This window comes from Pantoea sp. JV6 (assembly GCF_025910055.1).
Taxonomy (GTDB): domain Bacteria; phylum Pseudomonadota; class Gammaproteobacteria; order Enterobacterales; family Enterobacteriaceae; genus Pantoea; species Pantoea agglomerans.
The window spans coordinates 458,861-554,489 of record NZ_JAPCIM010000003.1 but is presented as its reverse complement, the minus strand read 5'-3'; the positions used below and the strand labels follow the sequence as shown (position 1 = coordinate 554,489).

The following is a 95,629-nucleotide window of genomic DNA, read 5'->3' as shown; positions in this document are numbered from 1 at the left end:
ACCGCGTGAGCGGCGCGAGGACGGCCCGGCAGCAGCAGAGGTGCGCTGGCCCGCACTGCGGCTCGCTCGCCCGGAAAAAAAGGCTGTCACGTTTAACCGTGACAGCCTTTACAAATCTAATCTTAACTGATCAGCATTGCGCCAGCGGCGGGTTTTTTATTTTGTGAAGCAGAGTCTGGATCAGGAAACATACGCCTGCTTACGCCAGATGAAACTGCTCTACCGTCTGTGACAGCTGCTGCGCCTGATCCTCCAGCGAACTGGCGGCAGCCGACATCTGCTGCACCAGCGCGGCATTCTGCTGGGTGACGCCATCCATTTCATTGACGGCAATCGTTACCTGGCTGATGCCACGCGCCTGTTCGCTTGATGCTGTAACAATCTCACCGATAATCTCCTGCACCGAATTCACCGCCTGCATCATCTCCTGCATGGTTTTACCGGCATCGTTTACCAGCCGGACGCCGCTCTCGACCCGCACGCTCGACTCTTCAATCAGTGCGCCGATCTCTTTCACCGCGTTCGCGCTGCGCTGGGCCAGATTACGCACTTCAGAAGCCACCACGGCAAAACCGCGTCCCTGCTCACCGGCGCGTGCAGCCTCCACCGCCGCGTTCAGCGCCAGAATATTGGTCTGGAAGGCGATACTGTTAATCATGGTGGTAATGTCGCCGATCTTTTTCGAACTGTCATCGATCTGCGCCATGGTCTGCACCACCTCACCCACCAGCGAGGCACCACGACTGGCGATGTGGGTAGCGTTTTCAGTCAGGCTGGTCGCCTGCTGCGCGTTATCGGCATTCAGGCGAATCGTGGCGCTGATCTGCTCCATGCTGGCTGCGGTCTGCTCCAGCGCGGCGGCCTGTTGTTCGGTGCGTGACGCCAGATTGAGGTTTCCGCTGGCAATTTCACCCGCCCCCTGGCGTACTGATTCACTGGAATCTTTAATCTGCCCGACAATCTGCCGGAGCTGGCTTTGCATGGTATCCAGGGCGAAAAAGAGGCTGCTGCGATCGCCGTTTTTCACCACAATCGCGTTATCCAGCTTGCCATCGGCGACGGCCAGCGCAATATGCGCCGCTTCAGCCGGCTCGCCACCAATCGGACGCAGCACTTTACGGCTGAACAGCATGCCCAGCACCGTCCCGACCAGCAGAACGCTCACGACCATCAGGATCACCGCCCACATCAGCTGCCGGTTTGAGGCGGCCATCACCTGACTGACCGGCGCCACCACGCCCAGATACCAGGGTTTGTCGCTGTTACCTATCATCACCGGCTGCCAGGTGACTAAAGCGTCTTCACCCAGCACGGCATCAAATCGCTGGACGACTTTTGACGTAAAACCCTCTTTTTCGCCTTTCCAGGGCTTCCCGGCTTCATCTTTCACCGGCGAAGAGACCACATTCCCGCCGTGAGAAAGCAGCAGCGCATAGCCGCTTCCCTGCCAGGGTTTGATCTGATTCACTTTCTGTTGCAGTGATGCCAGTGAAATGTCAGAGGTAACAATCGCCTTTAGTGTGCCCTGATCGATAATCGCGGCGGCGACGGAGGTGAGCAATGTTGGCACGCCGTTATAGGCATAGCTATAGGGTTCTGTGAGCGTATCTTTTTGTGTTTTTTGCGGGATCAGATAGTAATCGCCCTGACCCGGTGTCAGATAGGAGAGCAGCGGATGCATCGCGTAAGTACCTGACGCGTCACGATCGACAAAAAAGGCATAACGGCCCTGCGGTGCCTGACCCGGCTGTGAAGCGAACTCGGTATCACGGCCATCAAACGCATTCTGTTCAAATATCACTGACATCGACAGATAGTCAGGGTTAGCACGCAGCGCATACTCCATCACCTTATCGGCCGCTTTGCGATCGGTAATACCAGCGTGGGGCAAGGCAATCAGACTTTGTCCAAGGTGACTCGCGACATCACGTGCATGGCTCAATTCCTGCTGTACCTGTAAGGCACGGCTCTGCGCAATCTGCTGCAGATATTGTTCGGCCAGCGCCTTCTGCTCTTTACCGGATTGCCAGCTGAGAACCCCAATCGTCACGGTAAATCCCAGCACTATCGTTAAACCACCCATGATCAGCATCTGGGCACGGGTACTCATTCTTTTCTTATGTGTTAACTGACTGACCATAGTGCTTCCCCTGAAATTTACCTGGCTCAATACCTCCTTGTAGTTATGGTGCTCCTGAGATCATCTATCGGCGGCGTTTTTTTGAACTTTAATGGCCATTTCCCCGCCGTGATGGGGGTCTCACAGCGCGTGATTACGGGAAGTTGATCGCAAAGGGATTATGGCGCTGCGCATGAACGGCCTTTTTTTGATCTGCAACAATACTGGTGCCCGCCATTACTGTCAGTTTATGTCAACAGTTGCTGTAGCCCCCTTATCGCAGTGGAGATAGAACAATGATCGGTAAATCAGGATTAGCTGTCGGGATGGTTGTCTGGCTGGCGTATGTCGCCTGGATCGTTCACTACTATTCAGACACCTTTATGCAGTTCTCCCGCTAAGCAAACAGGACCTTCGGGTCCTTTTTTTTGCCCATAATTCCGCGTGATTAGCCTGTGAGCCAAATATTCGCTATTATCGACTCATTCCGTGAGCCGAATAACCTCTTTTATTCGGCTCATCCACCCTTAGCGTGAGCCGATTATGAGCGTTACCTGGATCTGGCAACAGCCGGACTGGCCCCATTTTCAGTGGCAGGACGCAGTGCTGTTACCGCGCCTGCGCCATCTGCAGCAGCAGCGCGGATTGCTGTTGGGCCGTGCCAGCCTGCATTCAGACAGTGAAACCCAGACGCTGGATACCCTGCTCAGCAATATCCTCTCCTCTTCCGCGATTGAAGAGGAGCGGGTCAACGTGCAATCGGTCCGCTCATCGCTGGCGCGTCGGTTAGGCGTGACGGAAGAGCAGCCCTATCCGGTCTCCGATCGTTCAGAAGGCCTGGCTGCCATGATGCTCGATGCCATCAACAACCGCAGCCAGCCGCTGACGCCTGAGCGTCTCTGTCAGTGGCATCGCTGGCTTTTCCCGGCCGATGAGTGGACGGTGCAGCGCCTGAGCGTCGGCACGCTGCGCGGCAGTGAGCCGATGCAGGTCATCTCAGGTCGCATCGATCGTCCCACGGTGCATTTTGAAGCGCCGCCGCGACAGGGACTGGAGCCGCAGCTGGCGCAGTTTATTGAGTGGTTCAACAGCAGTCAGCATGATGTGATGCTGGACCCGTTGCTGCGCGCCGCCATCTGCCACCTCTGGTTTGTCACCCTGCACCCTTTTGATGATGGTAATGGTCGTATCACGCGTGCGTTAACCGATCTGGCGCTGGCGCAGGCCGACAGTCAGAGCATCCGGCTGTATGCCATGTCACCCGCCATTCTGACGCAGCGTGCCGGTTATTACCGCATCCTTGAGCAGACGCAGAAAGGCGGCCTGGATATCACCCACTGGCTGGTGTGGTTTCTTGATATCCTGGATGAGAGTCTGCAACAGGCGATGAACGTCATCGATCGCACTCAGATTAAAGCGCGTTTCTGGCTGCGGCATCAGGGGATGGGATTGAGTCCGGAACAGGTGAAAGTGCTGAACCGGCTGCTGGATGGCGGCGAGCAGGGTTTCGAACTGGGGATCAGCGCCAGCCAGTATCAGAAGGTCGCCAAAGTGAGTAAAGCCACCGCGACCCGTCATCTGGCCGATCTGGTTGAAAAAGGCTGCCTTTACCGGCTCGAAGGCGGAGGCAGGAGTACCCGCTATCAGGTTAACACCCGCGAGACGCCCTGAGCCAGGCTGTTTTAACTGCTAACCGGGAGTACATCGCGATCGTTGTGATGTACTCCTGAGTGCGGGAATTACTCTTTAAGTGAAGCCCCGTTGGTCGCAATGACCTCTTTATACCAGTAAAAGCTTTTCTTCCGGCTGCGGGCCAGCGAACCTTCCCCGGTATCATCGCGGTCAACATAAATAAAACCGTAACGCTTAGACAATTCGGCTTTTGATGCGCTGACAAGATCGATTGGCCCCCAGCTGGTATAACCCATGACCTCCACGCCATCGTCAATGGCCTCACGCACCTGAACCAGATGATCGTTGAGGTAGCTGATGCGATAATCATCCTGCACGACGCCCGTTGCATCCGGTATGTCTTTGGCGCCCAGTCCGTTCTCAACAATAAAAAGCGGCTTCTGATAACGATCCCACAGCAGATTCAGTAAGGTCCGCAAGCCCACCGGGTCAATCTGCCAGCCCCATTCAGAACTCTGCAGGTGAGGATTTGGCACCATACTCAGAATGTTACCCCGCATCTGCTGATTCAGTGCTTCATCGGCGGTCACGCAACCGGACATGTAATAGCTGAACGAGATAAAATCGACGGTCGACTGGAGTATCTGACGATCGGTATCCGTGATATCCAGCTGAATATTATTCTCACGAAAGAACCGCAACATATAGCCCGGATAAACACCACGGCACTGAACATCGCCAAAAAATTGCCATTTCCGGTTCTCCTGCAGCGCTTCCAGCACATCATCAGGCTTACAACTGAGTGGATAGACCAGCCCTCCCAGCAGCATATTGCCAATGCTGGCATTCGGGTTAATCTCGCGACAGGCTTTCACCGCCAGCGCACTGGCGACCAGTTGATGATGAATTGCCTGATACACCTCAGCTTTGCTGCTGGTTCCCGGCAGACCCACACCGGTCATTGGCGCGTGAAGCGACATGTTAATTTCGTTAAAGGTCAGCCAGAGTCTGACTTTCTGCCGGTAGCGGGCAAACACCGTACGGGCATAATGCTCAAAGAAGCCAATCACCTGACGGTTACCCCAGCCACCATACTGCTTCACCAGGTGCCAGGGCATCTCATAGTGTGACAACGTAACAAGTGGGGTGATATGATGTGCGGCCAGCTCATCGAATAACCGGTCATAAAAGGCCAGACCAGCCTCGTTGGGCTGTTGCTCGTCACCGTTCGGGAAGATGCGCGTCCATGCGATTGAAACCCGCAGACAGCTGAACCCCATCTCTGCAAACAGCCTGATATCGTCCGGATAGCGGTGGTAAAAGTCGATCGCGATGTCTTTGAGGCTTTGGCTGCCCTCAACGCGCTCCGATACCGGGCCAAAGATTCCCTGTGGCTGAACGTCTGAGGTTGAGAGGCCTTTGCCCTCTTCTCGCCATGCGCCTTCAACCTGATTAGCGGCAACAGCACCGCCCCATAAAAATGAATCCGGGAAAGTTTTCATCCTGTTCTCCTTTTATTGACGAGTGACGCTGAGTAAAGGCGTACCTGCAGTGACCGCGGTCCCTGCAACAGTCATCACCTCAGGATACTCATCGCTGTTAGTGATAATGATCGGTGTTGCCAGGTCATATCCGGCATCGAGAATGGCCTGACGATCGAACTCCAGCAGCAGATCGCCGGCCCTGAACGCGTCGCCCACTTTTACATGTGCCGTGAAAGGTTTGCCGTCGAGCCTGACGGTATCGATACCCACATGGATCAACAGCTTAATCCCGCTGTGACTCAGCAGCCCTATGGCGTGTCGGGTCTGAAACAGGGAGGCCACCTCACCCGCAAAAGGCGCAATCACTTTGTTGTCGGAAGGGATGATGGCCACACCCTGTCCCAGCAGGCCACTGGCGAAGGTTGGATCGGGAATCTGACCAAGCCCCAAAACGGTGCCTGTCATCGGTGACAGAATGTCATCTTCGCCAGGGGTAATCGGGAACGCTGCGTCTGGCGCCGTGTTTCGGGGCATACCGGCTACCAGCGTCATGCCGCAACCCAGTATCAGCCCGAGTAGCGTCCCGGCAATACCGCCCCATAACGTGGAATCCACACCGCTAGGTGGGATCATCTGTGCGATGGTAAAGATGTTGGCAAAACCAAATGAATAAACGTGGGTGCTGCTGAGGCCGACAATGGCACCGCCAATAGCGCCCGCCACGCAGCCAAAGATAAAGGGACGGCGCAGCGGCAGATTAACGCCATAGACAGCCGGTTCAGTGATACCAAAGATCCCTGCGGTCACGGATGAACCCGCCAGCATCTTCTGTCGTGCATCCCGACTGCGCAGAAACACCCCCAGCGCCGCGCCAACCTGGCCCATGACAGCAGGCAACAGCATAGGCAGCATTGAGTCATGCCCCAGTACGGCAAGATTGTTGATCATCAGTGGCACCAGTCCCCAGTGCAAACCAAAAATCACACAGACCTGCCACAACGCGCCCAGGGCAGCACCAGCCAGCCAGGGTGCCAGCGCATAAATCCACTGGTAGCCGTTCGCCAGTATCTGACTTAAGCCCGTGGCCAGTGGGCCAATCACCAGGAAGGTCAGCGGCACGGTGACGCTCAGACAGATCAGTGGCGCAAAGAAGTTTTTCATGGAGGCGGGAAGTCGCCGGCTGCTCTGCTTTTCCAGCCAGCAACTTACCCACGCGGCGAGAATAATCGGGATAACGGACGCACTGTAATTAAACCAGGTTACAGGGATGCCAAGAAACGCGTCCGTCATTTCACCTGACTGCTGGCTGGCATTAAAAGCTGCAATCATCGTCGGGTGGGTCAGCGCCCCACCAATCACCATGGTAATAAAGGGATTGCCGCCAAATTTCTTCCCGGCGGTGTAGCCCAGCACCAGAGGAAAGAAGAAAAACAGGGCATCACTGGCTGCAAACCAGATTTTATACGTTCCACTTTCAACAGAAAGCCAGCCACAGACCACGGCCAGCGCCAGTAAACCTTTTAGGATCCCTGAGGCGGCGAGAATGCCGATAAACGGGGTAAAAATGCCTGACACAATGTCGATCAGATGGTTGAAAACATTACCCCCGGTCTTTTCCCCTTCTGTTGCTGCAGAAAGCTCATCAGCCAGCCCCGCTTCACTACGCACAGCCTGCCAGACATCATGAACGTGGTTGCCAATCACCACCTGAAACTGCCCGCCGCTTTCAACGACCATAATAACGCCCGGATTTTTCTTCAGTCCTTCAGCATCGGCTTTATGGTTGTCTTTCAGTTTGAAGCGTAACCGGGTGGCACAATGAACCAGACTTACGATGTTCTCCCGGCCACCAATATGGCTGAGGATATCTTGTGCCAGCGTGTGATATTCCATCTCGATTTCCTTACAACCGATGCCTGCGGACATCAGTTAACTGAGCCAAAAATGAAAAAAACCTGAGAACGTCCTCCTTTCAGAGTTCGCGCTCAGGTTTTGCCTGCGTTAAGCAGTAACAATCCGGTTTATAGAGCTTATTGCCCCTCTTTTCTCACCCGTTCGATGTTAATGGCGAGAAACATAATCTCTTCCGCGGTCAGCTCACGCTGATAGCTTTGTTGCAGATGCTGCGCGATTTTCACCGCACATTTCCAGGCTTTGGGATAGTTATCTTTTACGGCTGTATGCAGCGATACATCGTCATCGTTCACCACGGTACGCGTCAGCATCCGCTGAGCAAAAAACTTCAGATGAGTGACAAAACGCTGGTAACTCAGCGACGATTCGATGTACTCCAGCTGCAGTTGATACTTCACCAGTTGCAGAATCTCCTGCATAACCCGGGTGACATGCATCACTTCCGGCATTTCATTATTGAGCTGCGCCGTCACCAGATGTAGCGCGATAAAGCCGGCTTCATCCTCCGCGAGTTCGACATTCAGACGACGTGAAATGATAGCCCTGGCCTCCTGACCCAGTTCGAACTCTTTGGGGTAGAGGCGTTTGATATCCCACAGCAACACATTTTTAATTGCCAGACCTTTTTTCTGCCTTTCAATGGCAAAGTAGCAGTGGTCGGTCAACGTGATATACAGGCTCTCCTGCAATGTCCCCAGACGTTGTGTTGCCAGATCAATAATGCGGTCGCAGGTGGTCATCACTTCAGGAGGGATCTGGTGTAACAACTCCTCCAGACGACGTACCAGCAGATCACTTTGCAGCGCAAATACCTTCTCAATGTGCGCAGCGTTGAGACTGTCACCGATGCGCTTCTGGAAAGCCAGTCCACGCCCCATCACGACCTGTTCGCGTCCCTGCTCATCCTGAACCATCACCACGTTGTTATTAAGAATTTTGGCGATTTTCATCGGAACCCCAGAAACAAAAAAACCTGACATCCGACAGAGGCCAGAAGTCAGGTTTTGCCTGCCTAAGCAGTAACAATCCAGTTCGGGAACTCTATCAGTTTTAGTCGTGACCTCAATCTGTCAGGGCAAAAAGCGTGACAGCGATCGAAATCCTCTTATTAACTTAAAAAGTGACTACCGTGTTGAGTTCAGTCACCCAGGCATCCTGCGTGTGGCGATACCCGCCGGACGAGACCAGTATTAAAGCCGGGGGTGCGGTTCCGGGCAGCAAAAGGGGTATGACGCTCAGTGGAATGAAAACTCACGTTATGGGAGGAAGATGGTCATGCGAGGAAGGTCGTCTGAAAAAGCGACTAATGGACTGCAGTGTTCATTAACTGCCATTTAGCGACTAAAAACACACCGCTTTGAACGCTTTTGTCACTGATCACAATGTTTTGATTTATCGGACGAAAAGCCCTTAATGTGTGAAATCGTTCTGTTGAGCGTCAGAGCCCGTTATGCAGGGTAAAAGAGTGGAAGGAAGACTATCTGTAAAAAAGTTAGCAGGAGAACAGCTCAAACCGCTATTCAGAAACAGCAACGCCGGAAGGTTCGCTTCCGGCGCTGTTGAGATTACGCAGCTTTAACGGCGCGTACTTTCTTTGCAGCAGGCTCTTCCTGCGACTCATCCGCGCTATCGTCTGAGACAGCTTCTGGCTGAGAGACGGGTGCTGCTGCCGCTTCCGGCAGTTTGCTGGTGCGCAGAATATGCTGAACCGCATCTTTTTGCTCTGCAATCAGCAGGCCCAGCGTTTCCGCCTGAGATTCATCCAGTGCAGGTTGATGCTGTAACAGCCAGTCGGTGAAGGCTTCGGCCATATCGAGCATTTTGTCGTAGGCATCGGCCTCTTTCTTATTGGCAAACGTCATCTTCTCTTCACCCTTTCTGACTACTACAAATTTTGTTTCAACAGCCATCTTCTCGCCCTCAGGTACTGTGTATGCATACAGTATATCATGCCGATCCTGCTTTGCCAGCAGAGAATAGAGTTTATCGGTTGTGCACGGGCTAACCTTAACCTGGCACAGGCTTTTTTCATTTTTCCTGACGCATTCTCCGCCGCGAGGGCCGGCGGCTACACCAGCAGCTCTTCAAGAAACATCGCCAATGCCTTACGGGGATCGTCCTCTTCCGAGACGATCACCTCAATCCCCCACTGCCCCAGCACCTCTTTGGCCACCGGGTTGTTCCGGTTAGTGAACAGGTACGATTTTGGCCGGGCGGTTGCCAGCCCGGTGCGGCCCCACATCTTGGTCAGACGGTAAAACAGCAGGCGAATATTGAAATCACTTATGCTGTAGCCGACAAACAGTACTGAGTTGCCCATCACATCGTGAGTCAGTTTGATGTCGAGCGGCGAATCAAAATAGAGGCGTTCAAAATAGCTGCTCTCATCGAGCACGATTGAGGTGTCATCATCAAAATCACCGTGCAGCTTGATGATGTGACGCTTATCTTCAGTGAGAGAAACCAGGTCCGCGGCGTTTGCCACTTTATAATAGGGTACGCCGTGCGCTTCATGCGCCGCTTCCAGCCAGCGATCGTAATTGGTGGTGTAGATACGCGAAAAGTTACCCTGGGTAATCATGGTATGAATTTCAGAAGAGCGGACATCAATATCGGGGCGATGCCATTCGCGATCCATCCAGCTGCGCAGCGGGCCAAGCGAACCTTTTTTCTGTTTGTAATACTCCGCCAGCGACAGGTGCGTGCCATAGGTATTAAAGATTTTTGGATCGTAACCCAGCTCATTAGCAAGATGCGCAATCAGTTCATGCCACTCGGGCAGGCCAAAATTGCGCGAAATACCGGCACCGGCAAACAGAATCAGTTTGCCGGAATCATAGGCGCGTTTGAGTTCAGGTTTCATGCCATGCCCCGCGAGGTTTTTAAAAAGGTGGCGAAGCGATCCAGCGCGATGCGCCGCATCGAGATCTCATTCTTGAGTTCGCCCATTTCAGCAAACGTCTGCTCATAGCCTTCGGGAATAAAGACGCAGTCCCACTGAAAGCCACGCGTTCCGGCAGGTTTCGCGGCGATAGTGCCGCGCAGTTCACCCGAAAACTGGTACATTTTGCGGCCATCGCAGTAGCCCAGCACCGTTTTGGCCGTCACGGCCTGGCTGTCGAGCCCCTGCACCAGCGCGGTAAAGCGCTCAGCGTCCAGGCGGTTCCAGAAGATGCGGGTCAGACCGGCGGGCAGGCCATTGAGGCCATCCAGATAGAGGCCGGTATGCTCTACAAATAGCGGTCGCCCAATCAGCGAAAAGGCTTTGGTCAGTTTGTCGCGTACCAGGTCGAGTTCGTTTTCAGTCTGAATTTCTTCGATGCGACGGGCGATGGGCAGAACTTCGACCCCGACAGGTTCGAGTATTTTGCGCACCTCCGCCAGCTTTTGCTCATTGGCAGAAAGGAATCTGATTTTCATGGGGCTTCCAGGTCAATTACTCCGCCACGCAGTGAGGATTTTACGGAAACAGGCGGGCAGGATAAATCACTAACGCTGGAGAGTGTAGTTCAATTCTGTGCTCATCAGGTTGAAGTGCGCAGAACCGGCCGCAGCAGGCGAGCCGATTCTGCAGACTCAGTAAACAATGCCGGGTGGATTCACCGTGGACTGAGTGATGGCCTCATCCTGTTCGCCCCAGCGTGCCAGCACCTGCTGATACTGCCCGCCTGCGATGGTGCCATCCAGCGCAGCCTGCAGCGCGGGTGCCAGGCCATTGCCCTTTTTGGTGGTCACGGCTACCCAGGCGCGAAACGGTCCGCTGCCAACCAGCTTTGTCTGTCCGCGTGACGCCACTTTCCAGGCCGCCATCGAGTGAGGGCCAAACATCGCATCTGCCCGTCCCGACAGTAGCGTCAGCGTCGCGGAGGCATCATCAGTCAGGTAAATCGGAGTTACCGCAGGCAGACCTTTAGCCCGGTTCTGCTCATCCCAGCTCAGTAAAATACGCTCCTGATTGGTGCCCGAGGCGACGATAATCCGCTTACCGGCAATATCCGCCGGACTATTAATCTTGCTGATATGACTGTCGCTTTTCACCGCAAAAGCGTGGTTGTCGGCGCGATACGTCGCAAAATCGAACTTCTTCTTGCGCTCTTCGGTCACGGCAATATTGAACATCGCAACATCATAGCGTCCGGCGCTGATGCCCAGCGGCCAGTCCTCCCAGGAAGCCGGAACCAGCCTGAGTTTCAGCCCCAGGCTATCAGCAAGGAGTCGGGCGATATCGGGATCGCTGCCGATCCGCGTGACGTTATCAGACGCCAGCAGCGACAGCGGCGGCGAGTTGGTCGCCGAGGTAGCGACCGTCAGGGTGCCCGGTTCAATAAAGCGGTAATTGTCTGGAATTTGAGCAATAGCCTGCGGATTGGCCGGGGCATGAATCGGCGTCTCGTTTTGCAGGACATCGAGCTTCTCAGCCGCAGAACAGGCCAGCGCCGGAAGCAGCGTCAGAACCGTTAACGTTAATGCCCTCATAACACGCGCGCCAGAAAACGGCGGGTGCGCTCATGACGCGGATTATTGAGCACCTGGGTGGTGCTGCCCTGTTCCACAATCCGACCATCCACCATAAAGACCACGTTATCCGCCACTTCCCGGGCAAAGCCGATCTCATGCGTCACAATCACCAGCGTAGTGCCGGAACGCGCCAGCTTTTTAATTACATCCAGCACTTCGCCCACCAGTTCAGGATCCAGCGCCGAGGTCGGCTCATCGAACAACATGACCCGTGGATTGAGCATCAGCGCACGCGCAATCGCGATGCGCTGTTGCTGCCCGCCCGACAGGTGACGCGGCCACGCATCGGCTTTATGCCGCAGGCCCACAATATCCAGCAGTTCGCCCGCACGCTGTATCGCTTCCGGTTTCGTTAACTGACGATGGGCAATCGGCGCTTCAATCAGGTTATCCAGCACGCTGAGGTGTGGGAACAGATTGAAGTTCTGGAACACGTAGCCGACGTTGATGCGCTGGCGCAGAATCGCCTTCTCTTTCAGTTCATACAGCTTATTGCCGCGCTGCTGATAGCCGATGTAGTCGCCATCAATCTGAATAAATCCTTCGTCGACCCGTTCCAGATGATTGATGGTGCGCAGCAGCGTGGATTTACCGGAGCCGGACGGCCCGAGGATCACCGTGACGGACCCCGGTGCCAGTGACAGCGATACATCATCCAGCGCTTTATGTTTACCAAATCGTTTACTGACGCCGGTGATGCTGATGGCACCGGTAGTGTGTGAGGTGCGGTAATCAATGGCTTCGGACATGGCTGATCTCCTCGGTCGGATGAAGTGGCGTGACGCGGTTGCGCCATTGTCGCCAGCGCGACGGTTGCGGTTCACGGGTGACGCTGCGGGCCATCCAGCGTTCGGCGTTGTACTGAATCACGGACAACACGGTGGTGATAATCAGATACCAGGCAGCACCGACCATCAGCAGTGGGATCACTTCCTGATTGCGGTTGTAGATCATCTGGATGGTGTAGAACAGCTCCGGCATCGCCAGCACATAAACCACGGATGTGCCTTTCGCCAGACTGATGATCTCGTTGAACGCGGTGGGGATAATGGCGCGCAGCGCCTGCGGCAGAATGATGCGGAAAGTGCGGCGTGTGGCGGAGAGACCCAGCGCGGACGCGGCCTCTACCTGACCGTGATCGACGCCGAGGATCCCGCCGCGAATAATTTCCGCGCTGTAGGCCGCCTGCACCAGCGTCAGACCGATAACGGCTGCCTGAAACTGCCCCAGCACGTTAATCGTCTGATACGCCCCCCAGGAGAGGCCGGTAAACGGAATGCCGACAGACAGGGTGTCGTAGAGATAGGAGAAGTTATAAAGAATGATCAGCACCACAATCAGTGGCAGTGACCTGAACAGCCAGATATAACCCCATGCCAGCGTGCTCAGCAGCCAGGATGAGGAGAGACGTGCCAGCGCCAGCAGACCACCCAGAAACAGACTGAATATCGTACCCAGCAGCGTCAGCAGCAGCGTCTGACCCAGACCGTGCAGGATCACCGGGTCAAAGAACCAGCGGGCAAACACGCTCCATTCCCAGCGCGGATTAAAGGCCACTGACTGCACCACGCCTGCCAGAATAAACAGCGCAACGATAGCCCCTGCCGTGCGTGCCGGGTAGCGTGCCGGCACCACCTGCAGATGTTGATGTTTGCTCATGGTCACCTCTTAACTTGCCGCGGCGACGTTATAGACGCCGATCACTTTGATAAAACGCAGTCGTCCGTCGTGCGGCGGCTGGCCATAACGCTCCAGATCCCCGCTGAGATCGAACTGTGGCTGATAACCGTGACCGGTATAGAGCCGCACCGCCTCCGGCTGACGGAAGCCGGTGGTGAGAAACAGCCGCTGATAGCCCGCCTGTAAAGCGCGACGCTCCAGCTCCTGTAACACCACCAGCGCCAGCCCCTGACGACGCAGATCGCTGCGGGTCCAGATGCGCTTCAGCTCGGCGGTCTGCGGGTCATAGGGTTTATAAGCGCCCATCGCGATGATCTCGCCGTCACGCTCCAGCACGATAAACAGCCCCTGCGGCGGCAGATACCATTCGGTCAGCTCCTGTTCCAGCTCGTTACGACGGGAAAAGTAGTCGCCATAGCGTGCGGAATATTCGCCAAACAGGCCGCCCAGGATCGGTTGCAACTCCGGCGCGTCGGGTGAAACTTCGCGAAAAGTGGATTCACTCATGGTCAGCTCCTTAGTCGCCCAGCCCGGCGGGATTGATTTCAGAACGATCGATCTTCTCAACACCTTCACCCCAGCGGTTCAGCACCTTCTGATAGTCACCGTTGCCGATCACACCGTTCAGCGCGGTGCTGATCGGTTCCGCCAGACCGCTGCCTTTCTTCACGGTAACGGCAATGTGCGCCGCTTTGGGCCAGCCGCCATCGACGCTGCCGACCAGACGGGTTTTACCGGTCAGTGCCGCTTTCCAGGCACCAATCACATTGGGACCAAAGTAGGCATCAGCCCGGCCAGCCTGCAGCGCCAGCGTCTGTGCGGCATCATCTTTGGTATATACCGGCGTAAAGGCTTTCAGTCCCTTTGCCTGATTCTCTTTATCCCACGCCAGCAGAATCGCCTCCTGATTTGTGCCGGATCCCACAATGATCCTCAGCCCGGCAATATCTTCTGCTTTGGTCAGTGACTTTATCGGGCTGCTGGTTTTGACATAAAAGCCCAGTGAATCTTTGCGGTAGGTGGCGAAGTCGAACTTCTCTTTACGATCTTTGGTCACGGTAATGTTGGAGATCGCCGCGTCATACTTGCCCGAGGCCACGCCCAGCGGCCAGTCTTCCCAGGACGCTGGCACCACGTTGAGTTTTAATCCCAGGCTGTCAGCCACCAGCCGGGCAATATCCACTTCGCTGCCAAGCAGGGTTTTGTTGTCATCGGAAAACACCGTTAACGGCGGGGAGTTCAGCGCTGCGACTGCCACGGTAAAGGAACCCGGCACCACAAAACGATGACCCGCAGGCAGTTGCGCGATCGCCTCCGGATTCTTCACGGTATTGATCGGCGCTTTGTTAGCTTCAAGGCTGACGCGCTGGCCGTTATAGGAGACGCTGGTATCTTCAGCCAGCGCATGGCTACTGGCCGCCAGAATAAGCAGGGCGATAAGACGCGATGTTTTGTTCATGGCTTGTGCTCTTATTGTGAGGTGAACTGATTAACGGGTTGTTTCAGGGCGAAGCTGTCACGAAGCGTGCTGCCCGGATAGTCGCGGCGCGTCAGGCCGCGAGCCTGCAAAATCGGCACCACGCGGTCGACAAAACGTTCAAAGGTATCGGGCGTGCCGCCATTAATGATGAAGCCGTCAGTAGCCTGGGTTTCAAACCAGAGCTGCAGGCCATCCGCCACCTCTTCCGGCGTGCCGTGAAACAGCGGGCGTGGCGTTGCCGCTTCCAGTGCGGCCTGGCGCAGGGTATGCCCATGCTGCTGTGCTTTGCGTTTGATCTCGTCGGTGGTGCTGCGGAAGCTGTTCTGACCGATGTCACCGATATCCGGGAACGGCTGATCCAGCGGGTACTGAGAGAAGTCGTGATGGTCGAAGAAACGCCCGAGGTAGTTAAGCGCATCGGTAATCGACACCAGCGCCGCCGTGGTCTGATACTGGCGTTCCACGTCCTCGGCATCATCGCCAACAATCACGCTGACACCCTGGAAGATGTGCAAATCGTCTGGCTGACGGCCATTCGCCACCAGTTGCTGTTTCACATCCTGGTAAAATGCCTGCGCCTCTTCACGCGTCGGCTGATGGGTGAAGATGGCGTCAGCATGACGCGCCGCCAGTTTTTTACCGTCGTCGGACGCGCCCGCCTGGAAGATAATCGGACGACCCTGCGGCGTGCGGGCGATGTTCAGCGGCCCCTGTACCTGGAAGAAATCACCGTGATGATCGAGCGTGTGCAGCTTCGCCGGATCGAAAAATTGTCCGCTCGCCTTATCACGCACAAAAGCATCCTGCTCCCACGAATCCCACAATCCTTTCACCACCTGCAGATACTCATCGGCAATGCGGTAACGCAATGCGTGCTCCGGGTGCTGCTGGCGTGAGAAGTTTTTGGCCGAGCCTTCCAGCGGTGACGTCACCACGTTCCAGCCTGCACGCCCGCCACTGAGATGATCAAGGCTGGCAAACTGACGCGCCACGGTGAAGGGCTCGCTGTAAGAGGTCGATACCGTGCCAACCAGCCCCAGATGTTCAGTGACGCCCGCCAGCGCCGAGAGCAGCGTCAGCGGCTCAAAGCGATTCAGAAAGTGCGGGATCGACTTTTCATTAATAAACAACCCGTCGGCGACAAACAGAAAATCGAGTTTGCCCTGCTCCGCCTTGCGGGCGATTTTTTTGGCGTAATCCAGATTAATACTGGCATCGGCCTGCGCCGCCGGATGGCGCCAGGCGGACATGTTTCCCGATGCGCCATGCAGAATGGTACCCAGCCGAAGTTGTCTTGTGGTCATGATGCTCTCTCTTTTTTAGTCGTAGCGATGCCCGACGACGGTGGTCAGAACCGTCGTGCTTTAGCGGGTTGCAGATGAATTCAGTTCAGAATGGCTTCCCGACATCGCGCGTTAAGATGTTGCAGCGCCTGGCGGGCCAGTCGGGCGAAGTAGTCGGCGGCGGGCGCAATCAGCGCCTCATCCGGGGTAAAGCTGGCATGGTGCAGACCAAAGTCACTGGCGCTGCCGATGCTGACAAACGCCCCCGGCACCTGTTGCAGATAGAAGGCAAAATCCTCACCCAGCAGATGGAGATCGGCGGTCTGCACCCGATAGCCCGCCTGCTGCGCCACTTCGCTGCTGAAGGTCGCCCAGTGCGCATCGTTGATCAGCACTGGCGGGCCAGGATGCCAGCTCAGGGTTGCCTGCGCGCCATTGGCGTCGGCGAAGTGCTCAACCAGCGTGCGCACCCGCTGTTCCAGTTCGGCGCGCACCTGTAAATCGTGTGTTCGGGCCGTGCCGCCAAACTCAACGCCGCCGGGTAATACATTCCAGCTTTTGCCGCCGTCGATGCGGGTAATGCTCAGTACCAGACTGTCCAGGGCACTGAAGCTGCGGCTGGTGAGTCCCTGTAACGCCTGGATAATCTGGCTGGCCGTCACAATGCTGTCGACACCCTGCTCCGGATACGCGGCATGTGCGCCTTTGCCGGTGACGCGAATAATAAATTTGTCAGCGTTGGCGTAGAACGCCCCGCTGCGGGTGGCAAAGGTACCGACGGGCAGCGAAGGCTCGTTGTGCATCCCGAAGATAGCCTGCACCTCATCCAGTACGCCTGCCTCAATGAACTGACGCGCGCCGCGCGCTATCTCTTCAGCGGGCTGGAACAGGATGCGCACCCGGCCAGCTAACCGATCGGCCTGTGCGTTGAGCTTTAAGGCCGCACCCAGCATCACCGCGCTGTGCAGGTCATGACCGCAGGCGTGCATCACGCCAGGATGGCGGGAGTGAAAACGCACCCCGCTCGCCTCATGGATCGGCAGCGCATCGATGTCGGCGCGCAGCGCGATCACCGTCTCTCCGCTGCCAATTTCTGCCACCAGGCCGGTTTCCAGTGGATAGTCCAGCAGCCGGATGCCCGCCGCCTGCAACCAGCCCCGCAGTCGCGCGGTGGTGGCAAATTCCTGACCCGACAGCTCCGGCCAGGTGTGCAGTTCGCGTCGCCATTCAATCAGTTGTGACTCAGGGTTCATGATGACTCTCCACTGACGGGGATTCAGGCTGCGACCAGATGATGCGTGGCCAGCAGTTCAAGTGACTGCAGACGTGCAACCGGCTCAGTAATCGGCGTGTCGATAACAAACTCATCAATGTCAAAATTATGATGCAGCGCGTCCAGCTGGGCATGAACCTGCGCCGCCGTGCCTTTCAGAAGTGACGGCGTGCGCGGCTCAATCTGATAATCGCGGTATCCACCCTGACGCACATAGCGCTCCGCCTGTTCAAGACTGGCGACGTTGACGCTCGGGCCATCTTTCACCGCTACATGATAGTGACGAAGATTGGCTACCAGCAGGTCAGCCCCGGCGGGTGAGTCGGCCACCACCACCTGCACGGCCACCAGGGCGCGCTGACCCTGGCTCAGGCGGGAGTAAGTACTCAGCGCATGCTCCAGCAACTGGCGGTCACCATTGAGGTGAGCGGCAAAGACAAACTGCCAGCCCAGACTGGCGGCCAGCCGGGCGCTCTCTTCACTGGCACCCAGCAGAAAACGGTTCGCCGGACGTGGCGGCAGTGGCGTGGCGGCTAAACCCTCGTCATCAGGATCAGCCTGACCGGGCTTCAGCCAGCTATCCAGCAGTTGAAGCTGTTCGGCAAAGCTCCCTTTTTTAGCAGCATCAACACCCTGTTGCAGCGCATGGGTGGAGAGTGGAAGTCCGCCCGGCGCTTTGCCCACGCCGAGGTCAATGCGGCCCGGTGCCAGCGAAGCGAGCAGATTAAAGTTCTCTGCCACTTTATAAGGGCTGTAGTGCTGCAACATCACGCCGCCCGATCCGACGCGAATATGTCGTGTCTGGGCAATGATCCAGGCAATCAATACCTCAGGTGAAGGACTGGCCAGCTGCGCGGTGTTGTGATGTTCCGCCAGCCAGAAGCGGTGATAACCCCACTCCTCTGCCCGCTGCGCCATCTGCAGCGTGCGCTGCAGCGCCGCGGTGGGTGATTCACCCTGCAGCACGGGCGCTTTATCTAACAGACTTAATCGATATGCCATTCACCTGGTCCTTGTTCATTCCGGTTGCAGACCAGTGTGCTGCGCAGTCGATCATTGGTAAAACATCATATTGTTTTATGCATTATTGATTTCGTCATAATGGAGAACAGTGAGAAGTGAAAGAGGGAAAACGGGCACTGAAACAGGTAATCAGGTAGATATTTTGCGTATAACGCTATTCGTTGCCTGATATTAAGGTGAGTAAAATCGGCGAACTGGCAAAGGTTTGCAGAAAATCGTCTTACGTATGGAGAGATGACAGCTGTTGTTAGCCGCGACTGCAGAAATTCAGACAGCCTGAATTCATGGCATTGAAATACATTCTTCACAGGATGTTGAAGCACGGGTCGCCAGATAGATAAATAAGCATATGAAGAATGCAATTGAGTCAGAGATAACTCATTGCAACTGCCAGATGATTTACAGGACCTTATACATTATCCGGAATTAAGATCCTCTACTGTAATGAGAGGTGTAAACCGGGCATGAATCTGTCTGATAGGGTCATATCTGGGCACAGCAAAGCATTGAGCCCAGAAACAAGATTATTTTTCTAAGGCCGTTGCGAATTTTGTTTCAACGGGAAAAATCGGGTGTTGATAAGCGCCACATTGACTTCACATGGAACGCCGTCGTCGAGATAAACAGTTTCATTAAGCTGAATGACAGCATCCCCTTCCGCTAAATTAAGCAGTGTAAGCGACTGTGTATCCGTAAGATTGACGGCCGTTAAATGCTGGTCCCTTAGCTGCACTTTCTTACCGGTAACTTCTTCAATGTAGGCATATTTTGACAGTTCCAGCTTGCTGAACTCCATGCTGCTAAACATATTAACCGGCAGGTGAATATGTTCCAGAGCTACCGGGATGTCATCGAAACACATCAGGCGTAAAATTTTATAGATCTGATCGCTGTTTTTAATACGCAGCGCCTGAGCGATATCAGCAGAAGGAACCTTGATTATGCTGACCGATATGATTTTCCTTACACCTTTATGACCATTTCTTTGCGCCTGATAATCAAAAGGTGAAAGCACATGATATCGGTTCGCCTGGCTACTCATTTCCGTGGAACCGACAAAAATACCCGACCCTTTAACCCGGTAAATTCTCTGCTGCTCCACCAGAATGCGTGTGGCTTCACGCACCGTTGCGCGAGTAATGCCGATACTTTTGGCAATTGATATTTCGGTATCCAGTTTCTCTCCGGGTCGAAGGCCATCATCCTTAATTTTATTGAGGATGTAATCAACAACCTCTTTTTGTTTTTCAGTAATGCCATCAACCATTGGCTTTCTTCCCGTTTGAGTGAAGGACAGACTCCCTCTAATCCGTGTCAGTACAGTTCTGCCTGACATTGCCGGATGAGTACCACTTCCGCTAGCTGAATATGTGATCAACTTATCAAATTGGCACTGATGTTAAGCCTGATAAGCAATATTTTAACTTTACATGTTGTGTCCGTACACGTCGAAGGACATCATCAGGATGACTAGACACCTTTAACATGTACAGATGTGATGACCGTTGTGAAATATAACCCCATCTGAACAATGAGAAAATATTTTTTTAATAACTCCATGAAAATCATGACTTTTAAGGATGTTACCTCCTTTTACTACATTCGATTTTTGTATCGCTCTGCTGACAAAAAGTTTATCTAAAAAAGTGATAACGGGGTTTTTGAGGGAAACTGACTGTACATACTCAGGAATTTATGAAAAATCGGAATGCATAACAGGCCCTGTTCCGGTTGAGAAAATTTTATATGAGATGGGTTATGCGCAACCGGGAGCAGGCAAACGCCACACGGTTTATGCGTTTAGTTAAATTTTATTGCGCATTTAAACAGGAGGAGTAAGACGATGTCACACCTGGCTAAGTGGTTAAATAACGAGAAAATCCAGTACGTCGAAAGCGTGACTGACTGGCAGGAAGCGTTAGTTATTGCGGGACGTCCTCTGCTCAGTGAGGGCGCAATATCGCAGGATTATATTGATGCGATTATTCAGCAAAAAGAGGAGATCGGCCCCTTTTTTGTCATCGCGCCGCAGATTGCCATGCCCCACGCACGCCCGGAACAGGGCGCACACAAACTGGGGTTGTCGATTGTGCTGCTGGGTACAGCAGTGAAATTTGACTCCGAAGAAAACGACCCGGTGAAGGCTATTTTCATGTTTGCCGCACCGGACAGTAATAGCCATATCGAAATGATCTCCCATCTGGCGGAAGTGCTGTCCGATGAAGAGATCATGGCGCAGATATTCAATGCGAGCAGCAAAGAAGCGCTCATGACGATTTTATCAGGCGTTTAGTCTGCCCGTTGAAACGCGACTTTTAATCATTAGTTAATGAGGTTTGATATGAAAATTATGGCGGTGTGTGGTTCAGGTTTAGGCAGCAGCTTCATGATGGAAATGAACATCAAGAAAGTGCTTAAAACGATCGGTGTTGAAGCTGAAGTGGAACATTCGGATCTCGGCTCTGTCACCCCCGATGTGGCGGATGTTTTTGTTATGGCCAAAGACATTGCTTATAGCGCAAACCTTCCTGAACAGAAGGTCATCATCATTAATAACATCATTGACCTGAAAGAAGTGGAGCAGAAAATACGTGAGTATTTTGAGAAAAAGTGACGCTAATAATTAGATAAACACCTTACCCTCGAGGTTAATATGTTTACTCAAAATCTTTTGCAGTTCGTCGTCGACGTGCTGAAAGTGCCCTCTATATTAGTCGGACTGGTGGCATTTTTCGGACTGATTGCGCAGAAGAAGCCGTTTCCTGATGTTATCAAGGGCACGGTAAAAACTATTCTGGGCTTCCTGGTGCTGGCAGGCGGTGCGACCGTTCTGGTCGGTTCACTGACGCCACTGGGCGACATTTTCAAACATGCGTTTGATGTTCAGGGCATCATTCCTAATAACGAAGCGATGGTCTCTATCGCTCTGGCAAAATATGGTGCGCCTACCACGATGATCATGGCCTTCGGCATGGTCGCCAACATCGTTGTCGCTCGCTTCACCCGACTGAAATATATCTACCTCTCAGGGCATGTGACGTTCTATATGGCCTGTATGATCGCGATTATTTTATCGGTTGCCGGTTTTGAAGGTATTCAGCTTATTTACACCGGGTCACTGCTGTTGGGCATTCTGATGGCCACCTTCCCGGCGATCGCCCAGCCCTATATGCGTAAGATCATTGGTGGCGACCATGTCGCGCTGGCGCATACCGGGACAATTGGCTATGTCTTATCAGGCTGGATCGGCTCTTTGGTAGGCAAAGGATCTAAATCCACCGAAGAGATGAACATGCCAAAAAACCTCAGTTTTTTGCGTGACAGTACCATCTCGATCTCTCTGACGATGATGATTATCTACTTAATCCTGTCGGTGTCTGCCGGTAAAGAATATGTAGAGGCTAATTTCAGCAATGGTCAGAACTACCTTGTTTACTCCTTTATCCAGGCCATTACCTTCGCGGCGGGTGTCTTTATCATTCTGCAGGGTGTGCGCTTAATCCTGGCTGAAATTGTCCCTGCCTTTACCGGCTTTTCAGAAAAACTGGTTCCGGAAGCCAGACCGGCGCTGGATTGCCCGATTGTTTTCCCCTACGCCCCGAATGCGGTGCTGGTTGGCTTTATCTCCAGCTTTGTCGGTGGCCTGGTGGGGCTGTTTGTTCTCGGTCAGCTGCATTGGGTATTGATTCTGCCGGGTGTGGTTCCTCACTTCTTCTGTGGCGCTACGGCTGGCGTGTTTGGTAATGCGACCGGCGGCAAGCGTGGGGCGATTTGCGGTGCCTTTGCTCATGGCCTGTTAATTACCTTCCTGCCTGTCGCCCTGCTGCCGGTACTCGGACAGATAGGGCTGACCAACACCACCTTCTCGGATACCGACTTCGGCGTCACCGGCATCCTGCTGGGTAATATGGCTCACTTTATGGATAAGGGAACCATTACCATGATTATCACCGGCATTTTTGGCTTGTTAGTGATTTATAACTTTACGGCTACAAAGAAGACACCTGTAGAAACGAATGCAGGGTAATAGTAACGCTTAATGGCAACCAGAAAGGGCAATGAGCGCTTTCTGGTTGTTTGCGGAATACCTTCATCATTCAGTTTCCAGAAAAAAAACCGCACTCATATAAGTTCAGGCTAAGTTATTCAGCGAATGCTTCAAACGGCAGGTTAAAACGCGCTGCCAGTCGGGCTTTATGTTTATCCGTCAAAGGACGATCACCACGCAGGATACGACTGACATAAGAGCGCTGCCCTATTTCATCCGCAAAAGAGGATTGAGTCAGGCCGTGCTGATCCATGATGACTCGCAAAAGTGCCACTCCGCGCGGAATAGCATCAGTACGCGCGTTAAACGCAGCGAACTCAGGGGCGCTGTTTTCGTATCGGGCGACCTTATCAGACAGTATCTCTACTAACGGGCTGTCCGGCTGGTGCTCAACCAGATATTCAACCAGTTCCAGCGCCTGCTCGTAGTCCCTTTTATCGGTACTGCCTCCCAGAAAGGGAACAATTCTGACCAGGTCATTGGTCGCCTGGATTGCTTCGGTAATCATTCTTTACTCTCCCGGTACTTCTTCACCAGCTTGTCATATTCCGCATGCGTCACGATGTGTTTGATAAAAATTTTGCCGCGATCAAAGTCAGCATAAAACATGATTCTCAGGCTGTTTCCGCCCACATCGATTACCCACCACTTTTCCCGGTACTTCATGCGGTCAAGGCTCTGAAAGCGAATTTTCAGCGCATCTGGCGTGGCAAAGTTTTCGTCCCTTAGGACCAGATAAGCCGCATCCAGTGCGGAGGCATGATTTGGATAAATTATTGCCGCTTCCCTGAACGGCCCTCTTGAGATGATATGCATTTTTCTCTCAAACTTTCCATGTTGGAAACATTCTAACCCACAAAGCTAATGTTTCCAACATGGAACACACGCAGATGAGTTCTGAATGAATTGCTGGCGCTAAACCTCATAAAAAAAGGACTATTCCGATCCAGAAAAGTGATCAACATCACATTTTCAACATTAGACATACTAATAAATAAAATTTAACAACAAAACATTTGAATGATAATGATTAACATTTACACTCTCATCCGCATATAACAAAGCGTTTAACGCTGCCAAATCCACAAATAATATGCGGTATTTACTCTTTTTAAGGTGAAAACACTAATCCATTTAATGGTCAGGGTTTTTATCTGGTTAGTTAGCTTTATGTTTACTGGAGTTGTTGAGCGGACATCCAACGCTGCTGACCTTACGTCGGCAGGGTCACTGGTATTAACGCACAGGAACTGAACATGCTTTTACGCTCATCCACTCAGGCGGCACAGGATCTCGCGCCAGCATCCAATGCCAGCGGTGCCGAAACGGCTATTTTTAACGATCAGCAACTGGCGGCCTGGTCGCAGCAGACTCAGGAGGTGCTGGCGCTGATGACCCGTACCGTTATCGGCGTTGAGAAGCCTTTCAGCGGTATCCTGCCCCATGAACTGGCGGCGGAATTCAGTGAGGTCGATCTCGATCGTCCGCTGGGTAACAACGATGACGCACTGACAGAGCTGAGTCAGCTCTATCTGCGTGACGCCGTCTGGTTTCACCACCCTAAATATCTGGCGCACCTGAACTGCCCGGTCGTGCTGCCCTCTCTGATGGCTGAGCAGATTATGGCGGCGGTGAATAGCTCGGTCGACACCTGGGATCAGAGCGCAGGCGGTACGCTGATTGAGCAGAAGGTGATCGACTGGACGCTTGGCCGCATCGGCCTGCCTGCCGGATCTGATGGGATTTTCACCAGCGGCGGCACCCAATCCAACCTGATGGCAATGCTGCTGGCGCGTGATAGCTGGTGCGCGGCACATCATCCGGGGCATCTGATTAAGCATCGCGGCCTGCCTGAGACCGCGTCGAAATGGCGAGTGTTTACCTCCAAACTCAGCCACTTCAGCATCCAGAAATCGATGGCGATTTTAGGGCTGGGCTATGACGCAGTTATCGCCGTTGATCACGACGCCCACTACCGTATGGACGCAGCGTGCCTGGCTGAGGAGATCGAAAAATGTCGCAGTGAAGGGCTGATCCCGATTGCTGTGGTTGCCACCAGCGGCACCACGGACTTTGGCAGCATCGATCCACTGCCGGAGATTGCCCGTCTCTGTGACAATTATGGTTTGTGGATGCACGTTGACGCCGCTTACGGCTGTGGGCTGCTGGTCTCAGAGAATCATCGCTCACGCCTGAATGGCATTGAACGGGCTGATTCCGTCACCGTCGATTATCACAAATCTTTCTTCCAGACCGTCAGCTGCGGTGCGTTCTTTGTGCGGGACAGCCACAACCTGAAGCATGTCACGCACCATGCAGATTACCTGAATCCGCTCAGCGCCCAGCAGGAAGGCACGCCGAATCTGGTCAACAAAAGCATTCAGACCACCCGCCGATTTGATGCGCTAAAAATGTGGCTGACCCTTCGCGTGATGGGTCCGGCGGCGCTGGGTGACGCTTTCGATACGCTGATAGAGCTGACACAGGCGGCTCATGAGCGGTTAACTGCGCATCCTGCTATCGAAGTGCTGCACGCGCCTGAGCTGACCACCCAGATTTTCCGCTACGTGCCCGGCAAAAACGCCAGCGACGCACAGATCGACGAAATCAACGCCGCTATCCGTAAAGCGCTCTTCCGCTCCGGCAACGCAGTGATTGCCGGAACCAAAGTCGATGGGCGTCAGTACCTGAAATTCACCCTGTTAAATCCCACCACGACCATCGCCGACATCGAAGATGTGCTGAGCCTGATCGCGCACTATGGCCGCGAGCAGGTACGTGCGTCTGCGCTGAACGCGGCGAAACAGTGAGAGCTCTGAAATGAATAATTCCGTTTACGATTTTATTGGTATCGGTATCGGCCCTTTCAACCTGAGTCTGGCCTGTCTGAGTGAGCCGGTTGAGGGACTGAACGGTCTTTTCCTGGATGAGAACCCGGGCTTTGACTGGCACACCGGCATGATGCTGGAAAATGCCCATCTGCAGACGCCGTTTATGGCCGATCTGGTGACACTCGCCGATCCGACCAGCCCTTACAGCCTGCTTAACTACATGAAGGAAAAGGGGAAATTATACTCTTTTTATATCCGTGAAGACTTCTTCCTGATGCGCAAAGAGTATAATCAGTACTGCCAGTGGGCCAGTTCACGGCTCTCTAATCTGCGCTGGAACAGCCACGTTGAGTATGTCAGCTACGATGAGGCGGCTGGCGTCTATCAACTCCAGGTCACCGACACCCGGAATGGTCAGAAACAGAACTATCTGGCACGACATCTGATCCTCGGCACCGGGCCTAAAGCCTGGATGCCGGAGTGCAGCCAGCCGCACCGCCAGCGCCTGACGCACTCAAGCCACTATCTGGTCAACAAAGCGGAACTGCAGCAGAAGCGTTCCATCACCGTGCTGGGCAGCGGCCAGAGCGCGGCAGAAATCTACTACGACCTGCTGACCGATATCGACCGCTTTGGCTATCAGCTCAACTGGATCACCCGCGCGCCGCGCTTCTATCCGCTGGAGTACACCAAGCTCACGCTGGAGATGACCTCGCCGGAGTGGGTAGACTATTTCCACGCGCTGCCCGCCAGCACCCGGGACGAACTGAATGCGCGCCACAAGAATCTCTACAAAGGCATCAACAGCAGCCTGATTAACGACATTTATGACCTGATGTATGTCAAACAGCTCGATGGCGATCTGAACGTTAACCTGTTTACTCACTCGGCGCTGACCGCTATGCGCTGGCTGCCACAGGGAGAGTTCGAGCTGACGCTGCATCAGGAGGAGCAGGATTGCACCTTCACCCGTCGCACCGAAGGACTGGTGATGGCGACCGGCTATCACTACCAGCCACCGATGTTTTTAGAGGGCATCAACGCCCGCCTGCGCTGGGATGACAAAGGCCGCTACGACGTGCAGCGCAACTACAGCATCGATTATCACAATCAGATCTTCGTGCAGAACGCCGAACTGCACACCCACGGTTTTGTTACGCCGGATCTCGGCATGGCCTGCTACCGCAACTCGGTGCTGCTGCGCGAACTGACAGGACGCGAGGTCTACCCGATCGAGCGTCAGATTGCCTTCCAGACCTTCCCGGCTAAATCGGAGCACTGAGATGAGTTCACAAACACTGTTCAGCGCCGCCCGCCCCGCAGGCCAGTTCACCCTGAGGCCCATGCTCGCCAGCGATGCGCCGCTGATTCATAGCTGGGTCACCCGCGATTACGCCCGCTTCTGGGGTATGCAGCAGCAGAGCCTGAATCAGGTCGCTGAGTTCTATGAGACGCTGACTGCAGCCGATCCCCATGCTGCGCTGATTGGTTGCTGCAACGACCAGCCGGTCTGCCTGATTGAGTGCTATCGCGCCAGCGACGATGAGGTCGGCAAATTTTATCCTGCCGCACCCGATGATTACGGCATGCATATTCTGATTGCCCCCGCCAGCCAGCCGATCAGAGCCTTCAGCTGGCAGGTCTTCACGCTGGTGATGGACTACATGTTCAGCCGCCCCGAGGTGCGCCGCGTGGTGGTAGAGCCAGATGTGCGCAATGAGAAGATTCACGTGCTGAATAAGCGTGCCGGGTTCCGCTATCAGCACACCATCGACATGGGTCATAAAACCGCCTGGCTGGCCTTTTGCCAGCGGGAAGATTATCAACACGCGTTACTGCAGGAGTCGCAGACTATGAACACCCCCTCTTCGCTGATGAACGGTACACATCTGACGGGCGACCACTGGGCGCAGGCAAACCGCATGCTAATCCGTAAAGCGATTGCCGAGTTCGCGCATGAGAAAATCATTACGCCACAGGAGTCGGGCAACGGCAGCTATCAGCTTGCGGTGCCAGGCGGTGAAGCGAGCTACCATTTCCGGGCGTCGCGGCTGGCGCTGGATCACTGGGAAATCGACGCCGGCTCACTGCGCAAGCAGGAGAACGGTCGTGATCTGCCGCTGGATGCGCTGAAATTTATCGTGGAGTTTAACGGGGAGATCGGTATTACACAGGCACTGCTGGCGACCTACATGGAAGAGATCAGCAGCACGCTGTGCAGCAGCGTTTATAAGCTGCAGAAGAATAATCCTGACAGCCAGGCGCTGGTCTCAGCCGATTTCCAGACGGTGGAAGCGGCGATGACCGAAGGCCATCCCTGCTTTGTTGCCAACAACGGGCGTATTGGCTTCGATGCCCATGATTATCTGGCGTATGCGCCCGAGGCCGCCGCGCCCGTTCACCTCATCTGGGTCGCGGTTCATCGCCGCAACGCCCATTTCTCCAGCCTCAGCGAGCTGAGCTATGAGCAGTTGATGCGTGATGAACTGGGCGACACCACCCTGGAGCAGTTTACTGCGCAGCTGGTGAATAAAGGGCTGGCGGTTGAGGAGTATATCCTGATGCCGGTGCATCCGTGGCAGTGGCAGAACAAACTGCTGACCGTATTTGCGGCGGACATCGCCAGTCACGATATTGTTTATCTCGGCACCGGAGACGATGCTTACCAGGCGCAGCAGTCGATCCGCACCTTCTTTAACCGCAGCCAGCCCACGAAGCGCTACGTGAAAACCGCCCTGTCGGTGCTGAACATGGGCTTTATGCGCGGACTGTCCCCCTACTATATGGCGACAACGCCTGCGATAAACGGCTGGCTGGAACAACTGGTTGCTGGCGATGCGTGGCTGAATCGCTGTGATTTCCGCATCCTGCGCGAAGTCGCGGCGGTCGGCTATCACAACCGCTACTATGAGCAGGCGATCAAAGGCGACTCCGCCTATAAAAAGATGTTCGCTGCGCTGTGGCGGGATAATCCTGCGGCCAGCCTGCAGCCCGGCCAGCGTCTGATGACCATGGCCTCTTTCCTGCACGTCGATCACCATCAGCAGGCACTGCTGCCAGCGCTGATAGCGGATTCTGGTTTGCCCGCGAAGCAGTGGATAGAACGCTACCTGACCTGCTATCTCAGCCCGCTGCTGCACTGCTTCTATCAGCATGACCTGGTGTTTATGCCGCACGGTGAAAACCTCATCATGCTGCTGGAGAACAACGTGCCGGTCAGTGCATACATGAAGGATATCGGCGAAGAGATCGCCGTGATGAATCCGGATGCGGTGCTGCCGGAAGGCGTGCAGCGTCTGGCGGTGGATGTGCCGGAGAACCTGAAGCTGCTCTCGATCTTCACCGATGTGTTTGACTGCATCTTCCGCTTTATCAGCGCGATTCTGCATCAGTCAGGAACGCTGCCGGAGGAAGAGTTCTGGCAGGCGGTGGCGCAGTGCGTGAAGGATTACCAGCAGGCGCACCCGGAGCATGCCACTAAGTTCGCGCGCTATGACATGTTCGCGCCGGAGTTTACCCGCTCCTGTCTGAACCGCCTGCAGCTGGCGAATAACCAGCAGATGATAAACCTCGCCGATCCCGCTGAGAACCTCAAGTTCGCCGGAACGCTGAATAACCCGATCGCCCGCTGGCGATAAGCGTTACACCGTCACGCTGAAATTATGCGGTCACCCTGGTGGCCGCTTTTTTAATGGCTTTATCGCAGGTATCCGTAATGGTTTCTTTTGAACCGGTCGCGCAACTGACCCGACGACATCTGATCTTCCCGCTGTCGCTGGTGTTGTTTGAGTTCGCTACCTATATCGCTCACGACATGATCCAGCCCGGCATGCTGCTGGTGACTCAGGAATTTAAGGTTGGGCCGGAGTGGGTCTCTACTTCGCTCACCGCCTATCTGGCCGGTGGCATTATGCTGCAATGGCTGCTTGGCCCCCTCTCTGACCGTATCGGGCGGCGTCCGGTGCTACTTAGCGGCGTGGCCTTTTTTATGCTCTCGTGTGTGGCGACGCACTGGGTGCAAAGCATTGAGCAGTTCGTCCTGCTGCGTTTTCTGCAGGGCGTCAGCCTCTGTTTTATTGGCGCGGTAGGCTACGCGGCGGTGCAGGAGGCGTTTACGGAATCGCTCAGCATCAAAATGATGGCGCTGATGGCCAACGTCGCCCTGCTGGCCCCGCTGGCCGGTCCGCTGGCGGGCGCGGCTTTTCTTACCGTGGGTGAATGGCGCACCCTGTTCTGGCTGATTGGCGCTATTGCGGCGCTGGCGCTGGCAGGTCTGTGGTATGCGATGCCCGAAACCGCAGGTGACCGGCAGAAACCGCTGTCGCTGCGATCGATTATCAGCGGTTACGCGGCATTGCTGAAGGATCGTCAGGTGATGCGCGGCTCGCTGGCCATCGGGCTGGTCACCGTGCCCTGCATCGCATGGGTCGCATTGTCGCCGGTGATATTAATCCACGATGCGGGACTCAGCCGCATCGGCTATGCGTTGTTACAGCTGCCGGTCTTCGCCGCCATGATTGCGGGCAACCTGACGCTGGGACGCTTATCCAGCCGTCTGCCCATTGAACAGCCGTTACGGCTCGGTGCCTGGCCGGTGGTCTGCGGGCTGGCAATCGCAGTAACCGCTACCGTGCTAAATCCGCAAAGCTATCTGTGGCTGACTGCCGGAATTAGCCTCTACGGCTTCGGTGCCGGGCTGGTCAGTGCCGGACTTTATCGCATGACGCTTTTTTCCAGCAGCGCCGGAAAAGGCAGCGTGGCAGCGATGCTCGGCATGGTGAGTATTCTGATCATCGCGCTGGGCATTGAAGCAGCCAAAACCGCCTATTTTAGTTACGGCACCGGCGGCTTCAGTGTGGTGAACCTGATCTGCGGTCTGCTGTGGCTGGTTCTGGTCAGCGCTTTTCTGCGTGCAGACCAGCGGAAATTGTGCACGGAATAATCGAATATATTTAGCAGTGCGATATAGTACTTGCCCGCACTGCTAACCATAAAGAATCCGATTACGGCATCATTAAAGCGTGATCGCCGCACCATACCCTTACAATATCCATGGTTATAATCTTTCTGATTTGAGGATTCTTAAGAGTGCTTCCTGGTTTTTATAACAGGAATGCCACTTTTGTGACATCGGTGTCAGAAGCATTGTCTCGCTAAGCTGTTGAGCGGTAAGTATGACCAGAAAAATGACAAAACAACTATCGGCCTTCTGAACCGCCCATTTCAGATCTGGAATTTTTAACATCAATAAGGAGAAGTAATGCGACAGAGAGTCATTGTGTGCCCGGTCATTCAAAATGAGGGTAAATATTTGCTATGTAAAATGGCATCTGACAGGGGTGTTTTTCCTGGACAGTGGGCTTTGCCAGGCGGCGGAATGGAGCCAGGTGAAACAATCGAAGAAGCATTAAAGCGGGAAATCAGGGAAGAATTAGGCGAGGCGCTCAAGATAACAAATATCACACCCTGGACGTTTCGGGATGATGTCAGAATCAAAACCTATTCTGATGGAATGACTGAAGAAATTTATATGATCTATCTTATCTTTGATTGTCTGAGCGCAAACCGAACAATAACCTTCAATGAAGAGTTTCAGGAGATTATCTGGGTAGAACCTGAGGCTTTAAAAAACATTGATCTGAATGAAGCCACCCGGATTACGTTTAGCCAAAAAGGACTTATCTGAATATGCATTGCAGGATCTCCTTAAAAGTCTATCGATAACTTAAGTACGATTTTAGCTAAACGGGGCAGTTCTTATGCAACGGAAAACTTCAGCGTTTTCTGGCATGTCCAGTGTTTCAACACTGCCTCATCTTACACTCTATTCATGGGCTCCCTGCTCTGGCAATGGATGCCGATTTACACTTTGAACGTTTATCTTAGGTCATCCCATTCAGACTAATATCAACCACCCAATCCCGCATTTATTTTTTTCAGATAAGCTTTGACCAAATCGTTACTTTATCTGTGTGTTGCGTCATTCGATGATGATTCCGCCTGCTGAGGCAATTGATAACAAAGGAATTCACCATGAAGACGTTATTTCCCCTTAAACCACGCGCACAAACGCTGGTTTTTACTTTACTTGCCGGGACTCTGACCTTTAACGCGGTGGCTGCACCGGTCAAAGGCGGTACGCTGATTTATCTTGAACAGCAGGCACATACCAACCTCTATCCGCCTGCCGGCGGCTTTTACCCTAATGGCGGCATTCTCAATCAGATCACCGATAAATTAACCTGGCAGAATCCCGAAACGCTGCAGGTTGAACCCTGGATTGCGGAAAGCTGGACTACCAACGCAGACAAAACTGAATACACCTTTAAATTACGGCCTGGCGTGACTTTTTCCGATGGCACACCATTAGATGCGAACGCGGTGGCGAAAAACTTTGATACCTACGGGCTGGGAAATAAAGCGCTGCGCCTGCCGGTATCGGAAGTGATTAATAACTATGAACGCAGCGAAGTGATCGACCCGCTGACGGTGAAATTCTATTTTAAAAAGCCCTCACCCGGATTTTTGCAGGGCACCGCCACCATTGGCTCTGGCCTGGTCTCGCTGAGTACCCTGTCGCGCAGTTTCGATCAGCTTGGTGATGCGCGTCATATCATTGGCTCCGGCCCGTTTGTGGTCAGTGATGAGAAACTCGGTCGGGAGGTGGATCTGGTAGCGCGTAAAGATTATCAGTGGGGACCGAAAAACATTCAGCAGCAAGGTCCGGCCAATCTGGATGCGATAAAAGTGATCGTGACGCCGGAAGACAGCGTGCGCATCGGTGCACTGCTGGCGGGCCAGGCAGGCCTGATCCGTCAGGTGCAGGCCTACGACGAGAAGCAGGCTAAAGATCAGAACTTCCCGGTTTATGCCGCGCCGACCCGTGGCGTAAACGACAGCCTCAGCTTCCGTCCGGATAATTCGCTGGTCAGCGATATCCGGGTGCGTCAGGCGCTGCTGCACGCCACCAATGCCAAACAGGTGGTTGAGACGCTCTTCTCGCCGAACTATCCGCAGGCAACCTCGGTCGTGGCCACCACCGCCGCCGGCTACGTCAATCTGGCGGACAAACTCACTTTTGATCTGGCAAAAGCGAAGGCATTGCTGGACCAGTCGGGCTGGCAACCGGGTGCCGATGGCATCCGTGAAAAAGCAGGCCAGCGGCTGGCGTTAACCGTTTATGAATCACTGCCGCAACCGCAAAACAAAGAGGTGCTGCAACTGGTGGCGCAGCAGTGGCGCCAGGCGGGCGTCGCCCTCAGCGTTAAAGCGGGCGATGCTGGCAGCAAAACGCTGGATAACCTCGACCCCCTTAAGACCCCGCTGAACGTCACCGAAGTCGGCCGCGCCGATCCCGACGTGATCAAAAGCAGCTTCTACCCGGCTAACCGCGACAACCTGCTGCAGAAAGGCGGCTCCAGCGACAAAGTGAAAAACTTCCGCGATGACAAGCTGAACCAGCTGCTGGTAGCCATCTCCGCTGAAGTTGACCCGGCAAAACGTTTACAGCTGACCGGTGACGTTCAGCGTTATCTGCTGGACCAGGCCTATGTGATTCCGATCTTCGAAGAGCCGCAGGTCTATGCCGGTGCGCCCTGGCTGAAAGGGGTCAGTTTTGAAGCGGTGGGCCGTCCGGCACTCTATGGCGCCTGGCTGGAAAAACAGTAACCGGAGGTGAGGATGCGTCATTATCTGCTGCAACGCGCTGGCCTGGGGGTATTGGTCCTGTGGGCCGCGTTTACCCTGTCGTTTGTGCTGCTGCAGGTGCTGCCAGGCGATGCGGTCCTGATCAAATTTCAGAATCCGGATCTCGGCCTGAGTCCGCAGCAGATTGCTGAGATGCGTCAGGCCTATGGCGCGGACAGCCCGCTGTGGCAGCAATATCTGCACACGCTGGTGGCGATGCTGCACGGCGACTTCGGCTATTCGGTGCAGGCGGGCGTGCCGGTCAGTGAACTGCTGACCAGCAATCTGCCTGGCACGCTGCGACTGGCCCTGTGCGGCTTTTTGCTGGCGACACTGCTGGCATTCGTGCTGGCGACACTGTCGCGGCTGCCTGCCCTGCGCGGCCTGCGTAATCTGCTGCAGTCACTGCCCGCGCTGTTTATCTCAGTGCCGACCTTCTGGCTCGGCATAGCCCTGATTCAGCTCTTCTCATTCCAGCTGCGCTGGATCCCGGTAATCAATCCCTCACCGTGGCAGGGACTGATTCTGCCCATTATTACGGTCGCCGTTCCGATCTCAGCGCCGCTGGCTCAGATTCTGTTGCGCAGCATCGATGAGGTCTCAACCCGGCCTTTTGTGGCGGTGGCGCGCGCCAAAGGGGCCAGCGAGCACTCTGTGCTGTGGCGGCACATCCTGCGCAACGCCATGCTGCCGGTGCTCACCGTGGCGGGCCTGCTGCTGGGAGAACTGATTGCCGGTGCGCTGATCACCGAAACGGTGTTTGGCCTGGGTGGTCTGGGACAGCTGACGCAGCAGGCGGTGAACAATCAGGATGTGGCGGTGTTGCAGGCGGTGGTGATGATCTCCGCGCTGGGTTTTGTGGTGATCAACCTGCTGGTGGATCTGCTGATGCCGCTCTTTGACCCGCGCTTACAGCTGTTACGAGGTGCAACATGAGTCTGGTTGATTACGCTGCTGCGCGGCAACCCGTGGCGGCAAAGATGCGCACTTTACAGTTCTCGCCGGGCCTGTGGCTCGCCGTTTCAGTCATGCTGCTGGCCGTACTGGCGGCCCTGTTCCCGGCCCTCTTTACCCAGGCCAGCCCGATTGAAGGCGTTGCGGGTGCACAGCGACTCGCACCGCAGGCCGGACACTGGCTCGGCACCGATCAGCTTGGCCGCGATCTCTTTGCCCGCATCGTTTACGGCGCGTCACATTCACTCTCCGCCGCCGTCATGGCGGTGGCGATCGGACTGCTGGCTGGTACCGCGCTGGGTCTGGTGGCAGGAGCTATCGGTGGCAAAACTGAATCAATTGTGATGCGCGCAGTGGATGTCCTGCTGGCGATTCCGGCGTTGCTGCTCTCTCTGAGCGTACTGATTTTACTCGGCTTCGGCACCCTGAATGCCGCATTAGCAGTGGGCATTGCCTCCATCGCCAGCTTCGCCCGACTGGCACGCGCCGAAGTGGTACGCATCCGTCACAGCGAGTATGTCGAAGCGGCTTACGGCAGTGGCGGCCGCTTTTTCAGCGTGCTGTGGCGTCACATTCTGCCCAATGCGCTGACGCCGGTGATCGCCTATGCCGCCCTGCAATTTGGTCAGGCGATTCTGGCGCTGTCGACTCTGAGCTTCCTCGGCTACGGCACCCCACCGCCGGTGCCGGAATGGGGTCTGTTAATCGCTGAAGGGCGTAATTATCTGGCTACCGCCTGGTGGCTGACCACTTTTCCTGGTGTGGTGGTGGTCGCTGTGGTGCTCGCAGCCAACCGCATCAGCCAGCAACTTTCAGGAGGACGCCGATGAGCGCTCAGCCGTTACTCGCGGTCAACAATCTGACGCTAAGCTATCGCAGCGGCAACCGTTGGCAGCCGGTGGTACATAATGTCAGCTTCGAGCTGCAGCCCGGTGAGATGGTGGCGCTGGTCGGGGAGTCCGGCTCCGGTAAAACCACCACCGCACAGGCGATAATGGGTCTGATGGCGGAAAATGGCCGTCGCGAAGGGGGAGAGATCCTGCTCAACGGCGTGGATATCAGTCAGTGGTCGCAAAAGCGTTTCGATACGCTGCGCGGGGCGCGCATCAGTCTGGTACCGCAGGATCCCGGTAATTCCCTGAACCCGGTGAAAACGGTCGGCGAACAGGTGGAAGAGATCCTGCGACTGCATCTGAAATTACCGTCAGCGCAGCGCCAGCAGCGAGTGATTGACCTGCTGAATCGCGTCGGACTTAGCCATCCGGAACAGCGGGTTAAGCAGTATCCGCATCAGCTGTCGGGCGGCATGAAGCAGCGGGTATTGATCGCCATTGCCCTCGCCCTGCAGCCGGAGATCATTATTGCGGATGAGCCGACCAGCGCGCTGGATGTCACGGTGCAAAAGCGCATTCTCGATCTGCTGGACAACCTGCGGCAGGAATCCCGCACCGCCGTGCTGTTTGTCACCCACGACCTGGCGCTGGCGGCGCAACGCGCAGATCGTATTATCGTGTTTCGTCACGGCGAGATTCAGGAATCGGGCCGCACTGAACAGGTTATCAGCGCGCCTGCTCATCCTTATACCCGTCAGTTACTGAATGATGCGGCACCGCAGCGACCCGCCAGAGTTAAATCTGCAACCGCCCGTTTTTCTGCCCCCGCCATCCGGGCAACCGGCGTGATGAAAAGCTTTTCGCTGGGCAAACAGCAGCGTTTGCAGGCGCTGAACCAGGTCAGCTTTCAGGTGGCGCGCGGCACTACGCATGCACTGGTAGGCGAATCCGGCTCAGGCAAAACCACGCTGGCGCGCATCGTTATGGGTTTTGAAACCGCAGACAGCGGCGAGGTGACGCTGGATGGCATCGTGGTCAACGGATTACGCGGCGAGGCGCTGCGTCAGCTGCGGCGGAAGATCCAGTTTGTCTATCAGAACCCATTTGCCTCGCTCGATCCGCGTCAGACGCTATATGCAATTATCGAAGAGCCACTGCGTAATTTTGAGCGACTGAGCCGCAGTCAGCGCCGTGAGCGCGTAGAAGGGATGACCACGCGGGTGGCGCTGCCGCTCTCTCTTCTGTCACGTCATCCTCACGAACTTTCCGGCGGACAGCGGCAGCGTGTGGCGCTTGCGCGGGCACTGATCTGCAAGCCGGAGATTCTGGTACTGGATGAGGCGACCTCGGCGCTGGATGTCACGGTGCAGGCGCAAATCCTCGACCTGTTGCAGCAGCTCCAGGCCGAACTGGGTCTGACCTATCTGTTTATCACGCACGACCTGGCGACGGTGCGGCAGATTGCCGACAGCGTCACGGTGTTAAAAGCGGGCGAAGTCGCAGAGCAAGGTGACGTTGTCACTATCTTCAGTGCGCCACAGCATCCTTATACCCGGGAATTAATGGCTGCCATTCCTCCGCTTATTCCCTTAACCCACAAGGAGTCAGCATGAGCCGACATCTCGGATTTTTTACCCGGCTGCTGGATAAGGTGCCGGCGAAACAGCGCTATCAGCTTGCCACCGAGCAGATCCAGCATGCCGAACGCTGCGGATTTGATAATGCGTGGATTGCTCAGCACCATTTTCATCAGGATGAGGGGGGTCTGCCGTCGCCGCTGCTCTTCCTGGCGCATGTCGCCGCGCAGACCCGCACCATCCGGCTCGGCACCGCCATCATCACCCTGCCGATGGAAAATGCGCTGCGGGTGGCTGAAGATGCCGCAGTACTGGATCTGCTGGCAGATGGGCGGCTGGAGATCGGGCTGGGCTCCGGTGGCACGCCGGATTCGTTTTTGCCGTTTGGTCTGACCTTTGCCGAGCGCGGTGCCGCTTTTGCCGACCATCTGCATACGCTGCTCAGCGCCTGGCGCGGGGATTCACTGGGGCATCCTGATAATCATCTCTATCCCGCCGCGCCGCAACTTGCCGGACGGGTGTGGATCGCCACCTTCTCGGTTGAGGGCGCAATCCGTGCCGCTCAGGGCGGCCATGGCCTGATGCTGTCCCGCACCCAGCCGCGCCCGGCGGGCCAGTCTGAGCTGCCGCTGGATGCATTGCAGAATCCGCTGATCGATGCCTATCTTGCGGCACTTCCTGCGGGAACCACTCCGCGCATCCTCGCCTCCCGTACCGCATTCGTGGCCGATTCTGACCGCTATGCCCGTCAGATAGCTGAACCGGGAATTCGTCAGCAGGCTGCGCAGTATCGTGGTGAATTACGCGGTGAACGCTTTGATGACCTGCTGGCGCAGTTTGATGCCCATGTTGGCGGCATCGATCAGGTGCAGCACTCGCTGGCGCAGGACAGCGCACTGGCGCGCGTCACCGACATCTCATTTCAGGTGCATTCGGTTGAGCCTTCGCATGCCGACACGCTGCGCTCGATTGAACTGATTGCCCAACATCTTGCGCCCACGCTTCGTGCCGCTGGCGAACCTCACAGGAGAATTTCATGAATCAACCTGACGATTTGATCGCCACACTGGCAGATATCGATCCCGATTCCGAACTGGCCCATGCGCGCCAGACACGTCACGCCGCCACACAACATGCTCAGGGTAGCTACACCCTGTTGTTTAGCCAGGGTGATGAAGATTTTCCGCTGGCGGAGCGCCGTCTGCTGGCCGCTCAGGTTGCCGGCTGGCATGCACAACCCGGCCTGCAGGCGCACTACCAGCCACAGGAGAGTCTGGCCGGGAGTGTTCGGATCAACGCGGCACAGGCTTTTGCCCATCGCCTGACCTTTGAGCCGGTTACTGCTGCTCCCGCGCATCTGGAGGCTTTGAAACAGGCGGGCTGGAGCCTGCGCGGCATTGTCACACTGGCACAGCTGGTGGCATTTGTCAGTTTTCAGAGCCGGTTGCTGGCGGGTCTGCGCAGCTTACAGGGCGATGAGGCGTCGGGTGAGGTTGCCCCGGTAGTCGCCGGTCACTGGCACGAGGCCTTACATACCGCCAGCGGCAAAACTGCCCTGACCGCGTTTACGCAACAGGAACTCGGCTGGGAGCCCTGGCTGCCGGCAAAACCGCTGTCGGAATTCAGCGAGGAAGAGCAGGCGACACTGGCAAAATTCGGTCACACCGACTCCGACTATTTTCGCCTGCTGGCGCGCAATCTGCCGTTGCTGGAGCAGCGCACCCTGACCGATAAAGGCATTTTTTATACCGCAGGAGGGCTGCCACGCGCCGAGCGCGAACTGGCTGCCACCGTGGTGAGTAAGGTCAACGGCTGCATTTACTGCGCCTCAGTCCATGCGCGTAAAGCCAGCCAGCTCTCAAAGCAGGATGAAGCGGTACAGAAGCTGCTGAATGTTGCACCCGGCGCGGTGTTATCTCACGGACACGCCGCGCGCTGGCAGGCGATCATCGCATTCTCAGCAGCGCTGTCGCTGACCCCTGCCCAGCCGACACAGTCGCAGCTCTCTGCACTGCGTGAACAGGGTCTGGATACGCTCGCCCTGCTCGATCTGATTCAATCAACCGCCTTTTTTGCCTGGGCTAATCGCCTGATGCTGACGCTGGGCGAACCTTTTCTGCCGGAACAACAGGGATAATCATGACTTTGCCTTTAACCGACCAACTGGTGCAGTGGCGTCGCGAACTGCATCAGCATCCTGAACTTTCGAATCATGAATTTGCCACCACGGAACGTATTACCCGCTGGCTGGAGCAGGCCGGGATCCGGCTGTTGCCGCTGGGGCTGAAAACCGGCGTCGTGGCTGAAATCGGTCATGGCGAACCCCTGATCGCCCTGCGCGCGGATATCGATGCGTTACCGATTGAAGAAACCACCGAACGCCCGTGGCGATCACAGCAGCCGGGCGTGATGCACGCCTGTGGTCACGACGTTCACAGCGCCGTGATGCTCGGCGTGGCGTTGCAGCTGAAACAGCAGGAAGACACACTGCAAGGCCGGGTACGGATTCTGTTTCAGCCCGCTGAAGAGACCTTTAATGGCGCACGTCAGCTGATTGATGCCGGTGCGCTGGAAGGCGTTCACGCGATATTTGGCCTGCACAACGCGCCCGACCTGCCGCTGGGCACACTGCGTAGCCGGGCGGGTGCGTTTTATGCCAACGTAGACCGCTTTGTTATCCGCATTGAGGGCAAAGGCGCCCATGCCGCACGACCGCAGGAGGGCATCGATTCGATTGTGATTGCCAGCCATATCGTAACGGCTCTGCAGACCCTGCCGAGCCGGGTGTTCAGCTCGCTGGAAACGGTGGTGCTGAGCGTGACGCGCTTTACCGCCGGTAATACCTGGAACGTGCTGCCACAAAGCGTTGAGCTGGAGGGCACCGTGCGCACCCACAACGGCGAAATTCGGGCCCAGATCCCGCACCGCATGCGATCCCTGATTCAGGGTATTGCCGCCGGGTTTGGTGCGACCGCCGAACTGGAGTGGACTGAAGGACCGCCGGCCCTGATTAACACGCCAGGCTGGGTGGATGTTGCTCTGGACGTTGCCCAACAGAGTGGCTATCTCGCGGAGCACGCTGAGTCGCCGCAGATGGGCGGAGAAGATTTTGCCTTCTATCTGCAGCAGGTGCCGGGGGCATTTGTCAGCATCGGCAGTGCCAGCGAATTTGGTCTGCATCACGCCGCCTTCGATCCTGATGAAGCGTTGATTGGCCCGGCGGTGGACTACTTCACGCAGCTGGTGCCGCGCGCGTTGCAGATTGTGGCGGCGCAATGACGAAAAAAAGGAGTGCTGCTATGTCAGTTCAGGTTCCACAACCGATTCTTGATCATGCTGTGATTAACGTGGCCGACCAGCTCGACAGCGCCAGCGCGCGCTTCCGAAGGCTCGGCTTTCAGCTCACTGAACGGGGTCATCACTCGCTGGGATCGAGTAATCACTTGGCTATTTTTGGTGAGAACTACCTGGAACTGCTGGGCTATGAGACGGGCAAAGGGAGCCAGCGCGCCGATCTCTGGCAATCGCCGCTGGGATTGAGCGGTCTGGTGTGGAAAAGCAGCGATGCAGAGAGTGAGTTTCAGCATCTGCAACGGCAGGATCTGGATGGCGATCCGCCAGCGGCTTTTCATCGTCCGGTTACCCTGCCCGACGGTTCGGTGAGTGAAGCGCACTTTAGGACCGTACGGATTCGCCCTTCGCTGGTACCCAATGGCCGCAGCTTTTTTTGCCAGCATCTGACGCCCGAAGCAGTATGGCAGCCGGCATGGCAGCGTCACCCCAATGGCGTGCGTAATATCAGTGAGTTTGTGATTGTCGCGCAGGATCCGGCGCTTTCAGCGCTGGTCTATAGCCGCCTGTTTGGGGCCGCTAAAGTGCTCGCCTGTCCCGAAGGCGCCTTTGTCCTGCGCGCGGGTGCTGCCACGGTTCGTTTTGCTTCGGCAGACTATGCGCAGCAGCGATTTGGCCCGCTGCCGGAAGACTATGATGGCAGCGCCCGCATGGTCGCGCTGGGTTTTGAGACGGAAGATCTCGACCTGGTGAAACGCGCGCTGGTGAAGGGTGAAATTGCCTTTCAGGAGCAGCCCGAGGCGATTGTGGTGGAGTCGGCAGAAGGTTTTAACCTGGCACTGCGTTTTACCTGAGTGCAGATTCAGGAGGTGATGAAAAACGCCTCAAGTGAGGCGTTTCTTCAGAGCACGGACCGATAAAATATAAAGACTTATCGAATCTTAATAGTCCATCGCAGCACGCTTAAATCAGAAAAACAGAGATGGCGACAGGCCAAACCGGGCGCATAATGCCCGGATATGCGACACAGTCAACTGACGTTCGCCGCTGAGGATTCGGCTAACCAGCGATTTTTTACCGATCTCATTTTCGAAGTCGCTCAGGCTAAGATTGTGTTGCTCAATAAGCACGCGCAGAATGCCGGGGCCTGTGCTGATTTCATTTTGACGTGCATTAAACTCGGCCAGCTCCGGATCTTTATCTTCATAGTGAGCAATGCGCGCGCAAAGCAGGTCAACCAGCGGATTATCCGGCTCATGTTCAATCAGATATTCGACCAGTTCCAGTGCTTCTTCATAATCCTCGCGCTGGCTGCTGCCAGCCAGCAGCGGTACCGCTTCAGCGAGCTCATTTGACAGCCTGATAGCTTCAGTATTCATTCGGTAACCTCCCGATATTTTTTAACAAGCTTGTCGTACTCAGCGTGCGTGCAGATATGCTTAATAAAGATTTTACTTCGCTCAAAATCCGCGAAGAACATCACGCGCAACTGGTTGCCACTCACGTCGATGACCCACCATTTAGCACGATATTTCATACGATCAAGGCTTGCATAAAGCGCTTTAAGATCGTCAGGACCACTGAAATCGCCTTGCCTGAGATGGCGATAAAGCAGATTAAGTGCGGCCGCTGCATTAGGATATTTTCTGGCCGCCTCATCAAACGGCACACGTGAAATAACATGCATTCCATTGGCTCCTGACTGTTTCCATTATGGAAACCATCCTGTCACAATCCAGCCATGTTGACAAGATGGAAACGTGTTAAATTTGCGTACTCAGTAGAGAAAATACGGCAAAAACTAATGTAAAACGGTGATTAAGGCATAATCGGCACGTGGTTTGGATGACCGGTTATCTCTGGTAATAACCAAAAGGTAAGAGCAATATTGTGATCTGATGTCTGCTAACAACACTGCCTATGCAATGAAGACTTATTCACCACAAGTTTCGCCAACTGAGGTGATATAAATAATTGCACTCTGATTTGAAATAAAAAAACGCCTCAACTGAGGCGTTTTTCACAGGCTTTACAACGACACAAATCAGAAGGTGTAGCTGGCGGTCACTGAGAAATTACGCGGTTCGCCGTAGACTACAGAGCTGGCCACGTTAGTGTCATACTCTTTGTCGAACAGGTTATTGAGGTTGCCCTGCAGCGACAGATTTTTGTTCACCTGATAACGGGCGAAGAGATCAACCAGCGCATAGCTGCCCTGACGGGCACGCCAGGTGCCATTGCCTTCCGGGCCACCGACATCATTCCAGATATGTGTCTGCCAGTTCACACCGCCACCCAGCGTCAGCTGCTGCAACGTCGGCAGGCGATAGCTGCTGAACAGGTTAAAGCTGGTCTGCGGCAGTTGCGGGTTAAAGGTGCTGCCATCGCGGTTTTCCGCAATGTAGCGCGTGCCGCCCAGGGTCATCTGCCAGTTGTCGGTTAATGCGCCGTTGACTTCAAACTCCACGCCACGACTCACCACGCCTTTACGGCCAATGTACGCGACATCACCTGACCCCTGAACCGTCTGAGTGGTTGCTTCACCGACATTATTCAGCTCGGTGCGGAATACCGAAATCGAGGTGGTGAAGCGACTGTCCATCCAGTCAGATTTCAGGCCTGCCTCGTAGTTTTTGCCGATAACGGGCGACAGGAAAGCGCCGCTGGCATCGCGATAGTCCTGTGGCTGGAACACCGAGGTATAGCTGGCGTAAGCCGACCAGTTTTCAGCGAAGTCATAAATCAATCCGCCGTAAGGGGTGGTGTTATTTTCTTCCATTTCACCACCAGGCGTTTCACGGTTCCAGTTGGTGTAACGAGCACCGATAATCAGGTGCAGCGGATCGGCGAGCGACAGACGGGTCGCCATATAAGTCGATTTCTGGCGAACCAGTTGGGTATCGCTGGCTGGCAGACGCGGCGTCCAGGCTGATTCCGGATACTGACCGTTAAACTCGTTGTAGTTGCCCAGCGACTCCGATGAGATATTCTCAAAGGTACTGAAGTACTTGTTATCCTGGCGGGTGTAATTGACGCCGACCATCAGCTCATGCTGACGACCCAGCAGTTCATAAGGACCGCTGGCGAAGGCATCAACGGCATCCACTTTGCGTTTACCGGTGTTGTAACCAGTCCCGCCTACCACCGGATAGTTGGCATAGGAAGAGACGCCCGCCCCGGTGTTACGATCGAAATAGCCATCAAGATAGATCTGCTTACTGTCGAGGCGCATCTCGTTGTGCGCGCCGTTCAGTGTGATGTTCCAGCCGTTGTCGAAGTCCTGTTTCAGGTTCACAAAGACTTTACGGTTCTCTTTATCGTTGTAGGCCCAGTCAGGTGCGGTGTTGTAGCCGCGTCGGGTATGTATCTGCGTGCCGTCTGTGTACCAGCGCGGTGCGCCACCCCACATGGTGGAATCCGTATTGACCTGGCTGAATTCATAGCCGACCGAAAGCGTGGCAGAGTCGGTCAGGTCAGCGTCAACCACGCCATAGATGAACTGTTTTTTGGCGCCATAGCGCTCTATGAAGCTGTTGTTATCCTGCCATCCCGCGATCAGCCGGCCACGAACATTGCCGGAGTCACTGAGCGGAGCCGAGATATCGGCCACATAACGCTGCTTATTCCAGCTGCCGTAACTGGCGGAGACGGTGCCGCCGAACTCTTTGCTGTCGGCGTGTTTGCGCACCATATTGATGGCGGCTGATGGATTACCCGGTCCGGTTAACAGACCGGTCGCTCCGCGCACCACTTCAACGCGCTCATACATTGCCATATCGGTCTGCGCATCACCCAGGTTCCAGCGAGCGGCAAAGGCAGTAGGGATACCATCGACCATGTAGTTGTCGATCATAAAGCCGCGAGCATAGTAGTTGGTGCGATCCATATCACCACTGATACCGCGAATACCGGTGGTATTTGCGAGCACATCATTCAGCGACTGGAGTTGCTGATCGGCCATACGCTGTTTACTGACAATGCTGACTGACTGCGGGACATCACGCACGGTGCCCAGCATTTTAGTGCCCGCACGGGTAACCGGTACGCTGTAATCGGTGGCGGGCGAAGCGGCTACGGCATCATCGGCTGACGCGCTGACCGTCATAGTCTGGTTATCGCTGGCAGCGGGTGCGCCGGTCTCTGCGGCATGAGCAGCGTTATGCGCCAGCGACGAGGCGACGATGACAGCCAGCAAGGAGAAGCGGAATGGACGTTGCAGAGCAGAAGTGTCCGTTGCCCTGGGGTGTTGAAGATCGAAAGCGTTCATTAATTCCTCAATTATCTTTATGTTTTTATGCTGCCACTGTCACGACCATGCTTCCTGCGGACATCGCTGCCCTGCTTATGGTTTGAGGAACCAGAAACCTTTCCCTGAGCGCCTGCGCGCGGGTGTGATGAACTTCTAAAACAAATGAGAAATATACGCATTGCGATTATCATTGCAAGATTTTGTTAGCAAACAATACGAATTTTTTCAGGGAATTGTCTGCGTGTGAAAGACGGCTGGAAGATGATAAAGACAGGGAGGCGTTTATAGGGTCAGCACGCCTGCTGACTTGTCAGAGCAACAGGGCTGCTGCATCATTATTTGTTAAAGATAAAATCCTGTAATGGCCGTTCATTGAACTGTAGTTGTCACTCCTGATGCCACAATATCTGCCTTAAATCTTTTATCACCTTATTTAACACCAGATATTGCAGGAATTCGTACGTGCGCAAAATTTCAACTCTTAAAGCGCTGATAACGACCACCGTTTTCAGTGTTTTTTCAGTCCACTCCGCCACACTTGTAGAGAGCGTGAGTGCGGGCTGGGATAATTTCAGTGATAAAGTCGCCACAACCTGGCAGCAGCCTGAAGGTTACGACTTTTATCTGCCCGCGATTACCTGGCACAACCGTGCCACTTACGATCGTGAACACATCAATAAATATAATGAAAGACCCTGGGGCGCGGGCGGAGGTATCTCCCGCTACGATGAAAAAGGGAACTGGAACGGCATCTACTTAATGGCGTTTAAGGACTCCTTTAATAAATGGGAACCCTTTGGTGGCTATGGCTGGGTGGCAACCTGGCGTCCGCTGGCCGACCAGAATTTTCACTGGGGTGCGGGTTACACGGCGGGCTTTACCGCACGGCACAACTGGGATTATATTCCGGTGCCTGCGCTACTGCCGCTGGCCTCTGTCGGCTATGGCGATCTCGATTTCCAGATGACCTATATTCCCGGCACCCATAACAACGGCAACGTCTATTTTGCCTGGCTGCGCTACCACTTCTGATAGTTGCCGATATAAGCGTTAGCGTGACATCGCCATGAGCGAGAGATCGTCCAGCGTGAGGGTTTCGCCATCATAGCGATGACGCAGCAGATGGTAGCTTTCGCATTCAATAATCTGCTCTACCGCGTCCGAAAAGATATTCATGGCGCTGCGCATCTGGCTCAGATAGTCATGGGTGTCATAGACCCGATCGATGCCTTCCAGCGCATGGTTCATGATTTTTCGGGCGACGTCATTGGGCGTGTCGAGCGCTGAGAGTTTTGAACGCGCAGTCCTGCGCAGATCGCGCGGGGTAAACGCCTCCAGTCCCAGCCCACGGGGAGCGCGGATCATCCGGCGAAGTGCCTGATTCAACGCGCCTTTTGACAGCGGCTGTTGCGGATCGCGTGGCGCGGGCACCAGCCAGGGTGAGGCTGGTTCGGCGGCGCGCAGCAATGCTTCGATGCATTGACGCATCAGCGGTGAAATGGGCAGCACATGCTCCCGCTGCGATTTATTGCGTGTACCCTGCATCCACAATCCTAATTGCAGATCGAACTCCGCTTTCTGCGCCTGCACAATTTCATCCGGCCGCCGGGCGCTGACCAGGCATAAACGCAGCGCCCAGCGCGCCTGTTCCGAAAGCGCCCAGTTATCCAGCCCGTGCCAGAACACCCAGATTTCTGCATCGGTGAGTTGCCGACTGCGCGGCGGCGTAGCGCGACCCGCGACATCACGCTTTTTCATTGAAGCGATGGGTGAATGATCGAGATAGCCCTGCATCTCGGCCCAGGCGAGAAATTGTTTGGTCAGCGCGAACACCCGCCGCGCCTCCTCTTTTTTACCGTCGGCGATCAGAATGTTATAGAGCCGGTTAAGGCGTAAGCGGTTCAGCGTTTTGAGTGGCTGCGAACCGATGTTCGGCAGGACATGTTTCAGCAATGAGGAGATGGCGATCTCAGGACGCCGCCGGCTGATCAGCAGCGAGAGTTTTACCCAGACCTTCATCACCTGCTCCACCGTGCCTTCATCGCCAAAATTATCCAGCTCGCTGAGTGAAGCCTTTTTAACCTGCTCCAGCCAGATCAGTACATGGCGGCCTACATGGGCTGAACGCGCAGGGATCTGTGTCAGATCTGGGGTCACATTTATACCTGTTAGACATGAAGAGCGGGCCATTCTATCCATTGTTTATCTATGACTCCAGACCTAATAAGTCTGGAGTCATAAAGACGCGTTCTGATGAAATCTGAGGAAGTTTTCGGGTGATGGACCAACAAGTAAAACTAACGTCACTTCTCCCTTCTGGTCACGGTTATGGCGAATAAATAGCCCATTGTTATGGAATGTAAAGGTGGCTTAGCGCGATATACAATGATAACTATTATCATTATCATACGCATTTGCTTACATGCCTTAATACTTCAGGGAGATTTTCTAAGTGAATGTAACCATGCGTGTCCATAAGCGCCCTGTTGCGCTACTGCTGGCCGGTTTATTGAGTACCTCTGCTAACGGCGCTAATCAGGAAGAGACAGAAAAGCTGGCTGATGATGAGACGATGCTGGTCACTGCTGAACAGGAGCTGAAACAGCAGCCTGGCGTTTCGGTGATCACCTCGCAGGACATTGAGAAAAACCCGCCGGTCAACGACCTTTCCGACATTATCCGTAAAATGCCAGGCGTTAACCTTACCGGCAACAGCGCCAACGGCGTACGCGGTAACAATCGTCAGATCGATATTCGCGGCATGGGGCCGGAAAATACGCTGATTCTGATCGATGGTGTGCCGACCACCTCGCGCAATTCGGTGCGTTATAGCTGGCGCGGCGAGCGCGATTCCCGCGGTGACTCAAACTGGGTACCACCAGAAATGGTTGAACGGATTGAAGTGATTCGTGGACCGGCGGCAGCGCGTTACGGTTCCGGCGCGGCCGGTGGCGTGGTTAATATCATTACCAAACGCCCGACCAATGACTGGAGCGGATCGCTGTCGCTTTATACCAACCAGCCGGAAGATGATAAAGAAGGCGCAACCCGCCGCGCTAACTTTAACCTGAGTGGTCCGCTGGCGGGCGATGCTCTGACCATGCGGCTCTATGGCAACATCAACAAAACCGACAGCGATGCTTTCGACATTAACCAGTCGCACAATGGCTCCGGCGCCGCCGGTCGCGAAGGCGTTCGCAATAAAGACATCAACAGCGTGCTGTCGTGGAAGATTACGCCATTACAGGTGCTGGATTTCAGCTACGGATACAGCCGTCAGGGCAACATTTACACCGGGGATACCCAGTACAGCAACGGTGCCGGTAATGCCTTGATCGAATCTCTCGATGGTTCAGAAACCAACCGTCTGTATCGTCAGACCTGGGGCCTTGCGCATAATGGCATCTGGGACTGGGGACAATCTAAGCTCACCTTTAACTATGAAAAAACCAATAACACCCGCCTGAATGAAGGCACGGCGGGTGCGGGTGAAGGCCGGATCAACAGCAACACGTTCTCAACCAGTCGCTTTGAAAGTTACCGGGCAGGAGGCGAAGTCAGCTTCCCGCTGGAACTGCTGCGTGAACAGACCGTTACGCTGGGAGCCGAGTGGAACCGTGATGAGCTGAACGATCCAAATTCAATGAACGGCACCAGTGCGCCTGGCGTATCCATCGACGGTGTCAGTGGTGATGCGGGCAGCCGCAACAGTAAAAACAGCGCAACGCTGAGCTCACTCTATTTTGAAGATAATATTGCTGCGACCGATAGCACTGAAGTGATCCCCGGTCTGCGTTTTGATTATCACGACACCTTTGGTGCGAACTGGAGTCCGTCGCTCAATATTTCTCAGGCTCTGGGAGAAAGTTTTACCCTGAAAGCGGGTATCGCCCGTGCGTTTAAAGCCCCTAACCTTTATCAGTCCAGCGAAGGCTATTTACTGGCGACGCGGGGAAATGGCTGTCCGATCAACGTTACCCGTGGCAGTTGCTATCTGCTGGGCAATGAAAATCTCGATCCTGAAGTCAGCGTTAATAAAGAGCTGGGTATCGAGTTCAGCCAGGATGGCTATATTGCGGGTATCACCTGGTTCCGCAATGACTATAAAAACAAAATTGTCTCCGGGACGGAGGTGTTGGGTTACGCCTCTAATGGCAACAACATCCTGCAATGGAGTAACGGCGGCAAAGCGGTAGTGGAAGGTCTGGAAGGCAATTTCACTATCCCGCTGGTCAGTGACGAGCTGGAGTGGCGGACTAACGCAACTTATATGATCGAGTCGAAGGATAAAAAGACCGGCAATCCGCTGTCGATTATTCCTGAATACACGATCAATACAATGCTGGACTGGCAGGTGACGCAGGATTTCTCCACTAATCTGAACTGGACAATGTATGGTCGTCAGAAACCACGCCAGTATGCGGAATCCCGCACAGAAAGCAATTCAATGTCGAATCGCGAAGTCGGCGCTTATTCAGTATTTGGGGTCAATTTTAATTATGACATCACCAAAAATCTGCGTGCCAATGCGGGTATTAATAACCTGCTGGATAAGCAGCTATATCGCGAAGCTGATGGCGCATCAACCTATAACGAGCCGGGACGCGCTTATTATGCCGGGCTGACAATGTCCTTCTGATCTGCAGCAGCGCTTCCCGGTGGAGGCGCTGTTTTTTCGTCGTCGTCGAAAAACCTCCTGTTTACACTCCCCCCGATTTATCTTCTCAATGCTAATCTCTGGCTGCCCCTTAACGAGCCGGAAAGTATCTGGCTCACGGGTATGGCATTAAATACTTACATTCCCTCTGGAAAGCGTAACGACAGGTAACTAATGTCGTGATTCCTGTATCCCGGCCAGCGAAACACCCCAGAGTGCGGCTATGCTCTGTCGGGTTCAACCTGCAACTATAACTAACTATCAGGATATTAAGTGATGAAAAAATTATCAGTTATCGTTATTGCTACCGGACTGTTTTTGTCGGTGAATTTACAGGCTAATGCCCAGGGCTGTCTTAAGGGAGCCGCAGTAGGCGGCGTCGCAGGTCATGTTGCTCATCATGGTGTGGCCGGTGCCGCAGCGGGCTGCGCAGTTGGTCATCATATGGCGAAGAAAAAACAGAAAGAGGCTGAGCAAAATCAGCAGTCTCAAAAATAAGCTGAGGTTGTAGCATCGATGTAAATCAGCCGATTACCGGGCAATGATGATGTCCGGTGATCGCTGAGTGATAACTATTCTGACTCTGTTGCATCGCTAAAGTATGGCGCATTAAGGGCGGCCGGTTATGGTAATTATGTTTATTTGAACTCGATGTCTTTAAAGGTGCAGTGATTTAGGTGAGTGACCAGAAATTTGAATAAGGTACGCCTATTTTTAATTCAGACAGTGGAAAACGTCTTTTGAAAAAACGTCCTTTATCGACCCAGCCGCACAATGCCATGCCATCTTCATATTCAATTACCACCATTATTCTTCTTCTTTTTCTTCGCCGAACAATGGTGCCCACTTCAATCATGCGGATGCCTTAACCGCACTATTGCCGGTTACGTCATGGGTATCTGAAAGTATCGTTCTGACAATGAAGTCATTACTTTTTCTCAGATCTCCAATCTCTGGCTGGAGTTTTCCATATATCCGCATACCTTCCAGCATCATGAAAATGCTTTGAGCCATGACTCGCGCATCTTCATCCTGGCGAAATACCCGCTGATCCTGGCCTCTTTTTAAGATATTCTCTAACTCGTTAATTAAACGGTTAAATTTAAAGGAAACTTTGCCTTTAACCTCTTCGTCTCCGGGTAAAAGTTCACTGGCTGCCGCAATAGTAAAGCACCCTTTCTCTCCGGCAGGAGCAGATGATAACTGAGCCACAAATTCGAGCGTTTCTCGCAATGCAGCTTCTGGCGACATTTCTGCATTTCGTTTCACTGTCCTTGAAATGCCTTCATCCATATATCGCTGCAAAGCAGCCAGATAAATAGCACGCTTATCGGGATAAAGTTTATAGATGCTGGCACTTGCAAGACCTGATGCTTTCATAAGATCAGCCATAGATGTTGCCTGATATCCCTTCTGCCAGAAGCATTCAAGTGCGGTGTTGAGGAACGTCTCTGGATCGAATTCTCTGGGTCTGCCTGCTGATGCTTTCATAAGGTTCTCCTGTTTTGAAGGTTGATTGTAGATCGATCAATCTACAATTAAAAGGCTTTATCTAAACCTTGTGTTAAAAGTCATGCTTTTTGCCTGGTAAAATTTAATGCTGAGTCAGTGGACAGGCACAGGTGAGTCATTGGCCGCCTTCTGGCGGCGGCAGGCAAATACTTATAATGGGATTACAGTCTGGACCTGATGCTGAAAAACGTAGGGATCTGATAGCAACTCATATTCTTCATCGTCCGGATAGGTAACGGCAATCTGATACTGTTCGCCTGCAAAGGCTTTGATGGCTTCTAAATCTTCCCAGTACGTCGCAAGGAAGAAATGCTCCCATTCGCCCTGCGTTTCTCTGCGTACATAGGCTCCCAGATTCCCTGGTGTCGCTTCTGAATGTTCAACACCAGTCTCCTGCAAGTGAGTTGCAAAACCTTCGGCGTGCCTGACCGGTACGCATCCGTGCCATGTTCTGACAATCATGTTGCTATCCTCATGTTGTTGAAGTGTTTTTACCATAACATGACAATGCAGGAACAGCGATTCATTCTCTGGGGTGGATAATGGGATGTTATTTAACTACGCACCGGCCAGTTAAGGATTCTCATGCAACAAAAAATGCCGGAGCTCAGTGGTAACTTCTTCTGGTGCTTCTTCAGCCATATGGTGACCGCTGGCTATCGCTTTACCCCGAACATGCGGTGCCCAGGATTTCCAGATACCCAATACATCACCGTAAATATCTTCCAGATCATCATATTTTGACCATAAACAGAGTGTCGGGCATTCAATCAATCGCCCATTCTGACGATCATAAAGCTCATGCTCTTTGTCTATAGTAAGACCGGCACGATAATCCTCGATCATCCCATGTACAGTCTCCGGATCGTGTATAGCTCGCCTGAATTCAATGTATTCATCATTCCCCATTGTTTCGGGCTGGCCTCCATACCATTTGTCCGGATCGGCTAAAATTGCCAGCTCGGGTTTTTCAGGCTGAGCGAAGAAGAACCAGTGATACCACTGTCGGGCAAACTTCTCATTACACCGGTTGAGCGCTTCAAGTATGGGTATACAATCCAGTACAGCAAGTCGTGTAATTCGCTCAGGGTAATCAAGTGCAGCCCTATATGCTGTATAACTACCTCTGTCATGTCCCACCAGCGCGAATTGATCGAAACCTAACTGGCTCATCAACTCAATACAATCTTTCGCTTTAGCTCGCTTAGAAGAACCAGCATGATTGGGCTCATCTGCAGGTTTAGATGAGCGGCCAAATCCCCTTAAATCGGGACAAACCACGGTAAAAGATTCGGCAAGTTGCGGAGCCACCTTTGACCAGGTTACGTGGGTGCGGGGGTGTCCATGCAACAGCAAAACCGGAGGACCATTACCTCCATAGCGAACATTTAGCACTGCTTCAGAAAGTCTGATTTGTGTATGAGTAAATCCCTCAAACATTTTTTGATACCCGCGCCATGAATTTATAAAAATTATAGGCTGATGTCAGCTGATGTATCTTTATTGCAACGGCTTAATACTGTGAAGACTGAATCAATTCAACCAACTCCGGGATACTCGTTTGTGTTAAAACAATGTTTCAAGGCAACCAGGCCTGAAACATGACGGAGCAGAAATGAGAACGCAAAAGCGATGTATGGGTTATGTGGCCATCGTGGTTGATGACTATGATCGGGCAATTGAGTATTACACCGAAAAGCTGGGTTTTACCCTTGTTGAGGATACACCGCAGCCAGGTAAACGCTGGGTTGTAGTTACACCTGACCCTGAAAGCGACTGCAATCTTCTTCTGGCTCGCGCTTCAAATGACAGACAGGAAGGTTTTATCGGCAATCAGTGCGGCGGAAGAGTATTCCTTTTTCTGCAGACGGATGACTTCTGGCGAGACTACAAAGCCATGAAATCGAAAGGCGTCACATTCTCCCAGGAGCCTCGTGAAGAGGAGTACGGAACCGTGGTGGTATTTGAAGATCTTTATGGCAACCGCTGGGACCTTTATCAGAACAGGCAGAATTAAAAACCAAAGCCAGTTGTGTATCAGGCATTCAGATGAACAATCAAAGCACGAACCCTGCGGGGATACTTCAGATCAGCGGGGAGTGTTTTTGAAGCATCCCCTGAGCACTCTGCTATCAATTAAGCGCTCGCGAGCAACAGAGCGCCGTGTGATAGCAGACTTACTTTCCTCACAAGCAATAACGCTCAGATCCGCAAATCAGTTTCACTAATCCAGCGATCTATCCGATATTTTTAGCTGCGCCCTGGCATTATAAAAACGACGATAGGATAAATAGACAGCAATGATCGTTGACAGACTGGCAGTTCCTATCAGCATAAACGTGACCATAATCTGATACTTAATCGCCTTGAGCGGATCTATTCCGGCGAAAATCAGTCCGGACATCATCCCTGGCAGGCTGACCAGTCCGACAGTTTTGGCAGCGTCCACCGTCGGCATCATGGCTGTACGAATGCTGTCGGCAATAATGCGGCCCGATGCCAGCTTCACCGATGCGCCAAGGCTCAGCATCTCCATAATTTTCTGCTGGTTGTCGCTGAAGCGCTGGTTCAGGTTGCTGTAACAGAGCCCTACTGCGACCATAGCATTACCGGCGATCATGCCCGTGATGGGGATGACCTGCATCGGAACAAACGCTATCGCCCCGCTCAGCACCAGAATCGTCAGCGTGATAACGGTGCCACTAAAAATAGCGACAAACGATATCGTAAAGGGGTTATCAATATTTCGACCGCGTTTACGGGCGTTGATCGCGGCATTAACGCAGATAAACAGCACCATCAATACCGTCAGCCAGCTGTTATTAACATCGAATATCGACTTTAATACAAAGCCGACAATGACCAGCTGAATTATCGCCCGGGATACACTCCAGAGAATATCTTTGCTCATGCCGAGCTTTTCTTTCTGGCTGATAAGCAGCGCTATGGCCACCAGCGTCAGTGACAGCAAAATCGAGGTGTCACTGATATTATGCTGATTCACGCTTATTCTCCTTTTCTGGCGGCTCAAGGCGAAGCACCTGCTCAGCCTGCTGAATATCGTTAACATCATGGCTGATCCGCACCACGGCTACCTTTTCTTCAGCTGCCATCCGGTGAATCAGTGAAAGTACTGACAGTCTGTTCTCTTCATCAAGGGCGCTGGTGACTTCATCCAGCAACAGCACCTCAGGCATAAATTGCAGATTGCGCAGTAGTCCGACACGCTGCTTTTCTCCGCCTGAAAGTTGTTCAACAGGTTTATTCAGCATATCCGGAGAGAGATTTACGCTTTCCAGCGCAGCAACAAGTTTGTCCCGCTGAGGTTTCTGACGGCGAATCTGCCATGGCAGCGCCAGGTTGTCATATACCGTCTGACCAAACAGTTGCGGCGTCTGAAAGCAGTACGAGACCTGCTGGCGATAAACCTCTGCTCTCAGCGTGGTGATATCACTGTTCCTGAAGAAAAGTTGCCCCGAGTTGGGGGTAATCAGCGAAGCAAGGATTTTGAGGAAAGTACTTTTTCCGCTTCCGGATGGGCCGGTCAGCAAGACGCAATCACCCTGATATAACTGCAGGGAGACCGGTTTCAGTAGCTGACGATCCCCGACTGAAAAAGCGACATCCTGCACATCCAGCAGGGGTGAAACTCTGTCCATATTTACGCCTCAGGACCTGACAAAATGAGTGTTGGCATTATCAAAAAAAGCAGGAGTTACCCTTCACAGGCAGATTACCGGTACTGCATGTTGCAACGCACTCAAACTGCTGGCGTGGGCGCGGCAAGGCAAATGTATATCAGGCTAGGAAATATAAGGCATTTAATTGCAGCTATGTATCTTCTGAGTAAAAAATCAGTGTGTAAAGGTGTCCGCCAGCCAAAATTCAATATGATCCTGCGCGAGGAAGTGACAGGCAGCGGGTTTGGATCAGAGTGGCAGACACGCTGCCACCCGACAATTATTTGTTTTTCCAGCTGGTTGAAACCGGGTTGGTTACGGTGTTTTTTTCCTGAGTATAGGTGCCGTTCTGCTGCGCAATGGCTTCACCGGTATCCACAATGGCATTCTGAATAAAGACGTTCTGCCTGTCACCTCTGATAAAAGTTAACTGATGAAAAGCCGTTTTATTGCCCCAGTCAGCAGAAGGCAGAGAGATAAAACGCACGGTGAAAGTTTCATCATCAAACTTGCCCTGCATAACGTAAACGCCGTAGTGGTTTTCGCCCTGAGAAATGATTTTATAGGTACCGTTGTCGTAATAATAAATCTCCGCATCCGGAAACGGCTTTTTGTCATACATTTTTCGGTAGTGCAGCACCTGTTTGATGGTGGGCTGGCCGAAGCTGACGGTGAGGTTTTTACCATCTGCCGACGTCGTCAGACCTTCAGCGTGAACACTGCTCATCAGCATTAACAGACTTGTAGCGGCCATTGCGGTTGCTTTCACTCTCTTTCTCCTCAGCGGATTATGGGGACAACAAACGTATAAGATCCCAGAACTTACACGGTGTGGAGGGTCTGTTGAAGAGGCAGACAACACATTATTACACAATGTTATAATCACGCCCTGTAACCTGCGGTGGTGAGCCGTAGTTGGCCGGGTTGCCCGCTATCGAAAGCCATCCTGTGCGGAATAAGACGGTTATCAAACTGAAAGTAAAAAATAACCGCCAGGCTGGCGTTTAAAGTTCGCTAGTGACGCTTAGCATCGCAACGCAACGCAGTGGAAAGATGTTAAACCGTTTAAATGATTATCGGTCTGCTACCGTCCGCTATAACAAAACGGCGCAGACCGATCTTTCGCTGGCAAATCCGGGCTGAATCCTGCTCTTTTACAGAAAATCAGGCACTAAGCGCAGACAGCCCAGGGCAAGGGGAACGTTTATTTCAGCGGTTCCGGCAGCGTTACGATCCACAACTCGCTGTCCGACTCCGGTTTCTTCAGCGGCTTCACGCCGATCGTCGTTGCAACCGGCTCACCCTCTACAGTAAGTTCCCCCTTTTCGTTCAGCCGATAATCCTTGCGCTTCTTACCTTCCACCGGATTTTGCATGACCGTTTTCACGCCGAAGTCATTGTCATTGGCGACCGCCAGCGTTTTACTGTCGATCAGCGCCAGTCCTTCGGCCTTCTCCTGCTGCCAGCCGAGTTGACGTAAATCGACCACCAGCGTTTTAGCTGCGAGCTTAATTCCTCGCTGCGCCAGCGCTTTCTCGTCGTCAGACTCCGGATAATCACCAGGCTTATCGAATGCGGCAAGATCGGTAGCCGCACTCAGATCCACCTTATAGATAAGGTTGCGCATCGCGTCATTTTTATCGCTGCCTTGTTCAATCAAGAGAATATGCTGATTATCGAGCGCCACGATATCGCCAATTTTGGCGTCGCTGTTTTTACTATAAGCCTCGCTGTCGATAGGGTATCCATACATCACGGTTTTCCCGGTCGCCGGATCGAAGCTCACCAGCCGGGTAAAGCGCGCCTGCTTTTTACTTTTACCGTTGATATCCAGCGTACTCTGCACCGCGGCGATGATGCGCCCGTCCGGCATACGGGTAAGCCCTTCAAAACCACGATTAGGCTGACGCCACTTAAGAATATTCGGCAGTCCGCCCGCAATGGATTTTTCCCCTTCATTAGCCTGCGGCCCGTGAATCGCCAGAATCTTTCCGCGTTGATCAACGTTAATCAGAAATGGGCCATATTCGTCGCACAACCAGTACCCGCCCTTCCCGTCCGGCGTAATGCCTTCCGTATCCAGACCACGGTTATCGCCCTTCAGCACTTTCAGTGTGTCGCTTAACGCGACTTCATTGGTTGAGCCGATGACACCATCCTGTAGCGGCAATCCGTTAATATTGCCCTTGTCGTCATGCAGCGGTCGGGCATCCGTGGCTTCTGCTTTGCCGTTCTGCACCCGAATATTCATCAGCAGCGGAGCGAAGTCTGGCGTGACGAAAATTTTTGACTCATGTTTGCCCACATCGGGTGAGTCGGCATTCGGCCCACGATCGGTGACGGTCGCGAAGGTGAGCGCATCCCCCTGCTTACCGGTAAAAAGCAAACCGGAGCCGATTCCCACCGGCAAACCATCCGGAAACGCACTGGCGAACGCGCCGTTATAGCTAACGCGCGTACCTTCCGGAAAACTGACGATATAGTGCTCAGCCTGAGGTTGCGCCGCAAGACCAGAAAACGAGAGCGCACAACTGATAACTAAAGAAATCGTTTTTATTTTCATAATATTAAATCCATGAGGAAAAGCTGACAGCGTAAAGAACATAAATGACAGGAAAATGATATTTGCGGTAAAAACGGACAGCTAACAGGTTGATTTTGCCACCGTTAAGGCGCCGGCTGGGGAGGTGTTGAACGTAGAGTGAACGTTGATTTGTGCGCAACGCTGTCTGCTCAGTGCCAGGAGCTGACATTGGCAGAAAAATGATTGTTATTCATCACCCTATTGCTATCATCATGCACTTCCGGATGTGAACCACAGATGAGAAAGCTTGCGGGCTACTTACTATCCAGATATTTGCTCTGAGGTGCTGAGTAACTCCCAGAGCAAGTTCGCATAATGAAATGTGAACCCACTCCGGGAGAATTTTCATAGGGTGAAACTGCGAACTGAACTGATGTTCTGGTTACAGTAAATCAAAGACATGCTGTGGTATCTCTTCACCAGAACATCCCTGTATTTACCTGTGGTAAGTGTTAATCAATGTGTGATGTTTATTGTTCAGGCGATTTTTCTATGCCGCTAGCAGAATTACTTATTCGCATCTGAAGACGAGAAATGTGTCCGGTGATATCTGCCGTTCTTTCCGCTAATCCCCGGATAGCACTGGCGATAACAGAAAATCCACGGCCATGTACACCTGCCCTCGCGGCTTCGATACTGGCGTTCAGTGAAATGAGTTTGATCTGCGCAGCAATAATCCCGTTTTCAGAGACGAGTTCGGCAATTTCTTTTGCGGTTTCGGCGGTCTGAATGTTTCGCCTGACTTCGCTTTCCTCATGTCGCCCACGGTCTTTACGGCCCTGAATATCAATAAGCGCGCCGACGGCACGCAAAGGGGTACCATCAGGTGCACGTTTAGTCTGCCCGCGGGCCTGAAACCACCGGTATTCACCACTTCGCAGTTTAAGACGATATTCAATATCAAAACCGGTTTTACCACTGAAGTCCATCAGGTGGCTGACGAAAGCATCGAGCGCATTCTGTTTGTCATCCGGGTGAAGGCGTGATGCCCAGCTGTCCATCACATCAGGGAACTCTTCAATGGTTTCAAAACCCAGCAGCTTCCTGAACTGCGGTGACCACCAGAATACGTTATCGGGATTCAGGGGATTTCCGCCAATAATATCCAGATCCCAGAGGCCGTCATTAAGCATTTCGCGCGACAGGTCAAAACGGGTGGAGACAATATCAAACTGGCGGGACTGGGACGTTTCTTCTTCTGTATTCTCTATAACGGCAACCAGGCGCGGCGGCGTAAATTCACGACTGTATGATGCACGAATGCAAAACCACTGAAAGGTATTTGCGCCAGTTTTTATCAGGCAGCGTAACAGCTTTTCATCACCGCTATGTTTGAGTGTATGACTTATCAAACCTTTGAACGCTTCCCGGAAATCCGCATGGATCATCTGGATCAGCGAAGAGAGCCCGACCTCCTTCTGCAGAGGCAATCCCATAAGCTGGCGTGCTTCAGGTGAAACAAATGCAGGCGCGTCACTTTTAAGATCGGTCGTCTCAACATACCAATAGCCTTTCTGGCTGAGGTTCATAATACATTTCAGCAGCGTGGTATCACTGTGATCCACATCCAGCGTTTCATCGATAAATTTCTCAGCGATATCCATCGTTGTCGGCTCTTTGGCGGACTGTTTCCGGAATAAATTCAGCATTATTTCTCCTGGTGAGCATATACAGGCATAAAAATATGCCTGAAAGGGTTATCGGCAGAACCTTCTGGATATTCAGTTAAAGGTCGCTGGTTTGAATTAATACTGTAACAAGATGCTATAGATAGCTCGCCAGCTATAGCTACCGGAACAGAGATGATGGATGAGCATTACCACCAGCGTGCTAAATGTATTTTTTTGAAATCATGTGGCACAAAATTATCTTTGGTCTATGATATCTGAAAAATTTCAGGCCTTATAATCCCGACGCTCCGACTCCCAACGAAATTTACGTTGAAATGTTACTCTTAGTTTTGATACGCGGTTGTGGATTGATACTAGCTGGCTATCGCGGATATTAAATGAGTGGTTTAGCTGTGGCATGTCACTTCTGCTGACAGGCGAAAACCCGCACATTACTTATTGATATCCATAGGTATACTTCAGCAATTCATAAGAGAAACTGGCTGCTGATCATATTGGATGTATTAACAGGGTTTAATATTTAACTTAAGCGATATTTTTATGAGATTGGTTTCACTTTGTTTCTGGCTTACCATACCAGATACCATCAGCCTCATGCAGACCCGTGAGTTAAATAAGTATGGCATTTTATGTTCATGAACTTTCCCCGCTCACTGACATTATAGCTATGTGTATCGCACTTAATAACCATAGACAATTTAAGGCCTCCGCAAAATGACGTTTGCAAAAGATTAATTTTTCCGCCACAAACAAAACAGGGTTTTAAAAAAGGTTTTCTATTCCATTCCCGCTCAGGTCATCAATGCCTTACAGAAATACGTTTCAGGATATTTAAATGAATGAAAAATTGAAAGATGCTGATGCTCGTGCAGCTTGTCAGCAGCTAATTAAATCGGGCGAGTTTAAACCTTTTTTTCAGCCGATAGTCTCACTTGAGGATCAGCGCGTAGTAGGTTTTGAATTGCTGGCACGGCGTATTTTGCCCGAAGGGCTTATCGTATCTCCGGCTGAGTTCATTCCGGCTATGGAACATCATGGGTTACTCAATGAGCTGATGACAAGTCTGGCCGCTCAGGGATTCATGACAGCGAGCACCTGGCCAGAACACCAGTTTCTGTCTTTAAACGTTTCTCCTTCACAACTGAACGGTAAGCACCTTCCCGAAATTTTAAGAAAACTGGCTGAACGTTATCAGTTCAGCCTTTCGCGGCTCAGGATAGAAATCACCGAGACAGCATTGATCGATGATATAGAGACGGCTCATGCAGAACTCGAAGCATTGTCTGAAATGGGTTGTATGATTGCTATGGATGACTTTGGCACCGGCTGTTCAAGCCTTGCCTGGCTTATCCAGCTTCCCGCCAGCACGATTAAGATGGATGGCAGTTTTATTCGTTCAATGCTTCAGAAAAAGGATAGCCGGAAAATTATCTCCAGCGTAGTCGGTTTGGGCCGCAGCCTGGATATGGACGTCATTGCTGAGGGTGTTGAAACAGAGGAACAGGCTGAGATGTTGCGGGGTATCGGCTGCGCTTATGCACAAGGCTACTTATTCAGCAGGCCGATCCCGGCTGAAGAAACACATAATTTTCTCACCGCTGGCTCTGGCCGTAAATTTCATAGTCGTGTGGCACGAATGTCTCTTGAGCAGCGCGCGCATCAGATTTCATCGATGTATGCTGCGCCTGACACCTCTATCTGTTTTCTCAGCCCTGAACTGATGATTGTTGACGCAAGTGATACCTTTGCAGCGCGGGTTGGCTGGCCAATGCAGGACATTACCCATCGCCATATTTTTGAAGTGATACCGTCTCAAGCTGAGAAGCTGCTTTGGTTGCAGGATTTCAGGACAAAAGGTCTTCCTTACCCTCCGTTTGAGGTAAAGCTGCCCGGCGGTAGCACCGATTTGGTTATGATTACGCGGGTGGAGGATGAGGCAAAAGATTTACTGGGGTTTTGTGTGTTTGGCTTTAACATTGACCGTCAGAACAACCTTGTTCAGCCTTAGTGCCAGTTCACAACATCATCTGATATTTCCCGGCCGCCAGCTTAATTTTACCGAGGCAGGCTTCGGTTTCAGGTTATTAGTTGAAGATGGGGAAAATGTCCGCTTAGTGCCAGAAGCAGTAGTTGCGAACAACATTCTGTGTGAATCAATGGTAAGCAGGTCACATGTTCTTTGACCTATTTAAACGTTTTACCCTACAGAATGGAGGCATTTCCTGGCCTGTTTTCGATTAATGCTGCCCTTTTACTTCAGGCCCAGTTTGACTGCCAGCCGATGAAGATTACCCGGATCTAATTCCAGCTTTCTAGCCGCCTTAGCCCACACCCGATCGCAGCTTTCATAGACCTGTTTGATGTAATCGTACTGAAATTTTCGCGTTGCCTCGCTGAGGTTCATCACTGGCGCTGCTAGCAACGTTTTGATCGGTTCTGCATGAATAGCCCCGCTATTCTCCAGTTGGAAATGTTGCGGAAGCAGAATAACTTCGCCGTTGCGTGATTCGGCCTGCGCGATAATCACGGCGCGGTATATGGCATGTTCCAGCTCGCGCACATTTCCTGGCCAGCTCGCGGCTTGCAGCATAGTGCGGCAGCCAGAACTTAGCGCAACGCTTAACAGACCAAATTTAACCCGACACTTTTCACAGAAATAGCCCGCCAGCAGCACGATATCGTCCCGACGCTCATTCAGCGACGGGACGAACAGCGGAAAGACGCTAAGGCGATGATAAAGATCAGCCCTGAATTTGCCATCGGTCACCGCCTTACGCATATCGAGGTTAGTTGCGGCGATAATGCGCACATCAACGGTAAGCGGCTTATCTTCGCCCACCCGCTGCAGATCGCCGTACTGCAGCACACGTAAAAGCTTGGCCTGCAGCGAAAGCGGCAGCTCTCCGATTTCGTCAAGAAATAGCGTACCTTTGTCCGCCAACTCGAATTTGCCCGGCCGATCGTGAATGGCACCCGTGAACGCTCCTTTGACATGTCCAAACAGCTCGCTCTCCGCCACGCTTTCGGGCAGGGCTGCACAGTTCAAATATACCAGTGGCCGCGCTGCGCGCTGAGATTGTTGGTGAATAGCCTGAGCAATCAGCTCTTTACCGGTGCCGGTTTCGCCCATGATCAGCACGCTGAGATCAGAAGGAGCAACCACTCCAATCTGCTGTTTGAGGTGCGCTAACGCCGCCGAATCACCGATGATTTCCACCTCTTCGTTCTCTTCGGGTCGGTGTGGTGACGGTGTAAAGGATGAGGCGGGTTTTTCTAAACGCTCCATCAGCAAGGCATTGTTCAGTGCGCCCGCCATCAGGCTCGCCAGCACTCGTAACTCTTCATCGCTGTATTCATCAAACTGAGTGGCATTAATGCCATCCAGCGTCAGGGCACCGATCAGCGTTTGTCCGATAAAAAGTGGCATGCCGACACAGGCATGAACGTGTAAATCACCTTGATCGGGAATCAATCCATCATAGGGATCGGGTAAATCGCTGTCGGCGGGAAAGCGCACCACATCGCCAGCGCGCGCGATGGCCTCAAGCCGTGGATGAACATCAAGATTGAATCGCCGCCCCATCACATCCGGTGCCAGACCCGCGGTGGCCAGCGGACGAAACTGCTGATTCTCGTAGCGTAACAGCGCGGTCGCATCACAGTTTAGCGCGCCGTGGATGCTGTTAATCATCCGCATAAACCGATCGCGTCCGTGCACACCATTTTGAATATCGACAGCCAGCGCCGCCAGCGTTTCAACAGAAAGCGTCATATTGTCCCCTGCACATGAATTGTCTCAATGACAACTAAACGCATTGTATTTAGCACAATCCCGTTTTGCCTGTTTGATGCAAATCAACGTGTTAAGTAATGGCATGGAATATGCCTTATCAGATTAGATAATGTAGCTTAGGAGTATGACCATGTCAGAGCAACAAAGCAGCCAGGCGCTTAACACACAACAAATTGCAATAGCCGCTGACGCCCTGCGTTGGGCGACATTTGGCAGCGGCGGCCGCGGGCTGGCGTTCACTTACCGACAAACGTCGCCAGAACGCCTGCATTTTGAAACCGAATATGCCGGACGTAAAGCCTGGGTTGATTTAGATATCCCTTACACCCCACTGTCACTTATCGTTGCCGGTGCGCTGCTGTTGCAACAGCTGAACACTTATGTCGGATAACACTATGAAACATTTAGATGAAGTCCTCAAAACAGTTGATGAAGCCATTCGCAACAATGTCATCCACGATATGAATGTGCTGCTGTGCGAACTCAGCGACGACCATCAGCTCACTCGCGAAGAGCGCTTTACCCAACAGCAGCGTCTGCGCGTTGCGGTATTTAAACACAGCACTGAGAAAGATGAGCTCGCCGAACAACGCCGCGTCTGGCTTACCCAGGGCGGCATCATCTGCTATCAGGAGGCCCAACATGGCTCATATCATCCCTAAACATTTTGTACATACCCGCTCAACACCTTTCTGGGATAAAAAGAGTGTGCCGCAAGCGCTTTTGACACATCACAACACGAAAAAAGGCGTATATGGCAGGCTTTCAGTTATGTGCGGTGCGGTGAAATATTTTGGTTTCTCTGGTGAACACGAGACAGAACACGAAATGAAACCACCATTATCGCCGGACAGTTTGGCATCAGCCCGCCGCAATACTGGCACCGCATTGAGTTGTTAAGAGATGACACTTATTTCAATCTTGAATTTTTTGCAGACCCAGACGTTGCATTAGATGGCGACGGATTTGAACGCGAGGTTCATATTCCGGAATCATCAAAATAAGCCATATCACTGACCCGCTGCGGCGGGTTTTTTATGTCACATATATTGTCATTTTAACAATTCGATGTCATTAGCACAAAATATGCCAGTGTAATTTTAACAATGAAATTAATGTAAATACAAAAATATCAGCAACTTAAAAACTGGCACATTTGATGCAAAACTGGTGTGAAACCAACTTACGCTAACAGGGCATCAAATGAACATTCTTGTAAAAAACAATATTTTTTGGGTTGGAAAACGTGACTGGGAAGTTGAGCACTTTCACGGCAAAGAGTACAAGATGCAGCGGGGCACCAGCTATAACAGCTACCTTATTCGCGAAGCAAAGAACGTCCTGATCGATACTGTTGATCTGAAATTTCGCACTGATTTTGTTAAAAATCTGGCAGAAGAAATTGATCTGAAAAAAATCGATGCCATCGTAATTAACCATGCCGAAGAAGACCATTCTGGCGCACTCGCCGAACTGCTGGCGCTGATCCCAGGCACGCCGATTTACTGCACTGCTAATGGTGTCGATTCCATTAATGGTCATCACCACCATCCTGAATGGAATTTTAACGTGGTTAAAACCGGTGATTCGCTTGATCTCGGCAACGGCAAAAAACTGATTTTTGTTGAAACCCCAATGTTGCACTGGCCGGACAGCATGATGACTTACATGACCGGGGACGCCGTGCTCTTCAGTAATGACGCCTTCGGCCAGCATTATTGCGATGAACATCTGTTTAACGATGAAGTTGACCAACACGAACTGTTTGACCAATGTCAGCGCTATTTTTCCAACATTCTGACGCCTTTTGCACGTCTGGTTACCCTAAAAATCAATGAGATACTCGGCTTTAATTTGCCGGTGAGTATGATTGCGACCTCGCATGGCGTGGTGTGGCGCGATAATCCAACGCAGATTATAGAGCTGTACCTGCAATGGGCTGCGGATTACCAGGAAGATCGCATCACTCTGTTCTACGACACCATGTCTAACAATACCCGCATGATGGCGGATGCTATCGCCGAGGGCATCCGCGAAACCGATCCTCGCGTTGCCGTGAAGGTTTACAACGTCTCCACCCACGACAAAAACGAAATCATTACCTCCTGCTTCCGTTCCAAGGGCATTCTGGTCGGTTCCTCCACCATGAACAATGTGATGATGCCGAAGGTGGCGGGCATGCTGGAAGAGATTACCGGCCTGAAATTCCGCAATAAACGCGCCTCCGCGTTCGGTTCTTATGGCTGGACCGGCGGAGCGGTGGATCGCGTAGCCACCCGCCTGCAGGATGCCGGTTTTGATATGACGATTGCGCTCAAAACTAAGTGGCGTCCCGACCTCTCCGCGCTGGAAGAGTGCCGCGAGCATGGCCGCAAAATCGCCCGTGAATGGGCGCTCATGCCGCTGCCAGTAGCCGTCGTCGCAGCGAATAATGCCGCTGCGGTTATGGCAGCCGCCGTGCCCATAAACCAGGATGGCGTCGGCGTAGTAGAAGCGGGTGAGAACATCGGACAGAAAATGATTTGTACGGTTTGTCAGTGGGTTTACGACCCGGCCGAGGGCGAACCAAATCAGGATGTCGCACCAGGAAACGCATGGGAAGCCGTACCAGACGATTTCTTATGTCCTGGATGCGCGCTGGGTAAATCCGTGTTCGAACCTTACGAGGGCTGAGTCTATGTCAGCAGACATTGTGGTGATTGGCTCAGGTTTCGCCGCCCGCCAGCTGGTCAAAAACATCCGGCATCTGGACAAAAATGTGCCGATTCGCATCATTGCTGCCGACAGCTGTGATGAATATAACAAGCCCGAACTCAGTCATGTTTTCAGTATGGGTTATCGCGCTGAGGCACTCACTCGACAAGCAGCAGCAGACTGGGCGGAAAGCCAGAACATCATGCTGCATCCTTTTACCGTAGTTTCGTGCATTGATACGGCTGCACACATTATCACCACCAGCGCGGGCGATTACATCTATGGCAAGCTGGTACTTGCCACCGGTGCCGAGGCTATCGTACCGGAGATAGAAGGCAGTGATCTGATCTTCACGCTGAACAGTCAGCAGGAATACCGACGCTATGACAAAGCGCTTATTGATGCGCATCAAATACTGATAGTCGGCGGTGGCCTAATCGGCACAGAACTCGCAATGGATTTTAACCGTGCTGGTAAAGCAGTAACGGTAATGGATCGAAGTAACAGCCTTCTTTCAACGCTGTTACCACCGGAAATCAGTGCTCGGCTGCAAAACCGTTTAATGAACAACGGGGTAGAATTTATGTTCGGGCAGGAACTCATTCAAGTCTCCCGGCATAATGATTTACTGGAGGCAAGTTTCAGTAACGGACAGAGAAAGACCTTTGACGCCGTGGTGTGTGCCATTGGCTTACGCCCTAATCTTACGCTGGCGAAGAGTGGTGGGATTAAGACACGTCGTGGGATTGTAGTTGATGACACTCTTGCCACGTCGGTTGCCGATGTCTATGCACTGGGTGATTGTGCAGAAATACAGGGGAAACCGATGCCCTATCTGCAACCAGCAGCCCTTGCGGCAATGACGCTGGCTAAAAATCTTACCGGCCACAACGCCAAACTGATGCTACCAGCCATGTTGATCAAGATTAAAACGCCGGATATGCCGCTTCAGCTGGCGGGCGATCCAGCGAATGCTGCTTATCATTGGGAAATGGCGCTATCCCCGGCAGGCATAATTGCTCAAGGCCGTGACGAAGACGGTGCACTACGGGCATTTGTTGTCAGTGAAGATCATATGAAGCTTGCATTCAGTATGTTGAAGGACATTAAGCTACCGGGCACATCTTAATCAAAGCATTTTATTAACAGATGATGAGACGTATTTATTTTCGCTTAATAAATCGCCGATTTTGCTTACACCAAACAGGCCGGTTTTCTCCGGCCTTTGCTTTCAACTCAATATCAAAGGATGTGACATGATGAATATGCCTGAAGCCCCGACAGTAACTAATATTACCCTTCATAACCCCTCGTCCTGCACTTGTGGCAGAATTATTTGGTTATCAATGCACTGTGATTTCTTCGCAATGAATATTGGAACAAGCGGCAATGATGGGCGAATCAGTGCAAATATCGGGACGTTTTCGCAGAGTAAAATTTTCCCGCCCGAAATGCTCAAGGACGCCGTTGCAACAATATTTTGGGAGATGTGGAATGTCTGGGAACCCGAAGAAGGCATAAAGGTTGTGGCTGAAGGATAGAAAAAAATAGAAATGATACTGATGCGTCCACATGCGCTCTTTACAGAACCATCGCTATGATTTTAAGAGCAACATTATTATCCATAAAGAAAAAAGACAGCGCCACAACATGAATGTTAATTCCCTGGCCGTATTTTCTATAAGCTCCGGTTAATGCCAGAAGCGGAAGTTAACAAGGAGGGGTATTTCGCAGACTCCCATAGAGAAATTAAAAATATGATAACGCGTAAACCCAAGCGGGATGTCAATCTTCAATCAGCATCCCCTTCTGGAGAACCCACAGACAATACTTTCCAGTGGTTAACAACCATGATTGCCTTATTTTTTCAGGTTATTCGTGTACGCAGCGGCAGCAGCGTCATGTGTCTGGCCTGCCGGGGGATTCCACTGAAAGCCTGTCTTTGCCTCGATACCCGGCCGCAGACGCTGCTAGTCGGTGTAATCTTCCCGCGGATGAAAAAACAATGGCGCTTACTGATCAATATAACGCAGCCATGTAGCCCACTTTTCCAGACAGGCCTCTCTGATTTCCTGCGACGTATTATCTGCCATCCACGCCATAAAATTGTCTTTACAGCCCCGTTAAACGACTGCGATTCCGGGTGGGCAAAAACGATTAGAACTTTCAGGGATTTCTCCCTGTTGAACGACGACGACGCGCAGCAGACCGGTCCAGCTTAGTGATAAACCACGGCCAGCCGCTGACAATAATGATTCCACTCAGGATAAGCAGCGTGCCCCAGATGAAGCCCGGCTGAGGCTGCTCGTCGAGAAACAGCATTCCCGCCAGGACACCGAAAACCGGCGTCATGAACGACAATACGCCGAGCTGTGAGGCCAGATAGGTTTTCATCAGGCTGAACCAGGTCAGATAGCTGGCAAACCCGACAATAAAAATCTGGAAAAGCAGGCTCAGGCTTCCGGTGACTCCAGGCCTGAAATGAAGCTGTCCGCTGAACAGTGCGTACAGAAAGAGTAAAATGCAGGCACCTGTGAGCTGATAAAACAGTGTATGCGTTGCCGGTGCCTGGCTCAGCGCAGTACAGCGCACCACGACAGTGGTGGCTCCCCATGCCAGCCCAGCAAGCAGGCCCATCACATCTCCGGTCAGCATTCTCACTGTGTCGCCGGTGCTGCTGCTCCCGGAAAGGAACGCCACCGCAATGCCGATGAACGCAACAACGATGCCTCCCCATTGTGCAGGCATGAGCCGCTCATCAGGATGAAAAAGCTGCAGACCGACAGCGGCAAAGGCAGGCGCAGTGTAGAGAAAAACCGCCATATGGGAGGCAGAGGTATAGCGGAGCCCCTCAGCAACAAACAGGAACTCCAGTGCAAACAGCAGCCCGACCACACATCCAGCCATCAGATAAGGGCGGGACTGACGCAGCGACTCTTTTTTGCAGGTCATTACGACCAGCACAAGCAGAGCGGCAATGCCAGAGCGGAGAGCTACCTGTAACACGGGCGAAATTTCTTCTGCCACGCCTTTGATAGCGACCTGCTGTACTCCCCATATGATGCAGAGCACCGTCATTATTGCGCTTGCGCGCAGATCCGCATTTTTTCGCCTGAACGTCATCTCTGCCTCCTGAAAAAATTCAGTATGGCAGTGACGTGGATAGAGCATATAGTGTGAAAAGGACATCCTGTAGTGTAAAACAGCAGGTAAATGCAGGAATCAATCGGGTTCAGTCATGCTAAACAAAAAGCTTATTTCTCCCCCCTTCACACGTGAACTACCCGGCCCGGCATGGTTCAGGGTAGCTGACATGCCCGCCGGGGCTACCTATCCCGTGCACTCGCACCCCTGGGGTGAGTTTGTCTTTTCCTTCAGCGGAGTTATGGAAGTCAGGCTGGAAGGCGATCACCTCACTGCCCCGGCTAACTATGGTATCTGGCTGCCGCCGGGCGTCGTACATGAAGGGCTGAACCGCTACTCTGCTACCCACTGTTCACTTTACCTGATGCCTGAACTCTGCCTGGGCATGCCTGAAGTGCCCTGCACACTGCAGGTAAATCCTCTTACGATTGCCCTGCTTGAACATCTCCGGCTGCATCCTCTTCTGTCGCCGCTTTCTGAGGAAAACCATCGGCTCCTCGACGTGCTCCGTGACCAGTTGAAAAGCGCACAGCGCTATAAAAATTTTCTGCCCTACACTGATGATCCACTGCTCAAGGGGATTCTGGAAAAACTCGAAAAAAATCTGGCGGATGATACGCCGCTGGCAGAACTGGCTTCTTCATCAGGGACGACAATAAGAACGCTTAACCGGAAATGTCAGGAGGCACTGGGTATGCCGCTGAACGAGTGGCGTCAGCGGATGCGTGTGGTAAAAGCCATGCACCTGCTGGAAAAAGGTGGAAAAGTGGAAAGTGTAGCCTTCGAAGTCGGCTATAACAGCGCGTCGTCGTTTATTGCCATGTTTCAAAGGCAAACGGGGATCACACCCGGACAGGCGATATGTTCACGATCCTCCTTTTGAATGCAGCGTTGTTGCCTGTGAGAAAATAGCGGATCCTGATTCGGGTGATGTAATGATATGGGGGCTTCTATTTGCGCTCACAGCAGATGCAACATCCTTGTTGTTTGTCTGCTTAGTGCCAGACGCGGATATTTATTACAACGCGGTGTATTCATCAACTAATTGCAGCCAATTCACTTTCAATCTTTATGCATCAGCCTGGTCAGCATCTCGCAGAAGGCTTCGCTTGCTGGATTAACGCGGTGTTTATTCAGGCGTAGCAGGCAATCAACCGACGGCAGAGGCATCAATTTCTCAAGTTCAGGCACATTACAAATGGCTTTATCAACACTGCATTGATTGAGTATTCCCACCCCCAGCCCGGTGGTTATCGCCGCAAGCATACCTGCTACTGAAGGACACTCCAGCATCACAGCAAATGGAATATTTGCCTGCCGAAGTTTCTCCTCAGCCAGGTTACGATAATAGCAATCCGGTCCCCAGGTAATAAGCTTCAGGCTCTTATCCGAGTCATGTCGCCAGGCAGGCGTTGCATACCAGTATAATTTTTCACTCCACAATACCTTATCTTCCGTCGATGCCGTGCCCGTGAAATCCTGATGTAAAATGATCTCCAGACTTCCTTCAGAAAAATGCTGACGCAGGAGATGACTTTGCTCCACCACCAGTTGTATATCCACCTCTGGATGGTGGTGAGTGAAGGTTGAAATCACCCCGCATATTTCAGTCATTGAGATGTGTTCAGTGACCCCAATTCGCAGCTTGCCACGCAGCGCCGAAGGCGAAAAATAGGCTACGGCATGATCGTGTTCAGTGAGTATTTTTTCCGCATGTTGCAGCAGAACGCTGCCCTTTTCTGTCGGAACGGCTTTTCCGGCGATGCGCGTTAGTAGCTGGCATTGAAGTTGATCCTCAAGCCGTCTGAGCTTCCAGCTTACAGCGGACTGGCTCAGGTTGAGGAGTAATGCGGCCTTACTCATATTGCCCGTTTGCAGTACGGTCCGGAACACTCTGAGTGAGTCAACGGAGAGTCGTTTATTCATTTTTGTATGACAAAAGTAGGATTACAGCGGGAAAGAATGTCACTGGTGTCATATTCAGTCAACGGATAGCCTGACTGAAACAAACACAACGGAGAAAGCCGATGCCCGCTAATAACCCATTACTGAATGACGACGTTCTGATAAATGGTTGTCGCATTGCGACCGGAGTCCATGGTTCAGGAACACCTCTGGTGCTGGTTCATGGCACGCCCGCACACTCCATAATCTGGCAGTCACTGGTGCCGGTATTTGTCGATGCGGGTTTTCACGTTCATCTGTATGACCTGGCTGGGTTTGGCGCATCAGAGCGTCCTTTGACGGCTGATACCTCGGTTACCGCTCAAGTCAGTTTTCTGCTGAAACTGCTTGAACACTGGCAGCTCGAAAAAACAGATCTTTTTGGTCACGATATCGGCGGGGCCATTTCACTCAGACTGGCGTTCGACAACCCATCCCTTCTGAAGACGCTTACGATTGCCGATATTCCCAGCTACGATTCCTGGCCTTCGCCCACATGGAGAGATATGCGGGATAACTATGCGGATTATGCGCTGATTCCCGCCACTGAGCATTACCGCGCGATGAGTCGCCAGTTAAAGATGGCTGTTTTTAATAAGCATCTTATGACAGAGCAGCGGCTGGAAAATTATCTTGCACCGCTTTGTGGTGTGGTAGGGCAGCCTTCATTTTATCAGCATCAGGTTGCGCACTATAATGAATGTTACACCAGTGACTTTGCAGAAAAATTGCCGCAACTCCGGCTGCCAGTACAGATTTTATGGGGCGCCGAAGATGAATGGCAACCCGTTGAGTATGCAAGGCGTTTGCAGCGCGACATCGTCTCTTCCACGCTGCATATCTTTGAACAGGCCGGACACTTTTTAATGGAAGATGTCCCCTTGCCAGTCGCCGCACAGGTAATTGATTTTGTTAATCAACATAATATGAGGTAGAGCCATGATCCTGATCGGAATGCTGGATTCACCCTATGTCAGACGGGTTGCTATTTACATGAAAGTATTGGGTATTCAATTCGAGCATCGCCCGCTTTCGGTATTCGGCGATTTTGATGCCTTAACGAAAATTAACCCGGCCGTTAAAGTTCCAACGCTTATCACAGATGATAATCAGGTGCTGATCGATTCCACACTAATTATTCATTACCTTGAGAAATATTGCGGTCATTCGCCTGCACCTAAATCAGCGTCCGGAGCGGAAGAACGCCGGGATCTGCATCTTACTGGCTTCGCCCTGGCAGCCTGCGAAAAAGCGGTGCAGATTGTGTACGAACAGCGTCTCAGGCCGGAAGAAAAACAGCATCAGCCCTGGGTGGATCGCGTAACTCAACAATTACATGGCGCCTGGCAGACGCTGGAGAACGGGCTGCGGGAAAGTCATCCTGACATGCTGTCCGTGGCCGGTATCAGCATCGCAGTGGCCTGGAGTTTTACAGAATTGATGCTGCCGGATACTGTCAGCCGTGCGCTGTACCCGGAATTGGCCGGGTTTACATTGCTAGCCGAACAGCGACCGGAATTTCTGGCAACGCCTTTGATTTAATGAGGATGGGTTTTGTATATAAGAGCCCAATGATGCCTTACCTAATGTATAAAGAACTTATAGCTTTAGAATTAGTCGATAGCAAAAGGTGACTCAATGAGCACCAATTGAATATCTTCATACAATATAAATAACTCTTAATAAACTAATAAAGGCAAATAAACGTAACATCCGCTTTTTGCATATAACGGGCAATGCTCTGCTCTATGCCAGAAACGGACGTTTATGATTTTGAATTAAGCATAAAAGTGCATACGATTTCAGAAAGCATTAACTTCCCGATACGGATTACAGAGACAGGCCTGACTCAGTAATAAAAACGATAAAGCAGCGTATTCTCGATGAGAGATATCGGCTGGCCGGCCAGAGTGCCGAGAAATACCCCTGCCTGGTACAGTAACCGGGCAATACCTCTTTCAGTTGCCCCGAATCCAAAGATTCACGTACGACAAAATCGGGCACATAGCTGATACCCATACTGACTGGTCTGCTACACGGATAACAACAATATATGAGTCAGCACCTGATGTCATACTGATGGCTTACGGTTAAACGTGACGGCCGGATTGAGAAATGAGCGATTGAAGAGCGCGAAAAATCTTAAACTTAATCTGATGTTCATCCTGTTAAGTGGCTGAAACACACAGCTAACGCGTTGCGCATATAGATAAATACATTCCCCACTGGAACGATTAACCTGCCACCTGCTGGCCTTTCCTTAAGTCAAATCCGCACCCCACCGCCATGATCGGGTTACACGTCAGTTATTGATAGTACCAGCGAAAACTGGAGTGAAAATAACGCGCGTTATCGTAACCTTAGAACTCTACATTTTTCATTCAAAAACAGTAACTTCTCCTCTGATTACAGTTCGCCTATGCTGGCTGCTCATTAAATTTCACTTCAGAAGGATCTGTTATGTTTGTTGTGCCCGCATCCTACAGTGCAGAGGCTGTTGAGTGCCTTTATGAAGTCATCGGCATACTCAACCTGAACGGCGTACGCTGCCACGTTATCTTTGACAGTCAGGCATCCCGCGCCGCAGTGATCCAGGCGGATGCGACAGAGGAACATGGCGAAATGCGCCATCCTGTGCTGGCCGTGCTGGAAATGGAACGCGTAACGAGTATCAACACTATACTGCGCATCAAATCGTTCTGGACCGATTCCGAGGGCGCTCAATCAGGTGTGGAACCAGGCACTCTGGCAAAAGCGTTATATAAGGCGCTGACAACAAAGAAACATATCACGCTGGTGGGATTGTAGGCATTCTGAAGCCCGTAAAGTACGGGCTGTAACTGTCAGGTGTTGAGAGAGATACACGCCGGGGATGAGCATGATAATTCCACAGGTGCACAAGAGTACTTAATGCTGATCCGCGCATCCTGCCCGATCGGGCGTCCGATGCCCGTGTGAAGATTCCGCTTTATTATTGACGTGTTGATACTGCTCTGTGTGAAGAAACAGAGAATGCCTTGCTGAAGTCCCGGATGCGTTCCTCACGTCCCACGGCAAGGGCAAACAGCACGCCACCCACAATTGAGAACAGCCCCAGAACACCCCATGCCAGCGTCATATCAGTGCCGCCACCCAGATGCTTGAGGTATCCGGCAACAAGGGGGCCGCCAGACTGTCCAATGAAGTTGCTGCATGCGCCGACAAAAGCCACCGCAGGAACCGCTTTCTTTGTCGGGAGAATTTCAGTCAGCCTGACGTAAACCAGCGGCACCAGCATCTTCATTGTCAGGCCGACAAACATGAACAAACCTATCTGAGCCCAGTAATATGACAGCGGCACAAAAGCGGCAGCCAGTAATGCCACACCACAGAGGACGGTGGGAATAGCGGCATGCAGTCGTCGCTCCTGGTTGTACTTATCTGAACGCCGGGTGATATACCAGATGCCCAGCATCGTCATCAGGAAAGGCATCCCGCTGATGAGACCAACCATAAATTCACTGAGCGTGCCATACCCTTTGAGAGCTGTCGGCAGCCAGAGCGTAAAACCGTAAGCGAGCATGCTATGCAGGGAGTAGCCGATCAGCATCAGCCAGAGGGCCGGTATTTTGAGAATGGTCCACCAGGGATCGGATTTCTCATTCCTGTAGTTTGACTGCTCAGCGGCCAGGTCTTTCTGGATATAATCCCGATCTTCGGCACTCAGCCAGCTAGCGGCCTGAATACTTTTAGGAACCAGATAAAACCAGATGATGCAGAACAGCCAGGCCGGTGCACCTTCAATTACCATCATCAGGCGCCAGTTATGATGTGCAAGGATCCAGCCAGATATCGGACCGGCCAGAAACGCGCCCGCACCCAGCTAAGATTCCAGATTCCGAATGCCCGGCCCCGCTCAGGCTTCATAAACCACTGGGCCAGGAACATGGCCGTGGCGGCCTGAATTGGACCTTCAGCGATGCCCAGTAAGAAACGGATCGCTACCAGTTCACCGAAGTTACGCGTCAGGCCGGTAAGCATTGCGCAGGCCCCAAACAGAAACAGGCTGATGCCTGGTATTTTCCGTGATCCAAAACGGAGAGCCAGCCATCCTGCGGTAAACTGCGTGGCGACGTAACCCCAGGCAAATGCGCCGCCAAGCCAGCCGGCTTTAACAGGACTCAGGCCCATTTCAGCTGTTATATGGGGCAGCGCCATGCCTATATTCACCCGATCAAAAAATGAAATGGTATACATGATGAATACAGCAGGTAATATGATTGTCCAGCGTTTATTTCCGATAAGCGCATTACCCTTGAGAGTTTTCTCACTCATGATAACTTCCTCATTTAACACTGTGGCAGGGGGAGGAAATGCTGATTTCAGATTCTTTTAAATATCAGTCAAAATTTTTTATTCATTACCCGAAGGATGTTACGGAGAAATGAGCAGCCTGAGAGCAAAAGGCGCGGATAAACAGGCAAGACGTCAGAATTCATGACTGGCTCTAAATGCCTGATATTTATAAAAACTCCCAGGGCATATTTAATCCAGCAAGACTATCTGAATGTCGACAATTGAACGGATGGCTGATATACCCCCAGGCAGAGTTTATGCTTAAATCAAAGTCAGCTCTTCAACCAGAAATTATTAATAACGCTACCGTTTGTCAGTTCAATAACGCCCTCTCCTCTCAGATTCAGATAAACTTATTCTCGCTGAGGCGTCAGGTTAATTAAGAGATTGATATTTTCCCGCAACCCCTCAACTTAACGAGGGGCGCAGTGACATTAAACATGCCGTAATGTAAGCGGAAACTTATTCAGCCAGCGCCCGCATTTCTTTAATGAGGTCTGATTTGCCTTCGAATCCGATACCCGGCAGTTCCGGCATAATAATATGGCCATCTTCAACTTTCACCGAGTCCGGGAAACCGCCGTAAGGCTGGAAAAGATCGGGATAGCTTTCGTTACCACCCAGACCGAGGCCGGCGGCGATATTCAGGGACATCTGATGGCCGCCATGAGGTATGCAGCGTGACGGTGACCAGCCAAACTGCTCCAGCACATCCAGTGTGCGCAGATACTCAACCAGCCCATAGGAGAGCGCGCAGTCAAATTGCAGATAGTCGCGATCCGGACGCATACCGCCATACCGCAGCAGGTTTCGCGCGTCCTGATGTGAAAAGAGGTTTTCGCCCGTTGCCATTGCGCCTGGATAGAACTCCGACAGGGCTGCCTGCAGAGAATAATCGAGCGGATCGCCAACCTCTTCGTACCAAAAGAGCGGATATTCACGCAGCATTTTTGCGTAGGCAATACCGGTTTCCAGATCAAAGCGACCATTAGCATCAACGGCGAGGCGCGCTTCGCTGCCGATTTCTTCCAGTACGGCCTCAATACGGCGGCGGTCTTCGTCCAGAGAGGCACCACCGATTTTCATTTTCACAACGTTATAGCCGCGGTTCAGGTAGCCGCGCATTTCCTGTCGCAGTGCGCCAGGGTCTTTACCCGGATAGTAGTAACCCCCAGCCGCATAAACGAAGACGCGCGGATTAGCCTCAACGCCCTTCATTTCGGCCAGCAGGCGGAACAGCGGCTTGTTTGTAATTTTTGCCGTTGCATCCCAGATGGCCATGTCCAGGGTTCCCACTGCAACTGAACGCTCGCCATGACCACCAGGCTTTTCGTTGCTCATCATCACAGCCCAGACTTTATGCGGATCCAGGTTGTTACCTTTGGCATTCAGCAGGCTTTCGGGATCGGCTTCCAGGATGCGGTCACGGAAGCGTTCCCGGATGAGGCCACCCTGGCCATAACGGCCGTTAGAGTTAAAGCCGTATCCCACTACACGGCGCCCGTCGACTTCAACATCTGTCACAACGGCGACCAGGCTTGTCGTCATCTTGCTGAAATCGATGTACGCGTTACGAATAGGGGAAGCAATGGGTTTGGTAATTTCTACAACATCAAGGATGCGCATGATCTCTCCGGTAGTTCTCAGTCAAAGACTGTTTTACTAAAATACCTACGCAATCAGTTATGTCATGCCATCTGTTTATCGGCATTCATCGGCACAATGAAGTAGCGTAGTGTTAAAGGACCTGATTGTTCTGTCTGCTATTATCCTAAGCAGTACGTGGGTTCCGTTCTAATGCCAAAGAGGCAGCCTGTAATGCAAAATCGGCATCACCTGGAGTTAACCTGGCTTGAAGACTGTATTGCGCTGGCGCAATCACTCAATTTTTCCCGTGCGGCAGCTTCACGATATGTGACACAGCCTGCATTCAGCCGCAGAATCGTCTCGCTAGAAGAGTGGCTTGGCACGCCAATTTTTGAAAGAAATCGTCGGGGCGTCAGCCTGACCCGCGCCGGAGAGGTTTTCGTCAGGCAGGTGCCGGAACTTATTCGTGCGCTTTATACCCTGAGGAGTGAATCTATCGAGGCCGCAGGAGAGGCCCGGCCGGATGTTATTTTTTCCGCCACGCATGCCCTGTCATTTTCTTTTTTTCCGGCACTGATGCGTAACAACGAAAAAATTGCCCGCTTCGGATCTTTTCGACTGTTATCAGACTCATTAAGTGCCTGCGAACGCATGATTGAGAAAGGTGACGCGCAATTTCTGCTTTCTTATTACCATCCTCATATGCACATTCATCTCGATCAGTCGAAATATCTCAGCGTCCGGCTTGGACAGGAAGTTTTACAGCCGTATTCACGATGCGATCCGACAACGCGTGAGCCTCTATTCCATGCGTCAGGCGGTAAGAAGTTTCCTTTCCTCTCCTATTCTGCTGAATCCGGCCTGGGCCGCATCCTGTCTAATACCTCACAGGTTAACCGGGCCAGACGCGGAATGGATATTGCTTTCACGGCCGATCTTGCTGCCACCTTACTCGCCATGGTCAAAGCCGGAGACGGCATCGCATGGCTGCCGGAAACACTGGCAGCTCAGGATGTTGATGCTGGCTCGATTGCCGTTGCAGCTAATAAGGAGAGCGCACTCTGGATACCCATAGAGATCCGGCTGTTCAGACCCGCAGCGAGGATGTCCCGGGCGGTAGAAGCGTTGTGGGAAATTTTCTTAGATGGCCAAATCTGAGCGGAAAACCATTTTGCGCTAATCGCGACGACATCTGAAATGAATAAAGCGAGAACACATCAGAACCACAAGCTGACGCTCTAAGTGGCCTGACAAGCAGAGTAGCACAAACTACCCATATCAATATAAACACCGCTTGCCTTCATGCGACCGACCGGAGATTAACTAGCTTGCGCTGCGGTTTCCCGGTTTTCACGCATGACATCGACTGGGTAAGACGTCCCAGGCACTATAAGCAGGTAATCGGGATAACCGATGATGGGAATGAAATCGGGTATTAAATCAAGTGGGTTAAACAGTATAGGCTGCGACAGTCAACGCCAGCACTTCAGCGAGCATCGGCGTGCGGAGATCGCGGGCGGCAAGCCATAACGCGTGCAGTCCCGTTTGATGTCTCACACCCATTGTCTGGTGTCAGCAATAAGTTTGATACTCACTAACAGGCATTAACTTATTGAGACGTGCTTACTTTACGCTTCCGCACAGTTGCTCTCTGACAGGCACAAGCTTCGTGCTGAAACTAAGCGCCGTTCTCTGTCACTCAACAACGTTCAGTGCATTAGCATCCCAGGCTTTCATCGCGGTTGATACCGCCGAATCGAGTTCATTGCCGGTTGCGCCATCACGGGCTTCAGTCGACAGGCCGATCTCAAAACTGTGAAGGGTCGTGGCCAGCGCGCGCACGTCGGTATCGAAAGCCAGGAGTCCCGCCTCTTTCGCTCTTGTGACACATCGCAAAAATCCCGCCCTGGTCCGATCGCGCTGCGCTGCCAGAATCTCACGAATGTGCTCGTTCGCTGGCGAACAAGTATTAACGGATAGCGCAATCAGGCAACCACTGGGATGCCCCTGTTCTGTCTGCATTTTTGCAGAACGACGCAACGCCAGTTCAATAGCGTCACGGGGTTCAAGCGTGTCATCCCATAGGCAATCGTTAACCTGACCAAAAGTCGTCATATAACAATCGACAACCTCCTCAAACAGCGCTTCTTTTGAACCAAACGCGGCGTAAAAACTTGGGGCGGTGATGCCGTTGCCGAGGTTTGACTTGAGCATGGCAAGCGAAGTGGACTCGTAACCATGCTGCCAGAAAAGGGTCATCGCCTGACGAATTGCCTCTTCCCGGTCAAATGTCCGTGGGCGTCCCATCTGAGCCATATCCGCTCCTTTTTCGCTTATCGTATATAAATACTAATCGATACATATATACTTGACAAGCCTCAGTGTGCCCTATACTTTCTGATATATACCGATCGGTATATATATATTGTAAAACCCGTTATCCGGAGGGTTTCGCAATTTTTAGTCGTTACAAACTAAAAAAGGGGCCAACGTGCACGCCAATACAGTATTCAGTGAGACCACAACACAACGGGGTCTGCCAATGGCTTCCCTGCTGGCATTTGCCATGACAGGCTTTATTGCCATCCTGACCGAGACCCTTCCGGCGGGTTTACTTCCGGAAATTGGAATGGGTCTTGACGTATCTCAGGTGATGGCGGGTCAGCTGGTCAGCATTTATGCGCTGGGTTCGCTACTCGCGGCAATCCCTCTGACGGTTCTGACCAGTGGCTGGCGTCGTAAAAAGGTACTATTACTCGCCGTAGGTACCTTCCTGATTTTCAACACTATTACCACCCTTTCGTTCAGTTACTGGCTGACGATGGCAGCCCGATTCATGTCGGGTGTGGCTGCAGGACTTGCATGGGGAATTCTGGCGGGCTATGCCCGCCGCCTCGTTCCTGCTGAAATGCAGGGCCGCGCTCTCGCTATTGCTATGGTTGGAATACCGGTTGCCCTGTCCCTTGGAACCCCGGCTGGCGCATGGCTTGGCAGCACGATGGGATGGAGAGTCCCCTTTGGTATCATGGCAGCATTGGCAGTCATTCTGTTCATCTGGACATGGGTGGCGGTTCCTGACCTGCCGGGACAGCAGGCCGACCGCCGACTACCGGTATGGCAAGTTTTCCAGATGCCCGGAGTCAGACCTGTTCTGGCGGTTATCTTTCTATGGATGACGGCACACAATATTCTTTATACATTCATCGGACCGTTCCTGCAGTTGTCGGGGCTGACCGGAAATGTCGGGCTTATCCTGCTGATTTTTGGCATTGCGGCACTTATTGGCATCTGGATAACCGGGATGCTGGTGGATCGCCATCTGCGCAATCTGGTTCTGCTCAGTCTGGCGGCACTGGCGGCGGTTTCTGTGGCACTCGCCGCAGGCATGCGGGAACAGATTGTGGTCTTTCTGGCCGTCATCGTATGGGGATGGTCGTTTGGCGGCGCGTCAACTCAGATGCAGACGGCTGCCGCTGATGCGGCAGGCAATCATGTCGATGTCGTTCAGGCAATGGTGACAACTGCCTGGAATCTGGCTATCGCAAGCGGCGGCGTCATTGGTGGTCTGCTTCTCAATAATGCCGGTGCGGTATCTTTCCCATGGGCGCTACTGATCTTTATGGCTGTTGCGTTGATTATCGCCTGGTGCGCGAAAAAGCATGCTTTCAGGCCCGGTGCAAGAGAACCTTTAGTAAAATAGTAACTTCCAGGGACGTCCGGAACGGACGCCCCGTTTTGGCACCAACCGCCTGCTTTGGATATCTAAAAGAGACCTCAGTTATTTAAGTCGTCCATTTGGGCACTCTTTAAACAGAACTATCGGATTCGTTGCTTCCCGAAATATTCTTTTGTTTTTTGTCTGGAAGACAAGCCATTGAGATAATGCCAGTGAGTACGATGAGTGAACTCATGCCTGCAAAAGCAACCATCAGACTCGCAGCGGCGGCCAGTCCGGAAAGGAGACCAGAAAGTGCTTCAGCAGTATTAGCCAGGGTAGAAAACGTGCCGAATGTCTTGCCTGTGTTCTCTGCAAAAGACCAGGACTGTATGAGTGTCACCAGAAAAATATCAACGAATGCACCACTCATACCAAGGACGAATGCTACCGGCAGCAGAGCCTCGAGCGAATAGAGGGCAATAAATGACATTAAAACCAGTAAAATTCCGTAAAAGAACCAATTGCGCATAACATTCAATGGTGAAATATTTATGGCAAACCGTCCGTAAATGAGACCCCCGGTAATTGTGCCTGCAGCCATTAGAGAAAATATCCAGCTGGTAAATATCTCCCCATTCCCCTGACTGACAGCTACAGCGGGGATAATAAAACGAAGTAATGATCCGGTAAAGAGAATACAAACAGATGAACCAAAAATAGCAATAAATAAGCCAGGAGCTTCCTGAAATAAACTTTTAATGCAGGATAGATTCTCCTGATATACTTGTTTCAATCTGAACGCCGACGTTTTATTCTGTGAATTTTCTGAAAACATACAAAGTATAACAATTTAAATTGCATACGTTAATGTATTGAACATCAGCACCCAGGGCTTGTCTGCCAATGAGAGTATAACTGAACAGTTGATGCGCCAATTGTCTGCCATCCAGCCACCAGCGGAGCCGAAAAATAGAAAAGGAATAAAACGAAAAAAAATAGACGCAGCCGGCAAGAAGATAATTATTATGCGTGTTCTCGAGCACAATAAAAACAAAAACGACCTCATATACATGATCGCCCAACTTCGAGATGAAAAGAGAAGCAAGTAACGTGCGGAAATCTTTAATTTTCAGCCAGTTCATAGAAGTCTATTCCAATATTAAAATCTGAAGCACCTGGTGCAGACACACCCTCTGCAAATTCGATTATGCTAACGTCCCTGAGCATGTAATGTGAGTTTATGTGGGCAATAAACGACGAAGCAAAGCTGAGCGCTATGCCCATACCAATACACATATGCATGCCCGTGCCGAATGATAGTGGCTTTTCTTTTCGCTCCGCAATAAAACGGAATGGGTTATCGAAGACTTTTTCATCGAAGTTAGCCAGTGCCGTGTAAAACATGACTCTGTCACCTTCTTTAAGGTTCTGGCCTCGGAAAATCAGGTCCTGAGCTATTACTCTACCTACAGAAAGAACGGGACTGTATAAGCGAGAAGCTTCTACAACGATATCCCGAACATTGACTGTATTCAACTTCAGGTTGAATTGAGAAATGGCTCAGAGCGCAGCGACAATGAGTGGCATAATGCTGTCGACTTTATCAGCCCCATAACCTCATTGACTACTAATCTTTACGGCAACGCTCTGGCCCCTCTTACAGAGATGCCTCTAAACTAACAGACATTATTCAATTTGTTGATATTGAAGCGCCGCCTGTTAACTCACAGCAAAATATTTCTCCCTGATATTATTACGTTTTTTAGTTAAAAACCTACTGCCCAAGCTGCGTGTTGTAATTAGCGGGCACCCAGCGATAAGCGTTACCTTCATGCTGCACATGGCCCAGGCCAGGGAAGGCGATATGCGCCGCTGCCACCCAGTAGCCCTTATCTGCAGCCTGTTTCAGTACCCTTTCACGTGTAGTGATAGCCTGCTTCTGATTGACATCAAAATGGATGGCCACTTCAGGATCGGGCAATTGCACCGCTTTGGCATGGATGATATCTCCCCACAGCACCAGGGTCTGACCTTCACTCTCTACGCGATAAAGTACGCTACCCGGCGTGTGCCCAGCTGTCGACTCTGCACGGATTCCCCCCGTTAATGTGGCTGGTGCCATAAACGTTTTAAGCAGGCCAGCATTGATGACTGGGCGAAGAGTCCGTTCAGATTCTGCAAAGGTATGGGCCTGACTGGTCTCTACCCTGCTGACGTTAGCCGGATTAAGCCAGAAATCGACATCCCGTTTATCCACGAACACTTCGGCCTTTGGAAAAGCAGGCTTGCCCGCGCGTGAAACACCGCCTGAATGATCGGCATGAATATGGGTTAAGAGTACGGCATCGATCGACTCTGCCGGATAGCCAGCGGCGGCCAGATTAGTCAGCAGATGTCCGCCATTGTGTCCAAAAAGCTCACCGGCCCCGGTGTCGATTAAAATGCGCTTTTTACCATCATCGATAACGAAGGCATTGATTGATGTTTCGGCCTGCGGCGTCATCGAATCTCTGGCCATTGCATGGTTTAGTTTTTCAGGCGAAATGTTAGTCAGTAATTTATTCAGGGGAACGGTTACCGTGCCGTCGGAAACCGCGGTAATGCGTAATTTCCCCAATGTCATCCGGTAATAACCCGGAGCTTGCTGATCCCGTACAGAGGTCTGTTCGGCAGCATAGACCGGACTGAACGCGATAAGAGACGCCACCAGCATCAGTAAAATTTTCATAAATATCTCTCCAGAAAGTTTCATCACAACGTGGTGGGCAGTATCATTACGCAACCTGTATCACTCAAATTGATTAAACTGATGCTCACTATCAGAGAAAATGATTTTCATCGAATCGACCTGAATTTACTGACGGTGTTGTTGGTTCTGAAGCGGGAAGGCAGCGTGTCGCGTGCGGCAGAAAAGCTGCATCTGGGTCAGCCAGCAGTCAGTAATGCACTGGCCCGATTGCGGCTAATGTTCAGCGATCCACTGTTTGTGCGCACGGCGAAAGGCATGGAGCCTACCCCGCGTGCTGAAGCGCTGATCGCTGAGCTGGGCCCGTTAATGGCACAGATGCAGAACGTATTGTTTCAGCCAGCATCCTTCACGCCTTCTGAGGCGACACATGTTTTTCGGATGGGGATGAGCGACTGGGTTGAACGCTGGCTGATGCCGGGACTGTATGCGCGCATCACACGCACCGCTCCCGGCGTGACGCTTCAGGTTACGGCCAGCGATCCCTTCCGGGATGCGGAGCTGGTCGCGCGCGGAGAGATCGATCTTGCCATTTCGGTTGGCGAGAGCACACCCGCCACGCTCCAGCGCGAGAAAATTGTGTCACACAACTTTTGTACGTTGTGGCACCCGGAACAGCTTTCGTTGCATGCACCGCTGACGCTGGAGGATTATGTGGCGCATGATCATCTGCTGGTTTCCTATCGCGGGGCGAACTGGAGCGCCATCGATGACCAGCTTGCGGCATCAGGAAAGGCCCGTTCGATTCGCTACGTGACGCCGCATTTTTCCTCTCTGCCTCCGCTGCTGGCGCGCGCACCCGCGTTAGCCACCGTTCCCGCTGGGCTGTCGGATGAGTGGGTGACGCATTACGGCTTATGCTGTAGCCCGGTACCCATTGAAACACCGGAAATAGCCCTGTCACTGCTCTGGCATAAACGGCTTGATAACGATTTGTCACTGCGCTGGCTCAGGGAAGAACTGCGTAGCGTGATGACAGAACGAACCTGAATAAATTACGGCCTAATTATTTGCTCAATAATCCATTCGCGAAATATTTCCATCGACTGGGTCATCTTTCTGGCTCTCTGCCAAGTTAACCAGTACCCATCATGACCAGAATAAATATTAAATGGTCTGGCGAGCAAACCTTGCTTTATTTCCGTTTGAAACATGACATCAGGTGCCAGTGCCAGGCCGCCAGTGATCATCACAGCATCAATAATAAGGCGTGAAGAATCGAATACAGGTCCATTAATTCTGAATGGGGAAATACCCGCCGCAGCAAACCAGTTATCCCACTCTTCAAGACGGTAAGAACGTAATAACGTCTCGCCGGATATATCACCAGGTTTTGTCAGTCTCTTCGCCGTTTCAGGCCGGCATAACAGGGTCAGCGGCGCATCCAGCAATAGCTGGTTATGCGATGACGCCCATTTACCCGAACCGTATCTTATAGCAAAATCCACTCCCTCTCCGGCAATGCTTACGACATTGTTGTTCGTCTGAATACTCAGTTCGATAGCGGGATGTCTCTGCTGAAAATCTTCAATTTTTGGTAAAAGCCAGCCCAGCGCAAAGGTGCCCACACAGGATATCGTCAGTGCCTCCCTGACTTTACCTCCTTCAAACTGACGATAAGCCTTCTCAATACGATGAAATTCTTCTGAAATTTTTGAGAATAGCAACCGCGCCTCATCGGTCAACTCCAGGCCCCGGGAAAGCCTTTTGAACAAAATCACCCCTAATTTCTCTTCCAGCAGCCTGACCTGCTGACTGACCGCAGCCTGAGAGACAAAGAGTTCCATGCCTGCCCTGGTAAAGTTGAGGTGGCGGGCAGATGCTTCAAATGCACGCAGCGCATTGAGTGGGATATCACTTTTCAAATCAGCCCCCAGAAAAACTTATGACTGGCATCAATTTATACCGTTTTTTCTTACAAGGAAATTGATTTATTTTGGGGCAAATAATTTAAGGGATGCATTTTTTCTGCGTGACTTAAAAGACCCCATGATTTTACTAATGCCAGAATAAGGTAATGCAAGATGATAAACTTTAAAGGAAGCCTGACCGGCATGTTACTGATGGCCGCAACAGGTTGTTCAGTGTCAGCCCATGCTGCTTTTGACCAGCTAACGCTAAAGAGCCAGTTTGAGACACTGGAAAATAAATCTGGTGGCAGACTCGGCGTTACGGTCGTTGACACATCCGATGGTTCTGAATATTCATGGCGGGGCAATGAAAGATTCCCGCTGTGCAGCACAAGTAAAGTAATGGCAGTAGCATCGATATTAAAGAAAAATGAAAGTGACCATAGTTTGCTTGATAAGAAAATTCATATAAATAAAAGCGACATGGTTAATTATAATCCCATCACCCAGAAACATATCGGCTCATCAATGACTGTTGCTGAACTGAGTGCTGCGGCGTTGCAATACAGCGATAATGCCGCGATGAATAAATTACTTGCGTATCTGGGTGGCCCGCAACAGGCTACGCATTTTGCCCGAACAATCGGCGATAAGGCTTTTCGCCTGGACAGAAAGGAACCAGAACTCAATACAGCAATCCCGGATGATGTGCGTGACACTACGACTCCTTCAGCGATGGCTGACACGCTTAATAAGCTTGTTCTCGGCACCGCCCTCAAAGGAGAGCAGCGAGCCAAACTGTCAGAATGGATGAAGGGCAATACAACAGGTGCAAACAGTATTAAAGCAGGCCTGCCGGCTGACTGGATAGTGGCTGATAAAACCGGCAGTGGTGACTATGGCACAACTAATGATATTGCCGTCATCTGGCCGAAGGATCAGGCACCCATCATCCTGACGACCTACTTCACCCAGAAGGACAAAGACGCGGTCGCGCGCAAAGACGTACTGGCCAGTGCGGCAAAACTAGTTGTGGACGCAATCAGTAAATAATTAGCTTCAGCTTCAGATAATCGGCTCAGAGTGGGCCGATTATCTGGCTTTCGCCCCGCTAACCCGCGCACCAGCGAAATACCACTTCAACTCAAAAACTCAGTACCTCGCCCGGCTACTGCTCAGGTGCGGAAAAAAGGCAGGCGACGGCAAGGCTTCCGGGGCTGCTGGCTCAGCGTTCAGCATGCGCAAAAACGACTCAGCCCAGTGATGGCTGTCGTGCATATGCAGTCCCTTCATAAGACGGGCATGCAGAGACCGCCGTTCGTGTAACGGCATCTGCAATGCGCGATGTACCGCACTGGCCATTGCATCAGGATCATAAGGATTGACGATGATGGCACCCTCCATCTGCCCGGCTGCACCGGCAAACTGCGAGAGGATAAGCACCCCGGGATTTTTCGGGTCCTGTAAGGCGATATACATTTTGGCCATCAGGCTCATGCCTGCCATCAACGGCGTCACCAGCGCAACGCGTGAGGCACGATAGATGCCAGCCTGCTCTTCGCGGCTGTAGCCATGAGTCAGATAGTTCACCGGATACCAGTTCATTGTGCCATGCACGCCATTAAGCTCCCCACACAGTGCTTCCAGAGCGTGACCGAGTTCTGACGCATCATGTGCGTGTCCGGCTGCAGGAGGCGCCAGCTGCAACAGCGTGATATTTTTCTGGTAGCAATCATGTTTTCGCAGCAGCACCTCCAGGGTGCTGATTCGGTAAGGCAGACCTGAACTCTCATCAAGATGGCCGCCGCTTAGCACGGTATTTTCGGGCAGGCTTTCGCGGCACTGCATCTCCATGTAAGCACAGCTGTTGCTATCACGCAGAGACTGGACATCGTCAAGGTCAATTCCGACAGGAAACACACCCACCCTGATAATCCGGCCATGAACACGAAAGCTTTGCGCCTCCAGCCGTTCTATACGGAATTCGCTCTCCAGCCAGACCAGGAAGTTATTCATATCCTGCACGGTCTGAAAGCCAATCAGATCACAACATAACAGAGAGTCAGTGAACCAGCGCCATTCGGGTATGGTTTCAAACATTCTGCCAGCGGGGAAAGGCTGATGCAGAAAAATACCCACTAAGTTGGTCAATCCTTCTTCACGGATATAGGTGGCACAGCCTAGCAGATGGTAATCCTGAATCCAGATAACATCGTCGGGTGCGGCGTTTTCGCAGATGGCGCGCGCATAGGCTTTATTGATGTTTTTATATTCCTGATAGCCGCTGGCGGAAAAACGAGCCATGTCCGGACGCTGATGAAAAACAGGCCAGAGCCCTTTGTGAATATAATTGTGGTACCCCTCATTAAGCTCGCCAGGCGTATACGGGAAGGTCACGGTTTCATACTGACCCATCTGCTGCAAGGCGTAGGGTCTTGACGCATCCGGAGGCATCACCCTGCTTTCACCATCCCAGCTAATCCAGACGCCTCCCTGACGGGAAAGGATGCCGTCATAAATTGCAGTAAGCGTCGAACGTTGACATTGATTATGCGAAACAAGAATAAGGCCTGACATGCTGTATTCCTTAAGAACCCGCTGCGGAGAGGCACCAGTGCCTGGCAGCGAGCCGCTATTAATAGGAGGTCGGAGAATAAACTGGAGAAAACCACTCATGAATGTGCACCCTGTCCACTTAATGCCTGCAGACGCTTTTTGCAAAATCGGGTTGTGACCGCCATCGTGTAACGTTGTCACGTAAATGCCCGGTGCCGTTAATTAAACCGAACGGCCTGTAAAAAAGGCGTAAAAAGAGTCTGATGAAGTGTAAAAACGCTGCAAATCACGCGCCCGATATAGCATTAGCGGGCAGCGATGGCGCAAAAAGTCAGTGAGTTGAAGACAGTGAATATACGCGGGTATAAATAAGGCGGGTTGGCCCGGTTCCGCTCACCCTCAAAGCTGGTTTGATAAATGCGTGGCCGGGCCGTTTTATTTCGGAAACAGAGAACTTAAAAATCTCTTTGTTAATTCAGAGCTGAGCGATCATTGTCTGGAATGATACGCCGTTAAAAAATTTGACCTCCCCGACTTTTTTAAATCCCCTTTTCTCATAAAAAGGGACGGCAAGGAGTGAAGACCGTACGCTGATTTCTGAACGCAGTTCGGGAATCGCCCGCTGCCAGAGTGCCCTCGCTACCCCTTTTCGCTGAAATTTCGGATGTACAAAAAGGTATTTAACTAAATTGCCTTCGAAAAGGGTGAGTACGCCTGTCACCTCACCTCTTTCCACGGCAATCAGCCAGAGATAGTCATCTGAAACAATCAACGGCTGAAGCACATCGGGCTTTGTGCTGTCGATGAACCATTGCGGACAGGGCTCTGTCTCTGAAAAATTACATTGCACAGACACAAGCTGTATCAGCTCACTGATGCCTGCCGCATCAGACTCCAACGCCGTTCTGATTTCCATTCTTTTGTCATTCCCCCTGATTAGGTTAAGGCAAGGGCATGGAGGCCTGCCATTCGAAAAGCCATCCACTCCCCTTTTCCGCTGAATCCCGGCCCGAGAACCCGCGTCCTGAAGATTAAAGCAACGTGACTTTGCCCTGGAAAATCACCGGACCGGACGGCCCGCTGAGCCTGGAACCTCCCACCGGCTCCAGACTTACCGCCAGTACCGTCTGATTATCTAACTCGCCAGGGGGTAACCGGAAAACGTTACTGTCGCGATGATTGATCAGCCCCAGAGATTGTGGCGCAGCACTGCCCCTGATCAGCCAGAGCTGCAGGTTTTTATTCTCTGGCAGCGTGATGTTCAGCGCCGAAACCTGAAGGAGTGAAGCTGACTTATCCAGATTCACCACAAACTGTGCATCGGGCTGTGCGCCACTGAGTACCGCAATCGGCTGCAGAGACTGTGGGGCATCCGGCTTGCTTAAATGGGTGAAAATGAGGATGCCAGCCATTGCCGCCGCCAGGCCCCAGCCGAGCCAGAAGCCAGGATGCCTGCGGATTGATGTCGTGCCAGAGACGCCTGCATTCCGGCCAAGATCCTGCTCAATCTGCTGCCAGACCGCAGAAGACGGGATAACGGCGTGTGTGAGCAGGTCAATGCCGCTGAACGCTTTCTGCCAGTGCAGCACCTCTGCAGCAAATAATGAATCGTCATTGAGGCGTTTATCCAGCCGATGACGTGTCACATCGTCGGTAAGGCCAAGCACATATTCGGCCGCAGTGAGATCATGTTGTTCCTGACTAGTCATAAGCCTATGCACTCCCGAAGATGGGTTAACGCGCGACGGATCCAGCTTTTCACCGTCCCTTCAGGCTGACTCATAGAGAGCGCAATCTCACTCTGTGACAGGCCACGATAATAGGCGAGCGAAATGCTTTGTCGCTGCTCAGAGGGTAAGTGCGCCATGCAGTGCTGAAGGCGACGCGCCTCCGCATGACTCGCATCGGCAGGAAGTGGCGTCTGGAAACCTGCTTCCGCTTCGCTGATCTCATCAACGGAACAGCTTCTGTTTTCATGTTTACGAAGGAAATCAATCGCCCGATTTCTGGCGATGTGACTGAGCCAGATATGCGGCTCACTGCGCTTATCGTCGTAATAGTTAGCCGACTGCCAGATTTGGATAAACGTATCGTGAAGGATCTCTTCTGCCCAGTCCCGGCGTCTCACCATTCGCAGAATGATCCCATAGAGTCGGGGCGACAGAACGCGATAAAGCTGCTCAAGAGCAGCTTTATCGCCGACGGCTATCTGATTCATTAAATCGGCCTGAATATGGGGCACATTTTTTGTCATCGGCTTCCCTGTTAAAGGTGTAGCCACCCGATCAGTGGCTACACACAGTATAGGTAACGCTTTACGGCATCAGCACGGTATCAATAACGTCAATCACACCGTTACTCTGATTCACATCATACGTAGTAATACTGGCAATATTGCCCTGAGCATCTTTAAGCTGAATGTTGTGCGGGCCATTTGCCATCACCCACAGTGATTCGCCATTGACCGTTTTCAGCTCGGCTTTGCCTCCTCCCGCTTTGATTTTTTTTTCCAGCGCTTTCATGTCCAGTTTTCCTGCGACCACGTGATAGGTCAGGACACTGGTGAGTTTTTGTTTATTTTCTGGCTTAAGCAGGGAGTCGACCGTGCCCTTAGGCAGTTTTTCAAAGGCGGCATTGGTGGGCGCAAAAACGGTAAACGGCCCCTTCCCTTCAAGTGTCGGGACCAGCCCGGCGGCTTTAACGGCGGCCACCAGCGTGGTGTGGTCTTTCGAGTTAACAGCATTCTCAACAATATTTTTCGATGGGTACATAGCAGCACCGCCGACCATCACCGTGTCGCTGTCCATGCTCGCCGCGTAAGTGGCGCCACTGAAGACTAATGCAGAAAAAATCAGAGTTGGCAGGAATGGTTTCATTTTCACTTCCCTCATTGAGTTAACGGACAGGGCGAGAGCGCCCTTATCTGTTAATACGAATGAGCAGCGAAAACGGATGCAAAAAAATTTAAATTTTTTTAGCGGGGGGTGTTCTGCTTCATGAGAATGCGGATTGATGGGTACAGAACAGCCCTGTTTATGTTGCTCATGCCTGACTTATCGGACTAACGATAAAGCCATGAAGGTAATTACTAAAACGGCTCCTTTCCTTCAAGCTGATACTGCCAATGCGGACATAACGGCGGTTAATGACCATATATTTGTTAAAATGACGGATAAGGTTTACTCCTTCACAAACTCTGCATTTTTCTACGATGGTAAGACGCCAGTGATGCCACGTGTTGATTTAAATGCAACCGCGCCCGACCCATGGAAGTAGAGGTTAATCTTGTGATTTATCATCATTTCCCTCATAAACAAACCTGTTTTTCAAAAGGCTAAAACTTACGGGCGAGGTCAATATGTTTACATTGAATATTTCAGCCTCTGAGCGTCCCGGAATGTCCGCCAAAAGAAAAGCCCTCCGATTGAACTGCACCCCAAAAGTTGGAAACCCGACTGATTAAGGTGCAGTTCAGTGAGCAGTCCTAAGTTTCCCCTTGAATTACGGCTCGCCGTTGTCACGCATTATCTCAACAGCAGGGATGGTTATCGTGAGACGGCTAACCGTTCTGGCGTGGGCCGCACGGCGGTTCGCCGCTGGGTTTCCGCACGGCAGCCGGCATTGACGGGCTGACATGGAAAACGGGTGACTACACTCCTGAGTTCAGGCTGAAGGTTGTCCGCGCCGTCATCAATGATAATCTCTCGCTTCGCGATGCCACTGCTCAGTTTAACCTTCCCAATGAGAGCACCGTTTACCAGTGGGTCAAACGCTTTCAGGCGTCCGGGGCCGGGGCGCTCTCCGGCCTGAAACGCGGAAGACCGAAAAAGCCGGCACCAGAATTTAGGTGCAGACTTCTGATCTACCACCAAAAAAGTATTCCGCTGCTCATTTTTTCCATTAACTACGCTAATTCTCTATAATTGGAGTGTCACCGATATAGCGTAAAGGGATATTATGCTACGTAACTGCCAGGCCAGAACTCTGGATGATATCTACCTCAACGATATTCCCCATATTGTTCCCCCCGATACCGCGTACAGCTATCTTTCAGATACGGCAAATCCCGGACGTATCATTCGTGAGTGGGATTTGCCTGATGGATACTCGCTGCTTGTAAGGCGCTATCTCAGCATGCATTTCCAGCAGCCACATATGGCCTACCGGGACGCGTTGTATGAGGTGAGAAGCGGAAATATCGTTATACTCCGGCGCGAAAGTGGCACAATTTACGGCAGTGTTGCTAACTCAGACGGCAGTCTTATCAGTACGCTGCCGCTTTTTCTGCGTTCTCGCCTTGAAGATGTGATAAGACGACAGCTTGTCCGCCCCGTAGCCACCAGAGGTAATCCGGCTCAGCGCCCACAGACAGGTAATACTATCAACAGCAAAGCTGCGGGAAGGCTTCTGGCCGCTGGCGGGATTTATAATGGCAATCCGGAAGGATTCAGAAAGACCGCCGAACAGTTAGGCGGTGATGCGGTGAAGGGATACGACAGCGTTCTCAACGAAACCACTTCCGGGATGATGGTCGCAGCTGCTTCACTGCTGGTTGTCCGTAACCCAGTTGCTGCGGAAGAATTGACCAGCTATCTGGGAAAATACAAAAAGGCACACGTTCTCCTGGATGATGTCAACGTGTCAGAGTTGAACTATGTTCGCCGTGACCGCGCTGAATATGCCGCGCTACGTGGTGAGTTCAACAGTTCTGTTCGTCCCAACTTCCTCAAATCGATTTCCGGGCACCCTGATGCACTATCAACGTTTGATTCTAACAATCTTCTACGCCTTGCCGATGGTAAAGTGCCGCCCGGTTGGCAGGTTCACCACAAGATCCCACTCGATGACAGTGGAACAAATGCCCTGAATAATCTAATACTTATCCAAAACTCGCCATATCACTCCGCGCTTTCAAAGACACAGGCGATAATCACTAAAGACCTCCCATACAACGCCAGCACTAACGTTTTATGGCCTTCGCCGAACGGCGTAATTTACCCTGTAGGGAAGTGAAAACGATATGAATAACACAATTCAGATAATGGGTATCTTCAAAAATTTGATGATTTCCGATAGTTACCCGATAGCCAGCCCAATAGCACCAGATGTTATTACGGACTTGAAGCGCAATCCTGCGCCAATGGAATGGGATGAAACTAAACGCGGTGTTTACTCGGATATTCAGAAATTAGTGATGACTCGCCAGGACTACGCCGATATGCTCGAAGTCATGGATGGTCTGGAATACAACGGACTCACCCTGTATAGCCTGACGCAGGCAGAGAATGGTGAGTTGGCATGGTCAAATATCTATATCAGGAACATTGATACGCGCGATAATGACGTCTACGTTGATCCCAATCTGACAGACAAACTGCTGATTGGTGAAGATGGAATGTCCGTATTCGTGTACAGCTTCAAAGAGAAGTGTTTTCAGATTCGTGACAAAGCATCAACTGATTACGTTATTGAAGAGTATGAAACCTTCAGCGACCTCTTATCGGCCCTTATCGACATAGTAAAATAAACTTATCTCTGTCTTAGGGCATTGACAATAGAACACCCAAAGTTGATAGAACACAGAATTATAAAATGCTGTTGAAGCCCTCGACCAATATATATCAAGATGGTCGAGGGGATCCTCCGATGAAACAGTGTCCAACATTACGGGGACAGTTCACGATGGAGGGCTTGTACTAATCTGAGAGAAATCACTCCCTGACATCCATTCCGGCAATATGAAACGGACAAATCAGCCGCGTTTCTCCCGCATCTTTCAACGTGAGCTGTAACCATAATGCTTAAATGCGAAAAGCATTCACGGCTTCACGTAAAGCGTGTGCCTGGGCTGAAAGCGACTGTGATGCCGAAGAGGACTCCTCAACCAGCGCGGCGTTATTCTGCGTGACGCCATCCATCTCGTTCACTGCGATGCTGACCTGTGAAATGCCCTGCATCTGTTCAGCTGAGGCGAGTGAGATGTTATCCATCGCGACGGCGAGTTTTCCAACCATCGCATTGATATCAAGAATGCTCTTGCCGGTCCCGGTTGCCACGACAACACCACTTTCAACCTGTGCCACAGCCTCTTCTATCAGATGTTTAATATCTCTGGCTGCCGTTGCACTGCGCTGAGCCAGCGTCCTGACTTCACCCGCGACGACGGCGAAACCTCGACCCTGTTCGCCCGCTCGTGCTGCTTCGACTGCCGCGTTAAGCGCCAGAATGTTGGTCTGAAATGCAATTCCTTCGATAACGGAGGTAATATCCCGGACTTTGACCGCGCTTTTTGAAATATCATTCATCGTCTCTGACATGCGCTGCATATCGTGTTCACCCGAACGCGCCAGCGCAGCGGTTTCACGGGCTGAATCCGCGGTCTGCTGTGCGCCCGCTGCATTACTTTTTACCGTGACCGTAAGCTGCTCAATACTGGCGGCGGTTTCCTGCAAAGCGGCGGCCTGCTGCTCTGTACGGGAAGAGAGTTCAGTATTGCCCTGGGAAATTTCATCAGCTGCCATGGCGACCGAAGCGGAAGAATCTTTAATCTGCGAGACCAGGTCACGCAGATTGCTCTGCATGCTATCCAGAGAAGCCATCATGCTGACGGTATCCCCCTGACGCAGGGTCACTTTTGTCGTCAGATCGCCCGCCGCAATCGCAGCGGCCAGGCCCTGCGCATGCGAAGGTTCTCCACCCAGCTGAGTCTTGATCCAGCGGGTGATCAGCCCACTCATCACAAATCCCATCACAACAAACAGGGTGGTCAGGCCTGCCAGCGTCATATAAACACCGGAGAGCGCCTGCGTGGACGTTTCGGCCGTTTTACTCGTTACCCTCGCCTGATAATCAACCATCCCATCCACTGCATTGCGGTAGTGCGAAAGCGCAGGGATCAGTTCACCACGGAGTTTTTCCGGGAACGGAGTGGCGTTCTGCTTAAACAGGTTTTGCTCTGCCTGATGAAGCGGACCCGCTGCCACTTCAATTTTATTTAATTGCGTGGAAGCCTCTTCTACTTCAGCAAGATTGATCCCCGGAATGCTTTTGGCACCGTTGATAAGCTCGCGAAAATGCGCGGTGGTATTATCACTGTTGGTCTGCAACGCATAGAACTGGGTTTTTATAGTGGCCTCTGCCTGAGGCTGAGTGACTGAAGCCACGGACAGTAAAAGGACAGTTTGCTGAGTTAAATTATCTTTTAGCGTCTGCAGGGCCTGGAGATCGCCCAGCCGCGCGCGCGTCAATTCCTGCTGATCGCTGGCCGTATTGAGTTTAAACCCGGCAAATCCTGTCACAAAAACGCCCGTTAAGATGACTGTGAGGAATGCCGCAGTGAGCATGACGCTTAATTTTATTTTTTTGTTCCGATACATAGGAGACCCCGATGTTTGAATTAATAGGTTATCACCGACGTTCCGCTTCTATGGCTCGCTGGTACTGGATCTGTTATCGGCAGCGGGGAAAGAAATTACAGTAATGAAAGGGGTAAGAAGCGATGATTCCTGGGCTGAGTAAAAGGGTAAATCCCTGACGGATGCCATTAAGGCAGTGAGTGTTATTCTCGTAACTTGTCGCCTGAATGCGGATAAAACTATTCCAGCTTCGCTTGTGGCACTACGGATTTAACAGACTCTTCAGCGTCATTTGAGATGACTGACAATAGAAGTGTCCTCGTGGTGAGAACGGAATCTCAGACCGCAGATATTTCATTAAGGGTGGAGAGCGGCGCAGCCATCAGGTGCATGCGTTTGCAGCTGGAGACGAACAGATAATAAGGCACCTTGCTTTCCGTGATTACCTCAGAGAAAACAGAGATATCGCAGCAACCTATGCTGAGATAAAGCGTGAAGCAGCATCACTCTGTAACAACGATGCTCAACGCTACAGCGCGCTCAAAGCGAACTTTATAGCGCATCATCTACAGCTCGCACTGATTGACCTGAAACGATAGGTACTGACAGGACAGGATATATCCTCCTCACCCCCGTTTTTGATTCCATTCATCCTGACTCAGGGTAAACAGCATGCTTGCGGGCGCATTTTCCACATCATAAATATCCCGGGTATGACGGAGTCCGGCCTTAATCAGAACCTTTTGTGAAGCCAGATGATTCGCTCTTACGATTGCAGAAATTTCAGCCAGTTTTATCTCTTCGAACCCATAACTAACTGCATAGTTCGCAAATTCCGTCGCCAGTCCTTTCCCCCAGGATTCCGGAGAGAAACGATATCCAAGATTATTGATCGTGATATCGGCAAAGCTTCTGATGCTCAATCCCCCAAAACCGATGATTCTTTCTGGATTATCCTGAAGCGAGATAGCCCAACTGCCGAAGCCATTCAATTCCCAGTGACGGATAGAGCGCGATAGCACTTCCCGTGAATGATGGATATCCGGATGTGGGCCCGCGGGATTAAACGTATTCGTCGCAGGGTCGCCGTAGATCCTGTAAAGATCATCGGCATCTGATGGGGTGACTGGCCGAAGAAACAACCGCATAGTGTCTGCCTGCAAAATAAACGCTCTCAGATTAAGAAACGAGTGATCCTGTTTTTATAACGGGAAACGGTGCGGGAAACTATGTAAATCTCTCACCTCATCAGTCTGTTCAGTCAGGCTTGATCTCTTTAATAAGCGCTTCACCCTGATTGTGGATGTTGCCGACTTTGGCTGTAACAGGATGCCAGGTAAAGTCCTTTTCCGGCAATGCGGCTTCATGTGCAATTTCCTGAGCACGTTCTGACGTGGTTTCGGCACTGAGCCATTCGCGTACAGCATCCGCACTTAAAACCAGCGGGCGTCGGTCATGGATATCAACCATGCCTTTATTGCTCGCTGCCGTTACGATAACAAAACCCTCATGCCCATGATCCTTACCATAAGGAGCGTTGCCGATAGCGGCGAAGAACAGCGGTTCTTTCTCTTTGTGGTAAATAAAGTAAGGCTGTTTTTTGTCGCCCTCTCGCTTCCATTCATACCAGCCATTGGCAGGAACAATGGCGCGACCATGCTCCCACAGCGGTTTGAACATGCGTCCCGTCGCAGCGGTTTCACCACGCGCATTGATAAGCGGTTGTTTGTCCCACCACTCCGGACCGTAACCCCAGTAAACCGGATCAAAGTGCAGTTCATTATCCCGCTCATTGAGCAAGAGCACTTTGGTGCCTGGAGCTACGTTAAAGCGGTCTATCGGCTCTGGGTCATAAGTGATTTCATCGGGCTTCAGCTCCAGGGATTCAAAGTAATCGTCTCTGCTGCTGTACTGCGCAAACCGTCCACACATGGGCACCTCCTCTCATAAGGATAGCGCAGCGTTGAACGAGTTAAATAAATCTAAAAAAATTGTTCTTCTGGCTGAAGATATCGTGATTTTTGACGA

Annotated in this window: 90 protein-coding genes and 3 pseudogenes; 41 read left to right on the top strand and 52 right to left on the bottom strand. The window is 52.2% G+C overall.

The window, feature by feature from the left end; all coding sequences use genetic code 11:
- Nucleotides 1-199: 199 nt before the first annotated feature.
- A complete protein-coding gene (locus OK412_RS06685; RefSeq protein ID WP_264352903.1) occupies nucleotides 200-2,140 on the bottom strand; it encodes a methyl-accepting chemotaxis protein in 1,941 nt (646 codons plus the stop codon).
- Between the two features lie 522 nt (nucleotides 2,141-2,662).
- On the opposite strand from OK412_RS06685, the gene OK412_RS06680 reads away from it, so the two are divergent.
- The gene (locus OK412_RS06680) at nucleotides 2,663-3,790 is read left to right on the top strand and encodes a Fic family protein (protein ID WP_264352902.1); all 1,128 of its coding nucleotides are present in this window, start codon (nucleotides 2,663-2,665) and stop codon (nucleotides 3,788-3,790) included.
- A 68-nt stretch (nucleotides 3,791-3,858) separates the two neighbouring features.
- Here the strand turns inward: OK412_RS06680 and OK412_RS06675 are convergent, their stop codons facing one another.
- The 15 genes from OK412_RS06675 to OK412_RS06605 form a co-directional block, all read right to left on the bottom strand.
- Nucleotides 3,859-5,253: a glycoside hydrolase family 1 protein gene (locus tag OK412_RS06675; protein WP_163641347.1), complete on the bottom strand. Its 1,395-nt coding sequence runs from the start codon at nucleotides 5,251-5,253 to the stop codon at nucleotides 3,859-3,861.
- 12 nt (nucleotides 5,254-5,265) lie between these two features.
- Nucleotides 5,266-7,128, bottom strand: a complete 1,863-nt coding sequence (gene bglF, locus OK412_RS06670; RefSeq protein ID WP_264352901.1) for a PTS beta-glucoside transporter subunit IIABC — start codon at nucleotides 7,126-7,128, stop codon at nucleotides 5,266-5,268.
- A gap of 137 nt (nucleotides 7,129-7,265) precedes the next feature.
- On the bottom strand, nucleotides 7,266-8,099 hold the full coding sequence (gene licT / locus OK412_RS06665; protein ID WP_010670373.1) for a BglG family transcription antiterminator LicT: 834 nt from the start codon (nucleotides 8,097-8,099) through the stop codon (nucleotides 7,266-7,268).
- 615 nt (nucleotides 8,100-8,714) lie between these two features.
- Entirely contained in the window at nucleotides 8,715-9,059 is a 345-nt protein-coding gene (locus OK412_RS06660) for a YebG family protein (RefSeq protein ID WP_033768961.1), read from the bottom strand.
- A 158-nt stretch (nucleotides 9,060-9,217) separates the two neighbouring features.
- Nucleotides 9,218-10,012, bottom strand: coding sequence for an SIR2 family protein (locus OK412_RS06655; RefSeq protein ID WP_010247078.1), 795 nt, complete (start codon nucleotides 10,010-10,012; stop codon nucleotides 9,218-9,220).
- Complete coding sequence (locus OK412_RS06650) at nucleotides 10,009-10,569, bottom strand: non-canonical purine NTP pyrophosphatase (RefSeq protein WP_010247077.1); 561 nt, start codon at nucleotides 10,567-10,569, stop codon at nucleotides 10,009-10,011. The genes OK412_RS06655 and OK412_RS06650 overlap by 4 nt, the downstream gene beginning before the upstream one ends.
- A gap of 156 nt (nucleotides 10,570-10,725) precedes the next feature.
- Nucleotides 10,726-11,625, bottom strand: coding sequence for an ABC transporter substrate-binding protein (locus OK412_RS06645; RefSeq protein WP_010670374.1), 900 nt, complete (start codon nucleotides 11,623-11,625; stop codon nucleotides 10,726-10,728).
- Nucleotides 11,622-12,416, bottom strand: coding sequence for an amino acid ABC transporter ATP-binding protein (locus OK412_RS06640; protein ID WP_010247075.1), 795 nt, complete (start codon nucleotides 12,414-12,416; stop codon nucleotides 11,622-11,624). The genes OK412_RS06645 and OK412_RS06640 overlap by 4 nt, the downstream gene beginning before the upstream one ends.
- Nucleotides 12,400-13,326, bottom strand: a complete 927-nt coding sequence (locus tag OK412_RS06635) for an amino acid ABC transporter permease (protein WP_010247074.1) — start codon at nucleotides 13,324-13,326, stop codon at nucleotides 12,400-12,402. Before OK412_RS06635 ends, OK412_RS06640 begins: the two co-directional genes overlap by 17 nt.
- A gap of 9 nt (nucleotides 13,327-13,335) precedes the next feature.
- Complete coding sequence (locus OK412_RS06630) at nucleotides 13,336-13,854, bottom strand: GNAT family N-acetyltransferase (RefSeq protein ID WP_010247073.1); 519 nt, start codon at nucleotides 13,852-13,854, stop codon at nucleotides 13,336-13,338.
- Between the two features lie 10 nt (nucleotides 13,855-13,864).
- Entirely contained in the window at nucleotides 13,865-14,806 is a 942-nt protein-coding gene (locus tag OK412_RS06625) for an ABC transporter substrate-binding protein (protein WP_010247072.1), read from the bottom strand.
- Nucleotides 14,807-14,817: 11 nt separating this feature from the next.
- Complete coding sequence (locus tag OK412_RS06620; RefSeq protein ID WP_022624348.1) at nucleotides 14,818-16,131, bottom strand: LLM class flavin-dependent oxidoreductase; 1,314 nt, start codon at nucleotides 16,129-16,131, stop codon at nucleotides 14,818-14,820.
- Between the two features lie 80 nt (nucleotides 16,132-16,211).
- Nucleotides 16,212-17,363, bottom strand: coding sequence for an amidohydrolase (locus OK412_RS06615; protein ID WP_264352900.1), 1,152 nt, complete (start codon nucleotides 17,361-17,363; stop codon nucleotides 16,212-16,214).
- Nucleotides 17,364-17,386: 23 nt separating this feature from the next.
- Complete coding sequence (locus OK412_RS06610; protein WP_022624350.1) at nucleotides 17,387-18,385, bottom strand: MsnO8 family LLM class oxidoreductase; 999 nt, start codon at nucleotides 18,383-18,385, stop codon at nucleotides 17,387-17,389.
- Between the two features lie 553 nt (nucleotides 18,386-18,938).
- Nucleotides 18,939-19,673, bottom strand: a complete 735-nt coding sequence (locus tag OK412_RS06605; protein WP_010247068.1) for a GntR family transcriptional regulator — start codon at nucleotides 19,671-19,673, stop codon at nucleotides 18,939-18,941.
- Nucleotides 19,674-20,249: 576 nt separating this feature from the next.
- Between OK412_RS06605 and OK412_RS06600 the strand changes: the two genes are divergently transcribed.
- The 3 genes from OK412_RS06600 to OK412_RS06590 are packed head-to-tail and all read left to right on the top strand — an operon-like array spanning nucleotide 20,250 to nucleotide 22,433.
- Entirely contained in the window at nucleotides 20,250-20,699 is a 450-nt protein-coding gene (locus tag OK412_RS06600) for a PTS sugar transporter subunit IIA (RefSeq protein WP_033760508.1), read from the top strand.
- Between the two features lie 48 nt (nucleotides 20,700-20,747).
- A complete protein-coding gene (locus tag OK412_RS06595) occupies nucleotides 20,748-21,020 on the top strand; it encodes a PTS sugar transporter subunit IIB (RefSeq protein ID WP_010247066.1) in 273 nt (90 codons plus the stop codon).
- 39 nt (nucleotides 21,021-21,059) lie between these two features.
- Nucleotides 21,060-22,433, top strand: a complete 1,374-nt coding sequence (locus tag OK412_RS06590) for a PTS ascorbate transporter subunit IIC (protein ID WP_264352899.1) — start codon at nucleotides 21,060-21,062, stop codon at nucleotides 22,431-22,433.
- Between the two features lie 115 nt (nucleotides 22,434-22,548).
- Here OK412_RS06590 and OK412_RS06585 read toward each other — a convergent pair whose 3' ends face one another.
- Together OK412_RS06585 and OK412_RS06580 are read right to left on the bottom strand one after the other, a co-directional pair.
- A complete protein-coding gene (locus OK412_RS06585) occupies nucleotides 22,549-22,962 on the bottom strand; it encodes a helix-turn-helix domain-containing protein (RefSeq protein WP_010247064.1) in 414 nt (137 codons plus the stop codon).
- On the bottom strand, nucleotides 22,959-23,270 hold the full coding sequence (locus tag OK412_RS06580; RefSeq protein ID WP_010247063.1) for a type II toxin-antitoxin system HigB family toxin: 312 nt from the start codon (nucleotides 23,268-23,270) through the stop codon (nucleotides 22,959-22,961). The genes OK412_RS06585 and OK412_RS06580 overlap by 4 nt, the downstream gene beginning before the upstream one ends.
- 440 nt (nucleotides 23,271-23,710) lie before the next feature.
- On the opposite strand from OK412_RS06580, the gene OK412_RS06575 reads away from it, so the two are divergent.
- The 13 genes from OK412_RS06575 (at nucleotide 23,711) to OK412_RS06515 (ending at nucleotide 40,480) form a co-directional block, all read left to right on the top strand.
- On the top strand, nucleotides 23,711-25,264 hold the full coding sequence (locus OK412_RS06575; RefSeq protein ID WP_264352898.1) for a pyridoxal phosphate-dependent decarboxylase family protein: 1,554 nt from the start codon (nucleotides 23,711-23,713) through the stop codon (nucleotides 25,262-25,264).
- 10 nt (nucleotides 25,265-25,274) lie between these two features.
- A complete protein-coding gene (locus OK412_RS06570) occupies nucleotides 25,275-26,567 on the top strand; it encodes a lysine N(6)-hydroxylase/L-ornithine N(5)-oxygenase family protein (protein ID WP_010247061.1) in 1,293 nt (430 codons plus the stop codon).
- A gap of 1 nt (nucleotide 26,568) precedes the next feature.
- The gene (locus OK412_RS06565; protein ID WP_264352897.1) at nucleotides 26,569-28,923 is read left to right on the top strand and encodes a GNAT family N-acetyltransferase; all 2,355 of its coding nucleotides are present in this window, start codon (nucleotides 26,569-26,571) and stop codon (nucleotides 28,921-28,923) included.
- 77 nt (nucleotides 28,924-29,000) lie between these two features.
- Nucleotides 29,001-30,227 carry an MFS transporter gene (locus OK412_RS06560; protein ID WP_182505411.1) on the top strand — a complete coding sequence of 409 codons (1,227 nt, stop codon included), beginning with the start codon at nucleotides 29,001-29,003 and terminating at the stop codon, nucleotides 30,225-30,227.
- Nucleotides 30,228-30,545: 318 nt separating this feature from the next.
- Nucleotides 30,546-30,971: a nucleoside triphosphatase NudI gene (nudI, locus tag OK412_RS06555; RefSeq protein ID WP_022624355.1), complete on the top strand. Its 426-nt coding sequence runs from the start codon at nucleotides 30,546-30,548 to the stop codon at nucleotides 30,969-30,971.
- A gap of 347 nt (nucleotides 30,972-31,318) precedes the next feature.
- Nucleotides 31,319-32,953: a TIGR04028 family ABC transporter substrate-binding protein gene (locus OK412_RS06550; RefSeq protein ID WP_264352896.1), complete on the top strand. Its 1,635-nt coding sequence runs from the start codon at nucleotides 31,319-31,321 to the stop codon at nucleotides 32,951-32,953.
- A gap of 12 nt (nucleotides 32,954-32,965) precedes the next feature.
- Nucleotides 32,966-33,907, top strand: a complete 942-nt coding sequence (locus OK412_RS06545; protein WP_045140088.1) for an ABC transporter permease — start codon at nucleotides 32,966-32,968, stop codon at nucleotides 33,905-33,907.
- Nucleotides 33,904-34,755, top strand: coding sequence for an ABC transporter permease (locus tag OK412_RS06540; protein ID WP_245114959.1), 852 nt, complete (start codon nucleotides 33,904-33,906; stop codon nucleotides 34,753-34,755). Before OK412_RS06545 ends, OK412_RS06540 begins: the two co-directional genes overlap by 4 nt.
- Nucleotides 34,752-36,371 carry a dipeptide ABC transporter ATP-binding protein gene (locus OK412_RS06535; protein ID WP_060679216.1) on the top strand — a complete coding sequence of 540 codons (1,620 nt, stop codon included), beginning with the start codon at nucleotides 34,752-34,754 and terminating at the stop codon, nucleotides 36,369-36,371. Before OK412_RS06540 ends, OK412_RS06535 begins: the two co-directional genes overlap by 4 nt.
- Nucleotides 36,368-37,375: a putative FMN-dependent luciferase-like monooxygenase gene (locus OK412_RS06530; RefSeq protein WP_264352895.1), complete on the top strand. Its 1,008-nt coding sequence runs from the start codon at nucleotides 36,368-36,370 to the stop codon at nucleotides 37,373-37,375. Before OK412_RS06535 ends, OK412_RS06530 begins: the two co-directional genes overlap by 4 nt.
- Entirely contained in the window at nucleotides 37,372-38,472 is a 1,101-nt protein-coding gene (locus OK412_RS06525) for an alkylhydroperoxidase domain protein (protein WP_264352894.1), read from the top strand. Before OK412_RS06530 ends, OK412_RS06525 begins: the two co-directional genes overlap by 4 nt.
- Before the next feature lie 2 nt (nucleotides 38,473-38,474).
- On the top strand, nucleotides 38,475-39,614 hold the full coding sequence (locus tag OK412_RS06520; RefSeq protein WP_236352517.1) for an amidohydrolase: 1,140 nt from the start codon (nucleotides 38,475-38,477) through the stop codon (nucleotides 39,612-39,614).
- Between the two features lie 20 nt (nucleotides 39,615-39,634).
- Complete coding sequence (locus tag OK412_RS06515; RefSeq protein WP_010670393.1) at nucleotides 39,635-40,480, top strand: VOC family protein; 846 nt, start codon at nucleotides 39,635-39,637, stop codon at nucleotides 40,478-40,480.
- 114 nt (nucleotides 40,481-40,594) lie between these two features.
- Here the strand turns inward: OK412_RS06515 and OK412_RS06510 are convergent, their stop codons facing one another.
- From OK412_RS06510 to fhuE, 3 genes are all read right to left on the bottom strand, one after another.
- On the bottom strand, nucleotides 40,595-41,005 hold the full coding sequence (locus tag OK412_RS06510; protein WP_167423156.1) for a helix-turn-helix domain-containing protein: 411 nt from the start codon (nucleotides 41,003-41,005) through the stop codon (nucleotides 40,595-40,597).
- Complete coding sequence (locus OK412_RS06505) at nucleotides 41,002-41,313, bottom strand: type II toxin-antitoxin system HigB family toxin (RefSeq protein ID WP_132499103.1); 312 nt, start codon at nucleotides 41,311-41,313, stop codon at nucleotides 41,002-41,004. The genes OK412_RS06510 and OK412_RS06505 overlap by 4 nt, the downstream gene beginning before the upstream one ends.
- A gap of 357 nt (nucleotides 41,314-41,670) precedes the next feature.
- Nucleotides 41,671-43,893 (bottom strand): ferric-rhodotorulic acid/ferric-coprogen receptor FhuE, encoded by a 2,223-nt coding sequence (gene fhuE / locus OK412_RS06500; RefSeq protein ID WP_264352893.1) that lies wholly within the window; start codon nucleotides 43,891-43,893, stop codon nucleotides 41,671-41,673.
- A 444-nt stretch (nucleotides 43,894-44,337) separates the two neighbouring features.
- On the opposite strand from fhuE, the gene pagP reads away from it, so the two are divergent.
- Entirely contained in the window at nucleotides 44,338-44,907 is a 570-nt protein-coding gene (gene pagP / locus OK412_RS06495; protein WP_033780278.1) for a lipid IV(A) palmitoyltransferase PagP, read from the top strand.
- Between the two features lie 18 nt (nucleotides 44,908-44,925).
- On the opposite strand, the gene OK412_RS06490 is transcribed toward pagP, so the two are convergent.
- Nucleotides 44,926-46,032 (bottom strand): tyrosine-type recombinase/integrase, encoded by a 1,107-nt coding sequence (locus tag OK412_RS06490; protein ID WP_249654887.1) that lies wholly within the window; start codon nucleotides 46,030-46,032, stop codon nucleotides 44,926-44,928.
- Between the two features lie 307 nt (nucleotides 46,033-46,339).
- Here OK412_RS06490 and OK412_RS06485 point away from each other — a divergent pair, with 307 nt between their 5' ends.
- Both OK412_RS06485 and OK412_RS06480 read left to right on the top strand, forming a co-directional pair.
- Nucleotides 46,340-48,514 (top strand): TonB-dependent siderophore receptor, encoded by a 2,175-nt coding sequence (locus tag OK412_RS06485; RefSeq protein WP_022624368.1) that lies wholly within the window; start codon nucleotides 46,340-46,342, stop codon nucleotides 48,512-48,514.
- 294 nt (nucleotides 48,515-48,808) lie between these two features.
- Complete coding sequence (locus OK412_RS06480) at nucleotides 48,809-49,030, top strand: hypothetical protein (protein ID WP_010247042.1); 222 nt, start codon at nucleotides 48,809-48,811, stop codon at nucleotides 49,028-49,030.
- A gap of 175 nt (nucleotides 49,031-49,205) precedes the next feature.
- Here OK412_RS06480 and OK412_RS06475 read toward each other — a convergent pair whose 3' ends face one another.
- The 4 genes from OK412_RS06475 to OK412_RS06460 all read right to left on the bottom strand — a co-directional run bounded on the left by OK412_RS06475 (nucleotide 49,206) and on the right by OK412_RS06460 (nucleotide 51,484).
- Nucleotides 49,206-49,388, bottom strand: coding sequence for a hypothetical protein (locus OK412_RS06475; RefSeq protein WP_031292352.1), 183 nt, complete (start codon nucleotides 49,386-49,388; stop codon nucleotides 49,206-49,208).
- On the bottom strand, nucleotides 49,385-50,023 hold the full coding sequence (locus OK412_RS06470) for a TetR/AcrR family transcriptional regulator (protein WP_264352892.1): 639 nt from the start codon (nucleotides 50,021-50,023) through the stop codon (nucleotides 49,385-49,387). The genes OK412_RS06475 and OK412_RS06470 overlap by 4 nt, the downstream gene beginning before the upstream one ends.
- A gap of 171 nt (nucleotides 50,024-50,194) precedes the next feature.
- Nucleotides 50,195-50,506, bottom strand: a complete 312-nt coding sequence (locus OK412_RS06465) for an antibiotic biosynthesis monooxygenase (RefSeq protein ID WP_154210132.1) — start codon at nucleotides 50,504-50,506, stop codon at nucleotides 50,195-50,197.
- Nucleotides 50,507-50,617: 111 nt separating this feature from the next.
- Complete coding sequence (locus tag OK412_RS06460; RefSeq protein WP_033773412.1) at nucleotides 50,618-51,484, bottom strand: alpha/beta fold hydrolase; 867 nt, start codon at nucleotides 51,482-51,484, stop codon at nucleotides 50,618-50,620.
- A gap of 175 nt (nucleotides 51,485-51,659) precedes the next feature.
- On the opposite strand from OK412_RS06460, the gene OK412_RS06455 reads away from it, so the two are divergent.
- Nucleotides 51,660-52,061, top strand: coding sequence for a VOC family protein (locus tag OK412_RS06455; RefSeq protein ID WP_010247037.1), 402 nt, complete (start codon nucleotides 51,660-51,662; stop codon nucleotides 52,059-52,061).
- Nucleotides 52,062-52,268: 207 nt separating this feature from the next.
- On the opposite strand, the gene fetB is transcribed toward OK412_RS06455, so the two are convergent.
- From fetB to OK412_RS23445, 5 genes are all read right to left on the bottom strand, one after another.
- Nucleotides 52,269-53,048: an iron efflux ABC transporter permease subunit FetB gene (gene fetB / locus OK412_RS06450; protein ID WP_264352891.1), complete on the bottom strand. Its 780-nt coding sequence runs from the start codon at nucleotides 53,046-53,048 to the stop codon at nucleotides 52,269-52,271.
- Nucleotides 53,035-53,703, bottom strand: a complete 669-nt coding sequence (gene fetA, locus OK412_RS06445) for an iron efflux ABC transporter ATP-binding subunit FetA (protein WP_264352890.1) — start codon at nucleotides 53,701-53,703, stop codon at nucleotides 53,035-53,037. Before fetA ends, fetB begins: the two co-directional genes overlap by 14 nt.
- 301 nt (nucleotides 53,704-54,004) lie before the next feature.
- On the bottom strand, nucleotides 54,005-54,493 hold the full coding sequence (locus OK412_RS06440) for a hypothetical protein (RefSeq protein WP_163852104.1): 489 nt from the start codon (nucleotides 54,491-54,493) through the stop codon (nucleotides 54,005-54,007).
- 435 nt (nucleotides 54,494-54,928) lie between these two features.
- Nucleotides 54,929-56,287 carry an esterase-like activity of phytase family protein gene (locus OK412_RS06435; RefSeq protein ID WP_264352889.1) on the bottom strand — a complete coding sequence of 453 codons (1,359 nt, stop codon included), beginning with the start codon at nucleotides 56,285-56,287 and terminating at the stop codon, nucleotides 54,929-54,931.
- A 491-nt stretch (nucleotides 56,288-56,778) separates the two neighbouring features.
- Nucleotides 56,779-57,957, bottom strand: a complete 1,179-nt coding sequence (locus tag OK412_RS23445; protein ID WP_319633952.1) for a PAS domain-containing protein — start codon at nucleotides 57,955-57,957, stop codon at nucleotides 56,779-56,781.
- Between the two features lie 817 nt (nucleotides 57,958-58,774).
- Between OK412_RS23445 and OK412_RS06420 the strand changes: the two genes are divergently transcribed.
- On the top strand, nucleotides 58,775-59,947 hold the full coding sequence (locus tag OK412_RS06420) for an EAL domain-containing protein (protein WP_264352888.1): 1,173 nt from the start codon (nucleotides 58,775-58,777) through the stop codon (nucleotides 59,945-59,947).
- A gap of 243 nt (nucleotides 59,948-60,190) precedes the next feature.
- Here OK412_RS06420 and norR read toward each other — a convergent pair whose 3' ends face one another.
- Nucleotides 60,191-61,711, bottom strand: coding sequence for a nitric oxide reductase transcriptional regulator NorR (gene norR / locus OK412_RS06415; protein WP_264352887.1), 1,521 nt, complete (start codon nucleotides 61,709-61,711; stop codon nucleotides 60,191-60,193).
- 151 nt (nucleotides 61,712-61,862) lie between these two features.
- On the opposite strand from norR, the gene OK412_RS06410 reads away from it, so the two are divergent.
- The 6 genes and pseudogenes from OK412_RS06410 to OK412_RS06385 all read left to right on the top strand — a co-directional run bounded on the left by OK412_RS06410 (nucleotide 61,863) and on the right by OK412_RS06385 (nucleotide 65,967).
- Nucleotides 61,863-62,123, top strand: a complete 261-nt coding sequence (locus OK412_RS06410) for a hypothetical protein (RefSeq protein ID WP_245114979.1) — start codon at nucleotides 61,863-61,865, stop codon at nucleotides 62,121-62,123.
- A gap of 4 nt (nucleotides 62,124-62,127) precedes the next feature.
- Nucleotides 62,128-62,394 carry a YdcY family protein gene (locus OK412_RS06405; protein ID WP_264352886.1) on the top strand — a complete coding sequence of 89 codons (267 nt, stop codon included), beginning with the start codon at nucleotides 62,128-62,130 and terminating at the stop codon, nucleotides 62,392-62,394.
- Nucleotides 62,375-62,736 (top strand): annotated as a pseudogene (locus tag OK412_RS06400) (DUF1971 domain-containing protein). The gene OK412_RS06405 and the pseudogene OK412_RS06400 overlap by 20 nt, the downstream one beginning before the upstream one ends.
- A gap of 199 nt (nucleotides 62,737-62,935) precedes the next feature.
- Entirely contained in the window at nucleotides 62,936-64,405 is a 1,470-nt protein-coding gene (norV, locus tag OK412_RS06395) for an anaerobic nitric oxide reductase flavorubredoxin (RefSeq protein WP_264352885.1), read from the top strand.
- Nucleotides 64,406-64,409: 4 nt separating this feature from the next.
- Nucleotides 64,410-65,555 carry an NADH:flavorubredoxin reductase NorW gene (norW, locus tag OK412_RS06390; RefSeq protein ID WP_052270727.1) on the top strand — a complete coding sequence of 382 codons (1,146 nt, stop codon included), beginning with the start codon at nucleotides 64,410-64,412 and terminating at the stop codon, nucleotides 65,553-65,555.
- Nucleotides 65,556-65,682: 127 nt separating this feature from the next.
- Complete coding sequence (locus OK412_RS06385; RefSeq protein WP_052270728.1) at nucleotides 65,683-65,967, top strand: hypothetical protein; 285 nt, start codon at nucleotides 65,683-65,685, stop codon at nucleotides 65,965-65,967.
- Nucleotides 65,968-66,592: 625 nt separating this feature from the next.
- Here the strand turns inward: OK412_RS06385 and OK412_RS06380 are convergent.
- Nucleotides 66,593-67,549, bottom strand: coding sequence for a DMT family transporter (locus tag OK412_RS06380; RefSeq protein WP_052270729.1), 957 nt, complete (start codon nucleotides 67,547-67,549; stop codon nucleotides 66,593-66,595).
- A 115-nt stretch (nucleotides 67,550-67,664) separates the two neighbouring features.
- Between OK412_RS06380 and OK412_RS06375 the strand changes: the two genes are divergently transcribed.
- Complete coding sequence (locus OK412_RS06375; protein WP_052270730.1) at nucleotides 67,665-68,453, top strand: AraC family transcriptional regulator; 789 nt, start codon at nucleotides 67,665-67,667, stop codon at nucleotides 68,451-68,453.
- Nucleotides 68,454-68,632: 179 nt separating this feature from the next.
- Here OK412_RS06375 and OK412_RS06370 read toward each other — a convergent pair whose 3' ends face one another.
- Nucleotides 68,633-69,496 (bottom strand): LysR family transcriptional regulator, encoded by an 864-nt coding sequence (locus tag OK412_RS06370; RefSeq protein ID WP_264352884.1) that lies wholly within the window; start codon nucleotides 69,494-69,496, stop codon nucleotides 68,633-68,635.
- A 101-nt stretch (nucleotides 69,497-69,597) separates the two neighbouring features.
- On the opposite strand from OK412_RS06370, the gene OK412_RS06365 reads away from it, so the two are divergent.
- Both OK412_RS06365 and OK412_RS06360 read left to right on the top strand, forming a co-directional pair.
- On the top strand, nucleotides 69,598-70,449 hold the full coding sequence (locus OK412_RS06365) for an alpha/beta fold hydrolase (RefSeq protein ID WP_264352883.1): 852 nt from the start codon (nucleotides 69,598-69,600) through the stop codon (nucleotides 70,447-70,449).
- A gap of 4 nt (nucleotides 70,450-70,453) precedes the next feature.
- Nucleotides 70,454-71,056 carry a glutathione S-transferase gene (locus OK412_RS06360; protein ID WP_264352882.1) on the top strand — a complete coding sequence of 201 codons (603 nt, stop codon included), beginning with the start codon at nucleotides 70,454-70,456 and terminating at the stop codon, nucleotides 71,054-71,056.
- A 288-nt stretch (nucleotides 71,057-71,344) separates the two neighbouring features.
- Here the strand turns inward: OK412_RS06360 and OK412_RS06355 are convergent.
- Nucleotides 71,345-71,533 (bottom strand): annotated as a pseudogene (locus tag OK412_RS06355) (LysR substrate-binding domain-containing protein); the annotation flags it as partial.
- A 441-nt stretch (nucleotides 71,534-71,974) separates the two neighbouring features.
- Between OK412_RS06355 and OK412_RS06350 the strand changes: the two are divergent.
- Nucleotides 71,975-72,322 (top strand): hypothetical protein, encoded by a 348-nt coding sequence (locus OK412_RS06350; protein ID WP_031591685.1) that lies wholly within the window; start codon nucleotides 71,975-71,977, stop codon nucleotides 72,320-72,322.
- A 163-nt stretch (nucleotides 72,323-72,485) separates the two neighbouring features.
- Here OK412_RS06350 and OK412_RS06345 read toward each other — a convergent pair whose 3' ends face one another.
- From OK412_RS06345 to OK412_RS06340, 3 genes are all read right to left on the bottom strand, one after another.
- Nucleotides 72,486-73,334 (bottom strand): MFS transporter, encoded by an 849-nt coding sequence (locus OK412_RS06345; protein ID WP_413629116.1) that lies wholly within the window; start codon nucleotides 73,332-73,334, stop codon nucleotides 72,486-72,488.
- Complete coding sequence (locus OK412_RS23515) at nucleotides 73,307-73,828, bottom strand: MFS transporter (protein WP_413629114.1); 522 nt, start codon at nucleotides 73,826-73,828, stop codon at nucleotides 73,307-73,309. Before OK412_RS23515 ends, OK412_RS06345 begins: the two co-directional genes overlap by 28 nt.
- Before the next feature lie 483 nt (nucleotides 73,829-74,311).
- The gene (locus OK412_RS06340) at nucleotides 74,312-75,475 is read right to left on the bottom strand and encodes a mandelate racemase/muconate lactonizing enzyme family protein (RefSeq protein WP_264352881.1); all 1,164 of its coding nucleotides are present in this window, start codon (nucleotides 75,473-75,475) and stop codon (nucleotides 74,312-74,314) included.
- Between the two features lie 192 nt (nucleotides 75,476-75,667).
- On the opposite strand from OK412_RS06340, the gene OK412_RS06335 reads away from it, so the two are divergent.
- Nucleotides 75,668-76,594 carry a LysR family transcriptional regulator gene (locus tag OK412_RS06335; protein ID WP_022624384.1) on the top strand — a complete coding sequence of 309 codons (927 nt, stop codon included), beginning with the start codon at nucleotides 75,668-75,670 and terminating at the stop codon, nucleotides 76,592-76,594.
- A 161-nt stretch (nucleotides 76,595-76,755) separates the two neighbouring features.
- Here OK412_RS06335 and OK412_RS06330 read toward each other — a convergent pair whose 3' ends face one another.
- Both OK412_RS06330 and OK412_RS06325 read right to left on the bottom strand, forming a co-directional pair.
- Nucleotides 76,756-76,860 carry a hypothetical protein gene (locus OK412_RS06330; RefSeq protein ID WP_228312790.1) on the bottom strand — a complete coding sequence of 35 codons (105 nt, stop codon included), beginning with the start codon at nucleotides 76,858-76,860 and terminating at the stop codon, nucleotides 76,756-76,758.
- 271 nt (nucleotides 76,861-77,131) lie between these two features.
- Entirely contained in the window at nucleotides 77,132-77,752 is a 621-nt protein-coding gene (locus tag OK412_RS06325) for a TetR/AcrR family transcriptional regulator (RefSeq protein WP_022624385.1), read from the bottom strand.
- Between the two features lie 175 nt (nucleotides 77,753-77,927).
- Between OK412_RS06325 and OK412_RS06320 the strand changes: the two genes are divergently transcribed.
- Nucleotides 77,928-79,136, top strand: a complete 1,209-nt coding sequence (locus OK412_RS06320; RefSeq protein ID WP_264352880.1) for an MFS transporter — start codon at nucleotides 77,928-77,930, stop codon at nucleotides 79,134-79,136.
- A 106-nt stretch (nucleotides 79,137-79,242) separates the two neighbouring features.
- Here OK412_RS06320 and OK412_RS06315 read toward each other — a convergent pair whose 3' ends face one another.
- From OK412_RS06315 to OK412_RS06305, 3 genes are all read right to left on the bottom strand, one after another.
- Complete coding sequence (locus OK412_RS06315) at nucleotides 79,243-79,887, bottom strand: hypothetical protein (RefSeq protein WP_264352879.1); 645 nt, start codon at nucleotides 79,885-79,887, stop codon at nucleotides 79,243-79,245.
- A 329-nt stretch (nucleotides 79,888-80,216) separates the two neighbouring features.
- Complete coding sequence (locus OK412_RS06310) at nucleotides 80,217-80,630, bottom strand: cytochrome P450 (RefSeq protein WP_220477908.1); 414 nt, start codon at nucleotides 80,628-80,630, stop codon at nucleotides 80,217-80,219.
- Nucleotides 80,631-80,868: 238 nt separating this feature from the next.
- Complete coding sequence (locus OK412_RS06305) at nucleotides 80,869-81,822, bottom strand: MBL fold metallo-hydrolase (protein WP_264352878.1); 954 nt, start codon at nucleotides 81,820-81,822, stop codon at nucleotides 80,869-80,871.
- Nucleotides 81,823-81,903: 81 nt separating this feature from the next.
- Here OK412_RS06305 and OK412_RS06300 point away from each other — a divergent pair, with 81 nt between their 5' ends.
- Nucleotides 81,904-82,830 (top strand): LysR family transcriptional regulator, encoded by a 927-nt coding sequence (locus OK412_RS06300; protein ID WP_264352877.1) that lies wholly within the window; start codon nucleotides 81,904-81,906, stop codon nucleotides 82,828-82,830.
- Between the two features lie 5 nt (nucleotides 82,831-82,835).
- On the opposite strand, the gene OK412_RS06295 is transcribed toward OK412_RS06300, so the two are convergent.
- Nucleotides 82,836-83,705 (bottom strand): LysR substrate-binding domain-containing protein, encoded by an 870-nt coding sequence (locus OK412_RS06295; RefSeq protein WP_010670421.1) that lies wholly within the window; start codon nucleotides 83,703-83,705, stop codon nucleotides 82,836-82,838.
- Between the two features lie 198 nt (nucleotides 83,706-83,903).
- Between OK412_RS06295 and bla the strand changes: the two genes are divergently transcribed.
- Nucleotides 83,904-84,743 (top strand): class A beta-lactamase, encoded by an 840-nt coding sequence (bla, locus tag OK412_RS06290; RefSeq protein WP_413629115.1) that lies wholly within the window; start codon nucleotides 83,904-83,906, stop codon nucleotides 84,741-84,743.
- 99 nt (nucleotides 84,744-84,842) lie between these two features.
- On the opposite strand, the gene OK412_RS06285 is transcribed toward bla, so the two are convergent.
- The 5 genes from OK412_RS06285 to OK412_RS06265 form a co-directional block, all read right to left on the bottom strand.
- The gene (locus OK412_RS06285) at nucleotides 84,843-86,267 is read right to left on the bottom strand and encodes an alpha,alpha-trehalose-phosphate synthase (UDP-forming) (protein ID WP_264352876.1); all 1,425 of its coding nucleotides are present in this window, start codon (nucleotides 86,265-86,267) and stop codon (nucleotides 84,843-84,845) included.
- Between the two features lie 454 nt (nucleotides 86,268-86,721).
- Nucleotides 86,722-87,162 carry a GNAT family N-acetyltransferase gene (locus tag OK412_RS06280; RefSeq protein ID WP_022624394.1) on the bottom strand — a complete coding sequence of 147 codons (441 nt, stop codon included), beginning with the start codon at nucleotides 87,160-87,162 and terminating at the stop codon, nucleotides 86,722-86,724.
- A gap of 115 nt (nucleotides 87,163-87,277) precedes the next feature.
- The gene (locus OK412_RS06275) at nucleotides 87,278-87,955 is read right to left on the bottom strand and encodes an anti-sigma factor domain-containing protein (protein WP_264352875.1); all 678 of its coding nucleotides are present in this window, start codon (nucleotides 87,953-87,955) and stop codon (nucleotides 87,278-87,280) included.
- Nucleotides 87,952-88,500, bottom strand: a complete 549-nt coding sequence (locus OK412_RS06270) for a sigma-70 family RNA polymerase sigma factor (RefSeq protein WP_052271357.1) — start codon at nucleotides 88,498-88,500, stop codon at nucleotides 87,952-87,954. The genes OK412_RS06275 and OK412_RS06270 overlap by 4 nt, the downstream gene beginning before the upstream one ends.
- 61 nt (nucleotides 88,501-88,561) lie before the next feature.
- Complete coding sequence (locus OK412_RS06265; RefSeq protein WP_099257070.1) at nucleotides 88,562-89,122, bottom strand: fasciclin domain-containing protein; 561 nt, start codon at nucleotides 89,120-89,122, stop codon at nucleotides 88,562-88,564.
- Nucleotides 89,123-89,321: 199 nt separating this feature from the next.
- On the opposite strand from OK412_RS06265, the gene OK412_RS06260 reads away from it, so the two are divergent.
- From OK412_RS06260 to OK412_RS06250, 4 genes are all read left to right on the top strand, one after another.
- The gene (locus tag OK412_RS06260) at nucleotides 89,322-89,522 is read left to right on the top strand and encodes a hypothetical protein (protein WP_245115005.1); all 201 of its coding nucleotides are present in this window, start codon (nucleotides 89,322-89,324) and stop codon (nucleotides 89,520-89,522) included.
- A 320-nt stretch (nucleotides 89,523-89,842) separates the two neighbouring features.
- Complete coding sequence (locus OK412_RS23510) at nucleotides 89,843-90,169, top strand: helix-turn-helix domain-containing protein (protein ID WP_089414862.1); 327 nt, start codon at nucleotides 89,843-89,845, stop codon at nucleotides 90,167-90,169.
- Between the two features lie 34 nt (nucleotides 90,170-90,203).
- On the top strand, nucleotides 90,204-91,259 hold the full coding sequence (locus OK412_RS06255; protein ID WP_089414745.1) for an HNH endonuclease signature motif containing protein: 1,056 nt from the start codon (nucleotides 90,204-90,206) through the stop codon (nucleotides 91,257-91,259).
- Between the two features lie 7 nt (nucleotides 91,260-91,266).
- The gene (locus OK412_RS06250; protein ID WP_089414744.1) at nucleotides 91,267-91,773 is read left to right on the top strand and encodes a YrhA family protein; all 507 of its coding nucleotides are present in this window, start codon (nucleotides 91,267-91,269) and stop codon (nucleotides 91,771-91,773) included.
- A 274-nt stretch (nucleotides 91,774-92,047) separates the two neighbouring features.
- Here OK412_RS06250 and OK412_RS06245 read toward each other — a convergent pair whose 3' ends face one another.
- Nucleotides 92,048-93,622, bottom strand: coding sequence for a methyl-accepting chemotaxis protein (locus OK412_RS06245; protein WP_264352874.1), 1,575 nt, complete (start codon nucleotides 93,620-93,622; stop codon nucleotides 92,048-92,050).
- 299 nt (nucleotides 93,623-93,921) lie between these two features.
- Between OK412_RS06245 and OK412_RS06240 the strand changes: the two are divergent.
- Nucleotides 93,922-94,200: pseudogene (locus OK412_RS06240) on the top strand (GrpB family protein); the annotation flags it as partial.
- 27 nt (nucleotides 94,201-94,227) lie between these two features.
- Here OK412_RS06240 and OK412_RS06235 read toward each other — a convergent pair.
- Nucleotides 94,228-94,749 (bottom strand): GNAT family N-acetyltransferase, encoded by a 522-nt coding sequence (locus OK412_RS06235; protein ID WP_413629113.1) that lies wholly within the window; start codon nucleotides 94,747-94,749, stop codon nucleotides 94,228-94,230.
- Nucleotides 94,750-94,858: 109 nt separating this feature from the next.
- Nucleotides 94,859-95,533 (bottom strand): SOS response-associated peptidase family protein, encoded by a 675-nt coding sequence (locus tag OK412_RS06230; protein ID WP_264352872.1) that lies wholly within the window; start codon nucleotides 95,531-95,533, stop codon nucleotides 94,859-94,861.
- Nucleotides 95,534-95,629 lie beyond the last annotated feature (96 nt).

Coding starts and splice junctions, on each gene's coding strand:
- OK412_RS06545 (WP_045140088.1), top strand. CDS start 32,966: ATGCGTCATTATCTGCTGCAACGCGCTGGCCTGGGGGTATTGGTCCTG.
- OK412_RS06360 (WP_264352882.1), top strand. CDS start 70,454: ATGATCCTGATCGGAATGCTGGATTCACCCTATGTCAGACGGGTTGCT.
- OK412_RS06275 (WP_264352875.1), bottom strand. CDS start 87,955: ATGACTAGTCAGGAACAACATGATCTCACTGCGGCCGAATATGTGCTT.
- OK412_RS06625 (WP_010247072.1), bottom strand. CDS start 14,806: ATGAACAAAACATCGCGTCTTATCGCCCTGCTTATTCTGGCGGCCAGT.
- OK412_RS06255 (WP_089414745.1), top strand. CDS start 90,204: ATGCTACGTAACTGCCAGGCCAGAACTCTGGATGATATCTACCTCAAC.
- OK412_RS06250 (WP_089414744.1), top strand. CDS start 91,267: ATGAATAACACAATTCAGATAATGGGTATCTTCAAAAATTTGATGATT.
- OK412_RS06560 (WP_182505411.1), top strand. CDS start 29,001: ATGGTTTCTTTTGAACCGGTCGCGCAACTGACCCGACGACATCTGATC.
- OK412_RS06565 (WP_264352897.1), top strand. CDS start 26,569: ATGAGTTCACAAACACTGTTCAGCGCCGCCCGCCCCGCAGGCCAGTTC.
- OK412_RS06580 (WP_010247063.1), bottom strand. CDS start 23,270: ATGCATATCATCTCAAGAGGGCCGTTCAGGGAAGCGGCAATAATTTAT.
- OK412_RS06675 (WP_163641347.1), bottom strand. CDS start 5,253: ATGAAAACTTTCCCGGATTCATTTTTATGGGGCGGTGCTGTTGCCGCT.
- norR (WP_264352887.1), bottom strand. CDS start 61,711: ATGACGCTTTCTGTTGAAACGCTGGCGGCGCTGGCTGTCGATATTCAA.
- OK412_RS06570 (WP_010247061.1), top strand. CDS start 25,275: ATGAATAATTCCGTTTACGATTTTATTGGTATCGGTATCGGCCCTTTC.
- OK412_RS06550 (WP_264352896.1), top strand. CDS start 31,319: ATGAAGACGTTATTTCCCCTTAAACCACGCGCACAAACGCTGGTTTTT.
- OK412_RS06265 (WP_099257070.1), bottom strand. CDS start 89,122: ATGAAACCATTCCTGCCAACTCTGATTTTTTCTGCATTAGTCTTCAGT.
- OK412_RS06530 (WP_264352895.1), top strand. CDS start 36,368: ATGAGCCGACATCTCGGATTTTTTACCCGGCTGCTGGATAAGGTGCCG.
- OK412_RS06525 (WP_264352894.1), top strand. CDS start 37,372: ATGAATCAACCTGACGATTTGATCGCCACACTGGCAGATATCGATCCC.
- OK412_RS06650 (WP_010247077.1), bottom strand. CDS start 10,569: ATGAAAATCAGATTCCTTTCTGCCAATGAGCAAAAGCTGGCGGAGGTG.
- OK412_RS06230 (WP_264352872.1), bottom strand. CDS start 95,533: ATGTGTGGACGGTTTGCGCAGTACAGCAGCAGAGACGATTACTTTGAA.
- OK412_RS06370 (WP_264352884.1), bottom strand. CDS start 69,496: ATGAATAAACGACTCTCCGTTGACTCACTCAGAGTGTTCCGGACCGTA.
- OK412_RS06280 (WP_022624394.1), bottom strand. CDS start 87,162: ATGGAAATCAGAACGGCGTTGGAGTCTGATGCGGCAGGCATCAGTGAG.
- OK412_RS06590 (WP_264352899.1), top strand. CDS start 21,060: ATGTTTACTCAAAATCTTTTGCAGTTCGTCGTCGACGTGCTGAAAGTG.
- OK412_RS06630 (WP_010247073.1), bottom strand. CDS start 13,854: ATGAGTGAATCCACTTTTCGCGAAGTTTCACCCGACGCGCCGGAGTTG.
- nudI (WP_022624355.1), top strand. CDS start 30,546: ATGCGACAGAGAGTCATTGTGTGCCCGGTCATTCAAAATGAGGGTAAA.
- OK412_RS06505 (WP_132499103.1), bottom strand. CDS start 41,313: ATGCATGTTATTTCACGTGTGCCGTTTGATGAGGCGGCCAGAAAATAT.
- OK412_RS06375 (WP_052270730.1), top strand. CDS start 67,665: ATGCTAAACAAAAAGCTTATTTCTCCCCCCTTCACACGTGAACTACCC.
- OK412_RS06645 (WP_010670374.1), bottom strand. CDS start 11,625: ATGAGGGCATTAACGTTAACGGTTCTGACGCTGCTTCCGGCGCTGGCC.
- norW (WP_052270727.1), top strand. CDS start 64,410: ATGTCAGCAGACATTGTGGTGATTGGCTCAGGTTTCGCCGCCCGCCAG.
- OK412_RS06455 (WP_010247037.1), top strand. CDS start 51,660: ATGAGAACGCAAAAGCGATGTATGGGTTATGTGGCCATCGTGGTTGAT.
- OK412_RS06640 (WP_010247075.1), bottom strand. CDS start 12,416: ATGTCCGAAGCCATTGATTACCGCACCTCACACACTACCGGTGCCATC.
- norV (WP_264352885.1), top strand. CDS start 62,936: ATGAACATTCTTGTAAAAAACAATATTTTTTGGGTTGGAAAACGTGAC.
- OK412_RS06305 (WP_264352878.1), bottom strand. CDS start 81,822: ATGAAAATTTTACTGATGCTGGTGGCGTCTCTTATCGCGTTCAGTCCG.
- bglF (WP_264352901.1), bottom strand. CDS start 7,128: ATGGAATATCACACGCTGGCACAAGATATCCTCAGCCATATTGGTGGC.
- OK412_RS23515 (WP_413629114.1), bottom strand. CDS start 73,828: ATGAGTGAGAAAACTCTCAAGGGTAATGCGCTTATCGGAAATAAACGC.
- OK412_RS23445 (WP_319633952.1), bottom strand. CDS start 57,957: ATGCTGAATTTATTCCGGAAACAGTCCGCCAAAGAGCCGACAACGATG.
- OK412_RS06460 (WP_033773412.1), bottom strand. CDS start 51,484: ATGTTTGAGGGATTTACTCATACACAAATCAGACTTTCTGAAGCAGTG.
- OK412_RS06655 (WP_010247078.1), bottom strand. CDS start 10,012: ATGAAACCTGAACTCAAACGCGCCTATGATTCCGGCAAACTGATTCTG.
- OK412_RS06520 (WP_236352517.1), top strand. CDS start 38,475: ATGACTTTGCCTTTAACCGACCAACTGGTGCAGTGGCGTCGCGAACTG.
- OK412_RS06260 (WP_245115005.1), top strand. CDS start 89,322: ATGAAGGTAATTACTAAAACGGCTCCTTTCCTTCAAGCTGATACTGCC.
- OK412_RS06615 (WP_264352900.1), bottom strand. CDS start 17,363: ATGAACCCTGAGTCACAACTGATTGAATGGCGACGCGAACTGCACACC.
- OK412_RS06385 (WP_052270728.1), top strand. CDS start 65,683: ATGATGAATATGCCTGAAGCCCCGACAGTAACTAATATTACCCTTCAT.
- OK412_RS06535 (WP_060679216.1), top strand. CDS start 34,752: ATGAGCGCTCAGCCGTTACTCGCGGTCAACAATCTGACGCTAAGCTAT.
- OK412_RS06285 (WP_264352876.1), bottom strand. CDS start 86,267: ATGTCAGGCCTTATTCTTGTTTCGCATAATCAATGTCAACGTTCGACG.
- OK412_RS06470 (WP_264352892.1), bottom strand. CDS start 50,023: ATGAAAGCATCAGCAGGCAGACCCAGAGAATTCGATCCAGAGACGTTC.
- OK412_RS06600 (WP_033760508.1), top strand. CDS start 20,250: ATGTCACACCTGGCTAAGTGGTTAAATAACGAGAAAATCCAGTACGTC.
- OK412_RS06350 (WP_031591685.1), top strand. CDS start 71,975: ATGTTTGTTGTGCCCGCATCCTACAGTGCAGAGGCTGTTGAGTGCCTT.
- OK412_RS06245 (WP_264352874.1), bottom strand. CDS start 93,622: ATGTATCGGAACAAAAAAATAAAATTAAGCGTCATGCTCACTGCGGCA.
- OK412_RS06465 (WP_154210132.1), bottom strand. CDS start 50,506: ATGATTGTCAGAACATGGCACGGATGCGTACCGGTCAGGCACGCCGAA.
- OK412_RS06300 (WP_264352877.1), top strand. CDS start 81,904: ATGCTCACTATCAGAGAAAATGATTTTCATCGAATCGACCTGAATTTA.
- OK412_RS06365 (WP_264352883.1), top strand. CDS start 69,598: ATGCCCGCTAATAACCCATTACTGAATGACGACGTTCTGATAAATGGT.
- licT (WP_010670373.1), bottom strand. CDS start 8,099: ATGAAAATCGCCAAAATTCTTAATAACAACGTGGTGATGGTTCAGGAT.
- OK412_RS06410 (WP_245114979.1), top strand. CDS start 61,863: ATGTCAGAGCAACAAAGCAGCCAGGCGCTTAACACACAACAAATTGCA.
- OK412_RS06660 (WP_033768961.1), bottom strand. CDS start 9,059: ATGGCTGTTGAAACAAAATTTGTAGTAGTCAGAAAGGGTGAAGAGAAG.
- OK412_RS06605 (WP_010247068.1), bottom strand. CDS start 19,673: ATGGTTGATGGCATTACTGAAAAACAAAAAGAGGTTGTTGATTACATC.
- OK412_RS06685 (WP_264352903.1), bottom strand. CDS start 2,140: ATGGTCAGTCAGTTAACACATAAGAAAAGAATGAGTACCCGTGCCCAG.
- OK412_RS06540 (WP_245114959.1), top strand. CDS start 33,904: ATGAGTCTGGTTGATTACGCTGCTGCGCGGCAACCCGTGGCGGCAAAG.
- OK412_RS06515 (WP_010670393.1), top strand. CDS start 39,635: ATGTCAGTTCAGGTTCCACAACCGATTCTTGATCATGCTGTGATTAAC.
- bla (WP_413629115.1), top strand. CDS start 83,904: ATGGCCGCAACAGGTTGTTCAGTGTCAGCCCATGCTGCTTTTGACCAG.
- OK412_RS06335 (WP_022624384.1), top strand. CDS start 75,668: ATGCAAAATCGGCATCACCTGGAGTTAACCTGGCTTGAAGACTGTATT.
- OK412_RS06595 (WP_010247066.1), top strand. CDS start 20,748: ATGAAAATTATGGCGGTGTGTGGTTCAGGTTTAGGCAGCAGCTTCATG.
- OK412_RS06380 (WP_052270729.1), bottom strand. CDS start 67,549: ATGACGTTCAGGCGAAAAAATGCGGATCTGCGCGCAAGCGCAATAATG.
- OK412_RS06475 (WP_031292352.1), bottom strand. CDS start 49,388: ATGATTGAAGTGGGCACCATTGTTCGGCGAAGAAAAAGAAGAAGAATA.
- OK412_RS06405 (WP_264352886.1), top strand. CDS start 62,128: ATGAAACATTTAGATGAAGTCCTCAAAACAGTTGATGAAGCCATTCGC.
- OK412_RS06420 (WP_264352888.1), top strand. CDS start 58,775: ATGAATGAAAAATTGAAAGATGCTGATGCTCGTGCAGCTTGTCAGCAG.
- OK412_RS06435 (WP_264352889.1), bottom strand. CDS start 56,287: ATGAAAATAAAAACGATTTCTTTAGTTATCAGTTGTGCGCTCTCGTTT.
- OK412_RS06585 (WP_010247064.1), bottom strand. CDS start 22,962: ATGATTACCGAAGCAATCCAGGCGACCAATGACCTGGTCAGAATTGTT.
- OK412_RS06480 (WP_010247042.1), top strand. CDS start 48,809: ATGAAAAAATTATCAGTTATCGTTATTGCTACCGGACTGTTTTTGTCG.
- OK412_RS06610 (WP_022624350.1), bottom strand. CDS start 18,385: ATGGCATATCGATTAAGTCTGTTAGATAAAGCGCCCGTGCTGCAGGGT.
- OK412_RS06485 (WP_022624368.1), top strand. CDS start 46,340: ATGCGTGTCCATAAGCGCCCTGTTGCGCTACTGCTGGCCGGTTTATTG.
- OK412_RS06340 (WP_264352881.1), bottom strand. CDS start 75,475: ATGCGCATCCTTGATGTTGTAGAAATTACCAAACCCATTGCTTCCCCT.
- OK412_RS06325 (WP_022624385.1), bottom strand. CDS start 77,752: ATGGCTCAGATGGGACGCCCACGGACATTTGACCGGGAAGAGGCAATT.
- OK412_RS06635 (WP_010247074.1), bottom strand. CDS start 13,326: ATGAGCAAACATCAACATCTGCAGGTGGTGCCGGCACGCTACCCGGCA.
- OK412_RS06575 (WP_264352898.1), top strand. CDS start 23,711: ATGCTTTTACGCTCATCCACTCAGGCGGCACAGGATCTCGCGCCAGCA.
- OK412_RS06620 (WP_022624348.1), bottom strand. CDS start 16,131: ATGACCACAAGACAACTTCGGCTGGGTACCATTCTGCATGGCGCATCG.
- fetA (WP_264352890.1), bottom strand. CDS start 53,703: ATGGACAGAGTTTCACCCCTGCTGGATGTGCAGGATGTCGCTTTTTCA.
- OK412_RS06510 (WP_167423156.1), bottom strand. CDS start 41,005: ATGAATACTGAAGCTATCAGGCTGTCAAATGAGCTCGCTGAAGCGGTA.
- OK412_RS06270 (WP_052271357.1), bottom strand. CDS start 88,500: ATGACAAAAAATGTGCCCCATATTCAGGCCGATTTAATGAATCAGATA.
- OK412_RS06680 (WP_264352902.1), top strand. CDS start 2,663: ATGAGCGTTACCTGGATCTGGCAACAGCCGGACTGGCCCCATTTTCAG.
- OK412_RS06235 (WP_413629113.1), bottom strand. CDS start 94,749: ATGCGGTTGTTTCTTCGGCCAGTCACCCCATCAGATGCCGATGATCTT.
- fhuE (WP_264352893.1), bottom strand. CDS start 43,893: ATGAACGCTTTCGATCTTCAACACCCCAGGGCAACGGACACTTCTGCT.